Genomic DNA, 114338 nt, shown 5'->3' with positions numbered 1-114338 from the left:
TCACGGCGATCCGTTCGTCCAGCAGCTCGTGCGCGACTTCGGTGCGCGCATCGTCGAGGGCTCGGTGCGTCCGCTCGCCGATTCGGCGCCGGACGGCCCGCCGCCGACGCTGCATTGAACTGACCGCACCGCGACAGGCACAATCACGCCCGCACACATTGGCCGGCACGCTCCGCGTGCCGGTTTTCACACGATCAAGAAAGAAGGAGTATTCCCATGTTGAAAGGCAACCTCGCCGGACTGATGAAGCAAGCGCAGCAAATGCAGGAAAACATGAAGAAGATGCAGGAGCAGCTTGCGCTGATCGAAGTCGAAGGGCAGTCGGGGGCGGGCCTCGTCAAGGTGACGATGACGTGCCGCAACGAAGTGCGTCGCGTGGCGATCGACCCGAGCCTGCTCGCGGACGACAAGGACATGCTCGAGGATCTCGTCGCGGCTGCGTTCAACGACGCCGTGCGCAAGGCCGAGGCGACGTCGCAGGAAAAGATGAGCGGCATGACGTCGGGCCTGCCGCTGCCCCCGGGCTTCAAGCTGCCGTTCTGAGCGCGGCGCCCTTGCCACTGTTTGCCGCCGTATGAAACAGCCGTCCGCCTTGTCCGCTCTCGTCGAAGCACTGCGCGTGCTGCCCGGCGTCGGGCCGAAATCCGCGCAGCGCATGGCGGTCCACCTGATGCAGCACGACCGCGAGGGCGCGGAGCGGCTCGGCCGGTCGCTGCTGTTCGCGACCGAGCACCTGCAGCACTGCGAGAAGTGCAACACGTTCACCGAAGCGCAGATCTGCGAGGTCTGCAGCGACGAGGAACGTGACCCGACGCTGCTGTGCGTCGTCGAGACGCCTGCCGACCAGATCATGCTCGAGCAGACGATGACTTACCGCGGGCTGTATTTCGTGCTGATGGGGCGGCTGAGCCCGCTCGACGGGATCGGCCCGAAGGAAATCCATTTCGACCGTCTCGTGCGGCGCGCATCCGACGGAATCGTCAAGGAAGTCGTGCTCGCGACCAACTTCACGAACGAAGGCGAAGCCACTGCGCACTACCTCGGCCAGACGCTGAAGGCGCGCGGCCTTTCGGTCACGCGCCTCGCGCGCGGCGTGCCGGTGGGCGGCGAGCTCGAATACGTCGACGCGGGCACCATCGCCCGCGCGATGCTCGACCGCCGCACGATGTAAGCCGGGCGCCGCCTGCCGGCGGCGCCGTTCCTCATGCCAGGGAGACACATGAGCACCAGCCAGGGCCCGCTCGCGGGCGTCAAAGTGCTCGAATTCGGAACGCTGATCGCGGGGCCGTTCGCGTCGCGGCTGTTCGCCGAATTCGGCGCGGAAGTGATCAAGATCGAGGATCCGAACGGCGGAGACCCGCTGCGCAAGTGGCGCAAGCTCCACCCGGAGCAGGGCGGCACGTCGCTGTGGTGGTCCGTCCAGGCGCGCAACAAGAAGTCGGTCACGCTCAATCTGAAATCCGATGCCGGCAAGGCGATCGCGCGGCAGCTCGCGAGCGAGGCCGACATCGTGATCGAGAACTTCCGTCCCGGCCTGCTCGAAAAGCTCGGGCTCGGCTACGACGTGGTGTCGGCCGACAACCCCGGGCTCGTGATGGTGCGCCTGTCCGGCTACGGGCAGACGGGCCCGTACCGCGACCGGCCCGGCTTCGGCGCGATCGCCGAATCGATGGGCGGGCTGCGCCACATCACCGGCTATCCCGACCTGCCGCCGCCGCGCATCGGCATCTCGATCGGCGATTCGATCGCCGCGCTGCACGGCGTGATCGGCGCGCTGATGGCGCTCCATCACCGCAAGGTCAACGGCGGTGCGGGGCAGGTGGTCGACGTTGCGCTGTACGAAGCCGTATTCAACATGATGGAAAGCGTGGTGCCCGAATACGGCGTGTACGGGATGGTGCGCGAGCGCACCGGCGCGTCGCTGCCGGGCATCGTCCCGTCGAACACATACGCGTGCCGCGACGGCAGCATCGTGATCGGCGGCAACAGCGACCCGATCTTCAAGCGGCTGATGAAGGCGATCGAGCGCGACGACCTCGCCGGCGATCCCGCGCTCGCGCGCAACGACGGGCGCGTGCCGCGCACGCAGGAAATCGACGACGCGATTGCCGCGTGGCTCGCGCCGCGCACGATCGACGATGCGCTCGTCGTGCTCAACGCGGCCGACGTGCCGGCCGGGCGCATCTACAGCGCCGCCGACATGTTCACCGATCCGCAGTTCGTCGCGCGGCAGATGATCCAGCGCTTCAAGCTCGCCGACGGCACCGACATTCCGCTGCCGAACATCACGCCGAAGCTGTCGGACACGCCGGGCGAAACGCGCTGGCTCGGACCGGAGCTCGGCGAGCATACGGACGAGGTGCTGCGCGGCCTCGGCTACGACGCGCAGGCGATTGCCGCCCTGCGCGACGCGGGCGCGATTTGAGCGTCTGCGGACCTGTCGGTTCGCGCCAGGCACCCCGACGAGGGGATCCCCCAAGGGGACTTCCTTCGGGGCGGAAAACCAGGGGCGGCCCGGCGTTTTCCTGAGCGCGCAGAACGTCGCCGCGCAATGCGGCGGCGCACCGTGCACACCTGCGCGCACCCGGCCATCCGCAGCCGCCGGACTGTCGCTCTCGCGCCATCTTTCCTCGGTTACAATCGCCGGATGCGAATCCTACTCAGCAACGACGACGGCTATCTCGCCCCCGGTCTTGCCGCGCTCAGCGAAGCGCTGCAGCCGCTGGCCAAACTCACGGTGATCGCGCCCGAGCAGAACTGCAGCGGCGCATCGAATTCCCTCACGTTGTGGCGGCCGCTGTCGGTGCAGCGCGCGACGGGTACGGGTTTCTTCTACGTGAACGGCACGCCGACCGATTCGGTGCACGTCGCGTTGACGGGGATGACCGACGCGAAGCCGGACATCGTCGTGTCGGGGATCAACAACGGCCAGAACATGGGCGAAGACACGCTCTATTCGGGGACAGTTGCAGCGGCCACCGAAGGCATCATGTTCGGCGTTCCGGCCATCGCATTCTCGCTGGCCGACAAGGGCTGGGCACATCTGGCGGACGCCGCGCGCGTCGCCGCGGAAATCGTCGAGCACTACCTCGCGCATCCGCTGCCGGGCCAGCCGCTGCTGAACGTCAATATTCCGAACCTGCCGTATGACCAACTGAAGGGCTGGAAGGTCACGCGCCTCGGCAAGCGTCATCCGTCGCAGCCGGTGATTCGCCAGACCGACCCGCGCGGCGAGCCGGTGTACTGGATCGGTGCGGCGGGCGCGGCGCTGGACGCGAGCGACGGCACCGATTTCCACGCCGTCGCAAACGGTTTCGTGTCGATCACGCCGCTGCAGCTCGACCTCACGCATACGCAGATGCTGCCCGCGACCCGCGAATGGGCGCGCGCCGGAGGGCGGGCTTCATGAGCGGCGAGCGCGCGAAGCGGTTCCCGCTCGCGCTCGAAGATCTCAAGCGAGCGCCACGCAAGTCGGAAGGTCGGGCCGGCGAACGCCATGCGGCGGTCGCGGTGCCGAAAGCCGCCGACAAGCCCGCGGCCGTGCTGAAACCGGTTGCGGTGAAGCCGGTTGCCGGGCGGGCGCCGCTGTCGGGTTCCGCCGCCTCGAAGCCTGCGACTGCACCGAAGCCGACCGCGCTGAAGCCTGCGCTGCCGAAGCCGGCCGCGCCGAGCGTCGCGCCGGCCGGCGCGTTCGCGCTCACGTCGGAACGTGTGCGCGAGCGGATGGTCGAACGGCTGCGCGCGAACGGCGTGACCGACGCGCGCGTGCTGGAAGCGATGGCCGCGGTGCCGCGCCACATGTTCGTGGATCCGGGGCTCGCGACGCAGGCCTATGAGGATTCGGCGTTGCCGATCGGCCACCAGCAAACGATTTCAAAGCCGTCGGTCGTCGCGCGCATGATCGAGCTCGCGATGGCCGGCCGCACGCTCGAGCGCGTCCTCGAGATCGGCACGGGCTGCGGCTACCAGGCCGCCGTGCTGAGTCACGTGGCACGCGACGTGTATTCGATTGAACGCATCAAGCCGCTCTACGAGCGCGCGAAGCTGAACCTGCGGCCGCTGCGCGTGCCGAACATCCGTCTGCACTACGGCGACGGGCGTGTCGGCTTGCCGTCCGCGGCCCCGTTCGACGCGATCGTGATCGCGGCGGCGGGGCTCGACGTGCCGCAGGCGCTGCTCGAGCAGCTCGCGATCGGCGGGCGGCTCGTCGCGCCGGTCGGCGCGCAGAGCGGGCAGCACCAGGTGCTCACGCTCGTCGAGCGCGTCGCGCACGCGCAATGGCGAGAGTCCCGGCTTGATCGCGTTTTCTTTGTCCCTTTAAAATCCGGAGTGATTTGATACCGATGAGTATGTTGCGCGCGATGCAAAACAACCGATCCAGGGAACCGCTCACGCTCGCCCAGCGCGCGATCTGTGTAGCTGCGTTCTCCACGCTACTGGCCGCCTGTGCGACGCGGCTCGACAACGCGCCTGTCGTCGACCGCTCCGGGTCGCTCGGCACGACGGCCACTGCGCAGCCCGCGGTGCCGCTTCCGCCGGCGCCGCCGGGTTACTACCGGGTGAAGCCGGGCGACACGCTGTACCGGATCGCACTCGAAAACGGGCAGAACTATCGAGACATCGCCGCGTGGAACAACCTGGCGAACCCGAATCAGATTGAAGTCGACCAGTTGCTGCGCGTTTCGCCGCAGGCCGGTGCCGCCGTCGCGGGCACGCAGGTCGCCGCGCCGATCGCGGGCGCCACCGTCGCGACCGCGCCGCTCAGCAGCGGCCCGGCAACGCCGGCCGCCGGTACGTCGTCGTCGGTTGCGACGCCGCCTGCTGCTGCAGCGGCATCGAGCGACACGGCGGCGGCTCCGAGCGGCCCCGTGACGTTCGCGTGGCCCGCGCGCGGCCCGGTGCTGAACGGCTTCGACGACGCGAAGAACAAGGGTGTCAATATCGGCGGCGCGGCCGGCGAAGCCGTGAAGGCGGCGGCCGACGGCCGCGTCGTCTACTCCGGCAACGGCCTGCGTGGCTACGGCAACCTCATTATCATCAAACACGATGCAACTTACCTCACGGCGTATGCACATAATCGCGCTTTGATGGTAAAAGAGGGGGACGCGGTAACGAAGGGGCAGAAGATCGCCGAGATGGGTAACAGCGATGCCGACCGCGTGATGCTGCATTTCGAGGTTCGCCGGCAGGGTAAGCCTGTCGATCCGCTGAAGTATTTGCCGCCTCAATAACCGAGACGACCATGCCGAAATCGAAGCGCCACGAGCCGCAAGCCGAGTCTGAGAAGATCAGTCGTGCCACGCAAGCATCGGTGGGGCGAGCTGGTGCTTCGACGGACGACGAAGACGACGTCGCGGAAAACGAACGTGATCTCGAGGCGCGCGACGCCGAGGCGGACGGTGGCGACGACGAGCGCGAAGGCCGCGCGGAAGCGGCGCCCGATGTCGACGATTTCCGCACGCTGCTGCAGGCCGAGCTCACGGCCGACACGATCCAGCATTACCTGAACCGCATCAGCGTGAAGCCGCTGCTGACCGTCGAGGAAGAGCAGCGCTATTCCCGGCTCGCCAAGGCCGGCGAATTCGAGGCGCGGCAGGTGATGATCGAGCGCAACCTGCGTCTCGTCGTCAGCATCGCCAAGGGGTATCTGAACCGCGGCGTGCCGCTGCTCGACCTGATCGAGGAGGGCAACCTCGGCCTGATGCACGCGATCGAGAAGTTCGACCCGACGCGCGGTTTCCGCTTCTCGACCTATGCGACCTGGTGGATCCGGCAGAGCATCGAGCGGGCGATCATGAACCAGGCCCGCACGGTGCGCCTGCCCGTGCACGTGATCCGCGAACTGAACCAGGTGCTGCGCGCGAAGCGCCACCTCGAAAAGAATTCGATGTCGACGGGCGAGGCGGCCGAGCGCCGCGAAGCCAGCATCGACGACATCGCCTATCTCACCGGCAAGACCGCCGAGGAAGTCACAGACATCCTCGCGCTCAACGAGCACACGGCGTCGCTCGACGCGCCGCTCGACCTCGATCCCGCGAGCAGCCTGCTCGACCTGCTGCCCGACGACCAGAGCCAGTCGCCCGACGCCGAGGTGCAGCACCGCGAGCTCGAGACGCTGACGCGCGCGTGGCTGTCGCGGCTGTCCGACAAGCATCGGCACGTGATCGAGCGCCGCTTCGGCCTGAACCACATCGAACCGGCGACGCTCGAAGAGCTGGCCGACGAGATGGGGCTCACACGCGAGCGCGTGCGGCAGATCCAGCAGGAAGCGCTGGTGCGCCTCAAGCGGTTCTTCGCCTCCAACGGCGTGCGCAAGGACGCCGTTCTGTAACCGATGACACCGATTCTTGTTTTTGACATCGAGACGATTCCCGATGTCGACGGCATTCGCCGTCTGGAAGACCTGCCCGCGACGCTCGACGATGCCGCGGTGGCCGAACATGCGTTCGCCGCACGCCGCGAGAAGACCGGCGGCGATTTCCTGCCGCATCACCTGCAGCGCATCGCGGCGATCTCGTGCGTGTTCCGCGACAACAACGGCTTTCGCGTCCGCTCGCTCGGCACGCCGCAGGACAACGAAGCGACGCTGATCCAGTCGTTCTACCGCGTGATCGAGAAATACACGCCGCAACTCGTGTCGTGGAACGGCGGTGGCTTCGATCTGCCGGTGCTCCATTACCGCGCGCTCGTGCACGGCATTCCCGCGACCCGCTACTGGGATCTCGGCGAGGACGACCGCGAATTCAAGTGGAACAACTACATCTCGCGCTATCACTCGCGGCATACCGATCTGATGGATGTGCTCGCGATGTATCAGGCGCGCGCGAACGCGCCGCTCGACGCGCTCGCGAAGCTGTGCGGCTTTCCGGGCAAGCTCGGGATGGACGGCAGTCAGGTATGGCCGGCGTTCCAGGAAGGGCGAATCGAGGAAATCCGCAATTATTGCGAGACCGACGTCGTCAATACGTATCTGCTGTACTGCAGGTTCCAGTTGATGCGCGGCGGCCTGACGCAGAGCGAGTACGCGGACGAGATTCTGCTCGTGAAGAACGCGCTCGCGCAGGAGCCGGCGTCGCACTGGGCCGAGTACCTGGCCGGTTTCGACGCATAGCGCGGGCGGGCGGCGCCGCGGCCGGCGGCCGGTGCGATCAGGCGAGTTCGAGCTGCACCGGCTGGTGATCCGACGCGCGTACGTCGCCGTCGATCTCGCAGCGCACGACGCGCGGCAGCAGCGTATCGGTCACGAACACGAAGTCGCACGCGAGCGGCCCCTCCGACCATTGCACCGTATCGTAGACGCCGGCCGTCGGTGGCGGTGTGCGGCCGGGATGCCGCGCGACCCATGCGTCGACGAAGCGCGGCGCGTCGGCGATCGGCTCCAGGAAGCGCCGGTACGCATCGCTGCCGAACGCGCTGTTGAAATCGCCGCAGACGATCGCATCGCGCGGCTGGCCGGTCGCGCTGAACGGTCCGTCGGCAGTTTCGGCGGGCGCGGGCCGTTCCGCATGCGCGCAGGCCTCGCGATGCCGGTCGCGCAGCGCGTCGACCTGCGCAAGCCGCTGGCGCGCCGAATAGTATTCGAGGTGCGTGGTGACCACGCGCAGCGGGCCGAAAGGCGTCTGCAGTTCGACGTCTAGCGCGACACGCGGCATCGACGGTGCGCCGGCGTCGGCCGGCCACGGCAGCAATTGGCGCAGCACGCGCCCGACCGGCAGCCGGGTCGCGATCGCGTTGCCGAACTGGCGGCGCGGTGCGCCGGGTACGATGGCCGGCAGGTCCGCGCCGATCGCTTCGACGATCGCATAGCCGGGCAGCAGCGCCGCGAGTTCGGCGAACTGGTCGGGGCCAGGCCTGCCGGGCAGGGCGCCGAAGCCGCGCGTGACCTCCTGCAGACACAGCACGTCGAAATCGCCGAGCCGATGGATTGCCGCGACGGTGCGCGAAAGGTCGACAACGCCGTCGGCGTCCCGACCCCATTGGATGTTCCAGTCGATCAGCTGCATGGTCGAATCTCCTGCCGGGTCGATTTCGTGCTGCCGGCCCTTCCTGACTGGTTTCGCAGCCGATCGGCTGCGGGTGTTCCCGAGCTACCTGCCTGCCCGTCCCGGCCCAAGGCAGGGCCGTCTATGCTTAAGTGTCGGCGCTTGCCCCATGCAAAGAGGCCAATGCGGGCCTTCGTCGTCTACAATCTCGCCTTCTTCAACGTTTGTCAGGAAAAGCTGGTGTCCGAAGCCGTCCCCACTTCTGCGCGCAAATCGAAAAATGCGCCCGTCGCGCCCGGGATCGCCCCGGTTCTCGAGATCGAATCGCTCGACATGGAAGCGCGCGGTGTCGGCCGCACGATGACCGAGGACGGCGAGCCGGGCAAGGTCATCTTCGTCGAGGGCGCGCTGCCGGGCGAACGCGTGACCTATTCGAGCTACCGCCGCAAGCCGAGCTACGAGCAGGCGACGGTTGTCGATATTCTGCGCCCGAGCGTGATGCGCACGCAGCCGAAATGCAAGTTCTTCGGCACCTGCGGCGGCTGCTCGATGCAGCATCTCGACATGCGCGCGCAGGTGGCGGTCAAGCAGCGCGTACTCGAAGACAACCTGTGGCACCTGGCGAAGCTGCGTGCGGAAACGATGTTCGCGCCGATCCATGGCCCGTCGTGGGGCTATCGCTACCGTGCGCGCCTGACCGTGCGCAACGTCGCGAAGAAGGGCGGCGTGCTGGTCGGGTTTCACGAGAAGAAGAGCAGCTATGTCGCCGACATGACGAGCTGCGAAGTGCTGCCGCCGCATGTGTCGGCGATGCTCGTGCCGCTGCGCCGGCTCGTCGAGGGGCTGTCGATCCGCGATCGGATGCCGCAGATCGAGCTCGCGGTCGGCTCGGAGGTCACCGCGCTCGTGCTGCGCGTGCTGGAGCCGATCAACGCGGACGACGAAGCGCTGCTGCGCGCGTTCGCGGACGAACACAAGGTGCAGTTCTGGCTGCAGCCGAAGGGCCCCGACACGGTGACGCCGTTCTATCCGCTCGACGTGTCGCTCGACTACACGCTGCCGGAGTTCGGCATCCGGATGCCGTTCAAGCCGACCGACTTCACGCAGGTCAACCATCAGATCAACCGCGTGCTGGTGGGCCGCGCGCTGCGCCTGCTCGCGCCGTCGCGCGACGATCGCGTGCTCGACCTGTTCTGCGGGATCGGCAACTTCACGCTGTCGCTCGCGCGGCTGTCGCGCGAAGTGATGGGCATCGAGGGCAGCGACACGCTGACGACGCGCGCGCTGGCGAACGCGCGCGAGAACGGCGTCGACGGCCACACGACGTTCGCGTGCCGGAACCTGTTCGAAGTGACGGGCGACGACATCCGTGCGCTCGGCGCATTCGACAAGTACCTGATCGACCCGCCGCGCGAAGGCGCGCTCGCGGTGTCGAAGGCGCTGGCCGAGATTGCGCAGAGCGGCGAAGGTCCGCTGCCGAAGCGGATCGTCTACGTGTCGTGCAACCCGTCGACGCTTGCGCGCGACGCGGGCCTGCTCGTGCACGAGGCCGGCTATCGGCTGAAGGGCGCCGGTGTCGTGAACATGTTCCCGAATACGTCGCACGTCGAATCGATCGCGCTGTTCGAGCGCGACTGAGCCGGTCGGCGGACGTAAAAAAACCGGCCCGAGGGCCGGTTTCTTCATGGTGCGTGGCGAACGTCAGTTGCGGTTGCCGCCGAAGATGCCGAGCAGCGCGAGCAGGTTCGTGAACACGTTGTACAGGTCGAGGTAGATCGCGAGCGTCGCCGAGATGTAGTTCGTCTCGCCGCCGTTCACGACGCGCTGGACGTCGAACAGCATGTACGCGGAGAAGATCGCGATCGCGAGCACCGACACGGTGAGCATCAGCGCCGGCAGTTGCAGGAAGATGTTCGCGACCGATGCGAGCAGGATCACGATCACGCCCATGAACAGCCACTTGCCGAGCCCCGAGAAGTCGCGCTTGCTGACGGTGGCGATCGTCGCCATCGCGGCGAAGATGATGCCGGTGCCGCCGAACGCGAGCATGATCAGCGACGGGCCGTTCGAGAAGCCGAGGATGAAGCTCAGCAGCCGCGACAGCATCAGGCCCATGAAGAACGTGAAGCCGAGCAGCACGAACACGCCGGCCGCGCTGTTTTTCGTCCGCTCGATCGCGAACATGAAGCCGAACGCGATCGCGAAGAACGCAAGCAGGCTCATCATCGGGCTCGTGGCCGCGAACAGCGAGAAGCCCGTCGCGACGCCGACCCAGGCGCCCAGCACGGTCGGCACCATCGACAGCGCGAGCAGCCAGTACGTGTTCCGCAGCACGCGGTTGCGAACCTCGGCGGTGCTGACGGAACCGCCGCGGCCGAAATTGTACGGATAGTCGTTCATGGTTTCTCCTAACATTGAACGCGTGGGCGTCCGGGGCCGGTTCGGCGCGCGCGGTGTGCGGCGCAGCAAACCGGAGCAGCTATGGCTAAGATACGTTCCGCGTCGCGAGGTTTCAATGGCTGCGCGGCGCAAAACATATGGATTCGGAACCTTTCACATGTGTAAGGGTTCAATCGCAATGATACACGGGATCGTGCTACAATAGCGGATTCATTTGAACCTGTAACTTCTTAATTTCTTGGAGTTTTTATGGCAATCGAGCGCACCCTGTCGATCATCAAGCCGGATGCGGTGGCAAAGAACGTGATCGGCCAGATCTACAGCCGTTTCGAAGGCGCCGGCCTGAAGATCGTCGCATCGCGCATGGCACACCTGTCGCGTGCTGACGCAGAGAAGTTCTACGCGGTTCACGCAGCGCGTCCGTTCTTCAAGGACCTCGTCGATTTCATGATCTCGGGCCCGGTGATGATCCAGGTTCTGGAAGGTGAAGGCGCGATCCTGAAGAACCGCGACCTGATGGGCGCAACGGATCCGAAGAAGGCGGAACAGGGCACGATCCGCGCCGACTTCGCGGACAGCATCGACGCGAACGCCGTGCACGGCTCGGACGCAGCGGAAACGGCTGCTGTCGAAGTCGCGTTCTTCTTCCCGGAAATGAACGTTTACTCGCGTTAAGCCCTGGCTGACAGCAAGTAGGCAGGATTCAGCGCACGCGGCAAGGCAGCACATCATGACGAGCGAAACTTCCGTCAATCTTCTCGACTTCGATGCCGAGGGTCTTGTCGCGTACTGCGGCAGCCTCGGCGAGAAGCCGTTCCGCGCCAAGCAGTTGCAGCGCTGGATCCACCAGTACAACGCTGGCGATTTCGACGGCATGACCGATCTCGCGAAGTCCCTGAGAGAAAAGCTCAAGGGCCGCGCGTCGATCGTGATGCCGGATATCGCCAGCGATCACGTTTCCACCGACGGCACGCGCAAGTGGCTGATCGATGTCGGAAACGGCAATGCGGTCGAAACCGTGTTCATCCCGGAAGAGACGCGCGGCACGCTGTGCGTGTCGTCGCAGGCCGGATGCGCGGTCAACTGCCGCTTCTGTTCGACGGGCAAGCAGGGCTTTTCCCGCAACCTGTCGACAGCCGAAATCATCGGCCAGCTACGGATGGCCGAATTTGCACTGCGAGCGTCGCTGGGCCGCGCGCCCGGCCCGAATGGCAAGGCCGAGCGGGTCGTCACCAACGTGGTGATGATGGGCATGGGCGAGCCGCTCCTGAATTACAGCGCGGTCGTGCCCGCGATGCGGTTGATGCTCGACGACAACGCGTACGGCCTGTCGCGCCGCCGCGTCACGCTGTCGACGTCCGGCGTGGTGCCGATGATGGACCGCCTCGGCGCCGAGTTGCCGGTTGCGCTGGCCGTTTCGCTGCACGCGCCGAACGATGCGCTGCGCGACGAGCTGGTGCCGCTCAACAAGAAGTATCCGCTTCGCGAGCTGATGGCTGCGTGCCAGCGCTATCTGAAAGTCGCGCCGCGCGACTTCATTACTTTCGAATACTGCATGCTCGACGGCGTCAATGACACCGAAGCGCATGCGCGCGAACTGCTGGCCGTCACGCGTGACGTGCCGTGCAAGTTCAATCTGATCCCGTTCAATCCGTTCCCGGAATCGGGCCTCATCCGCTCGAAGCAGGAGCAGATCAAGCGCTTTGCACAAGTCCTCATCGACGCGGGTGTCGTCACGACCGTGCGCAAGACGCGCGGCGACGATATCGATGCCGCGTGCGGCCAGCTGGCCGGCGCGGTGAAGGACCGCACGCGCCTCGCGGAACGAACGGGCGCAGCAGCAAAGATCATCGAAGTTCGGGCGGTGTGACGGGGACACCCGGCCGGGGATGCCCGAACTTTTTTGGCGGTACAACACGCGAATAGCGATCGGTCGCGGCGCCTCGGCGCCGCGCATGGTATGAACAGTTGCGGGTGCCGGCCGGCGGGAGCCGGCGGCGGCCGCCAGTGAAGAAGAATCGACGCGAGGACAAGGATGAGTGAGCCGCAGCCGACCAACGGCGCAGAGACGAATGCCGCGAAACCGGCACCGGCGGGACTGGAATCGCTGGCGGCAGTCGGCAGCCGGCTGGCGCAGCTTCGGGAGACGAAGGGCTGGACGGTCGACGACGTATCGGCGCGGCTCAAGGTCGCACCGCAGAAGCTGCGGGCGCTCGAGGCCGGCGACATCAGTCATTTGCCCGGCGTGACGTTCGCGCTCGGTGTCGTGCGCAGCTACGCGAAGATGCTCGGCGTCGACCCGGAACCGTTCGCGCAGGCGCTGCGCCGGGAGCGCGGGGTGCCGGAAGTCGATCTGTCGATGCCCGCATCGTCGGGGACGGATCTGCCACGCGGCCGCGTGTCGATTCCGCTGGGCGGCTCGTCGCGCCACCACCCGTGGCTGTGGGGGACGGCGATCGTCGTCGTCGCGGTGGTTGCCGTACTGATGTGGCACACTGGCGGCGATTCGTCGAGCCTGCTTGCGCGTTTCAAAGGCAACGACGCGGAGCATGCGTTGGCCGCAAGCGCGCCGACGGCATCGTCGTCGTCCGTCGAAGAAGCGGCCGCGAGCGGCGCGTCGACCGTAGCCGCCAATGAGGTTCCGGCCCCGGCCGCTGCGTCTGCCGCTCCGGCGCAGGCGATTGCGTCCGCTGTCCCGGCGCCCGCGGCCCCGGTCGCGACGGCGGCTGCATCGCAGCCCGTCGTGGCAGCGGCAACGGCGGCGGCGAGTGCCGCTGCCCCGGCCGAGCCGGCGAGCGTCGTGGTTGCAGCAGGCCAGTCGATGGTCGAACTGAAGGTCAAGCAGGATTGCTGGTTCAGCGTGCGTGACAAGAACGGCAAGGAGCTGTTCTCGGCGCTGGTGCGGGCCGGCGAGACGAAGCAGGTCGCCGGCGACGGGCCGTTCAAGGTCACGATCGGCAACAAGGCAGGCCTCGACGCGGTAGCGTTCGACGGAAAACCTGTCGATCCGGCAAAATATTCGGCAGCGCGGGGTAATGTGGCGCGGTTCACGTTGCCCTGACGTCAAGCGCCGTGGCGAAGGCCTGTCGTCGATATCGGCAGGCCGTGAGGGCACGGCGCTTTTTCAATTCATGCGCCGCGTCGCGGCGCATTCCGCGTAAATGGATCTATCGATGCAATCCGAAGCTCAATCCCCACGCAGCAGTCAGATTTGTTCAACCGAGCCGGTGTTCGGCGGGCATCAGCCCCGCCGCGTGTCGCATGCGGTGGATGTCCGCTGGGGCGGGCAGCTCGTGACGATCGGCGGCGACGCGCCGGTGCGCGTGCAGTCGATGACGAATACCGATACGGCCGACGCGATCGGCACCGCAATCCAGATCAAGGAGCTCGCGAACGCGGGCTCCGAACTGGTTCGCATCACGGTCAATACGCCCGAGGCCGCGGCCGCCGTGCCGGCGGTCCGCGAGCAGCTCGACCGGATGGGCGTGACCGTGCCGCTCGTCGGCGATTTCCACTACAACGGCCACCTGTTGCTGCGCGACTACCCGGGCTGCGCGGAGTCACTGTCGAAGTACCGGATCAACCCCGGCAACGTCGGTCAGGGCGCGAAGCGCGATACGCAGTTCGCGCAGATGATCGAGGCCGCGGCCAAGTACGACAAGCCCGTGCGGATCGGCGTGAACTGGGGCAGTCTCGACCAGGACCTGCTCGCGCGCATGATGGACGAGAACGGCGCGCGCTCGCAGCCGTGGGACGCGCAAAGCGTGATGTACGAGGCGCTGATCCAGTCGGCGATCGGCTCGGCCGAGCGTGCCGTCGAGCTGGGCCTCGGCCGCGACCGCATCATCCTGTCGTGCAAGGTCAGCGGCGTGCAGGACCTGATCGCCGTGTACCGCGAGCTCGGCCGCCGCTGCGGCTTCGCGCTGCACCTCGGGCTGACCGAGGCCGGCATGGGCTCGAAGGGCATCGTCGCATCGACGGCCGCGCTCGGCGTGCTGCTGCAGGAAGGGATCGGCGACACGATCCGCATCTCGCTGACGCCGGAACCGGGTGCGTCGCGCACGGGCGAGGTGATCGTCGGCCAGGAAATCCTCCAGACGATGGGCCTGCGCTCGTTCGCACCGATGGTGATCGCGTGCCCGGGCTGCGGCCGTACGACGAGCACGCTGTTCCAGGAACTCGCAATGCAGATCCAGACCTACCTGCGCGAGCAGATGCCGGTCTGGCGCAAGGAGTATCCGGGCGTCGAGAAGATGAACGTCGCGGTGATGGGCTGCATCGTCAACGGCCCGGGCGAGTCGAAGCACGCGAACATCGGCATCAGCCTGCCGGGTTCGGGCGAAAACCCGGCCGCGCCCGTCTTCGTCGACGGCGAGAAGGTCAAGACGCTGCGCGGCGAGCGGATCGCCGAGGAGTTCCAGCAGATCGTCAGCGACTACGTCGCACGCAACTATGGCCGCGCCGACGCGGCCGTGAATTAATTCGTCCACACACACGATGACTGAACAGAAACGCAAGATCGAGAAGCTCACCGGCGTCAAGGGCATGAACGACATCCTTCCGCAGGATGCCGGCCTGTGGGAATTCTTCGAAGCCACCGTGAAATCGCTGCTGCGCGCGTACGGCTACCAGAACATCCGCACGCCGATCGTCGAGCACACGCAGCTCTTCACGCGCGGCATCGGCGAAGTCACGGACATCGTCGAGAAGGAGATGTACAGCTTCACCGACGCGCTGAACGGCGAGAACCTGACGATGCGCCCGGAAAACACCGCGGCCGTCGTGCGCGCGTCGATCGAGCACAACATGCTGTACGACGGCCCGAAACGCCTGTGGTACATCGGCCCGATGTTCCGTCACGAGCGTCCGCAGCGCGGCCGCTACCGGCAGTTCCACCAGGTCGGCGTCGAGGCGCTCGGCTTCGCGGGCCCCGATGCGGATGCCGAGATCATCATGATGTGCCAGCGCCTGTGGGACGACCTCGGCCTGACCGGCATCAAGCTCGAGATCAACTCGCTCGGCCTCGCCGAAGAGCGCGCCGCGCACCGCGTCGAACTGATCAAGTACCTCGAGCAGTTCGCCGACGTGCTCGACGAGGACGCGAAGCGCCGCCTGTATACGAACCCGCTGCGCGTGCTCGACACGAAGAATCCCGCGCTGCAGGAAATCGCGCAGAACGCGCCGAAGCTGATCGACTTCCTCGGCGACGAATCGCGCGCGCACTTCGACGGGCTGCAGCGCCTGCTGCTCGCGAACAACATTCCGTTCAAGATCAACCCGCGTCTCGTGCGCGGCCTCGACTACTACAACCTGACCGTGTTCGAGTGGGTGACCGACAAGCTCGGCGCGCAGGGCACGGTCGCGGCCGGCGGTCGTTACGATCCGCTGATCGAGCAGCTCGGCGGCAAGCCGACCGCCGCGTGCGGCTGGGCGATGGGTATCGAGCGCATCCTCGAACTGCTGAAGGAAGATGATCTGGCGCCGGAGCAGGAAGGTGTCGACGTGTACGTCGTGCACCAGGGCGAGACCGCACGCGAACAGGCGTTCATCGCGGCCGAGCGCCTGCGCGACACGGGTCTCGACGTGATCTTCCACTGCAGCGCCGACGGCGCGCCGGCGAGCTTCAAGTCGCAGATGAAGCGGGCCGATGCAAGCGGCGCGGCATTCGCGGTGATCTTCGGCGAAGAAGAGGTCGCGAACGGCACGGTGGGCGTGAAAGCATTGCGCGGTGCGGCCGAAGACGGGGAAAAGAACGTTCAGCAGACCGTACCGGTCGAAAGCTTGACCGAATTCCTAATCAATGCGATGGTTGCATCCGCCGAAGACGGCGACGACTGATCGCGCCGGCATTCGCTCGACTAGAACGGCCTGAACAGGAAGGAATCGCTCGCCGATGAGTTATCACGACGAACAAGAATCGATTGAAAGTCTCAAGGCGTGGTGGGCCCGCTGGGGCAACCTCACCACGTGGATCGTGCTCGCGGCGCTCGTCGTCGCGGCCGGTTTCAACGGCTGGAACTACTGGCAGCGCCGTCAGGCTGCCGAGGCGTCCGGGCTGTACGAGCAAGTCCAGAAGGCCGCCGCCGCGAACGACAAGGCGACGATGGCTCGCGCGGCCGCCGACATGGAAAACAAGTTCGGCAGCACGCCGTATGCGCAGATGACGGCGCTCGCGGCCGCGAAGGTGCTGTACGCGGCCGGCGACTCCGCAGGTGCGAAGGCGCAACTGCAATGGGCCGTCGATCACGCCAAGGATGACGAGTACAAGCAGATCGCGAAGCTGCGCCTCGCGTCGCTGCTGCTCGACGAGAAGGCGTACGACGCGGGCCTCGCGCTGCTGTCGGGTACGCCGCTCGACGCATTCAAGGGCCTCGTGGCCGATCGCCGCGGCGATCTGCTTGCCGCGCAAGGCAAGACCGACGATGCGCGCGCCGCTTACAAGCTCGCGCTCGACGGCCTGTCGAAGGACGACCAGTCCGCGCGCCAGCTCGTGCAGTTCAAGCTCGACGCGCTCGGCGGCTGAACCCCGGTCCCCTCAACCTCTTAACTCTGCTTCGCTAACCGATGAATTTGCTGAAACGTTACGCTGTGCCCGTTGCCTGCGCGGCGGCTGTCCTGGCATTGGCGGCCTGCTCGTCGTCGAAGGATGCGCGCCGCGTGCCGACGCCGCTCACCGAGTTCAAGCCCGTGATGGACGTGCAACAGGTCTGGAAGGCTAGCGTCGGCAAGGGCGGACGCTATCTGTTCTCGCCGGTTGCCGTGGGCGACGCCGTCTACGCGGCGGGCGAAAACGGTTCGGTCGAGAAGATCGACGCGAAGACGGGCCAGGCGATCTGGCGCTCGAAGGTCGGTTCGGACCTGTCGGCCGGTGTCGGCAGCGACGGCAACCTGACCGCGGTCGGCGCGCTGAAGGGCGGCGTGTTCGTGCTGGGCCCGGACGGCAAGCAACTGTGGAAGACCAGCGTGCAGGGCGAGATCTTCTCGCCGCCGCTCGTCGGCAACGGCCTCGTGGTCGTCCGCACGATCGACGGCCAGGTGATCGCGTTCAACGCGCAGACGGGCGAGCAGAAGTGGAACTACCGCAACCGCGCGGTGCCGCTGAACCTGCGCGTGTCGGCCGGCATGACGTTCGCGGGAGATGCGGCGGTGCTGGCGGGCTTCCCGGGCGGCGGTCTCGTCGCGATCAACCTGCAGACCGGCGAGCCGTTCTGGCAGACGCCCGTGTCGTTCCCGAAGGGCGTGACCGAGGTCGAGCGCATCAACGACGTCAGCGGTCCGCCGACGCTCGTGGGCGCCGAAGCCTGCGCGGTGACCTTCCAGGGGCAGCTCGGTTGTTTCGATGCGAACTCGGGCCGCCCGCTGTGGGAAAAGGCGTTCTCGAGCCGCAGCGGCCTCGCACAGGACGACTCGGTGGTCGCCGGCGGCGACGACTGGTCGGTCGTGACGGCGTACGACGCGGCCTCGGGCAACCAGCTCTGGCGCAACGACAAGCTGAAGAGCCGCGACGTCGGCGTGCCTTACCTGCTCGGGCATGCGGTCGTGATGGGCGACTACCAGGGCGTCGTGCACTTCCTGTCGCGCGAAGACGGCAGCTTCATCGCGCGGATGAAGACCGACGGCAGCGCGATTACGGCGGCACCGGTTCTCGCGGGCAATACGCTCGTCGTGCAGACGAAGGACGGCGGCCTGTACGGGTTCCGTCCGCGCTGACGCGCAGGAAACATGCGCAGCCGCGGCGCGGCGGGCTTGTCCCGCTTGCCCCGGCCGCGCGACATGAAGGCGGCCGGTGTTCCCGGCCGCTCGGTATTTGAAAGACAGTTCGAGACGAAAGACGACGGCGCGCAACGCGCGCCCGGCGCGCGCATCCGGCGCTGCGCGAATTCGTGATATTTTCATTCAGCGCAGCCGCCCGCAGCAGCGGGCCTCCCGCTGCTGCGCTTCACCGTAGAAAACACAGATGAAACCGGTCATTGCCCTAGTTGGGCGCCCCAATGTGGGGAAATCCACGCTGTTCAACCGGCTCACGCGCTCGCGCGATGCGCTGGTCGCCGACTTGCCGGGCCTGACACGCGATCGCCATTACGGCGAAGGGCGCGTCGGCGAGCGGCCGTACCTGGTCGTCGATACGGGCGGCTTCGAACCCGTCGCGAAGGACGGCATCCTGCACGAGATGGCGCGCCAGACGCGCCAGGCGGTCGAGGAAGCCGACGTCGTCGTGTTCATCGTCGACGGCCGCAACGGGCTCGCGCCGCAGGACAAGTCGATCGCCGACTACCTGCGCAAGACCGGCCGGCCGATCTTCCTCGTCGTCAACAAGGCCGAGGGGATGAAGTACACGGCGGTCGCGACGGACTTCTACGAGCTCGGGCTCGGCGATCCGCGCGCGATCTCGGCCGCGCACGGCGACGGCGTCACCGACATGATCAACGAGGCGCTGGAAGTCGCGTACGCGGACCAGCCGGAAGAGGAGGACGACAACGACCCGTCGCGCGGCATCAAGATCGCGATCGTCGGCCGTCCGAACGTCGGCAAGTCGACGCTCGTGAACGCGCTGATCGGCGAGGACCGCGTGATCGCGTTCGACATGCCGGGCACGACGCGCGACTCGATCTACGTCGACTTCGAGCGCAACGGCAAGAAATACACGCTGATCGACACGGCCGGCCTGCGGCGCCGCGGCAAGGTCTTCGAAGCAATCGAGAAGTTCTCGGTCGTGAAGACGCTGCAGTCGATCTCCGACGCGAACGTCGTCATTCTTCTGCTGGATGCGCAGCAGGACATCTCCGACCAGGACGCACACATCGCCGGCTTCGTCGTCGAGCAGGGCCGTGCGCTCGTGATCGGCGTCAACAAGTGGGACGGGCTCGACGACCACGCGCGCGACCGTGCGAAAGCGGATTTGACCCGCAAGCTGAAATTCCTCGACTTCGCGAAATCGCACTTCATTTCGGCTGCGAAGAAGACGGGCATCGGCACATTGATGCGCTCGGTCGACGATGCGTATGCGGCGGCGATGGCGAAGCTGCCGACGCCGAAGCTCACGCGCGCGCTGATCGAGGCCGTCGAGTTCCAGCAGCCGCGCCGTCGCGGTCCGGTGCGTCCGAAGCTGCGCTACGCGCACCAGGGCGGCCAGAATCCGCCGATCATCGTCATCCACGGCAACGCGCTCGACGCCGTGACGGAAACGTACAAGCGCTACCTGGAAAACCGGTTCCGCGAAACTTTCTCGCTGACCGGGACTCCATTGCGCATAGAGTTCCGTTCGTCGAACAATCCGTACGCGGACAAGGGCTGAAGCACGCCTGTTTCACGTGTCCCGCAAGGGATAGGCCGCAAGGCCTATGCCCGGGGTGGGGCAGGCAAAATCGGCTATAGTGTAGCGATTGGCGCCGGATCTCTTTTTCTTCGTCGCCAATCCAGATCAACCTGCAAAAAAAGATGGAGTACGCCATGAGCAACAAAGGGCAATTGTTACAAGACCCGTTTTTGAACGCACTGCGCAAAGAGCACGTTCCCGTTTCGATCTACCTCGTCAATGGCATCAAGCTTCAAGGGAACATTGAATCGTTCGACCAGTACGTCGTGTTGCTCCGTAATACGGTGACCCAGATGGTCTACAAGCACGCCATCTCGACGGTCGTGCCGGCGCGCCCGGTGAATTTCCACCCGGACGCGGAAGCTACGTCCTAACCTATTGCAGCGGCCGGCATCCGGTCGCCGCGAGCGACCGATGCCAGCCGCCTTATCTTGACACCCGATAATTTGATCAACGCAGCGCTCGTCGGCATCGATTTCGGCAAGACCGATTTCGAAGCCAGTCTCGAAGAACTCAGTCTTCTCGCCTCCAGCGCGGGGGCCCGTCCCGCCGTCACCCTTACGGGGCGTCGCGCCAGTCCCGATGCCGCGATGTTCATCGGCAGCGGCAAAGCCGAAGAACTGCGGCTTGCCTGCGACGCGCACAACGTCGAAATCGTCATCTTCAACCACGCACTGGCGCCGGCCCAGCAACGCAATCTGGAGCGGGCACTTAACAGGCGGGTCGTCGATCGCACGAGCCTCATCCTCGACATCTTTGCGCAGCGCGCCCGCAGCCACGAAGGCAAGCTGCAGGTCGAACTCGCGCAGCTCCAATACCTGTCGACGCGGCTCATTCGCGCATGGACCCACCTCGAACGGCAAAAGGGTGGTATCGGCCTGCGCGGCCCTGGCGAAACCCAGCTCGAAACCGACCGCCGGCTGATCGGCGAGCGCATCAAGATGCTGAAGTCGCGGCTCGACCGGCTGCGCCGGCAACACAGCACACAACGCCGGCAGCGCGCGCGCAGCGGCACGATGTCGGTGTCGCTCGTCGGCTATACGAACGCGGGCAAGTCGACGCTGTTCAATGCGCTGACGAAAGCGCAGGCGTACGCGGCCGACCAGCTGTTCGCGACGCTCGACACGACGTCGCGACGCGTCTACCTCGGCGACGAAGTCGGCCAGATCGTCGTGTCGGATACGGTCGGGTTCATCCGCGAGCTGCCTCACCAGCTCGTCGCGGCGTTCCGCGCGACCCTCGAGGAAACGATCCACGCCGATCTGCTGCTGCACGTGGTCGATGCGTCGAGTGCGGTCAGGCTCGAGCAGATCGAGCAGGTCAACGGCGTGTTGCACGAGATCGGCGCGGACACGATCCGGCAGGTGCTGGTGTTCAACAAGATCGATGCCGTGCCCGAGCTGGCGGCCCGCGGCGACGCGGTCGAGCGGGACGAGTATGGTAATATTTCGCGCGTCTTTTTGAGCGCGCGCACCGGTCAGGGTCTTGACGCGTTGCGTGCCGCCATCGCCGAGATCGCCTCCGCGGAACACCTTTCCAGTGCGATGCCGCTCGACGGCGCGTCCGCTGAACCACACGAAGACCGCACGATTTCCGAACACGGGCGCTAACCGGTCCCGGCCGGTTCGCCGGCGTCTAATCTGGTGAACAAACTCTGGTGAACGAATACAACGAGCGGAGTACCTGGCGGCGGATGCGCGCCTTGCTGTCGATCAACGATCCCCGCTGGGGACGCGGCGAAGGCAATGGCAAAGACGGATCCCGTCCCCGTGCGAACGAATCGAAGCGACCGCAAGGCGGCGACGGCGAAGGTCCGCCCGATCTCGACGAGATGTGGCGCAACTTCAACCGGCGCCTGAGCGGCCTGTTCGGCGGCAAGGGCGGCAACGGCTTCCGTCCCGACAACGGCCGGGCCGCGCGGGTCGGCGTCGGCATCGTGATCGGCGTGCTGGTCGCGGTGTACGCGGGCAGCGGGCTGTTCGTCGTGCAGGACGGCCAGACGGGCGTCGTGCTGCAGCTCGGCAAGCTGTCGGGCACGGTCGGGCAGGGCGTGCACTGGCGCGCGCCGTATCCGTTCGCGTCGCACGAGATCGTCGATACGTCGCAGGTCCGCTCGATCGAGATCGGCCGCAACAACGTCGTGCGTCTCGCGAACGTGAAGGAAGCGGCGATGCTGACGCGCGATGCCGACATCGTCGACGTGCGCTTCGTCGTCCAGTACCGGATTCGTTCCGCAACCGATTACCTGTTCCGCAACGTCGATCCCGAGCGCAGCGTGTCGCAGGCCGCGCAGGCCGCGGTGCGTGCGATCGTCGGTACGCGCAGCGCGGCCGACGTGCTGAACCAGGACCGCGACGCGCTGCGCGAGCAGCTTTCCACCGCGATCCAGCGCGATCTCGACCGCTACCAGTCGGGGCTCGAGGTAACGGCCGTCACGATGCAGAGCGTCGCGGCGCCGGAGCAGACGCAGGCCGCCTACGGTGAAGTCGCGAAGGCGCGCGACGAGCGCGAGGCCGCGAAGCGCGCCGCGCAGGCGTACGCAAACGACCTGCTGCCGAAGGCGCAGGGCGATGCCGCGAAGCTCGTCGACGAAGCGAAGGCGTATTCCGATCGCGTGGTCACGGAAGCCGAAGGCGATGCCGATCGCTTCAAGCAGGTCTACGCGCAGTACTCGAAGGCGCCGGCGGTGATCCGCGAGCGGATGTACCTCGAGACGATGCAGGAAATCTATTCGAACGCGACGAAGGTGTTCGTCGGCAACAAGGGCGGCAACAGCGTCGTGTACCTGCCGCTCGACAAGCTCGTCGAGCAGGGGCGACAAAACGCCGCGACGTCCGCCGGCGCAACCGCGCCCGATGCGGCGTCGACACCGGCGGCTGTCGCGCCGGCAGCAGCCGTACCCGCGAGCGCGGCACCGGCCGCCGCGGCGTCGGGCACCGACGTGCTGCGATCGCGCGAAGCGTTCCGCAGCCGGTCGCGTGAAGACGATGTGAAGTAACGGGGAGCGCAGAACATGAACCGAATCATTGCGCTTGTCGTCGCAATCGTGATCGTTGCCTTCGCGGCGTCCTCGACGGTCCTGACCGTCGATCCGCGCCATACGGCCGTGCTGTCGGGGCGCGACGGCGCGCAGCCCGAACTCGCCGGCCCCGGCATCCATTTCAAGCTGCCGCCGCCGCTGCAGACGGCCACGCTGATCGACACGCGCCTGCAATCGCTCGAGTCGTCCGATCCGCTGCAACTGGCAACGGAAGACAAGCACGACCTGCTCGTCGCGTACGCGGTGAAGTACCGGATCAGCGATCCGCTGAAATATTTCACGGCGACGGGCGGCGATCCGGCGGCCGCGACCGAACGTCTGGCCGGCGCGCTGAAGAGTGCACTCGGCGACGCGTTCGGCAAGCGTGCGCTCGACGACGCCCTCGGCGGCCAGCGCGCGATCGCCGATGCGGCCCGCGATGCGGCGAAGGCGAAGGCGTCCGGTTTCGGCGTCGACGTGGTCGACGTCCAGTTGATGCGCGTCGACTTGCCCGCCGCGCAGGCGGACGCCGTCTATCAGCGGATGATCGGCGCGTTGCGCGATCAGGCGGCGCAGGTGCGTGCGGAAGGCGCGGCCGATGTCGAGCAGATCAAGGCCGACGCCGAACGCGAACAGCAGGCCGTGCTCGCGAACGCGTATAAATCCGCGCAGACGATCAAGGGCGAGGGCGACGCGAAGGCCGCGACGATCGCCGCCGATGCGTTCGGCCGCGATCCGCAGTTCTATCAGTTCTACGCGAGCCTGCAGGCCTACCGGAACACGTTCAAGCGCAACGACATCATCGTCGTCGATCCCGACAGCGAGTTCTTCCGCTTCATGCGCAGCCCGACGGGCGGTGCCGCTCCGGCCGCGCCTGCTCCCCGCAAACATTGACCTTGGGGCGCCGCGTCGAGCGGCGCCGTCGCTCGCATGGACCTGGCTGGCTCGTTGTTGCTCGCAGTAGCGCTGATGCTGATCATCGAGGGGGCGTTCCCCTTCGTGTTTCCCGTCGCCTGGCGCGACACGTTTCGTAGAATAGCTGAGCGGCCGCCGCATCATATCCGGATCGGCGGGCTGATCGTGATGGTGCTCGGGCTCGTGCTGCTGCTGCTGGCCACCTGACCGGAAACCTGATCCGGACGGCGCATCCGCCGTTCGTCCCGCCCGATTTCGAATTTCCGATTCACATCGCGGCGCGCGTGTCGCGCGCTGTTTCCCGTCGTAGGACCGTACCGATGTCGACCTGGTTACTTCCCGAGAATATCGCCGACGTACTGCCGTCGGAAGCGCGCAAGATCGAGGAGCTGCGCCGCAGGCTGCTCGACCGCTTCCGTTCGTACGGTTACGAAATGGTGATGCCGCCGCTGCTCGAGTATCTCGAATCGCTGCTGACGAGCGGCGGCACCGATCTGCGCCTGCGCACCTTCAAGCTGGTCGACCAGCTGTCGGGCCGCACGCTCGGCCTGCGCGCCGACATCACGCCGCAGGTCGCGCGGATCGACGCGCACCTGTTGAACCGTCAGGGCGTGACGCGCCTCTGCTATGCGGGCCACGTGATGCATACGCGCCCGCGCGGCCTGCACGCGACGCGCGAGCAGATCCAGATCGGCGCCGAAATCTATGGGCATGCCGGGCTGGAAGCCGATCTCGAAATCCAGCAACTGATGCTCGACGCGCTGCATCTCGCGGGCCTGTCGCGTATCCGCCTCGACCTCGGACACGCGGGCGTGCTCGCGGCGCTGCTGGCGCGCGACGCGCAGGCTGCCGAGCGCGGCGAGTCGCTGTACGACGCGCTGTCGGGCAAGGACGTGCCGCTGCTGAACGAGCTTACCGACGATCTCGGCGCCGATACGCGCGCGGCGCTGCGCGCGTTGCCGAACCTTTACGGCGACGCGAGCGTGCTCGCCGAGGCGCGCGCACGCTTGCCGGTGCTGCCGGAAATCACACGGGCGCTCGACGACCTGGCGCAGCTCGCCGCGCAGGCGAAGGGCGTTGAAGTCGCGATCGACCTCGCTGACCTGCGCGGCTACGCGTACCACAGCGGTGCGATGTTCAGCGCCTACATCGACGGCGTGCCGAATGCGATTGCGCGCGGCGGCCGCTACGACCACGTGGGCCAGGCATATGGCCGTGCGCGTCCGGCAACGGGCTTCTCGCTCGACCTGCGCGAGCTCGCGCGAATCTCGCCGGTCGAGGCGCGCGGCACCGCGATCCTTGCACCGTGGGCGCAGGACGACGCGCTGGGTGCGGCCGTCGCGACGCTGCGCGATGCGGGCGAGGTCGTGATCCAGGCGCTGCCCGGCCACGACCACGTGCTCGACGAGTTCGCATGCGACCGTTCGCTCGTCGAGCGCAACGGTGCATGGGTGGTCGAACCCCGATAATCAGGCGTTCGCGGGCCGTACTTCGGCGTGCATATCGTTGAAGCGAAACGGAAAAATTCGGAATCGCCCGCGAACATAGGTAGAATACGTTTTTAACCAGCTAACGAATCAACATGTCTGCCAGCGCAGTGAACGTGACTCCCGGGCGCAATGTCGTCGTCGTGGGAACTCAATGGGGTGATGAAGGCAAGGGCAAGATCGTCGACTGGCTGACGGACCACGCTCAGGGCGTCGTGCGTTTCCAGGGCGGCCACAACGCCGGCCACACCCTCATCATCGGCGGCAAGAAAACGATCTTGCGCCTCATTCCGTCGGGCATCATGCGTGAAGGCGTAGCCTGCTACATCGGCAACGGCGTCGTCCTGTCCCCCGAAGCACTGTTCAAGGAAATCGGCGAGCTCGAAGAGGCCGGCGTGAACGTGCGCGACCGTCTGTTCATTTCCGAAGCCGCGACGCTGATCCTGCCGTACCACATCGCGATCGACCAGGCGCGCGAAGCGCGCAAGGGCGCGGGCAAGATCGGCACGACGGGCCGCGGTATCGGCCCCGCGTACGAAGACAAGGTCGGCCGCCGCGCGCTGCGCGTGCAGGACCTGTTCGACGCGAAGACCTTCGCCGACCGCCTGCGCGAAAACCTCGATTTCCACAACTTCGTGCTGACCCAGTACCTGGGTGGCGCGGCCGTCGACTTCCAGGCCACGCTCGACACGATGCTCGGCTATGCCGACCGCCTGAAGCCGATGGTGGCCGACGTGTCGCGCCGCCTGTACGACGCGAACAACGCGGGCCAGAACCTGCTGTTCGAAGGCGCGCAAGGCACGCTGCTGGACATCGACCACGGTACCTATCCGTTCGTCACGTCGAGCAACTGCGTCGCGGGTGCGGCGTCGGCCGGCGCGGGCGTCGGTCCGCAGAAGCTCAACTACATCCTCGGCATCACGAAGGCGTATTGCACGCGCGTCGGTTCGGGCCCGTTCCCGAGCGAACTGTACGATGCGGACAATCCGCAGCGCCAGGATCAGGTCGGCGTCACGCTCGCGAATGTCGGCAAGGAGTTCGGTTCGGTCACCGGCCGTCCGCGCCGCACCGGCTGGCTCGATGCGGCCGCGCTGCGCCGCTCGATCCAGATCAATGGCGTGTCGGGTCTGTGCATGACGAAGCTCGACGTACTCGACGGCCTCGACGAAGTCAAGCTGTGCGTCGGCTACAAGATCGACGACAAGGATGTGGACATCCTGCCGCGCGGCGCAGCCGATGTGGCGCGTTGCGAGCCCGTGTACGAAACGTTCTCCGGCTGGAAGGAAAGCACGGTCGGCATCAAGACGTGGGAAGCACTGCCGGCCAACGCGCAGGCTTACCTGACCCGCGTCCAGGAAGTGGCTGGCGTGCCGGTCGACATGGTGTCGACGGGCCCGGACCGCGACGAAACGATCCTGCTCCGCCATCCGTTCAAGGTGTAAGCCCAGATGACGCAGCAAATCACGATGACGGCGGCAGACTTGATGACCGATCCGCGCAACGACGACAAGAACCTGTGGGTAGGCTGGGACGAGTATCACCGTCTGATCGAGCTGCTCGCGCTCCAGGTGCACGCATCGGGCTGGAAGTTCGACCAGATCCTGTGCCTCGCGCGCGGCGGCCTGCGCGTCGGCGATCAACTGTCGCGCATCTATGACGTGCCGCTCGCGATCCTCGCGACGAGTTCGTACCGGGAAGCGGCCGGCACCGAGCAGGGCGACCTCGACATCGCTCAGTACATCACGATGACGCGTGGCAATCTCGCGGGCAACGTGCTGCTGGTCGACGATCTCGTCGATTCGGGCGTCACGCTCGCGCGCGTGCAGGAGCACCTGAAGGAGCGTTATCCGGCAGTGACGGCCGTGCGTTCGGCCGTGCTCTGGTACAAGGGCTGCTCGAAGGTCAAACCCGACTATCACACGCAGTATCTGCCGACGAATCCGTGGATTCATCAGCCGTTCGAGGAGTGGGACACGGTTCGTCCGCACAACCTCGAGGCGTGGATCAAGCGCGGTCGCGCGCAGCGCGACGGTTCGGGCGCGTAAGCGGTCGGCCGATCGAACGAAAGCCTTGTACGGCGCCGCTTGCGGCGCCGTTTTTCATTGGGGCACCGTTTGCGCGGCGCGGCGTGCCCTGCGTATCCGGTAGGCAGACGGCGCCGCCCCGGCTATGATGGCAGCCCTGCCACAGCTCGCGCCGGATTGCATGCGCAGCGTGGATCACGTGGTTTCACGGCAACAGAGCAGGGCGGCGTTTCACGGGGGCGCGAGTAGAATAGCGCTCGTTTTGTCCGACCCGGACCCGATTATTACGCTTCATATGAACAACACGATCCACGCGACCGACGCAGCACACGCGCCGCACTCGACGCACCAACACTCGATGCGGGCGCTAGCGATAGCAGCCATCGGCGTCGTGTTCGGCGACATCGGCACCAGCCCGCTGTATTCGCTCAAGGAGGCGTTCAGCCCCGCGCACGGCATCCCGCTGACCGAAGGTTCGATTCTCGGCGTGATCTCGCTGCTGTTCTGGGCAATCATCCTGGTGGTCGGCATCAAGTACCTGTTGTTCGTGATGCGGGCGGACAACAACGGCGAAGGCGGCGTACTCGCGCTGATGGCGCTGTCGCTGCGGCCGCTCGACTCGAAGACCCGCGTCGCGGGTGCGCTGATGGCGCTCGGGATCTTCGGCGCGTGCATGTTCTACGGGGACGCGGTGATCACGCCGGCGATCTCGGTGCTGTCGGCCGTCGAAGGTCTCGAGATCGCGACGCCGCACCTGTCCCACCTCGTGATGCCGATCACGATCGCGATCCTGATCGCGCTGTTCTGGATCCAGCGCCACGGCACTGCGCTGGTCGGCAAGCTGTTCGGTCCGATCATGGTGCTGTGGTTCGTCGTGATTGCGGCGCTCGGTGTGTACCACATCGTGCGCGTGCCAGGCATCATCGCGGCGATCAACCCGTACTACGCCGCGTCGTTCATGTCGGAGCACGTGCTGCAGGCCTACGTCGTGCTCGGCTCGGTCGTGCTGGTGCTGACCGGCGCGGAAGCGCTCTATGCAGACATGGGCCACTTCGGTGCGAAGCCGATCCGCCTTGCCGCGTACGGGCTCGTGATGCCGTCGCTGGTGCTGAACTACTTCGGCCAGGGCGCGCTGCTGATCCAGAACCCGAAGGCAATCGAGAACCCGTTCTTCCTGCTCGCGCCCGAATGGGGGCTGCTGCCGCTCGTCGTGTTGTCGACGGTCGCGACCGTGATCGCGTCGCAGGCCGTGATCTCGGGTGCGTATTCGCTGACGTCGCAGGCGATCCAGCTCGGCTACGTGCCGCGCATGAAGGTGCTGCATACGTCCGATCTCGCGATCGGCCAGATCTACGTGCCGGTCGTGAACTGGCTGCTGCTGTTCGTGATCCTCTGCATCGTGGTCGGCTTCAAGAGCTCCGACAACCTTGCGGCTGCGTACGGCATTGCGGTGACGGCGACGATGGTGATCACGACCGTGCTCGCGGCCGTCGTGATGGTGAAGGTGTGGAACTGGAACCGCCTGCTGGTCGGCGCGATCATCGCGGTGTTCCTCGTGGTCGACCTCGGCTTTTTCGGCGCGAACCTGCTGAAGGTCGCGCAGGGCGGCTGGCTGCCGCTCGGCATCGGCGCGCTGCTGTTCTTCCTGCTGATGACCTGGTACAAGGGACGCCACATCGTCAAGGAGCGCACGGCGGCCGACGGCATTCCGCTCGAGCCGTTCCTGCAGGGGCTGCTCGCGCATCCGCCGCACCGCGTGTCGGGCACCGCGATCTACCTGACCGGCAACGACAAGCTCGTGCCCGTCAGCCTGCTGCACAACCTGAAGCACAACAAGGTGCTGCACGAGCGGACCATTTTCCTGACGTTCGTCACGCGCGACTTTCCTTACGTGCGCGACGACAAGCGCCTGAGCGCGCGCGATGCGGGCGGCGGACTGTACATCGTGAAGGCCGAGTACGGTTTCAACGAGACGCCGGACGTGAAGGCCGTGCTCGAGGAATTCGGCCGCACGCACGACATGACGTTCGAGCTGATGGACACGTCGTTCTTCCTCGCGCGCGAAACGGTCGTGCCGACGCATCTGCCCGGGATGTCGATCTGGCGCGAGCGCGTGTTTGCGTGGATGCATCAGAACGCCGCGAAGCCGACCGACTTCTTCTCGATTCCGGCGAACCGCGTCGTCGAACTCGGTACGAAGATCGAGATCTGACCGGGCGCGGCGCGCGGGCTGTTCAGCCGCGCGCCGTGTCTGTCGACTGCAAGGGCCGGCCGCGATCATTCGCACTGCCGGCCGTCGCTACCGCAAGCGCGAACGCAGCTGCAGCGCGCTGCGTATTCCGCGCAAACCAATCCATCCCGTCCGGTAACCGAATGCGTGCCCGCAGGCGCCAGCGTGCGTCGAGTCGTGTGTGCTCGCGGCGGTCATAAAAAAAGCCCGCCGTGCGGCGGGCTTTTCGTGCGTTGGCGGCTTTCGCGTGCTCAGCGCTTCAGCTTCGCGAATGCCGCGGCCATCGCGCCGGCCGGTTCCGGCTCGCGCGAACGCGGCGGGCGCGCCGCGCCGCGCCCCGCGTTGCCGCGATCCTGGCCGCCGCGCGACGACATGCCGGGCGCTGCCGCATCGTCGTCGAGGCGCATCGTCAGCGCAATGCGCTGGCGCTTCACGTCGACGTCGATCACCTTCACCTTGACGACCTGGCCGGCCTTCACGACTTCGTGCGGGTCCTTGATGAACTTCGTCGACATCGCGGACACGTGGACGAGGCCGTCCTGATGGACGCCGATATCCACGAATGCGCCGAACGCGGCGACGTTCGTCACGACCCCTTCGAGCGTCATGCCCGGCACGAGATCCGACACCTTCTCGACGCCTTCGCGGAACGTCGCGGTCTTGAATTCCGGACGCGGATCGCGACCCGGCTTCTCCAGTTCGGACAGGATGTCGCGCACGGTCGGCAGGCCGAAACGTTCGTCGACAAATTCCGTCGGGGACAGGCCCGACAGCGCGTCACGGTTGCCGAGCACGTCGTCGATGCGCTTGCTGATCTTCGCGAGCATCCGCTCGACGACCGGATAGGCTTCCGGGTGCACCGACGAGCGGTCGAGCGGATTTTCGCCGCCGTTGATGCGCAGGAAGCCGGCGGCCTGTTCGAACGTCTTGTCGCCGAGGCGCGGCACCTTGCGCAGGTGCTCGCGCGACGGGAACGGGCCGTTCGCATCGCGGTAGTCGACGATGTTGCGCGCGAGCGTCGCGTTCAGGCCCGACACGCGCGCGAGCAGCGGGGCCGATGCCGTGTTCGCGTCGACGCCGACCGCGTTCACGCAATCCTCGACGACCGCGTCGAGCGAGCGGGCCAGTTCGCGCTGGTTCACGTCGTGCTGGTACTGGCCGACGCCGATCGCCTTCGGCTCGATCTTCACGAGCTCGGCGAGCGGGTCCTGCAGGCGGCGCGCGATCGACACGGCGCCGCGCAGCGACACGTCCATTTCTGGGAATTCCTTCGCCGCGAGCTCGGACGCCGAGTAGACCGACGCACCGGCTTCCGACACGACGATCTTCTGCAGGCGCAGCTCGGGGTGTTTCGCGATCAGTTCGCTCGCGAGCTTGTCGGTTTCGCGCGACGCGGTGCCGTTGCCGATGCTGATCAGCTCGGCTTGCGTCTGCGCGGCGATGCGCGCGAGTTTCGCGATCGAGCCGTCCCAGTCGCGGCGCGGCTCGTGCGGGTAAATCGTGTCGGTCGCGAGTACCTTGCCGGTGCGGTCGACGACCGCGACCTTCACGCCGGTGCGCAGGCCGGGGTCGAGACCGATCACGGCCTTCGGGCCGGCCGGCGCCGCGAGCAGCAGGTCGTTCAGGTTGCGCGCGAACACGCGGATCGCTTCGGCTTCGGCCGTTTCGCGCAGTTGCGTGAGCAGTTCGTTTTCGATATGCGGCTGCACCTTCACGCGCCAGCACCAGCGGCACACGTCGGACAGCCATTTGTCGGCCGGGCGGTTCTGGTTCGCGATGCCGAAATGGCGCGCGATCATCGCCTCGCCAGGATGCGGCACCTGCGCGTCGAGCTCTTCGCCGAGGCCGAGCTTGACCGTCAGCACGCCCGCGTTGCGGGCGCGGAACAGTGCGAGTGCGCGGTGCGACGGCACCGTCTTGATCGTTTCCGCGTAGTCGTAATAGTCGCGGAATTTCTCGCCTTCCTCGTTTTCCTTGCCCTCGACGACAGCCGACGACACGACGCCCTGGTTGTGCAGGTAGTCGCGCAGCTTGCCGAGCAGCTCGGCCGTTTCGCCGAACTGTTCGGACAGGATGTCGCGCGCGCCGTCGAGCGCGGCCTTCACGTCGGCGACGCCCTTGTCGGCGTCGACATACGCGGCCGCCTCGGCCTGCGGGTCGAGCAGCGGGTTCGCGAGCAGCGCCTGCGCGAGCGGCTCGAGGCCGGCTTCGCGGGCGATCTGCGCGCGCGTGCGGCGCTTCGGCTTGTACGGCAGATAAAGGTCTTCGAGCACCTGCTTGCTGTCGGCCGCATCGATCGCGGAACGCAGTTCGTCGGTCAGCTTGCCCTGTTCGTCGATGCTCGACAGGATCGCCGAGCGGCGATCCTCGAGCTCGCGCAGATACAGGAGGCGTTCCTCGAGCTGGCGCAACTGCGTGTCGTCCAGATTGCCGGTCACTTCCTTGCGGTACCGGGCAATGAACGGAACGGTCGAGCCTTCGTCGAGAAGTTGCACGGCCGCCGCGACCTGGCGCGGCTGGACGGACAGTTCGGTGGCGATGCGCTGTACGATCTTGAGTGCTACGGTTTCCGTCATGTCGTGGATGATCTGCCTGCTGAAATCGCGGCGCGGGCCGGCAGGCCCGGAGCGGCGGGCTGCATGGCGGGCCCGACGGGCCAGATGCCGCGGGTGGGTGAAGCGGGGCATTTTGCCATAAATGACGGAGCGTCCAGCCGGGGGTGATAGAATTTGACACATGTCCCGCAGCTTTCCTACGACGTTGCCAACTTCCCGCATTTCTCTCGTCGCGCTTGGCGCAGCGCTCGCCGCGGCTTTGTCTGCCGGGCCTTCCGGCGCGTTCGCGCAGGCCTCGGGCGCAACCGCGCCGGCCGCCGCCGCAGCCGCGCCCGTTATGTCCGCAGCCGCACCGGATTTCGACGCCCGTCAAAAAGTGCTCAATCAGCGCTCCGCAGAAAACGATTATCGTTATGCGGTGGCCGAGCACGATTGCTACAGCAAGTTCTTCGTCAATCACTGTCTCGGCAAGGCGCGCGACCAGATGCGCGACGAGCGCGCAAGCATCCGCCAGGAACAGCTCGCGCTCGACGACGAGCAGCGTGCGGTGCGCGCGCTGCAGCGCGACCAGCAGCAGGCGCTGAAGCAGGCGCAGAATGCGGCGGAAGCGCCGCAGCGCGCAGCGAACGACGCGGCGAACGCGGCTGCGTTTCGCGACAAGCAGGAGCAGAATGCTCTGAAGCAGGCGCAGCGCGGTGCCGAAGGGCCGCAACGCGCGGCGAGCAAGCAGGCATACGACCAGAAGCAGGCCGACTTCCAGCGCAAGCTCGACCAGGCGCACCAGCAGGCGGCGCAGAAGGCGCAGGAGCGGGCGGACAACGCCGCGCGCTACGAGCAGAAGCAGAAGGAAGCCGCGCAGCACAAGGCCGATATCGAGCGGCGTCAGCAGGAAGCGGCCGAGAAGGCCAAGCAGCAGCAACAGCAGGGGCAGTAACGTGTTGGATTGATCGGGATCAGTCTCGTGCGCGTCGGCACGCCAGTCGGCGCGCTGCTTCGATGAGGAGGCAAACATGCAAAACCGTCTCACGGAACAGCAGCAGGAATTGCACAACCGTTTGGCTGCATTGCAGGAGCAGCACCAGCAGCTCGCTCGGGAGATCGAGCTGAAGGAAGGACACTCCGACATCGACGACATCGCGCTGCACCGGCTGAAGAAGGAAAAGCTGGCAGCCAAGGACAAAATCATCTTGCTGCAATCGCAGCTGGAACCGGATAAGCGCGCCTGAGCGCGGCCTGGCAAGCGCCGGCGCCGCACGGGCGCTGGACACAGGAACGCTTGCCTTGAATTCACCGCTTGAAGCCACCCCCGATGCCCGGCGAGACACATCGTCCGCCGGGCGCGTTCGTGCGCCCGAAGGCACCTTCGAGCTGAGCCGCAAGCGTGTCGACGAGCTCGACACGATCTTCGGCGAAGGCGGATTGCTGGCGCGCGCGCTCGACGGCTATCGGCCGCGTACGTCGCAGATCGAGATGGCGCGCGCAGTCGCGTCCGCGATGGAGGCGTCCGCGCGCCGGATGCCCGAGCCCGAGATCTTCGAGACCCGCAAGCGGCCGGCGCGCCGCCTCGGCGACGGCGACAAAGCGGCCGAACCGGCGGCGGACGATGCCGCGACGGCCGAATCCGATAACGACGCAGGCGACAACACGCTGATCGTCGAAGCCGGTACGGGTACCGGCAAGACCTATGCGTATCTCGTGCCCGCGATGCTGTGGGGCGGCAAGGTGATCGTGTCGACCGGCACGAAGCACCTGCAGGACCAGCTGTTCCAGCGCGACATCCCGACCGTGCGCAACGCGCTCGCGGTGCCGGTGACGGTCGCGATGCTCAAGGGCCGCGCAAACTACCTGTGTCACTACTACCTGCAACGCACGGCCGACAACGGCCGCCTGCCGTCGCGGCAGGACACGGCCTACCTGCAGGAAATCGTCCGCTTCGCGAAGCTCACGAAGAGCGGCGACAAGGCCGAGCTCGCGAGCGTGCCGGAAACGGCGCCCGTGTGGTCGATGGTCACGTCGACGCGCGACAACTGCCTCGGCCAGGAATGCCCGCACTACAAGGAATGCTTCGTGATGCAGGCGCGGCGCGAGGCGCAGCAGGCCGATGTCGTCGTCGTCAACCACCACCTGTTCTTCGCGGACATCATGCTGCGCGACACGGGAATGGCCGAGTTGCTGCCGAACGCGAACACGGTCATCTTCGACGAAGCGCACCAGTTGCCGGAGACGGCGACGCTGTTCTTCGGCGAGACGCTGTCGACGACGCAGATTCTCGAACTCGCGCGCGACACGGTGGCCGAAGGACTGAGCCACGCGCGCGACGCGGTCGAGTGGGTGAAGCTCGGCGGCGATCTCGAACGCGCAGCGCGCGACTTGCGCCTCGCGTTCGCGAACGACCAGATCGTCCGCATGTCGCTCGCCCAGCTTGGCGACGATCACCCGATGTTCGGCGCGCTCGATGCGCTCGAGGCGGCGCTCGACGCGCTTGCATCGGCGCTCGCGAGCCAGGCCGAGCGGGCGGAATCGCTCGGCGCATGCCTGCGGCGCGCACGCGAGCTGCAGGACCTGCTGGCCGGCTGGGTCACGCCCGGCGCGGCGGAAGCGGCCGCGAAGGCCGACGCGGCGGCAGCCGGCGACAAGGCGGCTTCCGACGGCGATCCGAACGAGAAGGTGCGCTGGGTCGAGGTGTTCGCGCATACCGTCCAGTTGCACGAAACGCCGCTGTCGGTTGCGCCGATCTTTGCGAAGCAGCGTGCAGGCGTGCCGCGTGCATGGGTGTTCACGTCGGCGACGTTGTCGGTGCGCGGCGATTTCACGCACTACGCGGCACAGATGGGCCTCAGCTCGCGTCGCTCGATGACGCTCGCAAGCCCGTTCGACTATCAGTCGCAGGGGCTGCTGTATGTGCCGCGCAACCTGCCGCAGCCGTCTTCGCCGGCGTTTACCGATGCCGTGTTCGATGCGGCGCTGCCGGCGATCGAGGCGTCCGGCGGCGGCGTGTTCATGCTGTGCACGACGTTGCGAGCGGTCGACCGGATTGCGTCGAAGCTGCGCGACGTGATCGAGTCGCGCGGCTGGAATACGCCGCTGCTCGTGCAGGGCGATGCGAGCCGAACCGAACTGCTCGATCGCTTCCGCGCGTACGGCAATGCGATCCTGGTCGGTAGCCAGAGTTTCTGGGAAGGCGTCGACGTGCGCGGCGACGCGCTGTCGCTGGTCGTGATCGACAAGCTGCCGTTCGCGCCGCCGGACGATCCGGTGCTGGCCGCGCGGCTCGACGCGCTGACGAAGAAGGGCCTGAGCCCGTTCGCCGTGCATCAGCTGCCGCAGGCCGTGATCACGCTGAAGCAGGGCGCGGGCCGGCTGATTCGCGCGGAGACGGATCGCGGCGTGCTGATGATCTGCGACACGCGGCTCGTCGACAAGCCTTACGGGCGCCGGATCTGGCAGAGCCTGCCGCCGTTCAAGCGGACCCGCGAGATCGCGGTCGTCCAGGACTTCTTCGACGAGCATCGCTCGGACAAGCGCAGCACGTGACGGCATGCGCGGCGCCCGCCGCGCGACCGCAACGGTGCCGCCGGAATGCGGTGCCAACAAAAAACCCGGCTCGATGGCCGGGTTTTTTGTTGGCGCAACGGGTGTTGCGTCGCGCAGCGCTTTAGAACTGCCACCACGACTTCTTCGTGCCGGGGCGCGAATGGCCCGTCACGTACGGGCTGTCGGGGAACGTGCCCGCGAGCACGCGCTTCGTGTCCTCGGCGAGTTGCGGCTGGTTCAGCTTGTCGTACGACAGGATCATGATGTGCAGCGCATCCTCGATTGCCGGCGCGCCCTTGTAGTCCTTGATCGCGAGCTGCGCGCGGTTGATGGCCGCGACATACGCGCCACGGCGGTAGTAGTAGTCGGCCGCGTGCACTTCGTGCGACGCGAGCGCGTTGACGATGTAGCGCATCCGCGCGGCCGCGTCGGGCGCGTACTTGCTCTTCGGGAAGCGGTCGACGACGACCTTGAACGCATCGTACGATTCGCGCAGTGCCTGCGGATCGCGCTCGCTCATGTCCTGGCCGGAGAAGCGGCCGAACAGGCCGAGATCGTCGTTGAAGTGGATCATCCCCTTCAGGTAGTACGCGTACGGGATATCCGGATGATCGGGGTGGAGCTGGATGAAGCGGTCGACGGCCTGGTCGGCGGCTGCCGCTTCGTTGTCCTTCCAGTTGCAGTATGCAACGTTGATCTGCGCCTGTTGCGCGAAATGGCCGAACGGATCGCGACCTTGCAGCGATTCGAAATATTTCGCGCACTTGCCCCAGTCGCCGCCGGACAGTGCGTCCTGGGCCTCTGAGTATAATTTGTTGTTCGACCAGGTAGCCGTCTCGTCCTGCTTCTGCGGCAAGCCGTGGCAGCCGGCGATGAGGGCCGCGGCCGCTACCGCCGCAGCCCGGGCGGCGACGGTTCTGGCCGTACGTTTGGTCGAATTCATCATGCTCGCATGTCCTAGCTTCAAGTCTCGGTGACCCAGTCTAAATGACCCGTTCAAGTTCGCAGAATGCCCAGCCGGGCACACCAAATCGCGAAGATTATAGCCCAAGCGGTCGGCCCGCCGACGCTGCGTCGGGGGATTCCCTCGATGACGATCTGACCGGCGACGCAATGCAACCGCCCGTGGCGCCGTCCGCGGCGGGCGATGACGCGCCGCGCGTCGTCGAAGTGCCGCTGTCGCTCGCGGGCGAACGCCTCGACAAGGCGCTTGCCCAACTGTTCCCCGAATTCTCCCGCAGCCGCCTGCAGAGCTGGATCGAGGCGCAGCGCGTGCTGGTCGACGGCGCACCCGCGAAGATCCGCCAGCCGGTGCCGCTCGGCGCAAAGATCGCGCTCGTGCCCGACCTGCTTCCCGAGCAGCTCGCGTTCACGCCGGAACCCGTGCCGCTCGACGTCATCTACGAGGACGACGCGCTCGTCGTCATCAACAAGCCGGCCGGCCTCGTCGTGCACCCGGCGGCCGGCAACTGGAGCGGCACGATCCTGAACGGCCTGCTGCATCGCTACGGCGACGCGGCGGCCGGCCTGCCGCGCGCGGGGATCGTCCACCGGCTCGACAAGGAAACCTCCGGCCTGATGGTGGTGGCACGCACGCTGGCCGCGCAGACCGACCTCGTGCGCCAGCTGCAGGCCCGGACGGTGAAGCGCCGCTATTTCGCGCTCGTGTGGGGCACGATGCCCGAGGAAGGCACGATCGACGCGCCGATCGGCCGCGATCCGCGCGAGCGGACGCGCATGGCCGTCGTCACGGGCGCGTCGGGCAAGCCCGCGCGCACGCATTTCCGCACGGTTGACACATGCGTGTGGCAACGTCAGCCGGTTTCTGCGATCCAGTGCGACCTCGAAACCGGCCGCACGCACCAGATCCGCGTGCACTGCGCGCACGCCGGGCATCCGCTGCTCGGCGATCCCGTCTACGGGCGGGCGCGCGGCAAGCGCTCGGTCACGCCGCTGCCGGACGGGTTCGCGCGACAGGCGCTGCACGCATGGCGGCTCGGCCTCGTGCATCCGGTCACGGGCAAGGCGATGCAGTGGCGCTGTCCGCTGCCGGACGACATGAACGCACTCGTCGCGGCGCTCGGCTTCGGGCAGGGCGACGAGGAATTCGACGACGACGACGGTGTCTACGACGATGACGATTTCGGCGGCGAGTATCACGACGATGAGCCGTACCTGGACGATGAGGAGGAGTGAGTGCCGATGACGAACCTGGCGCCGTTGACGTGGCAGGACTGCGTGCAGCCCGACTGGCAGGTGTCGCCGCGCGTGCGTGCGCTGATCACGACGCGCGACGGCGGTGTGAGCGAAGGCCCGTACGGGCGTTGGCAGGACGGTGCGGCGCGGGCAGGCGGGATGAACCTCGGCCTGCATACCGGTGACGATCCCGTTCACGTCGCGGCGAATCGCGCGCGCTTGCTCGCGCTGGCAGGCCAGTCGAGTGCGGCGTGGCTCGACCAGGTTCACGGCGCGCAGATCGTGCGCGCGGACGAGGTGATCGCGGCGGCGCCCGCGGCCGCGGCGCCGGTGCGGGCGGACGCGAGCGTCACGGACCGGGCGGGCGCCGTTTGCGTCGTGATGGTGGCCGATTGCCTGCCGGTGCTGCTGTGCGACGCGCAGGGCCGGGCGGTCGGTGCCGCGCATGCGGGCTGGCGCGGGCTTGCGGCCGGGATCGTCGAGCAGACCGCGGCGCGCGTCGCGGCGCTCGCGGGCGGCGCGACGGACTCGCTTCATGCGTACCTCGGGCCGGCGATCGGCCCGCAGGCGTTCGAGGTCGGCGCCGACGTGCGCGACGCGTTTCTCGACACGGCCCCGCAGTCGGAGCATGATGAAACCCGTCGTGCGTTCGTCGCGATCGACGGCACGCCCGGCAAGTTTCTCGCCGATCTCCATGCGCTCGCGCGCCTGCGCCTCGCGCGTGCGGGCGTGGCGCACGTGAGCGGCGGGACAGCCTGTACGGTCACCGAGCCGACGCGCTTCTATTCGTACCGGCGCGACCGTGTGACGGGCCGCATGGCTGCGGCGATCTGGCTGGCAGATTGACGGCATGCGCATGCGCGCATGGTTTTGTTGCGTCGCGAAATCGGGTTATCTCGATATTGAGGCGGCAATGCGGCGTTGCATGCGCAGTTGAATGAAAAATCCCGAAGTCAAGTCGACCAGAATGTTTTATGTTTCGCCGGAACCCTTGTCCCGTCTGTTGCGCACGGATTATCTCCGTGCAGAAATGTTCAGCGGTTTGACATGGCGCTTCACATGGGGAAAACGATAATGATAAAAATACCGCACTGCGGCAGAATCTGGAGACGCCTCTCCAGAGCATGACGACCCGGCTCGCAGCCGGCACGCCGCGCGCGAGCAGGATTTCACGATAGACGCTCACGAATCACCGGTAAGGCAGGTAATGACAGCATCGAAAAATTCGTCGACGTCCGCTCAGGCGGGCACTTTCGCGGGCAGCATGGGATTTGATCCGGCCGCCCAGCCGATGCAGCAGATGTTCGAATCGTGGTTGAACGCGTGGCGCGGTTTTGCGGATCCGGCGCGCGCCGCGACTGCGTCGGCCACCGTTAATCCGTTCGCGACCTTCCAGTTTCCCGCTTCGTTTCCGTTCCAGGTGCCGTCGATGCCCGATCTGGGCAGCATGGCGTCGCCGTTCGCGGGGCTGAAGCTGCCGGTTGCGGCGATTCCGCCCGAACGGCTGCAGACGCTGCAGGCCGACTACGCGCGCGATTGCATGACGCTGATGCAGCAGGCGGCCGCCGCGAAGCTCGAGTCGCCCGAACTGAAGGACCGCCGCTTCAGCGGCGATGCGTGGAAGGCGTCGCCGGCGCATGCGTTCGCGGCTGCGTGGTATCTGCTGAACGCACGCTACCTGCAGGAACTGGCCGACGCGCTGCAGACCGATCCGAAGACGCGCGAGCGCATCCGTTTCACGGTCCAGCAATGGACGGCCGCCGCCGCACCGAGCAACTTCCTCGCACTGAATCCCGACGCGCAGAAATCGATTCTCGAGACGCAGGGCGAAAGCCTGCGGCAGGGGATGATGAACCTGCTCGGCGATCTGCAGCGCGGCAAGATTTCGCAGACCGACGAATCGCAGTTCGTGGTCGGCAAGAACCTCGGGTGTACTGAAGGCGCGGTCGTCTACGAGAACGACCTGATCCAGTTGATCCAGTACACGCCGAAGACGGACAAGGTGTTCGAGCGGCCGCTGCTGATCGTTCCGCCGTGCATCAACAAGTTCTACATCCTCGACCTGCAGCCCGAGAATTCGCTCGTCGCGCACGCGCTGTCGAACGGCCATCAGGTGTTCCTCGTGTCGTGGCGCAATGCGGATGCATCGGTCGCGCACAAGGCGTGGGACGACTACATGAACGAAGGGCTGCTCGCGGCGATCGACGCCGTGCAGCAGGTCAGCGGCCGCGAACAGATCAACACGCTCGGCTTCTGCGTCGGCGGCACGATGCTCGCGACCGCGCTGGCGGTGCTCGCTGCGCGCGGCGAACATCCGGCCGCGTCGATGACGCTGCTCACCGCGATGCTCGACTTCGCCGACACGGGCATTCTCGATGTGTTCGTCGACGAGGCGCACGTGCAGATGCGCGAGCAGACCATCGGCGGCAAGAACGGCACGCAACCGGGGCTGATGCGCGGCGTCGAGTTCGCGAACACGTTCTCGTTCCTGCGGCCGAACGACCTCGTGTGGAACTACGTCGTCGACAACTACCTGAAGGGCCGCACGCCCGCGCCGTTCGACCTGCTGTACTGGAACAGCGACTCCACGAGCCTGCCGGGACCGATGTACGCGTGGTACCTGCGCAATACCTATCTCGAGAACAAGCTGCGCGAGCCGGGCGCGCTGACCGTGTGCGGCGAATCCGTCGACCTGTCGCTGATCGACGTGCCGACCTTCATCTATGGCTCGCGCGAGGATCACATCGTGCCGTGGCAGACGGCCTATGCATCGACGTCGATCCTGTCGGGCCCGCTGAAGTTCGTGCTCGGCGCGTCGGGCCACATCGCGGGCGTGATCAATCCGCCGGCGAAGAAGAAGCGCAGCTACTGGGTCAACGACAGCGACCTGCCCGAAGCCGCGGACGACTGGTTCGCCGGTGCGGCCGAACAGCCGGGCAGCTGGTGGACGACCTGGGTCGAATGGCTCGACCAGTACGGCGGCCGCAAGGTGGCGCCGCCCGCCAAGCTCGGTTCCGCGCAGTTCCCGGTGATCGAACCGGCGCCGGGACGCTACGTGTTGCAGCGCGATTGACGAAAACCGGACAGCGGCGCACGCTGTCCGATGCACCGCAGTTTTTTAACAGGGCCGGTAACGATGCGCCGTGTCGTGCGGGCCTGGAGGAAAGGGAAATGACGGACGTAGTGATCGTATCGGCCGCGCGGACCGCGGTCGGCAAATTCGGCGGCTCGCTTGCGAAGATTGCGGCGCCCGAGCTGGGCGCGACGGTGATCCGCGCGGTGCTGGAGCGTGCGGGCGTGAAGCCGGAGCAGGTCAGCGAAGTGATCATGGGCCAGGTGCTGACGGCCGGCTCGGGGCAGAACCCGGCGCGGCAGTCGCTGATCAAGGCCGGGCTGCCGGCGGCAGTGCCGGGGATGACGATCAACAAGGTGTGCGGCTCGGGCCTGAAGGCCGTGATGCTGGCGGCGAACGCGATCGTCGCGGGCGACGCGGAGATCGTGATCGCGGGCGGCCAGGAGAACATGAGCGCGTCGCCGCACGTGCTGCCGGGCTCGCGCGACGGGTTCCGGATGGGCGATGCGAAGCTGGTCGACACGATGATCGTCGACGGCCTGTGGGACGTGTACAACCAGTACCACATGGGCATCACGGCGGAGAACGTCGCGAAGGAATACGGGATCACGCGCGAAGAGCAGGACGCGTTCGCGGCGCTGTCGCAGAACAAGGCGGAAGCCGCGCAGAAGGCCGGGCGCTTCAACGACGAGATCGTGCCGGTGTCGATTCCGCAACGCAAGGGCGAGCCGCTGCAGTTCGCGACCGACGAGTTCGTGCGTCACGGCGTGACGGCGGAATCGCTGGCGGGGCTGAAGCCGGCATTCTCGAAGGACGGTTCGGTGACGGCGGCGAACGCGTCGGGCCTGAACGACGGCGCGGCGGCGGTGCTGGTGATGTCCGCGCAGAAGGCGGCGGCGCTCGGCCTGACGCCGCTCGCGCGGATCAAGGCGTACGCGAATGCGGGCGTGGATCCGAGCGTGATGGGGATGGGCCCGGTGCCGGCTTCGCGCCGGTGCCTGGAGCGCGCGGGCTGGACGCCGGGCGACCTGGACCTGATGGAAATCAACGAGGCATTCGCGGCGCAGGCGCTGGCGGTGCACAAGCAGATGGGCTGGGACACGTCGAAGGTGAACGTGAACGGCGGCGCGATCGCGATCGGTCACCCGATCGGTGCGTCGGGTTGCCGGATCCTGGTGACGCTGCTGCACGAGATGGCCAAGCGCGATGCGAAGCGCGGGCTGGCGTCGCTGTGTATCGGCGGCGGGATGGGCGTCGCGCTCGCGGTCGAGCGTCCGTAACCGGTCGTCCGTTACCGGCGAACCGAATCCGTGCGCCGGCCGATTGCGGTTTCGGCCGGCGCCACGTGAAGTCAGAGCGGGCCTCCGGCAGCTCTCGAAACCAAGAAAATGGAGTGAGATCTATGTCTCAGCGAATTGCGTACGTAACGGGCGGGATGGGCGGCATCGGCACCAGCATCTGCCAGCGTCTGTTGAAAGACGGCTTCAAGGTCGTCGCGGGCTGTGGCCCGAACTCGCCGCGCCGTGTGAAATGGCTCGAGGATCAGAAGGCGCTCGGGTACGATTTCATCGCGTCGGAAGGCAACGTCGGCGACTGGGACTCGACCAAGGATGCGTTCGACAAGGTCAAGGCCGAAGTCGGCGAGATCGACGTGCTGGTCAACAACGCGGGCATTACGCGCGACGTCGTGTTTCGCAAGATGTCGCACGAAGACTGGACCGCCGTGATCGACACCAACCTGACGAGCCTGTTCAACGTGACGAAGCAGGTGATCGACGGGATGGTCGAGCGTGGCTGGGGCCGGATCATCAACATTTCATCGGTGAACGGCCAGAAGGGGCAATTCGGCCAGACCAACTATTCGACCGCGAAGGCCGGCATCCACGGCTTCACGATGTCGCTCGCGCAGGAAGTCGCGACGAAGGGCGTGACGGTCAACACCGTGTCGCCGGGCTACATCGGCACCGACATGGTGAAGGCGATCCGCCCCGACGTGCTGGAGAAGATCGTCGCGACGATCCCGGTACGGCGTCTCGGCGGGCCGGAGGAAATCGGCTCGATCGTCGCGTGGCTTGCGTCGAACGATTCCGGCTTCGCGACGGGCGCCGACTTCTCGCTGAACGGCGGCCTGCACATGGGCTGAACGCCCGGGCTGCGCGGGCCGGGTGGCCGCGCAGCCGGGTGTGTTCCGAAGGCCCCCGCCTCCCGGATTCGGGCGGCGGGGATTCGTCACTTGCGCTACGCTGCACTGAAAGGCGTTACATGACTACTACAAAGAAGACGGCCGAACGGCTCATCAAGAAGTACCCGAACCGCCGGCTCTACGATACCGAGACAAGCACGTACATTACGCTCACCGACGTGAAGCAACTCGTGCTGGAGCAGGAGGATTTCAAGGTCGTCGATGCGAAATCCAACGAAGACCTGACGCGCAGCATCCTCCTGCAGATCATCCTCGAAGAAGAAAGCGGTGGCGTGCCGATGTTCTCGTCGTCGATGCTGTCGCAGATCATCCGTTTCTACGGTCACGCGATGCAGGGCATGATGGGTACGTACCTGGAAAAGAACATCCAGGCGTTCATCGACATCCAGAACAAGCTCGCGGATCAGTCGAAGAACCTGTACGAAGGCAACGCGATGAATCCGGAAGTCTGGTCGCAGTTCATGAACATGCAGGCGCCGATGATGCAAGGGATGATGACGAGCTACATCGAGCAGTCGAAGAACATGTTCGTGCAGATGCAGGAGCAGATGCAGAACCAGGCGAAATCGATGTTCAGCACGTTCCCGTTCAAGCAGCCGGGTGCATCGGAGCCGGAGAAGAAGTAGCGATTCGCGGCAGGCCGGCCGCGGCGGTGCGAGCCGTCGGGCGTCGGTGCCGCGAAGCAAGGTGGCGCGGATCGGCCGGATCGTGTGCCCGGGCACGACGATGTGCGGCTGCCGCCTGCCGGAAGATATCGCCGACGATCGTTCATGATCGTCGGCACGACATGCTCGCGCCGCCTATGCGGCGGGCATGGCCGTTGTCCTGTCGATCGAGATCCAGTCACAAGCGAATTGAATGACGGGGCACGCCGCGCCCGACGGTGCGCGCTTGTACCGGTGCGGGTGTTTGCCTGCCGCACCCGATACGGCGCGGACCGGGATGTGTCGATGCGGCCTTTGGCGAATCGCCGTTCGGTTCCCGGGCACGACAGCGTGTTCGATGCCGCTTCGATGCGGTGCGGCCCAGAAAAACAAACTCACTGAGAGAAAGCATGCGAGGGATTCGAATGGCATCGGCCGGCAGGCTTGCCGGTCTTGCTGCGATGTTCATGTTCGGCATTGGCCTGGCCGTTCCGGGCTTTGCGATGGATTGCGCGAAAGCCACGCAGCCGATCGAGAAGCGCATTTGCGCGAACCCTGCGCTGCGCGCGGCCGATGCGCGAATGAATTCGGTCTATGCAGGCGCGCTGAAGGCCGCGTCGGACGCCGCTATCCACGACATGCTGGTGCGCAGCCAGCGCCGCTGGATCGATGCGCGCAATAGCCGTCTCCATGCCGATTACGATGGCCATCCGCTGGCCGTCGACGAAGTGCGCAAGGCAATCGACCGGCGCACTGCCGTGCTGGCCGATCAGTCGGATAAAGGGCTGATTGCACGAGCGCTGGCCGAGCGCCAGTGGCTCGCGAAATACACGGGCGGCCCGTTGACCGGTTTCGATGGAAACTGTGATTTCATTCCCGACGATGCGAGTGGTGCGCACGTTTCATATGCATGTTTCGGTGCGGTTCATGTGCAGCATCGTGCGCGGGTTTGCAGCCAGAGCGAGGACTGGGCGACCGGTGCGGTGTATCAATACCGCTCGGTGAGCGCGGCCGACGGCGGGAAGGTGCACCCGGTGGCGTTCTGCGAGGCGCAGGCGCATGGACATGCGTGCGATAACGGGGGCGCGCAATCGGGGTGGATGCGCGCGGGGGTGTCCGGCGACGACAAGCGTGCGTCCGCGCCGGCAACCGGTTTGCCGCAACTCGATGCGGAAATGTGGCCGATCGGCGATGGCGACGATGCGGTGTGGTTTGAGCGGTGTCTGACCGCGGCGATGTTTCCGTGAGTGCAGGACTGGATCGAGCCCGCTTCGGCGGGCTTTTTTACGATCTCGTCGCTCAAGTGATTTCACGCAATGCGGGCCGGGCGTATGCGATTGCCGGCGGCAACGCAGACGGTACCGGCCCGGATTGCCTCACAGTGCCGGGAATCCGTGTTCGTCATCTTGCGGAGGAAGGTCGAGCACGAGCTTGACGGCGCTGTAGTTGGCCTTGAGCGAAAACACGCGGCCGATCACGAGAAACGTCTGCCGCGAATTCTCGAGTTCGACGAAATCGCCCGGCTGCGGCACGTGCGCGCCCTGGTCATAGGAAAAGCTGGTGCTGGTTTGTTCGCCGATGGTTTCGGCAGCGTGCTCGGTGAATTCGATCGTGATGTGGGTGGTCATGCGAGCCCCGTTGGGTAATTGAAGAGAGCGGACGCTGCGATTTTCGCATAGTGACGGGGCGGTTTCGGGGCGATTCCGGCGCGGTGGTGTTTGCCGATCGTGCCCGTCATATCGTTGCGTCGCTCTGAAAGGGACGGATCTGGTTCGGCTGTCGACTCGGGGCGACCGCGCGAGGCGCACATTGACGTCGTGGTCCGTAGCGTCGCAACCGCCGGCTTGGGCTCGCTGACCGCTGAATCGTTGTAACCCCACGCTGTTGACGGCCCGCCTTCACACGCCAGATGTCCCAATCCCCCAAAGCAGGGTTCGTATCCCTCGGGGTGGTCGAAGTTATTAAATATAACCTTGACCAGTATGGCAGTTTGAATTGTGTAGAGACTTGCGCGCGGCCGCGTTGACGGGCAGATGGCTGGCAGCGCCCGCGCTGGTCGCGTCGGCCGATAGCCAAGCTGCAGCTATCGGCCGTATGCGTGCCTGACCTCTTATGCGGACTCGCTAGCGGGCCGGCGGGGATAAGAGACGACCTCGCAAATAATCGCGTTGGCGATGAGTGGCATCATTGTTCTTCCATTGATGCATAGGGGATCGGTTGCTCCAGTTGCCAGTTAATGCCATCGGCCGTCGACGTGTAAAAAATGCTCGAGTCGGAGGCGCTTTGGTGCGCCAAATAAAGCGTGTTGTTAAACACCGTCAATGAAACCGGTTCGGTGGTCTGGGCAACACCCAGGAGAAGTTCCCTCGGAAATTGCCAGTTAATACCATCCGATGTCCATGTGTAATAGATGTTGTTGTTGGAGTCGGGGGCACCTTTATACGCCAGGTAAAGATTCCCGTTGAATGCCGCCATTGCAACAGGCGCGTTGGTCGAGACAATTTCGGGTCGTACGATATTCTCCGTTGCCCAGTTAATACCATCGGACGACGACGTGTAGAAAATTTTGGAGTCGGTGGCCCCTTTATGCGCCAAGAACAACTTCGTGCCAAATGCGGCCAATGCAACCGCCTGGGTGGTCCTGGCGACGCCCGTGAGGACTTGGTTCGGCGATGATGCCCAGCTCGAGCCGTCGAATGTCGTGGTGTAAATGTTGGTGCCGGAGGCCTGTTTGAACCCCAGGTACAGCTTCGTCTTGAAATGCGCCAGTGCGACGGGATTGTCGCTTCTGCAATTCTGAACGCCCCGGTCATTCCCCCATTGTGTGCCATTGGTTGAGTTGTAATAGACTTGGGTGTCGTTCCCGGAGCCTTTGTGAGCCATATACAGATTATTATTGAGTGCTGCTAATGCAATGGCTTGATTGGTCGTGTCGATGTTGTTGACCGGGGCAGGGCGCGTCCAGGTTGTACCATCATATGTCTGGTACTGCATTTTTGTACTACCTTGAGCTTTGTTTACCAAGTACAACTTCCCATTGAGCGTGGCAATTGTAGGCCAATTCGTTGTCTGGGCGGCGGCAGTGGAAATGTCTTGGTTGTTTTCTTCGTCAACAAGCCGGTTTTCGTCATTCATGATATGACCCTCAGGATTATTAATGGAGCTGGACCGGCCGATTTATTTGGGCCGGCACGTGAAATTTGAAAACTCACGTGCAATAAACGTAGTCTTGTTCATGCGGCAGAGCCATTACACTCGATTACGCACCCACGCGATCTGGACGTCGCGCGATCAATGGAGTTGCCGACGCTCGATCACTCGAAGCGCTAAGTGACAGGCATAACGAAAACGGCGCCGAAGCGCCGTTGTTTTCATGCAGAGGCCCGCTTTGATCATCCGCGAAGATATTCACTGCCGATCAGGAAACATCGACAGGACCTGATCGCGTCATCCTGAACTGCGCGTGTGACGTTCGGGCCTGAGTCGATGATGCGGCTTTACATGTCGATCATCGCGAGCGACGCCGGCTCGCCGTCCGGCGTCGCGAGCCGCAACTCGTGAAAGCTGACCGGGCTGATCTCGCCGGTGATCGACGCGACAAACGGCACGTTGTCCGTGCGGGCGATCTCGGTCGGCTTCGTCATTGCCGTGGTGCTCGCTTACGTTCGAATGCGATGATCCGGACCCACGGGTTCATTTCCCGGCGTGGCCGCACGCAGTGTTGATGCTGTTCCACGGAGCGCGGAAACGCTCTCATAGGGACATCAAGTACAGGTCGCCGGTACCGCCGACGCGGCCATCTTGCAGCCAGCAAACGACCGATCGGTAGCGCTTTCAGCCGCTCGCGGTTGTACGCGCGGCCGTCGCTGGCCGTCACAACAGGGAGGCTGGCGTTCATGATCTGCGCGAACCGCGCCTGAGCCTGCAGCCACTTGGTGCGGCTTGGGCGATTCAGACCCTCGACTTCAGGACCAGGTCGGCCGGCACCTCGTTGCCCTCGACGGCGCGCCGGAATACGCCAAGCGCGCGTTGCCTGATGTACCGCTGTCGATAGGCCGACAGGCCCTCGTCCCGGAGAGAACGGGAGGTATCAACCCCCATCCCCCGATCCACCGCCGATCTGGCGGCCCGTCCGATCCCGTACTCCGTGGCCGTTTTCCCCCGCTTGTTTTGCCTCGCCGAACCCTAAATCGCTGTAAACTCACGCTTTTGCTGCCACGCCCCCACATTCCAGATGTCCCAATCCCCCAAAGTAGGGTTCGTATCCCTCGGGTGCCCGAAAGCCCTCGTCGATTCCGAACAGATCATCACGCAACTGCGCGCCGAAGGTTATGAAATCTCCGGCACCTACGACGGCGCCGACCTCGTCGTCGTCAACACCTGCGGCTTCATCGACGAAGCCGTGCAGGAAAGCCTCGACGCGATCGGCGAAGCGCTGACCGAGAACGGCAAGGTGATCGTCACCGGCTGCCTCGGTGCGAAGTCGAGCGCCAGCGGCTCGAACCTGATCGAGGAAGTCCATCCGAAGGTGCTCGCCGTCACTGGCCCGCACGCGGTGGGCGAAGTGATGCAGGCCGTGCATTCGCACCTGCCGAAGCCGCACGACCCGTTCGTCGATCTGGTGCCTGCGGCCGGCATCAAGCTCACGCCGCGCCACTACGCGTACCTGAAGATCTCCGAAGGCTGCAACCACCGCTGCACGTTCTGCATCATCCCGTCGATGCGCGGCGATCTCGTGTCGCGTCCGGTCGCCGAAGTGATGCTCGAGGCCGAGAACCTGTTCAAGTCGGGCGTGAAGGAACTGCTCGTGATCTCGCAGGACACGAGCGCGTACGGCGTCGACGTGAAATACCGCACGGGCTTCTGGAACGGCAAGCCGATCAAGACGCGCATGACCGACCTGGTCGCCGCGCTCGGCGAACTCGCCGCGCAGTACGGCGCGTGGGTCCGCCTGCACTACGTGTATCCGTATCCGAGCGTCGACGAAGTGATTCCGCTGATGGCGGAAGGTCCGTTCAAGGGCCATGTGCTGCCGTATCTCGACGTGCCGTTCCAGCACGCGCACCCCGAAGTACTGAAGCGCATGAAGCGCCCGGCGAACGCCGAGAAGGTGCTCGAGCGCGTGCAGAAGTGGCGCGAGATCTGCCCGGACCTGACGATCCGCAGCACGTTCATTGCCGGCTTCCCCGGCGAGACGGAAGAGCAGTTCGAAACGCTGCTCGACTTCATCCGCGAGGCGGAACTCGATCGCGTCGGCTGTTTCGCGTACTCGCCGGTCGAAGGCGCGACCGCGAACGAACTCGACGGCGCGCTGCCGGACGATGTCCGTGAAGAACGCCGCGCGCGCTTCATGGAAGTCGCCGAGGAAGTGTCGGCGAACCGCATCCAGCGCAAGGTCGGCAAGACGCTCAAGGTGCTGATCGACGAAGTCAGCGAAGAAGGCGGGATCGGCCGCACGGCAGCCGATGCGCCGGAGATCGACGGGGTCGTCTACGTCGAGCCGGCGACGAAGGCGTCGAAGCGCTACAAGGTCGGCGATTTCGTGTCCGTGAAGATCACGGGCGCCGACGGCCACGATCTGTGGGGCGAGGTGTAAGCGATGGCCGCCGCATTTCCGGAGATCCTCGCGCTCGGCGAGGCGATGATCGAATTCAACCAGTCGCAGCCGGGCCGTCCCGAATTCCTGCAGGGTTTCGGCGGCGACACGTCGAACTTCTGCATCGCCGCGGCGCGCCAGGGCGCGTCGACGGGCTTCGTGTCGGCGATCGGTGACGACCCGTTCGGCCGCCTGCTGGCCGACATGTGGCGCGCCGAGCACGTCGACACGACGTACGTGCGGATCGACCGCACGGCGCCGACCGGCGTGTATTTCGTCACGCACGGCGCCGACGGCCATCAATTCGACTATCTGCGCGCGGGCTCCGCGGCGAGCCGCTATGCGGCGGGCGACCTGCCGCTCGACGCGCTGGCTGCGGCGAAGGCCGTGCACCTGTCGGGCATCAGCCTCGCGATCAGCACGGCCGCGTGCGACGCGGCGTTCGCGGCGATCGACCATGCTCGCAGCAACGGCGCGAAGGTCAGCTTCGACACGAACCTGCGCCTGAAGCTGTGGCCGCTGCCGCGTGCTCGCGCGGTGATGCGCGAGGCGCTTCGCCAGACCGACATCTGCCTGCCGAGCTGGGACGACGTCACGGCGCTCACGGGCGCGGACGATCGCGATGCGATCGTCGACGCGATGCTCGAACACGGGCCGCAGGTCGTCGCGCTGAAGCTCGGCAAGGAAGGCGCGTATGTCGCGACGCCGAACGAGCGGCGCGTCGTGCCGGGCTTCGCGGTCGAGGCCCTCGACGCGACGGGCGCGGGCGACTGCTTCGGCGGCGCCTTCGTCGCGCGGATCGTCGCGGGCGACGATCCGTTCGCGGCGGCGCGCTATGCGAACGCGGCGGCGGCGCTGTCGACGACCGGCTACGGCGCGGTCGCGCCGATTCCGCACCGCGATGCGGTGGAGCGCCTGATGCAAGGCTGACGCGGCCCACGCACGCCGGCCACGGCCCCGCACGATCGATTCATTCGAACAGAAGGATGAGGAGGCAACATGCAACGTGAAGTGGTGGTGGTGAGCGGCGTGCGTACCGCGATCGGCGATTTCGGCGGCAGCCTGAAGGACTTCGCGCCGACCGAGCTCGGCGCACAAGTCGTGCGCGAAGTGTTGCAGCGTGCGCAGGTGTCGGGCGACGAGGTCGGCCACGTGGTGTTCGGCAACGTGGTGCACACGGAGCCGAAGGACATGTATCTCGCACGCGTCGCCGCGATCAACGGCGGCGTCGCGCAGCATGCGCCGGCGCTCACGGTCAACCGGCTGTGCGGGTCCGGGCTGCAGGCGATCGTGTCGGCCGCGCAGGGCGTGCTGCTCGGCGATGCGGACATCGCGATCGCGGGCGGCGCGGAGAACATGAGCCGTGCACCGTATGCGATCCCGGCCGCGCGCTTCGGGCAGCGCATGGGCGACATGCGCGCGGTCGACATGATGGTCGGCGCGCTGAACGATCCGTTCCAGACGGTCCACATGGGCGTGACGGCCGAAAATGTTGCTGCGAAGTACGGCATTTCGCGCGACGCGCAGGATGCGCTCGCGCTCGAATCGCACCGCCGCGCGTCGCATGCGGCGAAGTCCGGCTACTTCAAGGATCAGATCCTGCCGGTCGAGCTGATCGGCTCGAAGAAGGGCACGCCGGTCGTGTTCGATCGCGACGAGCACGTGCGCCACGATGCGAGCCTGGACGACTTCTCGAAGCTGCGGCCCGTGTTCGTGAAGGAGAACGGCACGGTGACGGCCGGCAATGCGTCGGGCATCAACGATGCGGCAGCCGCGGTGCTGCTGATGGAGCGCAGCGTCGCCGAGAAGCGCGGCGCAAAGCCGCTCGCGCGCCTCGTCGCGTATGCGCATGCGGGCGTCGATCCGGCCTACATGGGAATCGGTCCCGTACCTGCCACGCAAAAGGTGCTCGCGCGCGCGGGGCTGGCGGTTGCCGATCTCGACGTGATCGAGGCGAACGAGGCATTCGCCGCGCAGGCATGCGCGGTGACGAAGGAGCTGGGTCTCGACCCGGCGAAGGTGAATCCGAACGGGTCCGGCATTTCGCTCGGTCACCCGATCGGCGCGACGGGCGCGCTGATCACCGTCAAGGCGCTGTACGAGTTGCAGCGCATCGGCGGCCGATACGCGCTCGTGACGATGTGCATCGGCGGCGGGCAGGGCATCGCCGCGATTTTCGAGCGAATCTGAAGCAAGGAGCAACGCAAGGTGGGTCGATATTCGGAATGGCAACGGGCGCTCGTCGTCGCAGGCGCGCTGGCAGCGGGCATCGCGCTGCCGGGCGCGGTCGCGGCGGAGGCCGTCGCGCCGGGCGCGCAACACGATGAAGCGGCACCCGCGCGGCCGCTGCGGCCGAATCCCGAATTCGCCCGCCTGCCGCGCTACGAAGGCACACTCGGCGACCGGCCGATCGTCGTGCATCTCGGCCCGAAGACGGACGAGGAAGGCGTGCATGGCGAATACCAGTTCGCCGATACGGGCGAGGTCGTCCTGCTCGCGGGCGATCGCGATGGCGATACGCTCGAGATCGAGGAATCGAACGACGGCACGAACATCACCGGCGTGTGGGTCGGCCGCTTCGACGCGACGGGCGACCTGAAGGCCGACCGGATGAACTCGGACGAATCGGACCCGCAGCCCGTCGTGCTGCGTCTGGCGCCGGGCAAGCGCACGGCGCTGCAGGTGCGCGACGGCCGCGTGCAGGAAATCGAGACGGTGGGCGGCATCGTCAACCTGCGCACCGACGACTGAGCCCGCGCTGGCTCGGCGTGCGCGGCGCGCATTGTACCGGGCCAAATGCGCCGATTTTGGCTAATCTAGCGACATATTCCGCAACCGAACGGCCTTGTGCCCGGCTTCCTTTCATGACTGCATCCACTCCCAAGCGCGCGCTGCAAACCCGCATCGTTCAACCCGACGACGTCATTCCGGAAGGCTTCCGTTCGTTCGTGCCGCCGGTCGCGCGTGCGTCGACGGTCGTGTTCCCCGATCTCGCGACGATGCGCGCGCTCGTCTGGCACAACGACAACCAGTGGCGCTACGGGCTGCACGCGACGCCGACGTCGCTCGCGCTCGCGCAGCGGCTCGCCGAGATCGAGGGCGGCACGCACGCGCTGCTGCAGCCGTCGGGCCTCGCGGCCATCATGAACGTCTATTTCGGGATCGTGAAAGCCGGCGACGACGTGCTGATTCCGCACAACGTGTACGGGCCGAATGCCGATTTCGGCAGCTGGCTCGCCAAGGATTTCGGCATTACCGCGCGCTTCTACGATCCGCTCGTCGGCGCCGGCATCGCCGATCTGATCCAGCCGAACACGCGGCTGATCTGGATCGAGGCACCCGGTTCGGTGACGATGGAAGTGCCCGACGTGCAGGCGATCACGGCGGCCGCGAAGGCGCGCGGCATCGTCACCGCGATCGACAATACCTTCTCGGCCGGGCTCGCGTTCAAGCCGTTCGAGCATGGCGTCGACATCTCGGTGCAGGCGCTGACCAAGTACCAGTCGGGCGGCAGCGATGTGCTGATGGGCGCAACGATCACCGCGAACGCGGAACTGCAAGCAAAGCTGAAGCTCGCGCGGATGCGCTGCGGGATCGGCGTATCGGTCGACGATTGCTCGCTCGTGCTGCGCAGCCTGCCGAGCATGCAGGTGCGCTTCGACGCGCACAGCAAGAGCGCGCTCGCGCTCGCGCAATGGCTGAAGACGCGGCCGGAGATCGCTTCGGTGCTGCACCCGCAGATCGCCGATTGCCCGGGGCACGCGTCGTTCGTGCGCGACTTCACGGGCGCGGGCGGGCTGTTCTCGGTGGTGTTCGACGGACGCTACAGCGCCGAGCAGATCGACCGTTTCGTCGAGTCGCTCGACCTGTTCGCGATCGGCTGGAGCTGGGGCGGCGCGTGCAGCCTCGCGATGCCTTACGACGTCGCGTCGATGCGTCCGGACTGGCCGCATCGCGGCACGCTGGTGCGTTTCTATGTCGGTCTCGAGGACGAAGCCGACCTGCGCGCGGACATCGAGCGCGCGATGCATGCCGTACTCGGCTGATCGCAGGCCGGTAACGTCCCGCGGAAAAACGAAACGCCGGCGCGATGCAAGATCGCGCCGGCGTTTTTCATTCGAGGTCGGGCGGGATCAGAACAGCCGCAGCAGCCCGTCGAGGCCGACGTGATCGAACGCGACCGTCGCCGCGTCGCGCACGACGGGCTTCGCGTGGAACGCGACCGACAGCCCGGCTTCGGCCATCATCTTCAGGTCGTTCGAGCCGTCGCCCATCGCGATCGCGCGGCTCGGCTCGAGGCCGAGCGACGCGCACGTGTCGCGCAGCATGCGCGCCTTCACGTCCGCGTTGACGATCTCGCCGAGCACCTTGCCGGTGAGCTTGCCGTCGACGATCTCGAGCGTGTTCGCATGTGCGTAGTCGAGGCCGAGGCGTGCCTTCAGCCGCTCGGTGAAGAACGTGAAGCCGCCCGACACGAGCAGCGTCTTCATGCCGGCGCCCTTCACGCCGGCCAGCATCGTCTCGGCACCCGGCGACAGGTGCAGCCGTTCCTCGTACACGTGCTCGAGCGCCTGTGCGTCGAGCCCGGCCAGCAGCGCGACGCGGCGCGTGAGGCTTTCGTTGAAGTCGCGGATCTCGCCGCGCATCGACGCTTCGGTGATCTCGGCGACCTGCGTCTTGAGCCCGCAGAAATCGGCGATCTCGTCGATGCATTCGATCGTGATCAGCGTCGAATCCATGTCCATCACGACCAGCCCGAAATCGCCGAGCGTGCGGCCGGCCTCGACGAATGCGAAGTCGAGTGCGTGCGTGCCGCAGTACGCGTCGATGTCGAGACGCTGCGCCGGGTTCGCGTTGTCGATGCGCAGCGCGTGATCGTCGGTCTGCACGATGCGGGTGCCGCGCGACAGCGCGAGCAGCGGTTTGTGATGGGCGTCCGACAGCGGCGCAAGACTCTGGATGACGAGGTTGTGGGTCATGGCGGGATGGTTGGGAGGCGAATGAAACGCGTGCGCGGCCGACGGGCGGCCGCCTGCGGACGCGGCCCCGTTCGGCTGCGGGCCATTGCGTCGCGAACGCGCCATTGTAGCCGGTTGGCCGGGCCGGGCGGTCGCGGCCAGTACGAATCCTGAGGCTCGACTCGAACCGGCACGCCCTCAGCGCGAGCCGAGCGCCGGCACCTATTGCCCGTCCGCACGGTCCCAGTACGGCGGATCGCCGAAATGCCCGGCCAGGAACGCGATGAACGCGAGCGTCTTCAGCGGCACGTGCGCGCGGCTCGGATAGACGGCCCAGATCGCGACGTCGTCCGCGAACGGATAGTCGTCGAGCACCGTGACGAGCGCGCCGCTCGCGAGCAGCGGGCCGACGTCCCAGGTCGATTTGATCGCGATCCCGAAGCCGTCGACGAGCGCTTCGCGGATCGCCTCGCCGTTGCTCGCGACGAGCCGGCCGCCGACCCGCACGGTCAGCGGGCCCTGCGGCGTCGCGAACGACCAGTCGCGCTGGTCGCCGAGGATTACGCACTCGTGCTGCGCGAGGTCGGCCGGATGGCGCGGCGTGCCGTGCTCGGCGAGATACGCGGGCGAGCAGCACAGCACACGGCGGTTCACCGCGAGCTTGCGCGCGACGAGCGTCGAATCCTTCAGCGCGCCGAGACGGATCGCGACGTCGTAGCCGTCGTCGACGAGATCGACGATCTCGTCGGACAGCCGCAAGTCGAGCGACACGGACGGGTAGCGGCGCAGGAATGCGGGAATCACCGGCGCGACATGCTGACGGCCGAACGACGACGACATCGACACCTTCAGCCGCCCGTACGGCTCGCTGCGGCCGCGGCCGACCGACGCGCGCGCGGCATCGGCGGCCGACAGCAGCGCGTCGGCGCGCGCCATGAAGATCTCGCCGTCCTGCGTGAGGCTGATGCGGCGCGTGGTGCGGTGCAGCAGCCGCGCGCCGAGCTGCCGCTCGAGTTGCGCGATGCGCGCGCTCGCGACCGCGGCCGACACGCCGAATTCGCGCCCGGCCGCGGTGACGTTCGCGAGCAGCGCCGCGCGCACGAACAGCGCGACGTCGAGCAGGTCGAGCGGCTTGTCGGGTGCCGGAATCGGATCGAGCGCCATTATTCTGAAATTCCTGAAAATGTTTCAGGAAATATAGCGGTTTTCTCGAAGGATCGGGTTGCCTACGATGACGTTCATGGGGCTGCGCCGCGGCCCGTCCGGTTTCCCTGAAAGGAGTTTCGTGATGAAAGCCGTTGGACTGACCCGTTATCTGCCGATCGACGACCCGCAGGCCTTGCTCGACGTGGAACTGCCGCAGCCCGTGCCTGGGCCGCGCGACCTGCTCGTGAAGGTCGAGGCCGTTTCCGTGAACCCGGTGGACACCAAGGTGCGTGCACCGAAGCCGCAGGTCGAGGAGACGCCGCGCGTGCTCGGCTGGGATGCCGCCGGCACGGTCGTCGCGGTCGGCGCCGACGTCACGCTGTTCCGGCCCGGCGACGAAGTGTTCTACGCGGGCAGCATCACGCGGCCCGGCGCGAACAGCGAATTCCATGCGGTCGACGAACGGATCGCCGCGCTGAAGCCGCGCACGCTCGACTTCGCCGCGGCCGCCGCGCTGCCGCTTACCGCGCTGACCGCGTGGGAAGCGCTGTTCGACCGGCTGCGCGTGTCGCCGCAGGGCGCGGATGCGGGCAAGTCGGTGCTGATCATCGGCGGCGCGGGCGGCGTGGGCTCGATCGCGATCCAGCTCGCGAAGGTGCTCGGCAAGCTGCACGTGATCGCGACCGCGTCGCGGCCGGCGTCGGCCGAGTGGGTGCGCTCGCTCGGCGCGGATGCGGTAGTCGACCATTTCGGCGATCTGCGTGCGCAGTTGCGCGAGGCCGGGCATCCGAACGTCGACTACGTGCTGATCTTCAACGACACGGACCGCCATTTCCCTGCCGCGGCGGAAGTCATCCGGCCGCAGGGCGGTATTTGCACGATCGTCGAGAATGAGAAGCCGGTGCCGGTCGAACTGCTGAAGGCGAAGAGCGCCGCGTTTCACTGGGAATTCATGTTCACGCGCGCGATGTTCGAGACGCCGGACATGATCGAGCAGCACCGGATCCTCGGCGAGGTCGCGCGGCTCGTCGACAGCGGCACGCTGCGCACGACGCTCGGTGAACGGCTCGGCGCGATCAATGCCGCGAACGTGCGCCGCGCGCACCAGTTGCTCGAAGCAGGGCGCACGATCGGCAAGCTCGTGCTGAGCGGGTTCTGAACTGGCAGCGCGCGTAAGGTTGCAACGCCGCGAACGCAAGCGGGGTAACACCCGATGCGTTTGCGGCGCATTGCATGCCGCTTGGCGGTAGACTGGCAACGCATCATGCATCGAAAACCGCGCGGCACGCGCGTGCCGCCGCATTACAAGGAGGTCAGCATGAGCCAACGCAGCTTGTCAGTCGCCGCATCGTGGTCGGCCGTGTTCGCGGCGGCGTGCGTCAGCGCGAGCGTATTCGCGGCGCCGCCGGTCAAGGGCAGCCTGAAGGGCGGCGGTACGGGGCAGCTCGAATACACCGTCAAGGTCGACTCGAAGACCTTCGGCAATACGCAGGAGACCCGCAAGATCCGCTCGGGCGAGACGGACGACTTCAACTGGAAGTCGGTGCCGCCGAGCGGCGCGGTCGCGATGCCGGGCGGCTGCCCGAACGCGGACAACCTGCCGCGCGACGAGAATGGCGCGATGGTGCGCCAGACCCAGGTGCGGCTCGCGCCGTCGGTCGACGCGAAGGGGATCGCGAACGTGCAGATGAGCTTCCAGGCGGCCGCGCCGAAGGGCACGCGCAATGTGACGGCGGGCGGCAAGTCGCTGCAATGCCCGGACGTCGTGTCGGTGAGCCAGGTGAAGTGGGTGTCGATTTCGACCAACGGCGGATCGAAGTCGGTGACGATGAGCGACGGCACGAAGGTGACGGTGTCGATCAAGCGTTGAGCGGCGCGCGCGGGCAGGCGTTTCGTCCGGTGCGCGCGCAACGGATTCGGCTGGCTGGCGAGCAGGGCGGCACGTGACCGTTTCGTGTCGCCGTCACGATGCGTTCCCGCAACTTGCTTGGCAGTACGTTGTTGCGGCAGCGGCTCGCGATGCGAGCGCGTCGCGACCTGCGTGACGTCATGCGGATGTTACGTTACGCTTACGAATGTCATCCTCTTTCCGTAGCGATATCCCGATGAAATTTCGCATACCCATGCTGCTGGCCGCTGCATGCGTCTCTGCGCATGCGCAGGCGGCCGACGATTGCAGTTTCGTGAAGAAGGTCGAACTGCCGTCGCGGCAGCAGGTGGCGGTCGTGTCGAGCGGCGCACTCGAACCGTGCTCGACCGGCAGCTACGCGGTGCGCGTGTATTCGACCGCGCATGCCGCACCCGGCTTCGAGACCGACGATTACGTGACGGGTGCGCTGCATGCGCGCGACGGCACGGTTACCGATGCGTACACGGCCGACCTCGGCGCGCGGGCACCGCAGTCACTTGTCGTGACGACGCGCTCGGCCGGCAGCGGCGGCTATGTCGGCGCGCAGGCCTATGTGACGACACCGCGTGCGGTGCGGCTCGTCGCGTCGGTCGACGGGCTCGCGCCCGACGCGGACATCGCGGCCGCGTTGCGGAAGGCGATCGGCAAGCGCAGCGGCGCGCGCTGACCGCCACCGCGCGAATGCGTCGCGCGGCGCCGCCGCGCGTCAGTGTGTGCGCTCTTCGAGCCGCGCTGCGAGAAAGCGGTGATCGGCCGAGAACAGCCGGCGATAGGTCATCAGCACCGCGCCGACGGTGCCGAGCGCGGACGCCGCGGCAATCAGGAACATGATCACGATCTGGTAGCGCACGGCCTGCAGCGGCGACTGGCCGGCCAGCACCTGGCCCGTCATCATCCCCGGCAGGCTCACGACGCCGACGACGGCCATCTGGTTCAGCGTCGGCAGCATGCCCGCGCGCACGGCCTGGCGCGCGGCGTCCTGCGCGGCTTCCCAGCGTGTCCCGCCCAGCGCGAGCACGGTCTCGACGCGGTCGCGGCGTGCCGTGAGCTCTTCCATCATCCGCTCGACGCCGAGCGACACGCCCGTCAGCGTATTGCCGAGAATCATCCCGAGGATCGGAATCGCGTATTGCGGCGCGTACCACGGATGGATGCGGATCACGACGAACAGGCCGACCGCCGCGACGAACCAGCTGCTGAACCAGATCGACGCAATGCTGTCGACGCGCTGGCCGCGGTACGTGCGCTTGCCGCGTCCCGCGCCGGCGAAGCCGGCGATCAGCGTCATCAGCGCGGTGAGCGGCAGCACGACAGTCCAATGCGGATGGCCGAACACCCAGCCGAGTACATAGCCGATCGCAAGCAGCTGCACGACGGTGCGCACCGCCGCGAGCGCGAGCTTGCGGCCGAGGCCGAGCGACAGTGCCGCCGAGATCCCGCCGTTGACCGCGACGAGTGCGGCGGCAATGCCGACGTCGACGAGGCTCAGGTCCTGCAGTGCCGGGCTCATTGCGTAGCCTCCGCCGGGTTGGCAACGTGCAGCACGCCGGCCTGCATCACGAGCCGCATCGTGCCGATTCGTGCGGCTTGGGCCGGGTCGTGCGAGATCCACATGTACGCGCGCGCGTCGGGCGCCGTGTCGAACCACGCACCGACGAGCGCCTCGATCGCGCGCGCCGATTCAGGGTCGAGCGCGGAGGTCGGCTCGTCGAGCAGCAGCACGTCGGGGTCGAGCTGCAGCACGCGCAGCAGCGCGGCGATCTGCGCTTCGCCGCCCGACAGGTCGCTCGCGCGCTTGTCGAGAAAGTCGGGGCCGCGGCCGGCACGTGCGGCGAGCGCTTCGGCGCGCGCGCGATCGAACGCGACGTCGCGATAGATCGCGAGCGAATACGGATAGCGCAGTTGCGATTCGACGGTGCCGTCCATCTGCGCGGGACGCTGGCGCACGTATGCGACGCTGCGCCGGTAGCGCGGGATCGCGCCGCGCCGGATCCGGCTGCCGCGCCACAGGATGTGGCCGCCGTCGAGCGGATCGAGCAGCGCGAGCGCGCGCAGCAGCACGCTCTTGCCCGACCCGGATGGTCCCGTGATGGCAATTCGCGATCCCGCTGCGAGGCTGAAATCGGTCGGGGCGAGCAGGGTCTTGCCGCTGCTGGCATCGTGCCGCGTGATGCGCTGCGCATCGATGAGGCCGGTGGAGGCTGTCATGTCACAAATGAAAAAAAGCGTTAATGGCGCCGAAACGTCACCATGGCGTGCGTCATAATACCGATTGAAAAGCCGCGGGTGTCGTGCGCCGTTCGTCCACGCAAGCGGCCCGGCATGCTGCGGCAACACTTCAGAACAACAACGGAACCGCCATGACGCTAACCCGAGCCATCGGCAAATCGGCTGCATGGATCGTCGGTATCGTCGCGGTGCTCATCGCGGCGGCCGGCGTCTTTCTTTTCACGTTCGACTGGAACCGCGCGAAGCCGTGGGTCAACGAACAGGTGAGTGCGGCACTCGGCCGCCCGTTCGCGATCAACGGCGACCTCAAGGTCGGCTGGCGTCGCCCCGACGGCGAGACCGGCTGGCGCGCATGGGTGCCCTGGCCGAGTTTTTCGGCCACGCAGCTCGAGATCGGCAACCCCGACTGGGCGAAGACGCCCAAGTTCGTCACGCTCGATGCCGCGCACTTCGATCTCGCGATCCTGCCGCTGCTCGCGCATGAGATTGTCATCCCGTCGATCGACGTCGAGAATCCCGCCGTCGACCTCGAACGGCTCGCCGACGGCCGCAACACGTGGACCTTCCAGTTCAAGCAATCGTCGCAGCCGTCGCCGTGGAAGGTGCGGCTCGACAGCTTCGGCTTCGCGAAGGGCACCGTCACGTATCGCGACGCGATCACGAAGGCCGACCTGAGTGTCGCGATCGATACGCTCGGGCAGCCGATCCCGCTCGGCGACGTGCTGAAGGAACAGGAACAGACGTCGCGTGAGGCGTCCGCGCAGCGTGTTGGCAAGCGCGGCGCCGCGCAGTTGAGCGCGAAGGCCAACGCGGAAGCCGCGTCGAGCGCGTCGGCGGTGCAGGCGGCGAGTGCGGTGTCGGCGTCGGGTGCTTCGGCTGCTTCGTCCGTTGCTTCGGGTGCTTCAGGTTCTTCGGCTTCGACCGCTTCTTCTGCTTCTTCTGCTTCTTCTGCTTCTTCCGCATCGGCGGCGGCGTCCGCCGCGTCCGGCGCAAGCGGCGCCGCGGCACCCGCGAAGCCGTCCGGCCCGACCTATGCGTTCGGGCTGAAGGTCGACGGCCGCTACAAGAACGTGCCGATCAGCGGCACCGGCAAGCTCGGCGGCGTGCTCGCGATCCAGGACGCGTCGCGGTCGTTCCCGCTGCAGGCCGACGTGAAGGCCGGCGACACGCGGCTCGCGATCGTCGGCACGCTGACCGATCCGATGCATCTCGCGGCGATCGACCTGCGGCTGTGGCTGCAGGGCACGTCGATGTCGCACCTTTACCAACTCACCGGCATCACGCTGCCCGACACGCCGCCTTACGCGACCGAAGGGCGGCTGATCGGCAACTTCAAGCGGCGCGCGAGCACGTTCCGCTACGAGAACTTCAACGGCCGCGTCGGCGGCAGCGATCTCGGCGGCACGCTGGTGTACGAGCAGCGCGAGCCGCGGCCGAAGCTGTCGGGCGAGCTCGTGTCGAACCTGCTGCAGTTCTCGGACCTCGCGCCGGTGATCGGCGCGGATACGGCCGCGAGTAAGGCGCAGCGCGGCGACACGACGCGCCAGCCGCCGGGCCGCGTGCTGCCGGTCGAGACGTTCCGCACCGATCGCTGGCGCGCGCTCGACGCGGACGTCAAGTTCACGGGCCGCAAGCTGATCAAGAGTTCGAACCTGCCGATCACGAACCTGTACACGCACATCGTGATGCAGGACGGCGTGCTGTCGCTCGAGCCGCTGCAGTTCGGCGTCGCCGGCGGCACGCTCGCGACGACCGCGCACCTCGACGGCAGCGGCGCACCGCTGAAGGGCCGCTTCACGGTGGCCGCGCGGCACCTGAAGCTCAAGCAACTGTTCCCGACGCAGAAGGTCATGCAGTCGGCGCTCGGCGAGATCAACGGCGACGCGTCGCTGTCGGCGACCGGCAACTCGCCGGCCGCGCTGGCCGCGACGTCGACCGGCGAAGTGAAGGCGCTCGTCACGGACGGCCGCATCAGCCGCCTGCTGATGGAAGCGGCGGGGCTGAACGTTGCGAACGTCGTCTACGAGAAGCTGTTCGGCAACAACGACGTGAAGATCAACTGCGCGGCGATCGACTTCGTCGCGACCAACGGCATGCTCGACCCGAAGGTGTTCGCGCTCGATACGGACGACGCGCTGATCAACGTCGACGGCCCGATCAGCCTGCGCGACGAAACGCTCGACCTGAAGATCCACCCGCATACGAAGGGTTTCCGGATCTTCTCGCTGCGCTCGCCGCTGTATGCGAAGGGCACGTTCAAGAACCCGAACGTCGGCGTCGATGCGGGCGCGCTCGCGCTGCGTGCCGGCGCGATGGTTGGGCTCGGGCTGATCAACCCGTTCGCGGCGCTGATCCCGCTGATCGCGCCGAGCAACAACAAGGACGTGCCGTGCTCGGAACTGTTCGGGCAGATGAAGGAGAAGGCCGCGCAGAAGGCGGCCGCGAAGGCCGGCAAGTGAGGCGGGCGGGCACCGGCGGGTGCCCGGCGCGGAGGGCGGAGTGGCGGGGCCGGAACGGCATGGTCGGCAGTTTCTCCGACACCTGCTAAAATACACGGTTTTCCGTCGATTTATCCTTTAACGGGACCTGCCGTGCTTTCTACTGCCAACATCACGATGCAATTCGGGCCAAAGCCCCTGTTCGAGAACATCTCGGTCAAATTCGGCGAGGGCAACCGCTATGGTCTGATCGGCGCGAACGGCTGTGGCAAGTCGACGTTCATGAAGATCCTCGGCAGCGACCTCGAGCCGAGCGCCGGCAACGTCGCGCTGGAGCCGAACGTCCGTCTCGGCAAGCTGCGCCAGGACCAGTTCGCGTACGAAGACGTGCGCGTGCTCGACGTCGTGATGATGGGCCACACCGAGATGTGGGCCGCGATGACCGAGCGTGACGCGATCTACGCGAACCCGGAAGCCACCGACGACGACTACATGCACGCGGCCGAACTCGAAGGCAAGTTCGCCGAATACGGCGGCTACGACGCCGAGGCGCGCGCGGGCGCGCTGCTGCTCGGCATCGGCATCGAGGAGAAGTTCCACAGCGGCACGATGAGCGACGTCGCGCCGGGCTGGAAGCTGCGCGTGCTGCTCGCGCAGGCGCTGTTCTCGAAGCCCGACGTGCTGCTGCTCGACGAACCGACCAACAACCTCGACATCAACTCGATCCGTTGGCTCGAGCAGACGCTCAACGAGTACAACTCGACGATGATCATCATTTCGCACGATCGTCACTTCCTGAACTCGGTGTGCACGCACATGGCCGACATGGACTTCGGCACGCTGAAGGTCTGGCCGGGCAACTACGACGACTACATGCTCGCATCGGCGCAGGCGCGCGAGCGCCAGGCCGCGGCGAACACGCGTGCGAAGGAGCGTGTGGCCGAACTGCAGGACTTCGTGCGCCGCTTCTCGGCGAACAAGTCGAAGGCGCGCCAGGCGACGAGCCGCGCGAAGCAGATCGACAAGATCAAGATCGAGGAATTCAAGCCGTCGTCGCGCCAGAACCCGTTCATCCGCTTCGAGTTCGAGAAGAAGCTGCACAACGTCGCGGTGGTCGCCGAGGACATCACGAAGAAGTACGAGCGCACGATCTTCCAGAACTTCAACCTGTCGGTGCAGCCGGGCGAGCGGATCGCGATCATCGGCGAGAACGGCGCGGGCAAGACGACGCTGCTGCGTTCGCTGCTCGGCGCACTCGCGCTCGAGCACGGCACGGTGAAGTGGTCCGAGAACGCGAATGTCGGCTACATGCCGCAGGACACGTACGAGGAGTTCCCGAACGACATCACGCTGATGGACTGGATCGACCAGTACCGCAAGGACGGCGACGACGAAACGATGGTGCGCGGCACGCTGGGCCGCCTGCTGTTCTCGTCGGACGACATCAGGAAGTCGGTGAAGGTGCTGTCGGGCGGCGAGAAGGGCCGCATGATCTGGGGCAAGCTGATGCTCGGCCGCCACAACGTGCTGCTGATGGACGAGCCGACCAACCACATGGACATGGAATCGATCGAGTCGCTGCAGATCGCGCTCGAGCAGTTCGAAGGCACGCTGATCTTCGTGTCGCACGACCGCGAGTTCGTGAGCGGGCTGGCGAACCGGATCATCGAAGTGAAGACGGACGGCAACCTGTTCGACTTCGGCGGCAATTACGAGGAATTCCTCACGAGCCAGGGGCAGGAGTAATTGTCCTGAGGCTTTCGTTCATGTGCCGCGGCTAGACAATACGAAGCCGGGCACATAGAGCGAAGCCACAAGAAACGCATCAGGCCCGCATCGACAGCATTGTCGATGCGGGCTTTTTCTTTTCTGCCTCCGGCCAAGCCTGACAGCGTCGCGCAATCCAGTTTCCTCCGACCAATCGACTTCGGGTAAATTACCCTCCGAACACCAATCCCTAATCCCGATTCCCCGTTCCGACCCGGAGCCGCCCCTCGATGCAGGACCATCCCCTCCCGCTCGACCTGTCCGGCCTTGCGCCAAGCCTGTACGCGCAGGGCACCGAGGAAAGCATCCTGGCGCGGCTGATGGAGCGGATCGCGCCCACGAATCGCTTTTGCGTCGATATCGGCGCGAGCGACGGCCTGCGCAACAGCAACACCGCGCGGCTGCTGCGCGAGCAGGATTGGGCGGGCGTGCTGGTGGAGGGCAGTGCGTACCGCTTCGGCAAGCTTGCCGCCCACTACGCGGGCGCGGAGCGCATTCGTCTGCATCACGACCGCGTCCAGCCCGACACGATCGACGCGTTGCTCGCCGATGCGAACGTGCCGGCTGACTTCGACCTGCTGTCGATCGATATCGACGGCAACGACTACTGGGTGTGGCGCGGCCTGCAAGCGTTTCAGCCGCGCATCGTCGTAATCGAATACAACCCGTACTACACGCCGCCCGAACGCTGGGTCATGTGCTTCAATCCGGACCACGAATGGGACGGATCGACCTATTACGGCGCGAGCCTCGAATCGCTCGTCCACCTCGGCAGGCAGAAGGGCTATGAACTCGTCTGCTGCGACGACATGGGCAACAACGCATTCTTCGTGCGGCGGGACCTGTACCCGCTGCTCGGCATCGCGAACAACGATCCGTCGGTGCTGTTCCGGCCGGCGATGTACAAGCTGCGCTACGTCGGGCACAACACGTTCCTGAGCGGCCATCCATATCGACACGGGCCGGCCGAGCACATCTGAATGGACCAGCCCGCCGTCACCTTCGACGCAATCAGCGACGCCTACGCGCTCGGCCAAAGCGGGCCGCCGCGGCGGGTCAGCGAACGCGTGTGGCATCTGCCGGCCGACGACGGCAGCGTGGCGGTCAAGCTCTATGCGCCGGAGCATCATGCGCGCGCGGCCAAGGAAGCCGCCGTCCTCGCGCATTTCGAGACGCATGGCGACGTCCGCTTCCGTGTCCAGACGCTGAAACGCACGACGGCCGGCGAACCGCTGTGGACGGGCACCGGCGCGCACGCGATGCTGACGCGCTGGGAAGCGGGACAGTTCAGAACCTACGATACGTTTTCGCCGGCCGAGTGGGAGGCGCTCGGCGCGAGTCTGGCGGCGTTGCATTTGAGCCTCGAAGGGCTTCATCTGCCGTCGCTCGACACGATTCGCGCGCGGCTGATCGCGATCGACGCGGACGCGGTGCGCCGCAGCCTCCTCGGCGCGCGGGATCGCACCCGCTCGAACGACGGCGCCGCGAATCTGCACCGCTATGTCGAGCTCGCGCTGCGCATGATCGACCGCTACTATCCGGGCAGCGTCGAAGCGTTTCCCGCCGACGATCCGCAGCACCCGATCCACAACGACTACAACCAGTTCAACTACCTGTTCGCGGACGCGTGCACGCCGCCGCTCATCCTCGACTGGGAAGCGTCGATCGGCGCGCCGCGCGAATACGAGCTGGTGCGTTGCCTGAATCATCTGCCGCTGGAAGCGCCGCCTCTCGCGGAAGCGTTCATGCGCGCATACGTTCGGGTCCGGCCGGTGGATCCCGCGCGCATCGCGTGGGCCGTCGATACCGCGTGTCTGCAGCACGCGCTCAAGCTGTGGGTCGTGCAAGGCTGGCTCGACGATCCGTCTCGCTTCGCCGCGCACCTGAACGGGGCGGTGACGATGGCGTCCGCGATGGTGGACGCGCGCGGCCGGCTCGTCGATTTCTTTTCCCGTTGCGTGGAAGCAGGAAACTGATGTGAATGCGAACCTGAACCGGGCCACGAATCCGCTGCCATCCGGCGAGCGGCAACATGTCTTCCCGCCGCCGCTGGATCGCGATTACCGCGTCGAAGGCGGGCGCGTCCGGACGCGTTCGCTGGAAGCGCATATCGTCGACCACTGCAACCTGACCTGCGCGGAATGCTGCTCGCTGTCGCCGCTGCTGCCCGAGTGGTACGCGAGCCCCGATTCGCTCGAAGCCGACCTGCGCAAGGCCGCGAAGGTGCTGAGCCCGCGCATGTTCAAGCTGGTCGGCGGCGAACCGCTGCTGCATCCGGCGCTCGTCGAACTCATCGAACGCGTGCGCGCCACGGGCATCGCGCCCGTGATCTCGGTCACGACGAACGGCCTGAAGCTCGGCGAGATGCCGGACGCGTTCTGGCAGTCGGTGGATGCACTGACGATCTCGCGCTACCCGAAGCCGTCGCTTTCGCCCGACCTGATCGCGCATGTCGAGCACCAGGCGGCGCGCTTCGACGTGCGCCTGAACTGGAAAGTGCAGGACGTGTTCACGACGATGAATCGCGCACAGCCCGGCACGGATCGCGCCGATGCCCAGCGCCTTTATCACGATTGCTGGATCCGCGAACGCTGCCATATGATTCGCGACGGCATGTTCTACACGTGCACGCGTCCCGCGCATTTCCATACGCTCTACAAGGGCGAGAAGGATTTTCAGTCCGACGGCCTGCCGTTGCGCGACGACGCAGGCATGCTCGACGCGATGCTCGCCTATCTGCAACGCGAGGCGCCGCTCGAGGCGTGCCTGCATTGCCAGGGCGGCAGCGCGCCGGTGGCGCCGCATCGCATCCTCAAACGTATTGAAGTGGACACCTTGAAGGCTCGTTATCCATGATCGTCGGCACACGCGACCTGTTCGGTTTCGATCGGCTGCACTACCATCCGCGCAGCGGCGTATCGGCATCCGGCATCCGGGCCGTCCTGCAGGCGTCGGGGCAACCGGCCGGCGCGCCGGACACGGCCGCCATCGCGGGCTACCTGAGCGGCGAGCGTCCCGTTGACCGCACCGTGTTGCGCGACGTGCTGGCGGTGCCGCCCGGCCATGCGCTGATCCGTTCGCCGCAAGGGCTCGCGGTGCAGCCGGCGCCGGAACGGCCGCAGCGCGGCGATCTGGAAACCGTGCTGCGCGCATCGCTGCAACGCGCGCTCGACAGCGGCAAGCGCGTCGCGCTGGCCCTGAGCGGCGGGCTCGATTCGGCGCTGCTGCTCGCGTTGCTGCGCGAACTCGGCGCGCAGCGGCACGTGACGTCCTACATCCTCGCGACCGACATGCCGGACTATTGCGAACGCGATGCGGCACTCGAACTGGCCGAGCAGATGCAGGCGACGGTGAAGATCGTGCGCGCGAACGAGGCCGATTTCGTGGCCGCGCTGCCGAGAACGACCCATGCGGTCGAGGAGCCGATGTTCAACCTGCATCCGGTCGCGAAGCTGCTGCTGGCCGAGGCGATGGCCGCTGACGGCGTCGAGGTGGCCGTCACCGGCGACGGTGCGGACCAGGTGCTGCGCCGCGACCGGTCGGCCAACTATCTGCCGTTGTGCCATGCGTTGTTCGATGCGGCGTCGGTCGACCTGCATCCGCCGTTCGTCGACGCCGCCGTCGTCGCGCATCTGACGAGCATCGCGCCCGACCCGAACAAGCAGTGCCTGCGCGATCTCGGTGCGCGCCTGAACCTGCCGGACCGTCTCGTGCACGGCCCCAAGCGCGGGCGGCTCGCGCCGGCAATGGACCTCACGAAACTGCTCGATCGGGATCGCACGCACGCGCTTGCCGACACGCTCGGTCTTGCCGCGCCCACGCTGCAGGCGAATACCGAACGCGTGCTGTGGGCGACGCTGACGCTGCTCCTCGATCATTTCGACCATTTCGATCATTTCGATGCCGCGCATCGCCCAACCTGAGCCGCTCATGAAACGCATCCTGTTCTGCGTGGTGCCCGAAAAAGGCCACGTCAATCCATGCATCGGCCCGGCCCAGCATCTGCGCGCCGCCGGCTGCGACGTCGCGTTCTACGCGCCGGCCGACATCAGCGCGCAACTCGACGGCGCGGGCGACTTCGCGTTCGTCGGGCCGCGCGAGACGCCCGAACGTCACGACCTGTCGCGCGGCGCGAGCTTCGCCGCGAACATCCGCGATGCCGACTGGCTGCGGCACTGGATCCGCACGCTGCTGATCGATCTCGCGCCCGCGCAGGTGGACGGCATCCGCGCGGTGCTGCGCGAATGGCAGCCCGACGTGGTCGTGATCGATCCGCTGCTCTATGCGGCGGCGATCGCCGCCGAGCTGGAAGGGCTGCCGTGGGTCTCGATGTCCAATTCGCTGAATCCGGTGCTGCCGGACGATCTCGATTCGGAACTGCTGCGCACGGTGCGCTGGCTCGAACCGGAGCGCACGCGGCTGTTCGCGCGCTACGGCCTCGACGCGCGTTTTCGCGGTTGCGACATCCTGTCGCCGCATCTGACGCTCGCGTTCACGACCGACGCGCTGGTCGGTGCGCCGCCGCCGGGCGTCGAGCTGGTCGGCCCCGCGTTGCCGTCCGGCCCGCGCGGCGACGAGACGCCGTTCCCGTGGGAACGCATCGACGCGGATCGCCCGCTCGTCTACATGTCGCTCGGCAGCCAGCTTTACTACCACCCGGACGTGTTCGCGAAGGTCATCGACGCGACGCGCGCGACGTCGGCGCAACTGGTGCTGTCGGTGGGCGAACTGGTCGATTCGGATCTGCTGCCGGCCGGTGACGCGCGCGTCATCGCGGTGCGTTATGTGCCGCAACTGGCGCTGCTGCGGCGCACGCACGCGTTCGTCAGCCATGGCGGCGCGAATTCGGTGATGGAGTCGCTCGCGTGCGGCGTGCCGATGCTGCTGTCGCCGTTCTGCAACGACCAGTTCCATTCGGCGCACTTCGTCGAGCGGGCCGGCGCCGGATGCGTGCTGGATCTGCAGCAGGCCGGCGTCGCGGAGATTACCGATGCGCTCGAACGCCTGTTGCGTCCCGGCCCGCTGCGCGAGCACGCGGCGCGAATCCGTGCGAGCTACGCGCGCGACGGCTCGGCGCAGGCCGCCCGCCTGATCAGCGAACTCGCTTCAGGAAGCCGCCTGGCGACAGCGTCATGAGCACGCGGTCCTCGATGTCCTCGTCGACCTCGAACCGGTCGTCGCGAGCGAGAAATTCGCGTACGGCCGTCGCCGGGTTGTTGCCTTTGCCGTACGGCTTGCCGTCGAACATCGATGCCGGCAGGTACTCCATGATGGTGTCCATCACGATCGCGTAGCTGCCGGGCGTCACGAGTGGCGCATAGCAGTCGAGTTCGCGCAGCACGTGTGCGTGGGTATGCGTGAGATCGAGGATTGCCATCACGCGTGCGCTGTCACCGATCTGCGCGCGCACCGACGCGAGCGTGTCGGCCGCGCACGATTCGCCTTCGATCAGCACCATGCGATGGGCGAGCCGGTGCGATTGCAGGCGCTGCCTGACCTCGTCGCGCAGGCGCGGCTCGATCGCGACGACGCGGCCGCGATCGCCCGCCAGTTCCAGCATCGACGCGGAGAACACGACGCCGCCGCCCGCCGCGATGCCGGTCTGCACGATGCAGTCGGGGCGCTCGCGCCAGATCAGTTCCTGGAGCGCGAGCATGTCGCCGGGCAGATGGAAGAAGCGCTCGCCGAGCCAGCGCGTCTGGAACAGATGGTCGAATTCGGCGGCGCGCGTCAGCCATTCGATGTTGATGTCCCGCATGCGGGCCGAAGGACGCTCTGACATGGTCAATGAAACGGGTAGGAGTGACGTGAAAACGCTGGAACCCTGGCTTCGCCGGCACTGGCACCTCGGGCCGGCGCGCCTGCAGGCGCTGTCGTCGGGCCATACTAACAAAACGTATCTCGTCGAGTGCGATGCGGAGCGCGTGGTGCTGCGCGTGTCGTGGTCCGGCAAGCCGGTCGAGCAGGTGCATCGCGAGGTGTCGATGCTCGGCGATCTCGGCCGTTCGCGCACGGCGCCGATGCTGCCCGCGCTGCCGCGACTGCGGCCGACCGTGGACGCGCAATCCGGTGTGCAGGTGCCCGATGGAAGCTGGCTGCACCTGTTCGAGCATATCGACGGCAGTCCCGGCCTGCCCGACGATGCGCAAGCGGGCGCGATCGATGCGATGCGCGCGCTCGCGCATCTGCATGCGGCGATGACGGCGATTCCCGTGAGCGAATCTGCGCCGATGGCCTGGTTGGCGGCGCGCCACGCCCGTGTGTCGGCGCGCGCGGTGCCGTCGTTGCCGGGCGACTTGAGCAGCCGTTACGACACGGTGATCCGGCGGATCGGCACGCATCTCGCTGCCGCCGTGCACTGGCTGACGGGGCCGGTGCATTGGCTGCACGGCGACTATCACGCGGGCAACTTGCTGTTCGTGGGGCAAACGGTGAACGGTGTGCTCGATTTCGACGATGTCGGGCAGGGCGCGCAATGGCTCGAGGCGGCCTTTGCGTTGTTCGCGCTGTCGCGCGATGCGGGCAGGGACGATTGCTTCGTCTTCGATGTGCAGCGATGGGAGGCCGGCCTGCAAGCCTATGCGGCGACGCGGCCCGATGCTGCGCCGGAATGGATGCGTACGAACCGCGATGCGTTGATGTCCCTGTTCTGCGCGGACCAGACGTTGATCCATCTGGAAGCCGCGCAACGCGGCCTGTGGATGCCGGGGCCCGGCATCGGGTTTCTCGGTGGCTGGCGGCAGTTGCTGGACGGCGCGGTGCCTGGACGCTAGCCGGCGGCCGCGTCAGTTTTGTCGATTCAGGAACAGGCGCACGGCTTCGACCGTGTTGGGCCGCGCTTCGCCATGCCGCGACCCGTCATGCATGCAGAACAGCACGTCGCGATGCCGCGCCGCGCTGTCGGCAACATGCGCGCGCATGGCGTCGGACAGCGCGTCGGGCGACGGCGCCGGGCGCTGCCAATCGTCTAGGATCGCGGTCCAGCCCGTATGTTCGCGCTGCAGGCGCGCAAGTACCGCGGCGCGATCGTCGTGCGGCAGCAGCCCGTAAGGCAGGCGCAGCGGGATCGCGTCCGGCGCGGGCATGCCGGCCCGGCGATACGCGTCGCGAATCAGCGCGTCGGTCGCATCGATTTCGGCGATCAGCACGTTGTCCGCCAGCGCGCCCGGTTTCGCGTGCGAGTAGGTGTGATTGCCGAGCCGATGGCCTTCGCGCGCCATTCGCGCCGCGATGTCGAGCGCGTTCGTCAGGTTCTTGCCGAGCAGGAAGAACGTCGCTGCGCACGACGCGGCGCGCAGGACGTCGAGCAAGGCTGGCGTCGACGGGCCGGGGCCGTCGTCGAAACTGAGGTGAATTGACATCGCGGGTGGGCGCGCCGGTTAAGGTGTATCGGGGGAACGATAGCGCAAGTCGCGCAGCGCGGCGCCCGGCGAATCGACCGTGCCGGTTACTGACGCGGCTTGATGGCCAGCGGACAGGTGCCGACCGGACGCAATCGCGTGCCGGTCCATTCGTAGAAGAACCGGGCCGCCTTCGCGCCATTGTCGTCGCAATCGTCGTTGAAGCAGCCCGAGACGATCAGCAGCCTGCTGCCGGCGCGGAATTCGACGCGTTCGTCGTCGTTGCCCATCACGCCCGCGACGGCGTTCACGCCGGGCATCGTGTACGTCGCGCCGGTGTACTTGTCGACGATCGCGAAGTTCCGGCAATCCGTTCCGCAGCCCCAGATCGCGACGCGATAGTGGCCGGCAAAATTGGCCGGCTGCGTGAACTCGTCGCGAATGACGGTGCGGTACAGGCGGGATTCCTTGCTGGTCAGCCGGGGCGACGCGGCCGGTTTGGGCGGCGCACTTGCGGCGCGTGCCGGATACCGGTCGAACGACGGCGACGGACACGCGGCGGCAGCCGTTGCTGCGGGCGGGGGCGCCGCATGGGCCGCACCGGAACCGGCAATCAGCGCGGCCGATGCGCCGGCGACCAGCAGAAATCGATAGGCGAGCGCCACGCGAGCATCCTTCAGGTTCGAGGTGAGTTCGGGCCGGATGATCGGAGCGGCCGGAGACGACGATTCCATGGCGCTTCGCACGTGCCTGCGCAAGGGGGCGGTGCTGGCGCACCGTACCCTGTCAGCCAGTCTGGCCGCTACTTCCTCATCGACGAAAAGACCGTAGCGCAAAGCGGTGCCGCGACCCGCACGCGCGCGGGTCGACATGCGGCTCAATCGGCCAGCCGCTTGTCTGCAAGTGCCTTGCAGCAGTCTTCGTACACCCATTGCACGAGTTTCGCCCGATAGTCGAGATCGTCGGTATCGACGATTTCCTCGACCGCGTCGCGCGCCCACGACGCGTCGACGAACCCGGCGTGCCGCTTCGCGATGTCCTGCGCGAGCGCCGCGAGCTTGGCGACCGCGAGCCAGTCGGCCTGACGGTGATGGCGGTCGAGCCAGCGGTGCGCGGCCTGGACCTGGAACGCGGCGTCCGGCCACGATTCGTTGAGGTAAAACGCGCCGAGATTGCCGCAGGTAAGCCAGCAAAGCAGCTCCAGGCGGTCTTGCGAGCCGAGGGTATGGGAGGCGTCGGACATGGCAGCGCTCACGAAATGCATTGATTCCGGGCGGCGCCGGTCGCAATGGGCCGGTGCCGATAATAAAAACATAGCACGATGCGGGCCCGACCGCGCACCCGGGCGGATGCTGACAGCGCGGCGGCGAAACGGACGGGGCGCCGGCGTTCACGGCCGGCGGCAGAGCGACGGTGCGGCAGCGGCCGGAGCCCTTTCGAATGGCTGTCAATCGTCACACCAGTCGACCGCAACGCTCGCTAGAATGTCGGCTTCCCGCGACGCATGCGGCTGGAGCAGGTGCCGAAGCACCGGCGCCGGCCGACATCAGCGTCAAGGCGCCAACCCGGATCAACAGGAGACGGAACACGATGAAAATCTACGACCAGTTCTATATCGACGGCGCATGGCGCAAACCGGCCGGAACGGGCACGATCGACGTGATCGACTCGGGCACCGAGGCCGTGATCGGCCGGATTCCGGAGGGCATCGCATCCGACGCGCAGGATGCGATCCGCGCGGCGCGCGCGGCCTTCGACGCATGGGCAGCCACGCCGGCCGCGACGCGCGCGGGCTACCTGCGCAAGATCGTCGAGCGTCTGCAGGCGCGCAGCGAGGAACTCGCGCAGTCGATCACGGGCGAAGTCGGGATGCCGATCAAGCTGTCGCGCGCGATCCAGGTCGGCGGCCCGATCTACAACTGGAAGGCGTACGCGAAGCTCGCCGAGTCGTTCGAATTCGAGGCACAGGTCGGCAACTCGCTCGTGGTGCGCGAGCCGGTCGGCGTGGTCGCGGCGATCACGCCGTGGAACTATCCGCTCAACCAGGTCACGTTGAAGGTTGCGCCGGCCCTTGCGGCCGGCTGCACGGTCGTCCTGAAGCCGTCCGAAGTCGCGCCGCTCAACGCATTCATGCTCGCCGAAGCGATTCACGAAGCCGGCCTGCCGGCCGGCGTGTTCAACCTCGTGTGCGGCTATGGCCCGGTTGTCGGCGAAGTGCTGGCCACCGACCCGGACGTCGACATGGTGTCGTTTACGGGCTCGACGCGCGCCGGCAAGCGCGTGGCCGAGCTGGCGGCCGCGGGCGTCAAGCGCGTCGCGCTCGAACTGGGCGGCAAGTCGGCGTCGGTGATCCTCGACGATGCCGATTTCGCGACGGCGGTGAAGGGCACGGTCAATGCGTGCTACCTGAACGCGGGGCAGACCTGCTCGGCGCACACGCGGATGCTGGTGCCGGAAGCGCGCTACGAAGAAGCGCGCGAGATCGCGAAGGCCGCGGCCGAAACGTACGTCGCGGGCGATCCGCGGCAGGACGCGACGCGCCTCGGCGCGCTGGCGTCGGCCGTGCAGCAGCAGCGCGTGCAGGCGTACATCCAGCGCGGGATCGACGAAGGCGCGGAACTCGTGACGGGCGGCACGGGCCTGCCGGAAGGGCTCGCGAAGGGCTTCTTCGTGAGGCCGACCGTGTTCGGCCGGGTCGATCCGAAATCGACGATCGCGCAGGAAGAGATCTTCGGGCCGGTGCTGTCGATCATCACGTATCGCGACGAAGACGAAGCCGTGCGGATCGCGAACGATTCGCCGTACGGGCTCGGCGGCGCGGTATGGGCCGGCAGTGACGAACGTGCAATGAGCGTCGCGCGCCGCATCCGCACGGGGCAGGTCGACATCAACGGCGGCACGTGGAACGGCGCCGCGCCGTTCGGCGGCTACAAGCAGTCCGGGCATGGCCGCGAGAACGGCGTGTACGGGCTCGAAGAGTATCTCGAGTACAAGTCGATGCAGCTGAAGCCCGCGAAGCCGGCCTGAGCGCTTCGCGCCGCATGAACCGGAAACGGCACGCTCGCGTGCCGTTTTTTTTATTGACGGCCGTCAAGGTGGGCGGCGGTGGATCGTCGATCATCGCGGTTCCGATGTTCCGACGAGGTATCCGATGACCGTACGCACTTCCTTTCCGCCGCTGACGATTCGCGGCCGCACCTTGCTGCCTGTCGTGCAAGGCGGCATGGGCGTCGGCATTTCCGCGCACCGGCTGGCGGGCAGCGTGGCCCGCGAAGGCGCGGTCGGCACGATCGCGAGCATCGACCTGCGCCACCATCATGCGGACCTGCTCGCGCGTTGCCGCGCGCAACCCGATCGCGCGACGCTCGAGGCAGCGAACCTCGACGCATTGGCCCGCGAGATCCGTCTTGCGAAGACCTACAGCGAAGGGCGCGGGATGATCGCGGTCAACGTGATGAAGGCGGTGAGCGCGCATGCGGACTACGTGCGTGTCGCATGCGACGCGGGCGCCGATGCGATCGTGATGGGCGCGGGCCTGCCGCTCGATCTGCCCGATCTCACGCAAGGACACGACATCGCGCTGATCCCGATCCTGTCGGACAGCCGCGGGATCGCACTCGTGCTGAAGAAGTGGATGAAGAAGGGGCGCCTGCCCGACGCGATCGTGATCGAGCATCCGGCGCATGCGGGCGGCCACCTCGGCGTCACGCAGATCGACGACATGCACGATCACCGTTTCGATTTTGCGCGCGTGCTCGACGAGACCGCGCAGGTGATGGCGTCGCTTGGCCTCGTGCGAGACTCGATCCCGCTGATCGTTGCGGGCGGGATCAACAGTCACGACATGGTGCGCGCGGCGCTCGCGGCCGGTGCGAACGGCGTGCAGGTGGGGACGCCGTTCGCGGTGACGGAAGAAGGCGATGCGCATCCGGACTTCAAGCGCGTGCTCGCCGATGCGACGCCCGACGACATCGTCGAATTCGTCAGCGTGACGGGGCTGCCCGCGCGCGCGGTGAAGACGCCGTGGCTCGATCGTTACCTGCGCAACGAGACGCGCATCCGCAACAAGCTCGGCGCATTCAAGCAGCGCTGCCCGACCGCGCTCGAATGCCTGAGCGTGTGCGGCTTGCGCGACGGCATCGAGAAGTTCGGCCATTTCTGCATCGACACGCGGCTGGCGGCCGCGCTGCGCGGCGACGTCGCGAACGGGCTGTTCTTCCGTGGCCGCGAAGCGTTGCCGTTCGGCCGCGCGATCCGCAGCGTGCGCGATTTGCTCGACCTGCTGCTGACGGGCCGTGCGACCGAGCCTGCGGCAAACCGTCCCACGTTTACGCTGGCTTGACGGATATCAAGATGCAGAAAAGACCCTACAGGGAGAATGGAAACCATTCTTTGGGGGTCCGTAACATGCATAAAACGATTCGAACTTGTGTCACCGCTGCCGCCGTCGCGGCAAGCCTCGTCGCGATGCCGTCGCTGTCGCACGCGGCGTCGCCGGGCGACGGCATCAACCAGGGTGACGTACTGGTTCGCCTGCGCGCGATCAGCATCCAGCCGAACGAGCGCGCGAGCGACACGCTGGGCGCGCTCAACGTCGGCGTGAACAACGCGATCGTGCCCGAGCTCGACTTCACGTACATGATCCGCGACTACCTCGGCGTCGAGCTGATCCTCGGCACGTCGCGGCACCAGTTGACGTCGAGCCTCGGCAATCTCGGCGGCGTGGGCGTGCTGCCGCCGACGCTGCTGCTGCAGTACCACTTCAATCATGCCGGCAAGGTGCGTCCGTACGTCGGCGCCGGGCTGAACTACACGTACTTCTACAACAACGGGCTCAACGTCGGCGGGCAGGGCGTGTCGGTCAACAAGAGCAGCTTCGGCCCCGCGCTGCAGTTCGGCGTCGACGTGCAGGTGACGAAGAAGGTGTTCGTGAACGTCGACGTGAAGAAGATCTGGATGAGCACCGATGCGACGCTCGGCGACAAGGGCATCGGCACGCTGCACATCGATCCGCTGATCGTCGGCGTGGGCGTCGGGATGAAGTTCTAGACGCGGCAGGAAAGGAACAGAGTTGGGGTTGGCGGCATGGCGGTCGGCATGCCGCTTTTTTTATGCGCGGCGGATTTACAGCTTGTCGTACTGGAAGCGCATCGCGGTGCCTTCGCGCTGGATGCGCTCCCACACCGCGCGCTTTTCGTCGTCGCTCAGGAACACCCAGTTCGACACTTCGGCGGCCGTGCGGCCACAGCCCTTGCAGACTTCGTCGAAGAGGGTCGAGCACACGCCGATGCAGGGGCTGTCGGGCAGGTCGTGGAGATTGGAGGCCATCGGGAGGGTTCGCGCTATTGAATCGTCAGCCGCCATTTTAATGCATCGCGGCCGGTCGGCCCGGCGGGCGCGGCCGGTGTGCTGTCCCGGCGCATCGTCATGACAGTACGGGCGGTCGGTCCGGCGCGGCAACACCGCAACGGCTGGCCGACGGGGTTGCCCGCCCGGCGCCGGTGCGCGAAGTGCGCCGCGATTTCACCGGTGAAACGGCGGCGTGCCCAACCGTCGGGTGCGCTATCCGCCCGGCCGGCGAACGCGGATTCGCCGCTGCCTGTTTTTCCCGGTGGACAGCCGCCGATTACCCGATAGAATTCCCCCGGGAATGCCCGGCCGCACGGGCGGCCTGACTGGCCGCCAGCGGTAATCTGTTCCGTTTGCGCGACACCGGCATGATTTTTTTGTGACGGAGCGCGAATGGTGGTAGTTTTCGGGGTTTTCGAGGGGCGGAGCACCAGATTGCGCCGCCGTGACGAGGCAGACGGCAGCCGGACAAACGGTCCGGCCGGAGGGAGAACGGGATGAAAGCAAAGGTAGTGGGCCGGTTCGCAGCGCTCGCGCTGTGCGTGGGTGCATCGGCGGCAGCGGCGAAGGATACGCAGCTCAATATCTATAACTGGTCGGACTACATTGCGAAGGACACGATCCCGAACTTCGAGAAGCAGGCGGGCGTCAAGGTTCGCTACGACAACTACGACAGCGACGACACGCTGCAGGCGAAGCTGCTGACCGGCAGTTCGGGCTACGACATCGTCGTGCCGACCAGCAACTACGCGGGCAAGCAGATCGCCGCCGGCATCTTCGCGCCGCTCGACAAGTCGAAGCTGCCGAACCTCAAGTACCTCGATCCGCAACTGATGGCGCTCGTCGCCGGCGCGGACCCGGGCAACAAGTACTCGGTGCCCTGGGCGTACGGCACGACCGGTCTCGCGTACAACCTGACGAAGGCGCAGCAGGCGCTCGGCAAGGTGCCGCTCGACAACTGGGACATCCTGTTCAAGCCGGAAAATCTCGCGAAGCTGAAGACCTGCGGCGTGTCGGTGCTCGACGCGCCCGACCAGATGTTCGCGGCTGCGCTGCACTACATCGGCAAGGATCCGATGAGCACGAACCCGGCCGACTACAAGGCCGCGATGGAAGTGCTGAAGAAGATCCGCCCGTACATCACGCAGTTCAACTCGTCCGGCTACATCAACGACCTGGTCGGCGGCGACATCTGCTTCGCGTTCGGCTGGTCGGGCGACGTCGTGATCGCGAAGCATCGCGCGATCGAAGCGAAGAAGCCGTACAAGGTCGAGTACTACATTCCGAAGGGCGGCGCGCCGGTATGGTTCGACGTGATGGCGATCCCGAAGGACGCGAAGAACAAGGATGCCGCGCTGCAGTGGATCAACTACATCGAGGATCCGAAGGTGCACGCGGCAATCACGAACGCGGTGTACTACCCGAGCGCCAACGCCGAGGCCCGCAAGTACGTGCGGCCCGATGTCGCGAACGATCCGGCCGTCTATCCGCCGGCCGACGTCGTGAAGACGCTGTTCCTGCTCAAGCCGCTGCCGCCTGAGATCCAGCGTCTGCAGACGCGTCTGTGGACCGAGCTGAAGTCGGGCCGCTGACGCGAGCCGGCGTTCCCCAGCAGTCATGAAGCCCCTGGTGCCCCCGGGGGCTTTGTTCGTCAAAACGCAGGAGAGAAGCAGCACATCATGAATAGCCAGTCGGGTGCGCCGGTCGCGGGCGCACCGTCCTCCGTTTTCTCTTCCGGCGCCGATGCGCGCGCCGAGAACTTTGTCCAGATCGTCGACGTCGTCAAGAAATTCGGCGACACCGAAGCCGTGCGCAGCGTCAACCTGACCGTGCGCCAGGGCGAGCTGTTCGCGCTGCTCGGCAGCTCGGGCTGCGGCAAGTCGACGTTGCTGCGGATGCTCGCGGGCCTCGAGACGGTCACGTCGGGCAAGATCCTGATCGACGGCGAGGACCTCGCGCAGATGCCGCCGTACAAGCGGCCCGTGAACATGATGTTCCAGTCGTATGCACTGTTCCCGCACATGTCGGTCGAGTCGAACGTCGCATTCGGCCTCAAGCAGGAAGGCGTACCGAAGGCCGAGCTGAAGGAGCGCGTGCATGCGGCGCTCGAACTCGTGCAGATGAGCAAGTACGCGAAGCGCAAGCCGCATCAGCTCTCCGGCGGCCAGCAGCAGCGCGTCGCGCTCGCGCGTTCGCTGGTCAAGCGCCCGAAGCTGCTGCTGCTCGACGAGCCGATGTCGGCGCTCGACAAGCAGATCCGCCAGCGCACGCAGATCGAGCTCGTCAACATCCTGAACAAGGTCGGCGTCACCTGCATGATGGTCACGCACGACCAGGAAGAAGCGATGACGATGGCGAACCGCCTCGCGGTGATGAGCGAAGGCCAGATCGTGCAGATCGGCTCGCCGAACGAAGTCTACGAATATCCGAACAGCCGCTTCTCGGCCGAGTTCATCGGTTCGACGAACCTGTTCGACGGCGTGACCGTCGAGGACGAACCCGATCACGTGTACATCGAATCGCCGGAACTGCCGAGCCGGCTGTACGTGAGCCACGGGATCTCGGGCCCGCTCGGGATGCCGGTCACGGTGTCGGTGCGCCCCGAGCGGATCGCGCTGACGCGCAAGCCGCCCGAAGGCGCGTTCAACTGGGCGCGCGGCAGGATCAGCAACGTCGCGTACATGGGCGGCTATTCGCTATATCACGTGAAGCTCGACGCGGGCAAGACGGTGATCGCGAACGTATCGAGCCTCGCGATTTCCGAGCTCGACACGCCGTCGCTCGGCGACGAGATCTACGTGCGCTGGAGCGCGACTGCAGGCGTGGTGCTGACGTCATGAACGCGTTCAAGTCCCTGCTCGATTGGCCGGTGCGGCGCTTCAACCTGACGGGCGCCTCGGCGGTCGTCGCCGGGCCGTTCACGTGGCTCGTGCTGTTCTTCCTCGTGCCGTTCGTGCTGGTCGTCAAGATCAGCTTCGCGGAGCTGCAGCTCGGCATTCCGCCGTACACGGAACTCGCGTCGTACGCGGACGGCGTCGTGCACGTCGCGCTGAACCTGTCGCACTACGCGTTCCTGTTCACGGACAGCCTGTATTTCGCGACCTACGTGAACTCGGTGTGGGTGGCCGCGGTCACGACGCTGCTGTGTCTGCTGATCGGCTATCCGATGGCGTACTACATCGCGCGCTCGAACCCGGCGACCCGCAACCTGCTGATGATGGGCGTGATGCTGCCGTTCTGGACGTCGTTCCTGATCCGCGTGTACGCGTGGATCGGCATCCTGAAGAACAACGGGCTGCTGAACAACTTCCTGATGTGGATCGGCCTGACCCATACGCCGATCGAGCTGTACCGCACGAACTACGCGGTGTATATCGGGATGGTCTATTCGTACCTGCCGTTCCTCGTGATGCCGCTCTACGCGCACCTCGTGAAGATGGACCTGCGCCTGCTGGAAGCGGCATACGACCTCGGCGCGAAGCCGTGGAAGGCGTTCGTGCAGATCACGCTGCCGCTGTCGAGGAACGGGATCATCGCGGGCTGCCTGCTCGTGTTCATCCCGGCGGTCGGCGAGTACGTGATTCCGGAACTGCTCGGCGGCGCGAACACGCTGATGATCGGTCGCGTGATGTGGAATGAGTTCTTCAACAACGCAGACTGGCCGATGGCGTCGGCCGTGACCTGCGCGATGGTGCTGCTGCTGCTCGTGCCGATGGCGATGTTCCAGCACTTCCAGGCGAAGGAGCAGGAGGCCCGTCGATGAAGCCGAATCGTTACCTGCAGTTCGCGGCGCTGTTTGCCGGCTTCGCGTTCCTGTACATCCCGATCATCAGCCTGATCGTCTATTCGTTCAACGAGTCGAAGCTCGTTACCGTGTGGTCGGGTTTCTCGTTCCGCTGGTACTCGGCGCTCGTCGAGGACGACGAGCTGCTGACGGCCGCGTGGCTGTCGCTGAAGATCGGCGTGCTGACCGCGTTCGCGTCAGTGTTCATCGGCACGTGGGCCGGCTTCGTGCTCGCGCGGATGGGGCGCTTTCGCGGTTTCGCGCTGTTCAGCGGGATGATCAACGCGCCGCTCGTGATTCCCGAGGTGATCCAGGGGATCTCGCTGCTGCTGCTGTTCATCGAACTCGCGAAGTGGATCGGCTGGCCGGCCGAGCGCGGCATCTTCACGATCTGGCTCGGCCACGTGATGCTGTGCATCTCGTACGTCGCGATCATCGTGCAGTCGCGCGTGCGCGAGCTGAACCCGTCGCTCGAAGAAGCCGCGCTCGATCTCGGCGCGACGCCGCTGAAGGTGTTCTTCACGATCACGCTGCCGCTGATCTCGCAGGCGCTGATCGCGGGCTGGCTGCTGTCGTTCACGCTGTCGATCGACGACCTCGTGCTGTCGGCGTTCCTGTCGGGCCCCGGCTCGACGACGCTGCCGCTCGTCGTGTTCTCGCGCGTGCGCCTCGGGCTGAACCCGGAAATGAACGCGCTCGCGACGCTGTTCATCGTCGCGGTGACGGCCGGCGTCGTGATCGCGAACTTCGTGATGCTGCGCCAGGAGCGCAAGCGGATGGCGGGGTTCGCGACCTGACGCGCAGGTTGCGGCCGCAACGAAAAACGCCCGGTGCCGACGACGAGTCGGGCCGGGCGTTTTGTATTGGCGCGCCGCGTGCGTTGCGGTGCCGGTCAATACGCGAAGCTCTTGCCGGGTGTCGTCCAGACTGCCGTGGCGGCCGTGCACGGCAGGAGGCTCAGCGTGCCGCCGGCCGCGGGCGCGAGGCAGCGGCCCGTCGGCTGCGACACGAGCTGTGCCGAGCCGGGCGCCGTGCCGGCCTTCACGCGCCATTGCTGATCGGCCTCGCCGGCGGCGCAAGTGCGCAGCAGCGCGCCGTTGCCCGCGCTCCGTGCCTGCGCGGTGAGGCAGTAGCTGTACTTGGTCTGCAGCGTGCCGTCGCCCGCGGCGACCCACAGTTGCGGATTGAAATGGGTGCCGCCCGACGCGCGCACCGACGCGGGCGTCGGGCATGCGCCGAGCACCGCGGGATGGCCGTCGGCGAGACCGCCCGACGCGGTCAGGCATGCGCCGTCTGCTTTCACGAGGCCGGCCGCCGATTGCTGCGGGCCGCCGACCAGCGTCGCGACGCCGTTCGATACGGAGGCATTCGCATCGCTGGCCGGACAGGTCTTGTTGACGGTGACCGACGGCGCCGGCACAGCCACCGCGTTGCCGATCGCGTCATATGCGCGAATGCCGAACTGCGCGTCGGTGTACGCGATCGACGTGCAACTCGTGCGGCTCGAGTTCCAGTCGAAATACTCGACCCACTGGCTGATCGACGAAACCGGCACCTGCGTCTGCGTCGTGCCGACGTAGATGCTGCCGATGTCGAAGCTGTCGCCGGTCGAGCCGGGCGTCACGTCGGTGACGTTGCTCTTGAACCAGCCGGGCCCCTGGTTCGTGTCCGGCGTGATGCGGAACCGGTACGTGTGGCCGGCCTGCCAGTCGTAGCGGTAGCGGCACTGCGCGCCCGCGCTGCCGTCCGTCGCCGAGCCGCTGACCGTGCAGTAGCTGCCCGCGCCGATGCCGGCGCTGGCGGGCGTGCCGGGTTTGGCGGCCGTCGCGCCCCACAGGCTGAACAGGAATTGCCGGCCGGCGCCTTCGCTGGCCGATACGAGCTCGGTCGACTGCAGGCCGGTGTAGCCGTTCAACGAATTGATCTGGTTCGACCAGAACACGTTCGAGTTCGGGCCGGGATCCGTCTTCGGCGTGATGAACAGATCGAGCGTGCCGACGCTGCGCACGGTCGACGGGAACCACGTGTTGCTGTAGAGCCCTGGCGTCGAGCCGAGGAAGCCGGACAGCGTCGGCGCGGTGCTGGCGGAAAGTGTCGCGAGACCGGGTGCCGGGTTGCCCGTGATGGTGAAGCTGCGCGCGCCAGCGGGCGGCAGCGACGCGACGGGTGGCACGTCGAGCGTGAAGCTGAACGTGCAGGTGCCGCCGGGCGGCACCGTCGCGCCCGACAGCGCGACCTGTGTCGTACCGTTGCTGGCCAGCGTGCCGCCGCACGCGTTCGTGAACCCGCTGGCGGTGAAGCCGGCCGGCATGCCGACGAACAGGCCGGCGGCGGCGGGCTCGGTGCCGGTGTTGGTGAGTTTCAGTGTCGCCTTGTCGGTCGTGCCGACCGACGGCGACAGACTGGCGAGCGTCAACGCGGCCGTGTAGACGGGGGCGGCGAACGTGGTGAGCGGGGCGAGCATCAGCGCGGCGACTGCCGCGCGCTTGGCGGACGGAACGAGCATGGCCGGACTCCTGAATAATTATTCGTTATCGACACGCGACGGACGAACGGTCGCGCGGCAGCGAGTCTAGCATGCGGTCCTGACAAATTCGCGACAGATGAAGGGCGTCGCGGGCCGGACGCGGGTTCGATTCCCGCGCCCGGTTCGTGCGCCGGATTACGCGCCGAATGCGGCCTTGCCCAGCAGCCCGAGCGCGACGCACACGAGCACGGCCGCGAAGCCGGCCTGCACGTGTCGCGCGGCAAGGTGCCGCGACGCGCCGCGGCCGGCGGCCATGCCGAGTGCGGTCGCGACGGTGAACCACAGCGTCACGTCGAGCGGCGCACGCGTGCCCGACACGAGCGTCGCGAACACGCCGCCGGTGCCGACCAGCGCGATTACCATCAGCGACGTCGCGACGACGCCGTGCATCGACACGTTCGTGAACTTGCGCAGCATCGGCACGATCACGAAGCCGCCGCCGACACCGAGCAGCCCCGTCATCAGGCCCGTCATCGCGCCGGTCGACGCAAGCGCGAAGCCGACCGGCCAGGACCACACGAGACGGCCCGTATCGGGATTCACGCGGCCGACGCACAGCGGCGACGCGTCCGGGTCGACGCTCGCGTGCCGCAGCGCCTGCCGCAGCAGGCGGCCGGCGACGATCAGCATCGTCAGCGCGAACAGCGCGAGCAGCAGGCGCTGCGGCAGCATGTGCGCGAGCCGCACGCCGAGCGTGGTCAGCGGCACGCCGGCCACGGCCATCAGCAGCGCGGCGCGATAGCGGACGAGCCCGCGGCGGAAGCCTTCGAGCGCGCCGAGCGCGGCACTGCCGGCTACCGCGACGAGCGCGACGGGCGTGGCCTGCTGCATCGGCCAGCTCATGCCGACGACGAGCGCGGGCACCGCGAGAATGCCGCCGCCGGCGCCGGTCAGGCCGAGCACGGCGCCGACGAAACCGCCCAGTACGAGGGAAATCAGCATGACGTCATCGCGCTCCGTTCAACGTGCGATCACGGGCTTCGCGAGCCATTCGCGGCCCTTGAGCATCGCTTTCCAGTAAAGCGGCGGCAGCACGCGTTCCTTGAGCAGCCACGCGAGCCGCGACGGGCGCTTGCCGTCGATCAGCCACGCGGGGAAGGACGGCGCGACCTTGCCGCCGTACAGGAACTCGGCGAGCACGATCTTGCCGCGCTCGACGGTGAGCGGGCACGAGCCGTAGCCGTCGTACGCGGCGTCGCCGTGCGCACGGCCGAGCGACGCGAGCAGGTTGTGCGCGACGACGGGCGCCTGCTTGCGGGCGGCCGCGGCCGTCTTCGCATTGGTTGTGTTGGTGGCGTCGCCGAGCGCGTAGATGTCCGGAAAATGCTTGTGACGCAGCGTCGCCGGATCGACGTCGATCCAGCCGGCCGCGTCGGCGAGCGGGCTCGAACGCACGAAGTCGGGCGCCTTCTGCGGCGGCACGACGTGGATCATGTCGAACGCACGCTCGACGGTTTCCTTGCCGCCGTCCGGCAGTGCGCGCGCGAACGTCGCGCGGCGCGCGGGCCCGTCGATCGCGACGAGGTTGTGGCCGAACGACAGCGCGATGTCATAGCTTGTCACGTACTCCATCAGCGCGGGCACGTAGTCGGCGACGCCGAACAGTGCGCCGCCCGCATTCAGGAACTCGACGTTCGCGGCCTCGAGGCGCCCCGCGCGCCGCCAGTGGTCGCACGACAGGTACATCGCCTTCTGCGGCGCGCCCGCGCACTTGATCGGCATCGGCGGCTGCGTGAAGAGCGCATTGCCGCCGCGGAATGCGCGGACGAGTTCCCACGTGTACGGCGCGAGATCGTAGCGGTAGTTCGACGTGACGCCGTTGCGGCCGAGCGTGTCGGCGAGGCCGTCGATCGCATGCCAGTCGAGCTTGAGCCCCGGACACACGACGAGCTTGCGGTAACCGATGCGCCGGCAGCCGTCGAGCACGACCGCGTGCGCGTCGGGCTCGAAGCCCGCGACGGCGGCACGGATCCGGTGCACGCCGCGCGGCAGCACGTCGGTCATGTTGCGCGCGGTCGTCTCGGGCCGGAACACGCCCGCACCGACCATCGTCCAGCCCGGCTGGTAATAGTGGACGTCGGCCGGATCGATCACCGCGATGTCGAGCGACGCATCGCGCGCGAGCAGGCTCGAGGCGACCGCGATACCGGCCGCGCCCGCGCCGACGATCACGATGTCGTGCCGCGCGTCGACGGCCGGCGCGGCCTGCCGGCCGCCTTGCGTGACGCGCGACGCGACCGCGCGCAGGTCGTAACCGGCCGCATTGGCCGTCGCGACGATGTCGTTCAGCGGGCGCAGGCCGGCCTGCGACAGCGCCCACAGCGTGGCCGACCGCGTGCCGCTGCGGCAGTACGCGAGCACCGGGCCGTCGAGCGATGCGACGAGCGCGCCGAACTGTGCGGCCTGGTCGTCGGTCACCTTGCCCGTATCGACCGGCAGGTAATGCACGTCGATGCCGAGCGGTGCTGCGGCCGCGCGAATCTCGGTGACGGTCGGCTGGTCGGGGCCTTCGCCGTCGGGCCGGTTGCAGACGATTGCGCGGATGCCCGCCGCGTGAAGTGCGGGCAAGTCGGCCGCCGCGATTTGCGGCGAGACCGACAGCGCGTCGGTCAGCTTGCGGATGGTGGTCATGTGGGGGTTCTCGGTTGGGGCGGCGGCGTTCAGATCGCGTCGAGCGGGATCTTCAGGTAGCGCACGCCATTGTTTTCGGGCTCGGGCAGGTGGCCGGCGCGCATGTTGACCTGCACGGACGGCAGCATCAGCACCGGCATCGCGAGCGTCGCGTCGCGCGCGGTTCGCATCGCGACGAAATCGTCCTCGGTCACGCCGTCCTTCACGTGCACGTTCGCGCGGCGCTGCTCGGCGACGGTCGTCACGAACTGCACGTCGCGGCCGCCCGGCTGGTAGTCGTGGCACAGGTACAGGTGCGTATCGGGCGGCAGCGCGAGTACGCGCGCGATCGAGCGGTACAGCGTGCGCGCGTCGCCGCCCGGGAAGTCGCAGCGGGCCGTGCCGTAGTCGGGCATGAACAGCGTGTCGCCGACGAATGCCGCGCGCTGCGTCGCGTCGTCGACGCAGTAGGTCATGCACGCGGGCGTGTGGCCCGGCGTATGCAGCGCGCGGATCGTCAGCGCGCCGAGCGCGAGCGTGTCGCCGTCGTCGACGAGTCGGTCGAACTGGCGGCCGTCCTCCGGGAAGCCGGGGCCCGCGTTGAACAGCGTGCCGAACACGTGCTGCACACGGCGCACGTGCGCACCGATCGCGATCCGGCCGCCGACGCGCGCCTTCAGGTACGGCGCCGCCGACAGGTGGTCGGCATGCACGTGCGTCTCGAGCAGCCAGTGCACGGTCGCGCCGAGTTCGGTGACGCGGGCGATCAGCCGGTCGGCGCTGTCGGTGCGCGTGCGGCCGGATTTCGGGTCGTAGTCGAGCACGCTGTCGATCAGCGCGCACGCGCGGCTCGCCGTATCGAGCAGGAGATAGCTGACGGTGTGGGTCGCCGGGTCGAAAAAGCCTTCGACCGACAGCGTGGGGGCGTTGCTCACGGGATGTCCTCGATCGGGTTCTGCATCTGCAATCGGGATCTCTGACTCAAGAAGCGTGCCAGCCTTCGCAGCGGCATCGGCCGACCGGCCAGAGACTTGATTCGGCTCGGATTTTCGGTGCGGCTGCCGCGATGCGCGGGTGTGGACGGCAGCCGGGCGAGCCCGCGGACTGCCATATCTGGCAGTGTCGTGGCAGAATTGGCAGCCAGCCTGGCAGTCCGCCCGGCAGAACCGTCCCCGAGCGTCCGCATGAATCCGCACGACACCATCCCGATCGTTCCCGCGCCGCGCCGCGACGTCACGCCCGACGTACGCGCGCTCGTCGCGTATCTCGAGCAGGACCCGCAGCCGATGATCGTCGTCGATCCCGACTACCGCATCCTCGCGGCGAACGATGCGTACCGGCGCCAGTTCGGCGTGGCGGGCGTCGAGCACGTGGGCCGGCACTGCTTCCAGGTCTCGCATCACTACGACGTGCCGTGCGACCAGGCTGGCGAGCATTGCCCGATGAAGCAGGCGCTCGAATCGCGCGGGCTGAACCGCGTGCTGCACATCCATCACACGCCGCGCGGCCCCGAGCACGTCGACGTCGAGCTGCGGCCGATCTTCGATGCGGACGGCAACGTGATCGCGTATGTCGAGCGGCTGACGACGGTGCGCAGCGCGTCGGCGCAGCCGAGCGCGGAAGGGCTGGTCGGCGGCGCCGACGCGTTCAACGCAGCGCTCGGCGCGCTGCAGCGCGTCGCGCCGTCGATGTTGCCGGTGCTGCTGCTCGGCGAATCGGGCACCGGCAAGGAGCTGTTCGCCCGCGCGCTGCACGAGGCGAGCGATCGCGCGATGGGACCGTTCGTCGTCGTCGATTGCTCGGGGATCGCCGAGACGCTGTTCGAGAGCGAACTGTTCGGCTATGAGAAGGGCGCGTTCACCGGTGCGAACCAGCGCAAGCCGGGCCTTGTCGAGACCGCGCAGGGCGGCACGCTGTTCCTCGACGAGATCGGCGACGTGCCGCTGCCGATGCAGGTGAAGCTGCTGCGGCTGATCGAGTCGGGCACGTTCCGGCGCGTCGGCGGCGTCGAGGCGCTGCGCGCCGATTTCCGCCTCGTCGCGGCCACGCACAAGCCGCTGCGCGAGATGATCGACGACGGCCGGTTCCGGCAGGACCTCTACTACCGGATCAACGCGTTTCCGATCCCGCTGCCGGCGCTGCGCGAACGACAGGGCGACGTCGCGCTGCTGGCCGAATCGATCCTGCGGCGGATCGCGAACGCTCGCGCCAACGCGGGCGATGCGGGTGCCCGGACGTTCGCGGCCCGGCCGTTCGTGCTGACCGAGCGCGCGCGTGCGTGCCTCGACGCGTATGCGTGGCCGGGCAACATCCGCGAACTGCGCAACGTGCTCGAACGCGCATGCCTGTTCGCGGACGATGGCGCGATTCGTGTCGAGCACCTGCCGGCCGAACTCGTAGCGGCGTCGGTGGCGCCGCAGTCGCGGGCGGCGGATGCGCGCGGCGTGTCGGACGCGGAGCTGGTGCGTATCGCGCGTACGTTCGACGGTACGCGCAAGGCGCTTGCCGAGCAGGTGGGGATGAGCGAACGGACGTTGTACCGGCGAATGAAGGCACTCGGGCTCGGATCGCGCGACGCGTGAGCGCGCACGACTGGCCGCGGCATGCGGCTTTGCCGATAATCGCGCGTTCGATCTGCGCGACTACGAATGAGTCGCTGCGCAGGCGGCGCGCGGAAAATGCATGCCGCCCGCACGATCACGCGGTCAGCTCGCCGGCGCCAGCTGCGCCATCGCGTCGCGGATGAAACCGAGCAGCGACTCGTCGACCCATGCGTCCTTCGTCAGCGCCGGCTCGTTCATCATCGCGTGACGGAATTTCGCATGCGTGGCCGGATCGTGGCCCGCATAGCTGCAGAACAGTTCGAGCCAGCGCTGCGCGAGCGCACGGCCTTCCGGCGAATCGGGCTTCGCGCCCGCATCGATCGCGTCGCGCACGTCGCCCATCAGTTGCGGCCATTCCATCGCGCGTTTGCCGTAGTGCGCCCGCATGAAGCGGATCTCGTCCGGCGCGAGATATTTCTCGAAGATCCGCATCTTCGTTTCGGCGGTCGCGCGCACCACGTAGTCGCGCAGCGCGGTCGAAATGCCGATCTTCGACTGCATCGCCGGTTCGTGTTCGTGCATCAGGTTCAGCTTCGCGAGCAGACGCGGGTCGTTGTTCGTGTCGCGCACGAGCATCGTCATCCAGCGGCCGGCGAGCGCACGGACGCGCTCGTCCTCGGGCGGCACGCCCGCGTCGTGCAGCGCGCGCACGTCGCCGACGAGCGCGATCCATTCGGCGTCGCCCGCCTGGCTCTTGCGGTACATCGGCATGCGCGCGAGTTCTTCCTCGGAAAAATATTTGTCGTACACGGTCATCAACTCCAGTGTGGTGAGCCAATCGGCCAGTTCCGGCTCCGCGCCCGCGGCGAGCTGCGCATGCAGGTGCACGAGCCGCTCGCGCAGCTGCGCGGTCTGCGCGAGCTGGCGATCGAGCAGCGTGATCTGCTTTGCGACGAGATCGACGAGCGGGGTGCCGGGCTGGTTCAGGTAGTCGCCGATTTCGGTGAGCGACAGTCCGAAGCGACGCAGCGCCTGGATCTGGTGGAGCCGGGCGATGTCGTGGCGGTCGTACAGCCGGTAGCCGTTGTCGGCACGCGCCGAAGGCGTCAGCAGACCGATCGCGTGATAGTGATGAAGCGTGCGGACGGTCAGCCCGCTGCGTTTCGCCAGTTCTCCCACTTTCAGCTGCATTCGTTGCTCCGTTCGGTACGCACACTGGAGTCTGGAACGTTACGCTACGTGAGGGTCAAGCGGAAGATCGACGATCAGGCGCGCGCGGGGTTGCTCCGCGCGCGCTTGATCGGAGGGCCGGCTTATTGCGGCGAAGGCGTGGTGTCGGGCGTGGCGGCGCGTGCTTCGTTGCCGGCTGCGCTGTCGCCGGCCGTCTTGCCGGTTTTTCCGGACGTGTCGTCCTTGCCGGCCGGCGGCGTGCCCATCGCCTGATAAAGCCGTGCAGTATCCGCGAACCGCGCGCCGGTCGCGCGAATCTCGTCGAGCCGCGCGTTGCGGTACTGCAGCTCGCTGGCGCGCGCGGCCGACGGCGGCAGCGCGCCGAGCCGCACGCGGGCGGCTGCGTCGTCGTACGCGCCGCGTGCGGACAGCGCGGCGCGCGACGACGCGTCGAGCGCCTCCGCGTCGTGCTCGAGCGCCGCGAGCGAATCGGCGACGTTCTGGAACGCGCCGAGCACGGCCTGCTTGTACTGGTCGACCGCGGCCTCGTAGGTCGCCTTCGCCGCGCGGCGTTGCGCGAGCAGCGCGCCGCCGTGGAAGATCGGCTGGCTCAACGACGCGCCGACGTTCCAGATCGCGCCGGCACCCGACAGCATCGTCGGCCAGCTGAAGCCGCCTTTGCCCATCGCCGCCGACAGCGACAGTTGCGGGAACATCTGCGCGGTCGCGACGCCCACTTCGGCGGCGGCCGCTTTCAGCCCCGCGTCGGCCGCCTGGATGTCCGGGCGGCTTTGCAGCAGGTCCGACGGCACGACGACGGGCACCTGCTCGGGCAGGTGCAGATCGGCGAGCGTCAGGTCGGCCGGCGGCCGGTCGGGCGTGCGGCCGACCAGCACCGCGAGCGCATGGCGCGCCGAGTCGCGCTGCTGGCGCAGCGCGGGCAGGCTCGCCGCGAACGTGTCGGCGCTTTGCCGCGCGTTCAGCGCGTCGCTGCGCGACGCCGAGCCGAGCGCGTAGCGGCGCTCGGCGTCGTGCGCCTGGTCGTTCGCGAGCGCGACGAGCCGCTCGGTCGTGTCGATCTGCGCGTTGAGCACCGACACCGTGATCGACGCGGTGACGATGTTCGCGGCCAGCGCGCGCCGCGCGGATTCGAGCTGGAACGCACTGACGTCGACGCGTTTCGCGAGTGCGCGGTTCGCGAAGCGCGAGACGCCGAACAGGTCGACCGTATAGCTCGCCTGCAGTTGCCCGACGAACGTGTCGTACAGCAGCGTCGGTGCGCCGAGCGCCGGAATCGGCACGCCGAGCGCACGCTGGCGCGTGGCCTGGCCGACCGCGTCGATCGACGGCAGCATCGAGCTGCCGATCTGCCCGCGCAGTTGCTCGCGCGCGGCATCCAGCGAATGCGACGCCGCACCGAGCGTCGGGCTGTTGCGCAGCCCTTCGTCGACGAGCGCGTTCAGCGCATCGGAACGGTACTGCTTCCACCAGTCGGGCACCGGCTGCGCGCCGACTTCGAACTGCTGCGCGACGCCTTGCGCGGACACGGTCTGCCCGACTTGCGGCGCGGCGCCGTAATGCGCGGGCGACGGCATCGCGGGCGGCTCGCCGCTCGGCGCGAACCACGCGCAGCCGGCCAGCGGGCCGGCGAGGCTCGCGACTGCGAGCGCACGCACGGCTTGGGTTTTCAGGTTCATCGACACATCCATGGTCAGGCTCCCGACGGCGCGGCCGGCGTGCTGCCGCCTTGCGGCGGGCCGTCTTGCGGGTCGCGTTCGTCGCGCTTCACGCGGAACCACGTCGCGTACAGCGCAGGCAGGTAGAACAGCGTCAGCACGGTCGCGCTCGTGATGCCGCCCATCAGCGCGGTCGCCATCGGCCCGAAGAAGTTCGAGCGCAGCAGCGGGATCAGCGCGAGCACGGCGGCCGCGGCCGTCAGCGTGATCGGGCGGAAGCGCCGCACGGTCGCGCCGATGATCGCGTCGACGCGGCCGTGGCCGGCCGCGATGTCCTGCTCGATCTGGTCGACGAGGATCACCGAGTTGCGCATGATGATCCCGAACATCGCGATCACGCCGAGCATCGCGACGAAGCCGAACGGCTGCCCGAACAGCAGCAGCGTGGCGACCACGCCGATCAGCCCGAGCGGTGCGGTCAGCACGACCATCAGCACGCGCGAGAAACTCTGCAACTGGATCATCAGCAGCGTGAACACGGCGATCGCCATCAGCGGCATCTGCGCGTTGATCGAGTTCTGCGCCTTCGCGCTTTCCTCGACCGAGCCGCCGATGTTGATCTGATAGCCGACCGGCAACTGCGCGCGCAGCGCGTTCAGCTTCGCGTCGACCGCATGCGTGACGTCGATGCCCTGGGCACCGGCGCGCACGTCCGACTGCACGGTGATGGTCGGCTGGCGGTCGCGCTCCCACACGACGCCGTATTCGAGCGTCGGCTCGAAGCGGCCGAGCGAGCCGAGCGGCACCGGGCCGTTCGGCGTCGGCAGCGCGAGGCCCGCGAGCTTCGCCGGATCGACGCGGTCCGCCTGCGGCGCGCGCAGGTCGACCGCGATCAGCTTGTCGCGCTCGCGGTACTGCGTGACCGTCGTGCCGGACAGCGTCATCGCGAGGAAGCTCGACACGTCCTGCGACGTGACGTTCAGCTCGCGCGCCTTCTTCTGGTCGATCTCGAAGCGCACCGAGCGCTCGGCCGGCTCGTCCCAGTCGAACTGCACGTTGACCGTGCGCGCATCGCCGCGCATCGTCGCCGCGACCTTCTCGGCGATCGAGCGGACCGTCGCGATGGTGTCGCCGCTCACGCGGAACTGCACCGGATAGCCGACCGGCGGCCCGTTCTCGAGCCGCGACAGCCGCCAGCGCACCGCCGGGAACCGGTCGCGCAGCGTGGTTTCGAGCCAGGTCGCGAGCTTCTCGCGATCCTCGACCGATTTCGCGGTGATCACGAACTGCGCGAAGTTCGGCAGTTGCAGCTGCTGGTCGAGCGGCAGGTAGAAGCGCGGCGCGCCGCTGCCGACGAAGTTCACCGAATGATCGATCTCGGGGCGCTTGTCGATCGCCTTCTCGAGGCGCTCGGTTTCGCGCAGCGTCGCCGCGAACGACGCACCCTCGGGCAACCGCAGGTCGACCAGCAGCTCGGGCCGGTCGGAACTCGGGAAGAACTGTTGCGGCACCAGCGAGAAGCCCATCAGCGACACGACGAAGAGGGCGCCCGTGATCAGCAGCACGACGAAGCGCCGCTCGATGCACCAGTCGACCCAGCCGCGCAGCCGCCGGTAGAAGCGGGTGTCGTAGATGTCGTGCTCGTGGTCGTCCGGCAGGTGCGCTTCGTGCGCCTGCCGCTTGCGCTCGGGCAGCATGTGGAAGCCGAGCAGCGGGATCAGCACGACGGCCGCGAACCACGACGCGATCAGCGCGATCGCCGACACCTCGAAGATCGAGCGCGTGTATTCGCCGGTGCTCGATTTCGCGAGCGCGATCGGCAGGAAGCCCGACACCGTGACGAGCGTGCCCGTCAGCATCGGGAACGCGGTGCTCGTGTACGCGAACGCGGCGGCGCGCGCGCGGGTGTAGCCCTGTTCGAGCTTCACGGCCATCATCTCGACCGCGATGATCGCGTCGTCGACGAGCAGCCCGAGCGCGAGCACGAGCGTGCCGAGCGACACCTTGTGCAGCCCGATGTCGAACAGGTACATGAACAGGGCGGTCACCGCGAGCACGACCGGAATCGAGATCACGACGACCATCCCGGTGCGCAGGCCGAGCGACACGAGGCTCACGACCAGCACGATCGCGATGGCTTCGGCGACGGCTTCGAGGAAGTCGTCGACCGAATGCGCGACCGCATGCGGCATGCTCGACACCTCGACCAGCTTGAGGCCGGCCGGCAACCGCGCCTGCAGGTCCTTCGATTCCGCGTCGAGCGCGTTGCCGAGCCGGATCACGTCGCCGCCCGGCTGCATCGTCACGCCGATGCCGAGCACGGCCTTGCCGTTCGATCGCATCTGCGTGACGGTCGGATCGTCATAGCCGCGCTTGACCGTCGCAAGATCGCCGAGCCGGAACGTGCGGCCGTTGATGCGGATCAGCGTATCGGCGATCGCGTCGACGTTGTCGAACTGGCCGCTCGGCCGCACGAACACGCGGTCGTCGGCGGTCGTCAGCACGCCGGTCGACGAGATGTCGTTCTGCGCGTTGATCGCCTGCCCGAGCTGCTGCGGCGAGATGCCGACGCGCGTGAGCTGCGCGTTGTTGACCTCGATGAAGATCCGCTGGTCGGGGTCGCCGAAATAGTCGACCTTGCCGACGCCCGGCACGCGCAGCAGCACGGTGCGGAGCTGGTCCGCGTAGTCGTGGAGCTGCGCGGGCGTGAAGCCGTCGCCTTCGAGCGTCCAGATGTTGGTGTAGACGTCGCCGAATTCGTCGTTGAAGAACGGGCCCTGCACGCCGGGCGGCAGCGTATAGCCGATGTCGCCGACCTTCTTGCGGATCTGGTACCAGGTCTCGGGCACGTCCTTCACGGGCGCCGAGTCCTTCATCGTGAAGAAGATCAGCGATTCGCCGGGGCGCGAATAGCTGCGCAGGAAGTCGATGGCCGGCGTTTCCTGCAGCTTGCGGCCGATCCGGTCGGTCACCTGCTCCTGCACCTGGCGTGCGGTCGCGCCGGGCCAGAACGTGCGGATCACCATCACGCGGAACGTGAACGGCGGGTCTTCGGACTGCGCGAGCCGCGTGTACGCGAGGATGCCCGCGAGCGTCGCGAGCGCGATCAGGTAGACGACGAGCGCCTGGTGGCGCAGCGCCCACGCCGACAGGTTGAACCGGCCTTCTTCGCGGGAGGTGCTCACGATGCGAAGTCCTCCGGGTGCAGCGGCGCGATCGGGCGCACCTTCTCGCCCGCGCTGACCGTATGCACGCCCTGCAGCACGACGCGCTCGCCGGGTTGCAGCCCGTGCGACACGGTGACGGTGCGCTCGTTGAAGCGCGCGACGTCGACGCGGCGCAATTCGAGCGTGTCGTCCTTCGTGCGCACGACCCACACGGCCGGATGCGCGCCGTCGTGGAACAGCGCGGTCGCGGGCAGCGTGATCGGCGGCGCGTCGCCGGCAGCCGGCGCGCCGTCGAACGCGACGTTCGCGGTCATCCCGAGCCGGATCGCCGGATCGGGCGTGGCCAGCGTGAGCTTCACGCGATACGTGCGGCTTTGCGGATCGGCGGCCGGCGCGATTTCGCGCACCTTCGCGGCGAACTGGCGGCCCGGCAGCGACGGCAGCGTGACGGTCGCCGCATGGCCGGGCGCGAGCGACGCGAGCGCGGCCTCGGGCACGTCGCTGACGACGTCGACGTCGCCGGACCACGCGAGCTGGTAGACGGCCTGGCCGGCCGACACGTTCTGGCCGGTGTCGGCCTGTTCGGCGGTGATGTAGCCCGCATGATCGGCGACGAGGGTCGCATAGCGGAGCTGGTTCTTCGCGAGCGCGAGCTGCTGCTGCGCCTGGTCGCGCTGCGCGAGCGCAGACGTGTAGCTGTTCTGGGTCTGCTCGAGTTGCGCGGTCGCGATCAGGTTTTCGTGCGCCTGCGCGCGATCGCGGTCGAGCTGCTGCTTCGCGAACGCGAGGCTGTGCGTCGCGGCATCGAGCTGCGCCTGCGCGCTCGCGGCGTTTTTCTCGACGTCGGACGGATCGAGGAGTGCAACGACCTGGCCGACCTTGACCGTGTCGCCGAGCCGCACCTTGCGCTCGACGATCTTGCCGGCGATGCGGAACGACAGCGGCGTTGCGTAGCGCGGCTGGATTTCGCCGGGCAGCGTGCGCGCGACCGCGGCGTCGTCGGCATGCGCGGGCAGCGCGACGACGGGGCGCGGCGCGGGCGGCGCGGATTCTTTCGGATGACAGGCGGCGACGAAGAGCGCGACGCCGATCAGCAGCGCGGCGCGGGAACCGGAGCGATTCACGAAACCCCCAGGTGAGGTGGAGCGGAACGAAGCCGGCAAGCGCGGCGGGCGCTTGCCCCAGGCGGCGCCGACACAGGCGCGCGGACAGCAATTTCAGAAACTGTGGCGAATTCTAATACACACCTGTATCTGAATGCAAAGATGAATTCGAAAGGGAATTGGTGCTAGACTGCGCGCCATGAAACCTCAGCGCTTAACTCGCGAGCAGAGCAGGGACCAGACGCGCGAACGTCTGCTGAATGCCGCGCATCGCATTTTTCTGAAGAAAGGCTATGTGGCCGCGAGCGTCGAGGACATCGCGGCCGCGGCCGGCTTTACGCGCGGCGCGTTCTACTCGAATTTCCGCAGCAAGTCGGAACTGCTGCTGGAGTTGCTGGAGCGCAACCATGCGTCGGTGCAGGCCGATTTCCAGGCGATCTTCGACGAGGGCGGGACGCGCGAACAGATGGAATCGCTGACGCTCGCGCACTACCGGACGCTGTTCGCCGATGACGAATTTTCGCTGCTGTGGGGCGAGGCGAAGCTGCAGGCCGCGCGCGACGCGAAGTTCCGCGTGCGCTTCAACCAGTTCCTGCATGCGAAGCGCGTGCAGATGGCCGAATTCATCCAGCGTTTTTCCGAGCGCGCGGGCACGCCGCTGCTGCTGCCGGCGGAGACGCTCGCATTCGGGCTGATGTGCCTGTGCGACGGCGTGCAGTCGTATTACACGGCCGATCCGCAGCACGTGCCGGCCGACGTGGCCGAATCGGTGCTCGCGGGGTTCTTCGCGCGGGTCGTGCTGGGGCGCGCGCCGGACTGACGGGGAAGCGGGTTCGCAGGTGTCGTGCCCGCCCGCGGCAGGCTGGAAGCGATGAAGCGGCGCGGTGCGAGCCGTACCGTGCGCGTCAGCGCTCGCCGGTCATCCGCCGGTACGCATCGAGCAGCGACGTCTTGTAGACGACGCCCGCGAGCGTCGGCTCGGCTTCGCTTTCGATCACCGGCAGCCGTTCGCCCTGGAACGCCATGAAGCGTTCGAGCGCCGTCGCAAGCGGCATGTCGGGCGTGAGCAGCGGAAACGGCGTATGCGCGTAGTGCGCGGCCGTCTTGTCGGTCGTGTCGCGCTTGTCGAGCAGGTCGGACGTGATGTCCTTCAGCGCGACCGCGCCGCGGAAGCGCCCGGCGTCGTCGGTCACGTACAGGTACTTCACCGGATATTCGAGAAACACGCGCGTCATGTCGGCGACGCTCGCGGAGAGCGACACGACCGTCTGCGCGGGCTGGATCAGCTCGCGCATCTGCGTGGTGCGCAGCCGCAGCCGTTCCTGCGCGTCCTGGTAATGGTGCAGCGTGATCTCGTACATCGACGTCGTGCCCGTCGCGCGCGCGACGAAATACGCGAACACGCACGACACCAGCAGCGGCAGCACGACCTGGTAGCTCAGCGTCATCTCGAAGATCATCAGGATCGCCATCAGCGGCGCCTGCGTGGCGCCCGCCATGAACGCGCCCATCCCGACGATCGCATACGCGAAATACGCCGACGTATGGCCGGGCCACACGGCTTCCATCACGAGCCCGAACAGCGAACCGAACACCGCGCCGACGAACAGCGTCGGCGTGAAGACACCGCCGATCGCGCCCGAGCCGACCGTCGCGGAGGTCGCGATCACCTTGAACACGAGCACCGCGATCAGCGCCTGCCAGGTCCACGGCGAATGCAGGATGTGGTTCACGACGCTGTAGCCGTTGCCCCACACGTCCGGAATCCACACCGAGATCACGCCGACGACGAGGCCGCCGATCGCGAGCCGCACCGGCAGCGGCACGGGCAGCCGCTTGAACTGGTTCTTCGACGCGTCGAGCAGGTGCAGGAACTGCGGCGCGAGCACGCCGCACAGCGCGCCGAGCACGACGAACAGCAGCACCTCGGGGCCCGTGACGGCCGGAAACACCGGCATCTCGTACGGCGGCCGGTAGCCGGCGAATTCGCGCATCACGATGTTCGCGACGACCGACGCGACGACCATCGGCCCGAAGCTCTCCATCGCGATCGTGCCGAGCACGATCTCCGACACGAAGAACGCGCCGGCGATCGGCGCGTTGTACGCGGACGTGATGCCGGCAGCCGCCCCGCACGCGACCAGCAGGCGCAGGCGCGGCGGGTCGAAGTGCACGAAGCGGCCGACGAGCGACGCGGCGAGCGCCGCGAGCTGCACCATCGGGCCTTCGCGGCCGATCGAGCCGCCGCTGCCGATCGTCAGCAGCGACGACACGCTGCGCCACAGGCTCTGCCGCACGGGCACGATGCCGTTGCCGAGCGCGACGGATTCCATGTAGTCGGTCTTGCCGGATTTCTTGTCGCCGCGTGTCGCGAGCAGCAGCACGCAGCCGGCGAGGAAGCCGCCTGCGGCCGGCATCCAGAACCGCACGTACCACGGCAGGCTCTTCGCCATCTGCACGAAGCTGCCGCTGTGCCCGGAGATCAGGCGCTGCATCAGGTCGATGCCTTCGCGGAACGCCATGGTGGCAAAGGCGCCGCCGACGCCGACGATGGCCGACCAGATCAGCATCGTATGGGCGTCCGACAGGCGGAACAGCGTTTGGGCGCGAGTGCGCAGCTTCAGCAGGAACGAGAGCACGGCTGAAAGAGGGCGATGGAAAACGACGCGAAGCATAGCACTGCGCCGCGCCCGCGGGACCATCCCGTCGGGCGCGGCGCGCGAAGTGTTGCGGACCGACGGCTCAGCCAAGCCAGTGCTGCACGGCCCAGGTGATCCCGTAGCCGCCGGCGATCAGCCACACGTACAGGATCAGGCCGGTCATCAGTGCGCGGGGGCCGGCTGCGCGGATCTGCGACACGCGCGTTTCGATGCCGAGCGCGGTCATCGCCATCGTCAGTGCGAAGGTGTCGAGCACGTTCAGCGTATGCGTGACGTCGGCGGGCAGCACGTTCAGCGAATTGACGATCACGAAGCCGAGGAAACCGAGCGCGAACCAGGGTACGGCCACCTTGCGCTTGCCTTGCGCGCCGCCGGCCGTGGCGCGGGCCGAGCGGGCGAGCCACCAGCCGAGCACGAGCAGCACCGGGACCAGCAGCATCACGCGCGTCATCTTGACGATCGTCGCGATGTGCGCGACCTGCGGGCTGATGTCGCTGGCTGCGCCGACCACCTGCGCGACCTCGTGGATCGTGCCGCCGAAGAACAGGCCGAGGCCGGCCGGATCGAGGTTCAGCAGCCCGGCGTGATACGCGATCGGGTACAGGAACATCGACAGCGTGCCGAACAGCACGACACTGCCCACGGCCATCGCGCTCTGGTGCGGTTTCGACTGCAGCGTCGATTCGAACGCGAGCACGGCGGCCGCGCCGCAGATCGCGCTGCCGGCGGCGGTCAGCAGCGCCGCGTCGCGGTCGAGCTTCATCAGCTTCATGCCGGCCCAGGTGCCGATCACGAGCGTGCTGACGACGACCAGCACCGACACCGTCAGGCCCGGCAGGCCGACCTGCGCGATTTCCTGCAGGCTCACGCGCAACCCGAAGAACGCGACCGCAATGCGCAGCAGCCTGCGCGCGGAGAAATTGACGCCGGCCGCCCAACTGGCCGGCATGCCGTCGCGCAGCGCGTTGCCGTACAGCGCACCGGCGACGATGCCGACGATCAGCGGCGACAGGCCGAGCCCCGCGATCGCGGGAAGCTGGGACAGGCTCGTGACGGCGGCGGCGAACAGCGCAACGAACAGCACGCCGTTCAACTGGCCGCGCATCGACGGCGCGGTGTGGCTGAGTGGGGGAGTCGGGGCAGTGGACATGGAAGCACCGTGATGGAGCGTGTTGCGATGCTGTAATCCTAATTTCGTTATATCGATATGAAAAATTGTGATTTGTGACGTAAACTATCCGGAAAGCCGATAATTCATCCCCATGACCCCGGATCAACTGATAACGTTCGCCGCCGTCGCCGAACACCTGAACATCAGCCACGCCGCCGTGGCGCTGCATCTGTCGCAGCCGGCCGTGTCCGGCCAGTTGCGGCTGCTGCAGGACGAATTCGGCGAGCCGCTGTACCAGCGCGACGGCCGCGGCATCCGTCTGACGCCGGTCGGCGAACAGCTTGCGCAATACGCGAACGCGCAGCGCGACACGTTCGCGCAGGCGCGCGCGTTTCGCGACGCGGTGCGCGGCCTCGAGGCCGGTACGCTGCGCATCGGCGCGAGCACGACGCCCGCGAGCTACCTGCTGCCGTACCTGATCGCGGCGTTCCAGCCGCTTGCGCCGCGCGTGGCGATCCAGACGATGAGCGGCAATACGGCCGACGTGGTCGCGGCGCTGCCGTCGCTCGACATCGCGATGATCGAAGGGCCGCCCGGCGACGCGCTGCCGCCCGGCACGGCCATGCATGCGTGGCACGAGGACGAGATCGTCGCGATCGTGCCGGCCGGCCATCCGCTCGCGGCGCCCGAATACGAGGCGGGCGTCACGCTCGCGGCGCTTGCTGCGCATCCGCTCGTGCTGCGCGAGGCGGGCTCCGCCGTGCGACAGCTCGTCGAGCGCGCGTTCGCGCAGGGCGCGGCACCGATGCGCGTCGCGTTCGAGATCGCCGGGGTCGAGGCCGTGAAGGAGGCCGTGCGCGCCGGAATGGGCGTCGGGTTCGTGTCGGCGATGTCGTTGCGCCACGACGATGCGGCGCTCGTGCTGCGTTCGCTCGCGCCCGCGCCGCTCACGCGTCATTTCTCCATTCTCGTGCCGCATGGCGGCGCACCGTCGCGCGTTGCGTCGCAGTTCCTCGAAATGAGTCTCGCGCAGGACCTCGCCTGAGCGGGTGAAGCCGGCCCGGAGGCGCGCGTTCGCGTGGCGCCCGGCCTTAGGGATTTCCTCTATGGCGTGCGTTCGAAGCGAAGCGCACCATCCGTCTCACGCTAATGGAACCGGTTCCATTCCGGTAAAAAAGGGCAAAATGGCAGACATCGTGATCGTGGCGAGCGCATTCGGGATGGACCGTGTGCGCCAGGAGGGCCACAGTGCATTCGTCGCGACCGCGGCGGCGTCCGGTGCGACCGGCTTCGAGGTGCGGCGCGAGCTGTTCGCGTCGGACGACGACGCGACGCCCGGCGCGCTGGCCGCGCTCGGCGCGCAACTGGCCGGGCACGGGCTGTGGTCGGTCTATTCGACGCCGGCCGCGCTGTACACGGAAACGGGCGCGCTCGATGCCGACGCATTGCGCGACGCGCTCGCGGAAGCCGACGCGCTCGGCGCGCGTTTCGTGAAATTCCAGCTCGGCGGTTTCGCCGGCGATGCCCATGCGGCCGACCTCGTCGCGCTGTCGCGCGGCGCGCGTGCCCGGGTGGTGGTCGAGAACGGCCAGCTGCCGGTCGGCGGTGCGCTCGCGCAGTTCTGCGGGCTGTTCGACGCGCTGGCGGCGGGCGGCATGCGCGACGCGCTCGGGATGACGTTCGACATCGGCAACTGGCAGTGGCGGGGCGAAGCGCCGCTCGACTGCGCACACGTGCTCGCGCCGCATGTGGAATACATTCATTGCAAGGCTGTCGAGGGCGAGGGCGCGCGCCGTTTCGCGACGGCACCGGCGCCGCACGACCCGCTCGTGACCGGCGTGCTCGCGGCGTTGCCGCAGCATGCGCCGCGCGGCATCGAGTTTCCGTTCGACGCGGCCGACCTGGCGGGCGATGCATGCCGGCGCGTCGCGTGGCTCGCGACTGCGTGACGGCAGCAGGATCCTGAGGAGTTCACTCATGAAAGCAGCACTCGATGTCGTGACCTACGGCGAGGCGATGGCGATGTTCGTCGCGACCGAGCCCGGCCATCTCGCGCATGCGGCGCAATTCACGAAGCGGATCGCGGGCGCCGACCTGAACGTCGCGATCGGCCTGTCGCGGCTCGGCTTCCGGGTCGGCTGGATGAGCCGCGTCGGCCGCGATTCGTTCGGCGGCTACGTGCTCGACACGCTCGCACGCGAAGGCATCGACGCGTCGTGCGTGACCGTCGATCCGCGCTACCCGACCGGTTTCCAGTTGAAGTCGCGCAACGATGACGGCAGCGACCCGACCGTCGAATATTTCCGCAAGGGCTCGGCCGCGAGCCACCTGTCGTGCGACGACTACGTGGCCGACTACGTGCTCGGCGCACGCCACCTGCACCTGACGGGTGTCGCGCCGGCGATCTCCGCGACGTCGTGCGAACTCGCGTTCCAGCTCGCGCGCGAGATGCGGGCGGCCGGCAAGACGATCTCGTTCGACCCGAACCTGCGCCCGACGCTGTGGCCGTCCGCGGACGTGATGGCGAAGACGCTGAACGCGCTCGCGACGCTCGCCGACTGGGTGCTGCCGGGCCTCGCCGAAGGGCGGCAACTGACCGGGCACGACAGGCCGGCCGACATCGCGGGCTTCTATCTCGCGCAGGGCGCGCGCGTTGTCGTGATCAAGCTCGGCGCGGAAGGCGCGTACTTCCGGACGGCCGACGGCCGCGAGGGCACGGTCGCGGGCGAGCGTGTCGAACGCGTCGTCGATACGGTCGGCGCCGGCGACGGCTTCGCGGTCGGCGTGGTCAGCGCGCTGCTGGAAGGCCGGAGCGTCGAGCAGGCGGTCGCGCGCGGCAACCGGATCGGCGCGCTCGCGATCCAGGTGATCGGCGATTCGGAAGGCTTGCCGACGCGCGACGCACTCGACCGGATCGAAAATGTCAGCAATCGCGCCGATCGCTTAGAGGAAACCGTCACCGCGCAATGAGAGGCCGGACACGGCACAATCCGCGGATCCATTTCGTGCATCAAGCACCGCTTTGCGTGAGACCGGACGGCAAAGCAGGCGACCGGCGCGGTGCCGAAGCACCGGTTCCGGCCGCGCAGCGCTGCAGCGTCAGCCCGGTCAACAAAGGAGACATTCTGATGGCAACCAATCTCGCAGCACGACGCTGGTGGACGATCATGCCGATCGTCTTCATCACATACAGCCTCGCCTACCTCGACCGCGCGAACTACGGGTTCGCGGCGGCGGCCGGCATCAACCAGGATCTCGGCATCAGCAAGGGCCTGTCGTCGCTGATCGGCGCGCTGTTCTTCCTCGGCTATTTCTTCTTCCAGATTCCCGGCGCGATCTATGCGGAACGCCGCAGCGTGAAGAAGCTGGTGTTCGTCAGTCTCATCCTGTGGGGCGGCTGTGCGGCGCTCACGGGCGTGGTCAGCAACATCCCGTCGCTGATGGCGATCCGCTTCGTGCTCGGCGTCGTCGAGGCGGCCGTGATGCCGGCGATGCTGATCTACATCAGCAACTGGTTCACGAAGAACGAGCGCTCGCGCGCGAACACGTTCCTGATCCTCGGCAACCCGGTCACCGTGCTGTGGATGTCGATCCTGTCGGGTTATCTCGTGCACGAATTCGGCTGGCGCCACATGTTCATCGCCGAAGGCGTGCCGGCCGTCCTCTGGGCCGTGTGCTGGTGGTTCCTCGTGCAGGACAAGCCGGCCGACTCGCCGTGGCTCTCCGCGCAGGAAAAACGCGACCTCGACGCCGCGCTCGCGGCCGAGCAGGCAGCGATCAAACCGGTGCGCAACTATGGCGAGGCATTCCGCTCGCCGGCCGTGATCAAGCTGTGCGCACAGTATTTCTGCTGGAGCATCGGCGTGTACGGCTTCGTGCTGTGGCTGCCGTCGATCGTCAAGAACGGCTCCGAGCTCGGCATGGTCGCGACCGGCTGGCTGTCCGCGCTGCCGTATCTCGCGGCGACGATCGCGATGCTCGCCGCCTCGTGGGCCTCCGACAAGGTCGGCTCGCGCCGTGGCTTCGTATGGCCGTTCCTGCTGATCGGCGCGGCCGCGTTCGCCGCGTCGTACGCGCTCGGCTCGTCGCATTTCTGGATCTCGTATGCGCTGCTGGTCGTCGCGGGCGCCGCGATGTACGCGCCGTACGGCCCGTTCTTCGCGATCGTGCCGGAGCTGCTGCCGAAGAACGTCGCCGGCGGCGCGATGGCGCTGATCAACAGCATGGGCGCGCTCGGCTCGTTCGTCGGCTCGTACTTCGTCGGCTACCTGAACGGCGCGACCGGGTCGCCCGTTGCGTCGTACGCGTTCATGAGCGCCGCGCTCGTCGCCGCGGTGATCCTCACGCTGTCCGTCAAACCCCAGGCGCGCGATACGCATCCGCTCGCCGCGCCGCTGCAAGGAAAATGAAACCGATGAAGCCTCGTATCGTCGCGTACAAGCCGCTGCCCGATGACGTTCTCGCGTACCTGCGCGAGCATGCGGACGTCGTGCAGGCCGACGGCGCCGACGCGCTCGCCGATGCGCTCGGCAACGCGGACGGCGCGCTCGGCGCGAGCCTGAAGGTCACGCCGCAGATGCTCGACCGCGCGCCGCGGCTGAAGGCCTGGTCGACGATCTCGGTCGGCTACGACAACTTCGACGTCGCGGATCTCACGCGGCGCGGGATCGTGCTCGCGCATACGCCGGACGTGCTGACCGAGTCGACCGCCGATACGGTGTTTTCGCTGATCCTCGCGTCCGCGCGGCGCGTGGTCGAGCTGGCCGAGTGGGTGAAGGCCGGCCACTGGCATCGCAGCATCGGCCCGGACCTGTACGGCACCGACGTGCAGGGCAAGACGCTCGGCATCGTCGGGCTCGGGCGGATCGGCGGCGCGGTCGCGCGCCGCGCGGCGCTCGGCTTCCGGATGCAGGTGCTGTACGCGAACCGGTCCGCGCATGCCGAAGCCGAGACGCAGTACGGCGCGCGGCGCGTGACGCTCGACGAACTGCTCGCGCAGTCGGATTTCGTGTGCCTGCAGGTGCCGCTGTCGCCGGAAACGCACCACCTGATCGGCGCGGCCGAATTCGCGAAGATGAAGCGCGGCGCGATCCTGATCAACGCGTCGCGCGGGCCCGTGGTCGACGAAGCCGCGCTGGTCGACGCGCTGCGCGCGGGCACGATCCGCGGCGCGGGGCTCGACGTGTTCGAGAACGAGCCGCTGCCGGCGGATTCGCCGCTGCTGCAGATGAACAATGTCGTCGCACTGCCGCATATCGGCTCGGCGACGCACGAGACGCGCCACGCGATGGCACGCTGCGCCGCGGAAAACCTGGTCGGCGCGCTGGCCGGCACGCTGCGCACGAATCTCGTCAATCCCGATGCGCTCGCACGGGCCTGAGCCGCGCCGGGTAATGGGACGACAGCCGGCCGGCGGGGTGCCGGCGTCGTTAGAGTCGATGGTCTTGGTGCCGGAGGGCAGGCTGCGTTATGATCGCCCGCTCGTCGCATCGATGGCCCGGCAATGCTGCCGGCGGCGTCCGGTGACGGGCATCCGTGCCAGGTCCGGTGCGGCCGACTGCTTTTGCACGTGACCGGAGCGGGCGCCGATGCGCCGGCGCCGATCGACCGCGAAGCATGGGATCGGCGTAAGCGCTGAAGGGCAGACGCTGATCGACTGCGAAGCATGGGATCGGTGCAAGCGCTGAAGCGCTAACGCTGGTCGACCGCGAAGCATGGGACCAGCGTAAGCGCTGAAGCGCTGACGCTGGTCGACAGAGGAGTCCGCCGGGTGGCTTACGTTTCCAACAACAAAGGTCCGTCTGCTCACGAAGCGGCGCGGATCGTACGTCGCGAGGCACGACAGTGACCGATTCGCAACCTTCTACGACGCGTCCGGCGACGATCAGCGACGTCGCGCGCGAGGCAGGCACGGGCAAGACCAGCGTTTCGCGCTACCTGAACGGCGAGACGCATGTGCTGTCCATCGATCTGCGCCAGCGGATCGAAGCGGCGATCGCGCGGCTCAATTACCGGCCGAACCAGATGGCGCGCGGGCTCAAGCGCGGCCGCAACCGGCTGCTCGGCATGCTCGCGGCCGACCTGACCAATCCCTACACCGTCGAAGTGCTGCAGGGCGTCGAGGCCGCGTGCCACGCGCTCGGCTACATGCCGCTGATCTGCCACGCGGCGAACGAGGTCGAGATGGAGCGCCGCTTCCTGCAGCTTCTCACGACCTACCGTGTCGAGGGGCTGATCGTCAACGCGCTCGGCGCCGACGAGGACGTGCTGCGCCCGCTGCGCGGCGCCGGCATCCCGGCCGTGCTCGTCGACCGGACGGTCGAGGGTTTCGAGGCCGACCTGATCGGCCTCGACAACGCCGATGCGATCGAAACGGCGCTCGCGCACCTCGTCGAGCACGGCTTCGATGCGATCCATTTCGTCGTGCAGCCGTTCGAGCGCGTCAGCTCGCGGCGCGTGCGCGAGGCCGCGTTCCGCGCGGCGCTGGACGCGCGCGGGCTGCCGGTGCCGGCGACGGTCGTGCTCGACCTGAACGAGCCCGCGGCGGCCGCGGCGGCGCTCGCCGACGTCGATACGCGCATCGACGATGCGACGCGGCGCGGCGTGCGTGCGGCGCTGTTCGCCGCGAACGCGCCGGTCGCACTCGCGATCGCGCGGCACCTGCGCGCGCGTTTCGGCGCCGGGTGGCAGCAGAAGGCAGCGCTGCTGTCGATCGACGATCCGGAATGGGCCGAGCTGATCGGCATCACGACGATCCGTCAGCCGACCTACGAGATCGGCTACAAGGCCGTCGAATTCGTGCACGAGCGGATCGACGGCGCAGCGGGCGACGTGCGCGTCGCGATGCTGCCGGGCGAACTGATCGCGCGCGCGTCGACCGCAAGCTGAGTATCATTCGGGGCACGCAGCGCGTCAGTGCGCTGCCCCGAACAAGGAAATACATGACTGTCGCTCCCGTCACGCTGGCGGTGCTGATCGCCGCCACGCTGATCATCGCGCTGCTGCCGCTCGTCCTCTTCCGTATCCTGCGCAAGCCGCTCGCGCTCAACCGCCGCGACACGATCGTCGGCGTCGCCGTCTTCACGCTGTTCGCGATGATCGTCGAACGCGCATTCCACGGTCTCGTGCTGAGCCAGACGCCGGCCGACGGCTGGCTGACGCAGCCGCTGGCGTTCGTTGCGTACAGCGCGCTCGCGACCGCCGTATTCGAGGAAGTCGGCCGTTATCTCGGGATGCGTTTCCTGAACCGCCGCTACGGCACGTCGGCCGGCGACGGCCGCGCGATCGGCTACGGGATCGGTCACGGCGGCGCCGAAGCGTGGTTCGTCGGCGTACTCGTGTGGGGCCAGTGGTCGTATCTCGCGTGGCTGGCGAGCCGCGGCCAGCTCGAGACGCAGCTGGCCGACCTGCCGGGCGATACCGTCGTGCGGCTGCACGTGATGCTCGCGACGCTGTCGGCACAGTCGATCCTGCTGTTGCTGCTCGAACGCTGCGCGGCGTTCGTGCTGCAGCTGGCGCTGTCGGTGCTGGTCTGGCGCGGCGTGCGCGCCGGCCGTGCAGGCGTGCTGCCGCTCGCGATCGTGCTGCATGCGCTTGCGGCGGCGCCGGCGCTGCTGTACCAGGTGCGCGTGCTGCCGGCCGGATGGGTCGAGGCCGCGTATTTCGTGCTGGCCGCGATCCTGGTCGTCGTGATGGTGAAGACGTGCCGGCCGTCGCGTACGGCAGCCTGACGGGAGAGACGGGATGGACGACTATCTGATCGAATGCCAGAGCGCGGAATTCGACGCGCTCGCGCGCGTGATCTGCGATCTCTTTCCGGAGCAGACGCGCTTCGCCGAAAGCAGCGACGAACGCGGGCGGTTCCTGTCCGTGCACTGGCTCGCGATGCGTTTCGGCGCGACGCCGAAGCGGATGACGCTCGATATCCGCGTCGTGCCGGCCGCGCTTGCGCGCTACCTGGCGCTCAAGCCGATGCAGCGCGCGCGCAGCCATGCAGTGCTGCATGCGTATACGGAAGCGATGCTCGGGTCGCTCGAGGAGCGCCACGCAGCCGGCGAGGCCGTCGAGCGCAACGCGGAACTCGAACTCGACGAAGACTTTGCGTGAGTAGGCGCGCCGGCATCATGCCGGCGCGGCGGATTACGCGTCGCGGTAGACCTGCGCGAAGCGCTGCGCCTGCACGACGCCGTAGTCGCCGGGCGCGTACTGCATCACCCAGTCGCCGGCGACGCCGCGCAGCGTGTCGCCGTTTTCCGAGCGGGCGATCGTAAACGGCTCGTCCATCCGGCGCGCGAGCACGACGGCCGGCCGGTTCCGGTAGGCGCCCGGTGCACCGTGCGCGAGTGCCGGATCGGCGGGCAGGTATTTGGCGTCGAAGCGCGCGCGCGACACGACCCAGCGGTCGCCGGTCGAGCCCGTGATCAGCGCGTCGCCCGCGACATAGCGGTTCGGGCCTTCGAGGCTCATCAGTTCGCCGTCGGCGTCCGCGAATGAAACGGCGACGGTTTCGTCCTTGACGACGCGACGGGCCTGCGGGTCGGTGCGCAGATCGATGTGCTTGAGTTCGAGCATGGCGAGGAAGTGCGGGAAAAGCCGGGAGCTTATCCCGAATTCGGCGCGCCGTGTGACGCGCGCCGATCGCAGGCAGGTTGCACGGCGCCGTACGGCCCGGACGGGCAGCGCGGCGCCGGCGGGGAGGGCGTCAGGGTTGCGCGGGCGCGCTGGCGGCCTGCGCGGCTGCCGCCTTGCCTTCCTTGCCCTTCGTCTTGCCCTTGCCGTGGTGCTCGCCGCCATGGTTCAGCCAGCTGCGGAACGTCGTGTCGGCCAGCGCCTTCTGCTCGGCCGGGAAGCTCGCGTAGAGCGGCGCGAATGCGTCGGCGAGCTTCTTCGCGCCGTCGGCGTTCGCCTGCGACAGTTCCGCATACTGCTTCATGTCGTCGAGCGCGGAGACGTCGTGCTTGGCCATCCGTTCGCTATAGAGGCGGCCCATCGTTTCGCCGTTGCCGCGCATCGTGTCGGCGAACGTCTTCCATTGCGGTTCCTGCGCCGACGTGATCTTCAACTGGTCGTGCAGGTACTTGATGCGCTGCTCGATGCGCGCTTCGTGACGTGCCGCGCGCTGCTCGGCGCTCGGGGCCGACGCCGCGGCCGCAGCCGTCGTGGCCGGAGCGGGCGCTTGCGGCTGCGCCGGGGTTTGCGCGAACGCGCTGGCTGCAACGGCGAGCGTAGCGAGGGTGAGCGAGATTTTCTTCATGATTGGCTCTCCGGGGTGGTGTCTTGCGAGCGGGCGCGGCGGCAATTGCCGCAAGCGCGCATCTCGCGTCGCACGTTATTAGTAGCACGTTGCGTGCGGCGCGGCGGTGAATGCGACACTTGCTTACATCCGATACGAATCGAAATTGAAAGGGTCGTAGCGGCTCGGTACGGGGCTCGCGATGGCCCGGCCCGTACCGGCGACGGGCGCGGCACGTAAGTGGCAAACAAGCGGCACGTGCGGTCCGGATGCGGACGTTGCGCACGGACAAGGCGGCGCGACCGCATGACGGCGCGCGATTGCGCAGTCGTGCGATGCCGTTTGGGCGCACCGGCGTTCGGCGCTATCATCGCGTCACCTTCCACTCAGCCGGCGCGTCGCGCATCGGCCCAGCCTCATGCGTCCACCCCGCCTCGATCAACTCGACGATCTCGACCGGCAGCTCGTCGCGCTGCTGCAAGCCGATGCGCGCGCAAGCGTCGCGGATCTCGCGCGCCAGCTCGACGTCGCGCGCACGACGGTCGTCGCACGCATCGCGCGGCTCGAACGCACCAACGTGATCGCCGGCTACAGCGTCCGGCTCGGGCAGGACGTGCTCGACGCGAGCATTTACGCGTATGTCGGCATCATCCTCACGCCGAAGTTCGGCAAGGACGTGTTGCGCAAGCTCGACCGGATGCCCGAAGTGCAGCTGCTGTGCGCGGTGAGCGGCGAGTACGACTACGTCGCGTGGCTGCGCGCCGATTCGCCCGAACGGCTCAACGACCTGCTCGACCAGATCGGTACGCTCGAAGGCGTCGAACGCACGACCACGTCGATCATCCTGTCGCGCAAGATCGATCGCGGGACGGTCGGCGGCTGACGCTCACGTCCGGTGCACGTCGCGCCGCGCGTGTTGCGCCGGCGCATCGGCCCGGCTGTCGGGCTAGGCCGCGCCGGTCTGCCGCACGAGCGGAATTCGCACCGAGACGCGCAGCCCGCGCGATGCCCGTTCGTCCGCATACGCGAGCGCGATGTCGGCACCCATCCGGTCCGCGAGGATCTTCACGATCGACAGGCCGAGTCCGGAGCCGATCTGCGCGTTGCCGGGCACCCGGTAGAACGGGTCGAACACGCGCTCGCGTTCGTGCGGCGCGATGCCCGGCCCAGTGTCGGCAATCGTCACGCACACGTGTGTGTCCGTTCGTTGTGTCGACAGATCCACGCGTCCGCCGGGCGGCGTGTAGCGGATCGCGTTGTCGACCAGATTCATGACCAGCGACGTGAGCTCGAGTTCGTCGACGGGCACGCGGGTGTCCGGGCCGTCGTCGACGCCGATGTCGATTGTCTTGGCGTCGGCGAGCGGCATCAGGTCTTCCAGCACGCGGCGATAAGTTGCATGCACCGACACGGCGCCGGGCGGCGCGGCCGGCGCGCTTTGCGCACGTGCGAGCGCGAGGAGCTGCCCGATCAGATGACGGCTGCGATCGAGCCCGCCGCGCAGCGCGGCAAGCCGCGCGCGCGCGTCGTCCGGCAGGTCGGTGTCGGCCAGGCGCTCGGCCTGCAACGACATCGCCGTGAGCGGCGAGCGCAGCTCGTGCGCGGCGTCGGCGACGAAGCGGCGCTGCGCGTCGACCGATTGCGCGACGCGCGCGAGCATCCGGTTGATCGCGACGACGAACGGCCGCACCTCGACCGGTACGTGCTCGGCCGGCACCGGGCGCAGGTCGTGTTCGTCGCGCGCGTCGATGCCGGCGGACAGCACGGCCACCGGACGGAACAGCTTGCGCACGAGATCGGCGACGAGCAGCAGCAGGATCGGCACGAGGATCAGCAGCGGCAGCGCGGTGCGCCACGCGCTTTCGCGTGCGACATCGTCGCGCATGCCGGCTTCCTGCGCGACCGCGATGCGCTCGCCGTTCGCGAGCGTATGGACCATCACGCGGTATGCGTTGCCGCCGGCATTGACCGTATGCAGCCCGTCGGCGAGCGTTGGCGGCAGGGCAAGCCGCGGCGTGCCGTCGGCGGCCGGCTGCGGCGCGCTGCCGAGCGGCTGCACGATCACGCGCGACAGCTCGTCGCTTTCTCGAGTGGGCCCGGCACCGGCAGCACGGGGCGCAGGCGTGCGCGCACGGTCGAGCAGCGTCGCGACCTCGCGCAGCACGTCGTCCTGCAGTTCGTGTGCCTCGTCGAACGCCGACGAAAACGCGAACGCGGCCGCGGCCATTGCGACGACCAGGATCGCCGCCGACAGCGCGACCGACAGGCGGAACCCGATCGACTCGCTCAGACGTTTCTTGAAACCATCCATCCCGCACCCCTGACGTTCTTGATCACGGTGCTGCCGAGCTTGCGGCGCAGCGAATGGATCAGGAATTCGACCGCGTTGCTTTCGACTTCCTCGCCCCAGCCGTACAGGCGATCCTCGAGCTCGCGGCGCGACAGGATCGCGCCGGGGCGCACCAGCAGCGCGCGCAGCAGCGAGAACTCGCGATTCGACAGCGGGACCGGCGCGTGCCCGTCGACGGCGGCCTCGCGTGTCGCCGGGTCGAGCGACACGATGCCGTTGCTCAACAGCGGCGCGGCCGAGCCGGCCCGGCGCCGGATCGCGACGCGAATCCGCGCGAGCAGCTCGGCCATCTCGAATGGCTTCACGATGTAATCGTCGGCGCCGCCGTCGAGGCCGCGCAGGCGATCGTCGAGACCGTCGCGCGCGGTGACGATCAGCACCGGCGCGCTGGCGTCCTTCGCGCGAATGCCGGCCAGCACGTCGAGCCCGTCGCGGCCGGGCAGGCCGAGATCGAGCAGGATCAGGTCGTAGGGCTGCGCCGCGAACGCGGTCAACGCGTGCGAGCCGTCGGTGACCCAGTCGGTCGCGTATGACGCGTCCTTCAGCGCGGCATGGACGGCTTCGCCGATCATCGGGTCGTCTTCGACGAGCAGTATTCGCATGCGTGTTCTCCGTGCCGCACAAACGCCGCCAGCGTATGCGATTCCTGCGCGCGCGTCACGTGTCGCGCGCCCGATGCGACGCTTATTTGCCGCTGAACCGGTCGAACGCCGCGAGCAGGTTCTTCATCGCGGCGGCCGAATCGGCCTGGGTCGGATGGTCGGCGCGCAGCGCGGACAGCGCGCGGTCGATCTCCTGGTCGACCATGTGCCAGTCGGCGGCCGCGCGCGGCTTGAGGCCGGCCTCGGCCGAATCCCACGCGATCTCGAGATCCTTGATGCGGGTCTTCGCACCGGGCAGGTCGCCCTTGCCGACGAGCGTATTGACGTCGGCGGCGATCGTGCGGAACTGCGACAGGTCGCCGAGCTTCGATGCGTGGCCCGCCGCGGACGACGCCGCGGCCGGCGCGGGCGCCGCTGTCGATGCGTTCGCATCCTGTTGCTTCGAGCAGCCGGCGGCGGCGCCCAGCAGGGCTATCGTGGCCGCGGCAACGGCGAGACGGGAAACGGAGTACGGGAAGCGCATGGGGTGTCCTCGATTCGATGAACGGAAAGGAAAGGGTGTCAGTCGGCGGCGCCGGCACGCGTGTGCGGGCCGCTGCCGAACTGCGCGACGGCGACGAGCAGCACGATCACGGTCAGGAACAGCAGGCTCGTCCACGCGGCGCCGAAACCGAGCCCGCCGTATGCGCGGGCCTGCGTGAGCAGGTCGCCGAGCGATGCGCCGAACGGGCGCGTCAGGATGTACGCGATCCAGAACGCCAGCACCGCATTGACGCCGAGTCGCCACATCACGAACACGGCCGCGATCAACCCGCCGAAGATCAGCGCGCCGAGCGTGAAGCCGAGCCCGAGCGCTTCGGTCGCGAGATCGCCCGCGGCGGTGCCGAGCGCGAACGTGCAGAGGATCGCGGCCCAGTAGAACAGCTCGCGCCGCGGCGTGACGATCGTGTCGATCGCCAGCGTGCCTTCGACGCGATGCCATACGAAGAAGATCGCGGCGAGCGCGACGGCAAACGCGGCGGTGCTCGCATACAGGCTGACGTTCAGGCCGTCGGTGAGCAGGTCGGTGATCTGCGTGCCGACGATGCTGACCAGCACCACCGTGAGCCAGTAGATCCACGGCACGTAGCGGCGCGTGCGCAACTGCAGCCACAGCGCGATCGCGAGCAGCGACGCCATCGCGATGCGCGTGACGGTCTGGCCGAGGCCCGCGTTGACCGCGAGAAAGTCCGCGCCGGTTTCGCCGACCGTGGTCGACATGATCTTGATGATCCAGAACGACAGCGCGACGTCGGGCACCTTGTTCAGCCAGTGCGATGCGCGATGGACGGGTACGGATTGCATGCGATGCCTCCTTGGCGATCGGGTGGTCGGCATGCAGTCTGAAACGGGAAACTTAGGCCAGCCATAGCGAGGCCGGCAGCGGGATAAATACGCTGTTTCGACATTTCGACGAAATGTGTCGTCGTAACGTCGAAATTATCGGTCGTTTCGCATCATTCTTCGTCTTGGAACTGATTTTGCGCGTCCCTAAACTGTGTTCATGGCTCAACGCCGTCCACAACACCAACCCATCATCAGGAGATAAGCGCATGAAAATCGCCATCGTCGGCGCAGGTCTGATCGGCCACACCATTGCTCACATGCTGCGTGAAACGGGCGACTACGAAGTCGTCGCGTTCGACCGCGATGCGGACGCGCTCGCGAAGCTGTCGCGCGAAGGCATCGCGACGCAACGGGTCGATTCGGCCGACGCGAATGCGATTCGCGAAGCAGTGAAGGGCTTCGATGCGCTCGTCAACGCGCTGCCTTATTACCTCGCGGTCAACGTCGCCGCCGCCGCGAAGGCTGCCGGCGTCCATTACTTCGACCTGACCGAAGACGTGCGCGCAACCCACGCGATCCGCGAACTGGCCGACGGCTCCGACCGTGCGTTCATGCCGCAATGCGGGCTCGCGCCGGGCTTCATCGGCATCGCCGCGCATGAACTCGTGAACGGCTTCAGCGAAGTGCGCGACGTGAAGATGCGCGTCGGCGCGCTGCCCGAGTATCCGACCAACGCGCTGAAGTACAACCTGACGTGGAGCGTCGACGGCCTGATCAACGAATACTGCCAGCCGTGCGAAGCGATCCGCGACGGCCGCAAGCAGTGGGTGCAGCCGCTCGAAGGCCTCGAGCACTTCTCGCTCGACGGTACCGAATACGAAGCGTTCAACACGTCGGGCGGCCTCGGCACGCTGTGCGAGACGCTGTCGGGCAAGGTCGAGACGCTCGACTACAAGTCGGTGCGCTACCCGGGCCACCGCGAGCTCGTCCAGTTCCTGCTCGAAGACCTGCGCCTGTCGACCGACCGCGATACGCTGAAGTCGATCATGCGCCGCGCGGTGCCGTCGACGAAGCAGGACGTCGTGCTCGTGTTCGTCACGGTGACGGGCGTGAAGGACGGCCAGCTCGTGCAGGACGTGTTCACGCGCAAGATCTTCGCGAAGGACGTGTGCGGGATGCACATGAGCGCGATCCAGATCACGACGGCCGGCGCGATGTGCGCGGTGCTGGATCTGTTCCGCGAGAAGAAGCTGCCGCAGAGCGGTTTCATCCCGCAGGAAAAGGTGTCGCTGAAGGCGTTCCTGTCGAACCGCTTCGGCAAGCTGTACGAAGGCGGCACGATGGAGCGCGTGCACGCGGTGGCCTGATCACCCGCCAGCCTCTGGCACGAGGGCCGTACGACGCCGGGAGCGCAGCAGCGCTTCCGGCGTTGTTTTTTTGGGAAGCGGGAAGGGCGCCGGTCAGGCCGGCAGCGGCGGGACGATCGTCGCCGGCGCCGGCGGCGGCACGATGCGGTACAGCAGCGCGGCGACATCCGCGTCGGATGGCGCGGTGTTGTCGAACATCACGATGCCGTCGCATTCGTTGCCGGTCGGCACGAAGCGGCGCTGCCGGTATTCGTCCCAGTGCGCGAGCTTGTACGCATCGTTCGGGTTGCCGCGCGCGACGATCCGCTCGTGCGCGACGTCTTCCGACGTGTGGACCCAGACGACCGTCAGCGTGACGTCGGGCGCGATGCCGAGCCACGCGCGGTCGAGGATGCGCCGGTCGCGCACTTCGCGCGACAGCGGGCCGACCACGATCGCGCCGATGCCGAGCGCGAGATTTTCACGGGCCGTGTCGAGCAGGCCGTGGTATTCGGGATCGCGCAGATGCTTCAGGTAGAGCGGGCTGTCGCGATCGTTCGGATCCTCGGTCAGCGCGCCCATCGCGGCCGAGCTGTAGCGGCCGTACAGCGTGTCCTTGTCGAGCAGGCAGAAGGCCTCGCCGGTCGCGCGCATCAGCGGCCCGATGAGCCGCTTCGCGAGCGTGGTCTTGCCGGTGCCGGCATGACCGCAAAAGAACACCAGATGCGTCACGAAACCTTGCTCCCCGACCCCTGGCTCGACGTGTCGCTACGCTTGTCGCCGGGCGAGAACACTTCCGCTTCCAGCCACATCGCGTTGAC

At 67.2% G+C, this 114338-nt stretch carries 106 protein-coding genes (2 of these 106 only partly in view); 72 read left to right on the top strand and 34 right to left on the bottom strand.

Features of this window, described 5'->3' with window-relative positions; genetic code table 11:
* From LXM88_RS14670 to LXM88_RS14630, 9 genes are all read left to right on the top strand, one after another.
* A protein-coding gene (locus LXM88_RS14670; protein ID WP_262532030.1) for a DNA polymerase III subunit gamma/tau crosses the window boundary here: on the top strand, positions 1–118 show its 3' end. The gene continues 2252 nt to the left of window position 1, outside the view; the window shows 118 of its 2370 coding nt (coding positions 2253–2370); its start codon lies beyond the left edge, outside the window; it ends in the stop codon at positions 116–118.
* Between the two features lie 98 nt (positions 119–216).
* On the top strand, positions 217–543 hold the full coding sequence (locus LXM88_RS14665) for a YbaB/EbfC family nucleoid-associated protein (protein ID WP_014896896.1): 327 nt from the start codon (positions 217–219) through the stop codon (positions 541–543).
* A gap of 31 nt (positions 544–574) precedes the next feature.
* Entirely contained in the window at positions 575–1171 is a 597-nt protein-coding gene (recR, locus tag LXM88_RS14660; RefSeq protein WP_262532025.1) for a recombination mediator RecR, read from the top strand.
* Between the two features lie 48 nt (positions 1172–1219).
* On the top strand, positions 1220–2425 hold the full coding sequence (locus tag LXM88_RS14655; protein ID WP_262532023.1) for a CaiB/BaiF CoA transferase family protein: 1206 nt from the start codon (positions 1220–1222) through the stop codon (positions 2423–2425).
* Positions 2426–2647: 222 nt separating this feature from the next.
* Positions 2648–3409, top strand: coding sequence for a 5'/3'-nucleotidase SurE (gene surE, locus LXM88_RS14650; RefSeq protein ID WP_262532021.1), 762 nt, complete (start codon positions 2648–2650; stop codon positions 3407–3409).
* Positions 3406–4338: a protein-L-isoaspartate(D-aspartate) O-methyltransferase gene (locus LXM88_RS14645; protein WP_262532019.1), complete on the top strand. Its 933-nt coding sequence runs from the start codon at positions 3406–3408 to the stop codon at positions 4336–4338. The genes surE and LXM88_RS14645 overlap by 4 nt, the downstream gene beginning before the upstream one ends.
* Before the next feature lie 5 nt (positions 4339–4343).
* On the top strand, positions 4344–5231 hold the full coding sequence (locus LXM88_RS14640; RefSeq protein ID WP_262532017.1) for a peptidoglycan DD-metalloendopeptidase family protein: 888 nt from the start codon (positions 4344–4346) through the stop codon (positions 5229–5231).
* 11 nt (positions 5232–5242) lie between these two features.
* Positions 5243–6331 (top strand): RNA polymerase sigma factor RpoS, encoded by a 1089-nt coding sequence (gene rpoS / locus LXM88_RS14635; protein WP_047900847.1) that lies wholly within the window; start codon positions 5243–5245, stop codon positions 6329–6331.
* A gap of 3 nt (positions 6332–6334) precedes the next feature.
* Positions 6335–7111, top strand: a complete 777-nt coding sequence (locus LXM88_RS14630; RefSeq protein ID WP_065499833.1) for a 3'-5' exonuclease — start codon at positions 6335–6337, stop codon at positions 7109–7111.
* Positions 7112–7148: 37 nt separating this feature from the next.
* Here LXM88_RS14630 and LXM88_RS14625 read toward each other — a convergent pair whose 3' ends face one another.
* Entirely contained in the window at positions 7149–8003 is an 855-nt protein-coding gene (locus LXM88_RS14625) for an endonuclease/exonuclease/phosphatase family protein (RefSeq protein ID WP_262532014.1), read from the bottom strand.
* Positions 8004–8165: 162 nt separating this feature from the next.
* On the opposite strand from LXM88_RS14625, the gene rlmD reads away from it, so the two are divergent.
* A complete protein-coding gene (gene rlmD / locus LXM88_RS14620) occupies positions 8166–9620 on the top strand; it encodes a 23S rRNA (uracil(1939)-C(5))-methyltransferase RlmD (RefSeq protein ID WP_412524104.1) in 1455 nt (484 codons plus the stop codon).
* 63 nt (positions 9621–9683) lie between these two features.
* Here the strand turns inward: rlmD and LXM88_RS14615 are convergent, their stop codons facing one another.
* Entirely contained in the window at positions 9684–10382 is a 699-nt protein-coding gene (locus tag LXM88_RS14615; RefSeq protein WP_006761414.1) for a Bax inhibitor-1/YccA family protein, read from the bottom strand.
* 249 nt (positions 10383–10631) lie between these two features.
* Here LXM88_RS14615 and ndk point away from each other — a divergent pair, with 249 nt between their 5' ends.
* The 17 genes from ndk (at position 10632) to LXM88_RS14530 (ending at position 29355) form a co-directional block, all read left to right on the top strand.
* Positions 10632–11057 carry a nucleoside-diphosphate kinase gene (gene ndk / locus LXM88_RS14610; protein ID WP_047900843.1) on the top strand — a complete coding sequence of 142 codons (426 nt, stop codon included), beginning with the start codon at positions 10632–10634 and terminating at the stop codon, positions 11055–11057.
* A 55-nt stretch (positions 11058–11112) separates the two neighbouring features.
* Entirely contained in the window at positions 11113–12252 is a 1140-nt protein-coding gene (gene rlmN, locus LXM88_RS14605) for a 23S rRNA (adenine(2503)-C(2))-methyltransferase RlmN (RefSeq protein WP_262531989.1), read from the top strand.
* 165 nt (positions 12253–12417) lie between these two features.
* The gene (locus tag LXM88_RS14600) at positions 12418–13443 is read left to right on the top strand and encodes a helix-turn-helix domain-containing protein (protein WP_262531988.1); all 1026 of its coding nucleotides are present in this window, start codon (positions 12418–12420) and stop codon (positions 13441–13443) included.
* 112 nt (positions 13444–13555) lie between these two features.
* Complete coding sequence (gene ispG, locus LXM88_RS14595; RefSeq protein ID WP_262531987.1) at positions 13556–14863, top strand: flavodoxin-dependent (E)-4-hydroxy-3-methylbut-2-enyl-diphosphate synthase; 1308 nt, start codon at positions 13556–13558, stop codon at positions 14861–14863.
* Between the two features lie 16 nt (positions 14864–14879).
* Positions 14880–16220: a histidine--tRNA ligase gene (gene hisS, locus LXM88_RS14590; RefSeq protein ID WP_262531986.1), complete on the top strand. Its 1341-nt coding sequence runs from the start codon at positions 14880–14882 to the stop codon at positions 16218–16220.
* A gap of 55 nt (positions 16221–16275) precedes the next feature.
* On the top strand, positions 16276–16905 hold the full coding sequence (locus tag LXM88_RS14585; protein ID WP_262531985.1) for a tetratricopeptide repeat protein: 630 nt from the start codon (positions 16276–16278) through the stop codon (positions 16903–16905).
* Between the two features lie 41 nt (positions 16906–16946).
* Complete coding sequence (gene bamB, locus LXM88_RS14580) at positions 16947–18092, top strand: outer membrane protein assembly factor BamB (RefSeq protein WP_262531984.1); 1146 nt, start codon at positions 16947–16949, stop codon at positions 18090–18092.
* A 247-nt stretch (positions 18093–18339) separates the two neighbouring features.
* Positions 18340–19677 (top strand): ribosome biogenesis GTPase Der, encoded by a 1338-nt coding sequence (gene der / locus LXM88_RS14575; RefSeq protein ID WP_047900837.1) that lies wholly within the window; start codon positions 18340–18342, stop codon positions 19675–19677.
* Positions 19678–19832: 155 nt separating this feature from the next.
* Entirely contained in the window at positions 19833–20072 is a 240-nt protein-coding gene (gene hfq / locus LXM88_RS14570) for an RNA chaperone Hfq (protein WP_047901242.1), read from the top strand.
* 72 nt (positions 20073–20144) lie between these two features.
* On the top strand, positions 20145–21308 hold the full coding sequence (gene hflX / locus LXM88_RS14565; protein WP_186451708.1) for a GTPase HflX: 1164 nt from the start codon (positions 20145–20147) through the stop codon (positions 21306–21308).
* 47 nt (positions 21309–21355) lie between these two features.
* Complete coding sequence (gene hflK, locus LXM88_RS14560; RefSeq protein WP_262531983.1) at positions 21356–22696, top strand: FtsH protease activity modulator HflK; 1341 nt, start codon at positions 21356–21358, stop codon at positions 22694–22696.
* A gap of 15 nt (positions 22697–22711) precedes the next feature.
* A complete protein-coding gene (gene hflC / locus LXM88_RS14555) occupies positions 22712–23611 on the top strand; it encodes a protease modulator HflC (protein WP_262531982.1) in 900 nt (299 codons plus the stop codon).
* Between the two features lie 36 nt (positions 23612–23647).
* On the top strand, positions 23648–23839 hold the full coding sequence (locus tag LXM88_RS14550; RefSeq protein ID WP_006478685.1) for a DUF2065 domain-containing protein: 192 nt from the start codon (positions 23648–23650) through the stop codon (positions 23837–23839).
* Between the two features lie 113 nt (positions 23840–23952).
* Positions 23953–25101, top strand: a complete 1149-nt coding sequence (locus LXM88_RS14545) for an ATP phosphoribosyltransferase regulatory subunit (protein WP_262531960.1) — start codon at positions 23953–23955, stop codon at positions 25099–25101.
* Between the two features lie 113 nt (positions 25102–25214).
* Positions 25215–26561, top strand: coding sequence for an adenylosuccinate synthase (locus LXM88_RS14540; protein ID WP_262531959.1), 1347 nt, complete (start codon positions 25215–25217; stop codon positions 26559–26561).
* Positions 26562–26567: 6 nt separating this feature from the next.
* The gene (locus LXM88_RS14535) at positions 26568–27164 is read left to right on the top strand and encodes a phosphoribosyltransferase (RefSeq protein WP_174383095.1); all 597 of its coding nucleotides are present in this window, start codon (positions 26568–26570) and stop codon (positions 27162–27164) included.
* Positions 27165–27438: 274 nt separating this feature from the next.
* Positions 27439–29355 carry a potassium transporter Kup gene (locus tag LXM88_RS14530; RefSeq protein ID WP_262531958.1) on the top strand — a complete coding sequence of 639 codons (1917 nt, stop codon included), beginning with the start codon at positions 27439–27441 and terminating at the stop codon, positions 29353–29355.
* 269 nt (positions 29356–29624) lie between these two features.
* Here LXM88_RS14530 and LXM88_RS14525 read toward each other — a convergent pair whose 3' ends face one another.
* Positions 29625–31949 carry a Tex family protein gene (locus tag LXM88_RS14525; protein ID WP_262531957.1) on the bottom strand — a complete coding sequence of 775 codons (2325 nt, stop codon included), beginning with the start codon at positions 31947–31949 and terminating at the stop codon, positions 29625–29627.
* A 160-nt stretch (positions 31950–32109) separates the two neighbouring features.
* On the opposite strand from LXM88_RS14525, the gene LXM88_RS14520 reads away from it, so the two are divergent.
* From LXM88_RS14520 to LXM88_RS14510, 3 genes are all read left to right on the top strand, one after another.
* Positions 32110–32862: a hypothetical protein gene (locus tag LXM88_RS14520; protein ID WP_262531956.1), complete on the top strand. Its 753-nt coding sequence runs from the start codon at positions 32110–32112 to the stop codon at positions 32860–32862.
* A gap of 76 nt (positions 32863–32938) precedes the next feature.
* Positions 32939–33154 carry a YdcH family protein gene (locus tag LXM88_RS14515; RefSeq protein ID WP_262531955.1) on the top strand — a complete coding sequence of 72 codons (216 nt, stop codon included), beginning with the start codon at positions 32939–32941 and terminating at the stop codon, positions 33152–33154.
* A 55-nt stretch (positions 33155–33209) separates the two neighbouring features.
* The gene (locus tag LXM88_RS14510) at positions 33210–35462 is read left to right on the top strand and encodes an ATP-dependent DNA helicase (protein WP_262531954.1); all 2253 of its coding nucleotides are present in this window, start codon (positions 33210–33212) and stop codon (positions 35460–35462) included.
* Between the two features lie 121 nt (positions 35463–35583).
* On the opposite strand, the gene LXM88_RS14505 is transcribed toward LXM88_RS14510, so the two are convergent.
* Positions 35584–36408 (bottom strand): outer membrane protein assembly factor BamD, encoded by an 825-nt coding sequence (locus LXM88_RS14505; protein ID WP_262531953.1) that lies wholly within the window; start codon positions 36406–36408, stop codon positions 35584–35586.
* 41 nt (positions 36409–36449) lie between these two features.
* On the opposite strand from LXM88_RS14505, the gene LXM88_RS14500 reads away from it, so the two are divergent.
* From LXM88_RS14500 to LXM88_RS14470, 7 genes are all read left to right on the top strand, one after another.
* A complete protein-coding gene (locus LXM88_RS14500) occupies positions 36450–37658 on the top strand; it encodes an RluA family pseudouridine synthase (protein WP_262531951.1) in 1209 nt (402 codons plus the stop codon).
* 6 nt (positions 37659–37664) lie between these two features.
* Positions 37665–38504 (top strand): peptidoglycan editing factor PgeF, encoded by an 840-nt coding sequence (gene pgeF, locus LXM88_RS14495; RefSeq protein WP_262531949.1) that lies wholly within the window; start codon positions 37665–37667, stop codon positions 38502–38504.
* Positions 38505–38865: 361 nt separating this feature from the next.
* Positions 38866–40731 carry a class I poly(R)-hydroxyalkanoic acid synthase gene (phaC, locus tag LXM88_RS14490; RefSeq protein ID WP_262531948.1) on the top strand — a complete coding sequence of 622 codons (1866 nt, stop codon included), beginning with the start codon at positions 38866–38868 and terminating at the stop codon, positions 40729–40731.
* Between the two features lie 98 nt (positions 40732–40829).
* Entirely contained in the window at positions 40830–42011 is a 1182-nt protein-coding gene (locus LXM88_RS14485; protein WP_213264729.1) for an acetyl-CoA C-acetyltransferase, read from the top strand.
* 122 nt (positions 42012–42133) lie between these two features.
* Positions 42134–42874 carry a 3-ketoacyl-ACP reductase gene (locus LXM88_RS14480; protein WP_065499851.1) on the top strand — a complete coding sequence of 247 codons (741 nt, stop codon included), beginning with the start codon at positions 42134–42136 and terminating at the stop codon, positions 42872–42874.
* A 119-nt stretch (positions 42875–42993) separates the two neighbouring features.
* Positions 42994–43560, top strand: coding sequence for a polyhydroxyalkanoate synthesis repressor PhaR (gene phaR, locus LXM88_RS14475; protein ID WP_006485265.1), 567 nt, complete (start codon positions 42994–42996; stop codon positions 43558–43560).
* 257 nt (positions 43561–43817) lie between these two features.
* On the top strand, positions 43818–44825 hold the full coding sequence (locus LXM88_RS14470) for a lysozyme inhibitor LprI family protein (RefSeq protein WP_262531925.1): 1008 nt from the start codon (positions 43818–43820) through the stop codon (positions 44823–44825).
* Between the two features lie 129 nt (positions 44826–44954).
* Here the strand turns inward: LXM88_RS14470 and LXM88_RS14465 are convergent, their stop codons facing one another.
* The 3 genes from LXM88_RS14465 to LXM88_RS14455 all read right to left on the bottom strand — a co-directional run bounded on the left by LXM88_RS14465 (position 44955) and on the right by LXM88_RS14455 (position 47222).
* Entirely contained in the window at positions 44955–45206 is a 252-nt protein-coding gene (locus tag LXM88_RS14465; RefSeq protein ID WP_262531924.1) for a hypothetical protein, read from the bottom strand.
* A gap of 556 nt (positions 45207–45762) precedes the next feature.
* A complete protein-coding gene (locus LXM88_RS14460; protein WP_262531922.1) occupies positions 45763–46713 on the bottom strand; it encodes a hypothetical protein in 951 nt (316 codons plus the stop codon).
* Positions 46714–47075: 362 nt separating this feature from the next.
* Positions 47076–47222: a hypothetical protein gene (locus LXM88_RS14455; protein WP_262531920.1), complete on the bottom strand. Its 147-nt coding sequence runs from the start codon at positions 47220–47222 to the stop codon at positions 47076–47078.
* A 590-nt stretch (positions 47223–47812) separates the two neighbouring features.
* On the opposite strand from LXM88_RS14455, the gene rimO reads away from it, so the two are divergent.
* The 5 genes from rimO (at position 47813) to LXM88_RS14430 (ending at position 53220) form a co-directional block, all read left to right on the top strand.
* On the top strand, positions 47813–49174 hold the full coding sequence (rimO, locus tag LXM88_RS14450) for a 30S ribosomal protein S12 methylthiotransferase RimO (RefSeq protein ID WP_065499868.1): 1362 nt from the start codon (positions 47813–47815) through the stop codon (positions 49172–49174).
* Between the two features lie 3 nt (positions 49175–49177).
* Entirely contained in the window at positions 49178–50104 is a 927-nt protein-coding gene (locus LXM88_RS14445) for a sugar kinase (protein WP_262531919.1), read from the top strand.
* A 69-nt stretch (positions 50105–50173) separates the two neighbouring features.
* A complete protein-coding gene (gene bktB / locus LXM88_RS14440) occupies positions 50174–51364 on the top strand; it encodes a beta-ketothiolase BktB (RefSeq protein WP_262531918.1) in 1191 nt (396 codons plus the stop codon).
* Between the two features lie 18 nt (positions 51365–51382).
* The gene (locus LXM88_RS14435) at positions 51383–51925 is read left to right on the top strand and encodes a hypothetical protein (protein WP_262531917.1); all 543 of its coding nucleotides are present in this window, start codon (positions 51383–51385) and stop codon (positions 51923–51925) included.
* Positions 51926–52038: 113 nt separating this feature from the next.
* A complete protein-coding gene (locus LXM88_RS14430; RefSeq protein WP_262531915.1) occupies positions 52039–53220 on the top strand; it encodes a cystathionine beta-lyase in 1182 nt (393 codons plus the stop codon).
* Between the two features lie 87 nt (positions 53221–53307).
* Here LXM88_RS14430 and serB read toward each other — a convergent pair whose 3' ends face one another.
* Positions 53308–54153: a phosphoserine phosphatase SerB gene (gene serB / locus LXM88_RS14425; RefSeq protein ID WP_262531914.1), complete on the bottom strand. Its 846-nt coding sequence runs from the start codon at positions 54151–54153 to the stop codon at positions 53308–53310.
* Positions 54154–54354: 201 nt separating this feature from the next.
* A complete protein-coding gene (locus LXM88_RS14420; protein WP_262531912.1) occupies positions 54355–55296 on the bottom strand; it encodes a LysR family transcriptional regulator in 942 nt (313 codons plus the stop codon).
* Between the two features lie 124 nt (positions 55297–55420).
* On the opposite strand from LXM88_RS14420, the gene LXM88_RS14415 reads away from it, so the two are divergent.
* The 3 genes from LXM88_RS14415 to LXM88_RS14405 all read left to right on the top strand — a co-directional run bounded on the left by LXM88_RS14415 (position 55421) and on the right by LXM88_RS14405 (position 57854).
* Positions 55421–56437 carry a zinc-binding alcohol dehydrogenase family protein gene (locus LXM88_RS14415; protein WP_262531911.1) on the top strand — a complete coding sequence of 339 codons (1017 nt, stop codon included), beginning with the start codon at positions 55421–55423 and terminating at the stop codon, positions 56435–56437.
* A 159-nt stretch (positions 56438–56596) separates the two neighbouring features.
* Positions 56597–57148 (top strand): DUF6013 family protein, encoded by a 552-nt coding sequence (locus tag LXM88_RS14410; protein WP_262531910.1) that lies wholly within the window; start codon positions 56597–56599, stop codon positions 57146–57148.
* Positions 57149–57383: 235 nt separating this feature from the next.
* Positions 57384–57854: a PliI family lysozyme inhibitor of I-type lysozyme gene (locus LXM88_RS14405; RefSeq protein ID WP_262531909.1), complete on the top strand. Its 471-nt coding sequence runs from the start codon at positions 57384–57386 to the stop codon at positions 57852–57854.
* 39 nt (positions 57855–57893) lie between these two features.
* Here the strand turns inward: LXM88_RS14405 and LXM88_RS14400 are convergent, their stop codons facing one another.
* Together LXM88_RS14400 and LXM88_RS14395 are read right to left on the bottom strand one after the other, a co-directional pair.
* On the bottom strand, positions 57894–58697 hold the full coding sequence (locus LXM88_RS14400) for an ABC transporter permease (protein ID WP_262531908.1): 804 nt from the start codon (positions 58695–58697) through the stop codon (positions 57894–57896).
* Positions 58694–59395, bottom strand: coding sequence for an ABC transporter ATP-binding protein (locus LXM88_RS14395; protein WP_262531906.1), 702 nt, complete (start codon positions 59393–59395; stop codon positions 58694–58696). The genes LXM88_RS14400 and LXM88_RS14395 overlap by 4 nt, the downstream gene beginning before the upstream one ends.
* A 152-nt stretch (positions 59396–59547) precedes the next feature.
* Here LXM88_RS14395 and LXM88_RS14390 point away from each other — a divergent pair, with 152 nt between their 5' ends.
* The 7 genes from LXM88_RS14390 to LXM88_RS14360 all read left to right on the top strand — a co-directional run bounded on the left by LXM88_RS14390 (position 59548) and on the right by LXM88_RS14360 (position 68757).
* Positions 59548–61875 (top strand): AsmA family protein, encoded by a 2328-nt coding sequence (locus LXM88_RS14390; protein WP_262531905.1) that lies wholly within the window; start codon positions 59548–59550, stop codon positions 61873–61875.
* Positions 61876–62007: 132 nt separating this feature from the next.
* Positions 62008–63600: an ABC-F family ATPase gene (locus LXM88_RS14385; protein ID WP_059234068.1), complete on the top strand. Its 1593-nt coding sequence runs from the start codon at positions 62008–62010 to the stop codon at positions 63598–63600.
* Positions 63601–63851: 251 nt separating this feature from the next.
* Entirely contained in the window at positions 63852–64601 is a 750-nt protein-coding gene (locus LXM88_RS14380; RefSeq protein ID WP_262531903.1) for an FkbM family methyltransferase, read from the top strand.
* Positions 64602–65597, top strand: a complete 996-nt coding sequence (locus LXM88_RS14375) for a phosphotransferase enzyme family protein (RefSeq protein WP_262531901.1) — start codon at positions 64602–64604, stop codon at positions 65595–65597.
* Position 65598: 1 nt separating this feature from the next.
* Positions 65599–66477 carry a 4Fe-4S cluster-binding domain-containing protein gene (locus tag LXM88_RS14370; RefSeq protein ID WP_262531900.1) on the top strand — a complete coding sequence of 293 codons (879 nt, stop codon included), beginning with the start codon at positions 65599–65601 and terminating at the stop codon, positions 66475–66477.
* Positions 66474–67544 carry an asparagine synthase C-terminal domain-containing protein gene (locus LXM88_RS14365; protein WP_262531898.1) on the top strand — a complete coding sequence of 357 codons (1071 nt, stop codon included), beginning with the start codon at positions 66474–66476 and terminating at the stop codon, positions 67542–67544. The genes LXM88_RS14370 and LXM88_RS14365 overlap by 4 nt, the downstream gene beginning before the upstream one ends.
* Before the next feature lie 7 nt (positions 67545–67551).
* Positions 67552–68757 (top strand): glycosyltransferase, encoded by a 1206-nt coding sequence (locus LXM88_RS14360; protein WP_262531897.1) that lies wholly within the window; start codon positions 67552–67554, stop codon positions 68755–68757.
* Here the strand turns inward: LXM88_RS14360 and LXM88_RS14355 are convergent.
* On the bottom strand, positions 68714–69403 hold the full coding sequence (locus LXM88_RS14355; RefSeq protein WP_262531895.1) for a cephalosporin hydroxylase family protein: 690 nt from the start codon (positions 69401–69403) through the stop codon (positions 68714–68716). The genes LXM88_RS14360 and LXM88_RS14355 overlap by 44 nt on opposite strands.
* 25 nt (positions 69404–69428) lie before the next feature.
* Here LXM88_RS14355 and LXM88_RS14350 point away from each other — a divergent pair, with 25 nt between their 5' ends.
* Positions 69429–70394, top strand: a complete 966-nt coding sequence (locus LXM88_RS14350; RefSeq protein ID WP_262531894.1) for a phosphotransferase enzyme family protein — start codon at positions 69429–69431, stop codon at positions 70392–70394.
* A 12-nt stretch (positions 70395–70406) separates the two neighbouring features.
* On the opposite strand, the gene LXM88_RS14345 is transcribed toward LXM88_RS14350, so the two are convergent.
* The 3 genes from LXM88_RS14345 to LXM88_RS14335 all read right to left on the bottom strand — a co-directional run bounded on the left by LXM88_RS14345 (position 70407) and on the right by LXM88_RS14335 (position 72204).
* Positions 70407–70982 carry a polysaccharide deacetylase family protein gene (locus LXM88_RS14345; protein ID WP_262531892.1) on the bottom strand — a complete coding sequence of 192 codons (576 nt, stop codon included), beginning with the start codon at positions 70980–70982 and terminating at the stop codon, positions 70407–70409.
* Between the two features lie 86 nt (positions 70983–71068).
* A complete protein-coding gene (locus LXM88_RS14340) occupies positions 71069–71626 on the bottom strand; it encodes a hypothetical protein (RefSeq protein WP_262542851.1) in 558 nt (185 codons plus the stop codon).
* A 212-nt stretch (positions 71627–71838) separates the two neighbouring features.
* Positions 71839–72204 carry a hypothetical protein gene (locus tag LXM88_RS14335; RefSeq protein ID WP_262531891.1) on the bottom strand — a complete coding sequence of 122 codons (366 nt, stop codon included), beginning with the start codon at positions 72202–72204 and terminating at the stop codon, positions 71839–71841.
* A 347-nt stretch (positions 72205–72551) separates the two neighbouring features.
* Between LXM88_RS14335 and LXM88_RS14330 the strand changes: the two genes are divergently transcribed.
* The 3 genes from LXM88_RS14330 (at position 72552) to LXM88_RS14320 (ending at position 76010) form a co-directional block, all read left to right on the top strand.
* Positions 72552–73988, top strand: a complete 1437-nt coding sequence (locus LXM88_RS14330) for an aldehyde dehydrogenase family protein (protein ID WP_262531890.1) — start codon at positions 72552–72554, stop codon at positions 73986–73988.
* A 124-nt stretch (positions 73989–74112) separates the two neighbouring features.
* Positions 74113–75303: an NAD(P)H-dependent flavin oxidoreductase gene (locus LXM88_RS14325; RefSeq protein ID WP_262531889.1), complete on the top strand. Its 1191-nt coding sequence runs from the start codon at positions 74113–74115 to the stop codon at positions 75301–75303.
* A 65-nt stretch (positions 75304–75368) separates the two neighbouring features.
* Positions 75369–76010 carry an OmpW/AlkL family protein gene (locus LXM88_RS14320; protein WP_262531888.1) on the top strand — a complete coding sequence of 214 codons (642 nt, stop codon included), beginning with the start codon at positions 75369–75371 and terminating at the stop codon, positions 76008–76010.
* A 75-nt stretch (positions 76011–76085) separates the two neighbouring features.
* Here the strand turns inward: LXM88_RS14320 and LXM88_RS14315 are convergent, their stop codons facing one another.
* Entirely contained in the window at positions 76086–76289 is a 204-nt protein-coding gene (locus tag LXM88_RS14315; RefSeq protein ID WP_021159754.1) for a DUF1289 domain-containing protein, read from the bottom strand.
* A 518-nt stretch (positions 76290–76807) separates the two neighbouring features.
* Here LXM88_RS14315 and LXM88_RS14310 point away from each other — a divergent pair.
* From LXM88_RS14310 to LXM88_RS14295, 4 genes are all read left to right on the top strand, one after another.
* On the top strand, positions 76808–77902 hold the full coding sequence (locus tag LXM88_RS14310) for a polyamine ABC transporter substrate-binding protein (protein WP_174381830.1): 1095 nt from the start codon (positions 76808–76810) through the stop codon (positions 77900–77902).
* Positions 77903–77989: 87 nt separating this feature from the next.
* On the top strand, positions 77990–79150 hold the full coding sequence (locus tag LXM88_RS14305) for an ABC transporter ATP-binding protein (protein WP_262531877.1): 1161 nt from the start codon (positions 77990–77992) through the stop codon (positions 79148–79150).
* Positions 79147–80073: an ABC transporter permease subunit gene (locus tag LXM88_RS14300; protein ID WP_262531875.1), complete on the top strand. Its 927-nt coding sequence runs from the start codon at positions 79147–79149 to the stop codon at positions 80071–80073. Before LXM88_RS14305 ends, LXM88_RS14300 begins: the two co-directional genes overlap by 4 nt.
* Positions 80070–80891, top strand: a complete 822-nt coding sequence (locus LXM88_RS14295; protein WP_034181346.1) for an ABC transporter permease subunit — start codon at positions 80070–80072, stop codon at positions 80889–80891. Before LXM88_RS14300 ends, LXM88_RS14295 begins: the two co-directional genes overlap by 4 nt.
* Before the next feature lie 95 nt (positions 80892–80986).
* Here the strand turns inward: LXM88_RS14295 and LXM88_RS14290 are convergent, their stop codons facing one another.
* The 4 genes from LXM88_RS14290 to LXM88_RS14275 all read right to left on the bottom strand — a co-directional run bounded on the left by LXM88_RS14290 (position 80987) and on the right by LXM88_RS14275 (position 86166).
* Entirely contained in the window at positions 80987–82600 is a 1614-nt protein-coding gene (locus LXM88_RS14290) for an RICIN domain-containing protein (RefSeq protein WP_262531871.1), read from the bottom strand.
* Between the two features lie 156 nt (positions 82601–82756).
* Positions 82757–83563: a sulfite exporter TauE/SafE family protein gene (locus LXM88_RS14285; protein ID WP_262531870.1), complete on the bottom strand. Its 807-nt coding sequence runs from the start codon at positions 83561–83563 to the stop codon at positions 82757–82759.
* 18 nt (positions 83564–83581) lie between these two features.
* Entirely contained in the window at positions 83582–85252 is a 1671-nt protein-coding gene (locus LXM88_RS14280) for a bifunctional protein tyrosine phosphatase family protein/NAD(P)/FAD-dependent oxidoreductase (protein ID WP_262531868.1), read from the bottom strand.
* A 29-nt stretch (positions 85253–85281) separates the two neighbouring features.
* Complete coding sequence (locus tag LXM88_RS14275; RefSeq protein WP_262531867.1) at positions 85282–86166, bottom strand: MBL fold metallo-hydrolase; 885 nt, start codon at positions 86164–86166, stop codon at positions 85282–85284.
* A gap of 249 nt (positions 86167–86415) precedes the next feature.
* On the opposite strand from LXM88_RS14275, the gene LXM88_RS14270 reads away from it, so the two are divergent.
* A complete protein-coding gene (locus LXM88_RS14270) occupies positions 86416–87813 on the top strand; it encodes a sigma-54 interaction domain-containing protein (RefSeq protein ID WP_262531866.1) in 1398 nt (465 codons plus the stop codon).
* Positions 87814–87936: 123 nt separating this feature from the next.
* Here the strand turns inward: LXM88_RS14270 and LXM88_RS14265 are convergent, their stop codons facing one another.
* The 4 genes from LXM88_RS14265 to LXM88_RS14250 form a co-directional block, all read right to left on the bottom strand.
* Positions 87937–88965: a MerR family transcriptional regulator gene (locus tag LXM88_RS14265; RefSeq protein WP_262531865.1), complete on the bottom strand. Its 1029-nt coding sequence runs from the start codon at positions 88963–88965 to the stop codon at positions 87937–87939.
* Between the two features lie 122 nt (positions 88966–89087).
* On the bottom strand, positions 89088–90653 hold the full coding sequence (locus LXM88_RS14260; RefSeq protein WP_262531863.1) for an efflux transporter outer membrane subunit: 1566 nt from the start codon (positions 90651–90653) through the stop codon (positions 89088–89090).
* Between the two features lie 2 nt (positions 90654–90655).
* Positions 90656–93805: an efflux RND transporter permease subunit gene (locus LXM88_RS14255; protein WP_262531862.1), complete on the bottom strand. Its 3150-nt coding sequence runs from the start codon at positions 93803–93805 to the stop codon at positions 90656–90658.
* A complete protein-coding gene (locus LXM88_RS14250) occupies positions 93802–94911 on the bottom strand; it encodes an efflux RND transporter periplasmic adaptor subunit (RefSeq protein ID WP_262531861.1) in 1110 nt (369 codons plus the stop codon). The genes LXM88_RS14255 and LXM88_RS14250 overlap by 4 nt, the downstream gene beginning before the upstream one ends.
* A 178-nt stretch (positions 94912–95089) precedes the next feature.
* Between LXM88_RS14250 and LXM88_RS14245 the strand changes: the two genes are divergently transcribed.
* Positions 95090–95710 carry a TetR/AcrR family transcriptional regulator gene (locus tag LXM88_RS14245; protein ID WP_262531859.1) on the top strand — a complete coding sequence of 207 codons (621 nt, stop codon included), beginning with the start codon at positions 95090–95092 and terminating at the stop codon, positions 95708–95710.
* Between the two features lie 85 nt (positions 95711–95795).
* Here LXM88_RS14245 and LXM88_RS14240 read toward each other — a convergent pair whose 3' ends face one another.
* Both LXM88_RS14240 and LXM88_RS14235 read right to left on the bottom strand, forming a co-directional pair.
* Positions 95796–97529, bottom strand: a complete 1734-nt coding sequence (locus tag LXM88_RS14240) for a ClcB-like voltage-gated chloride channel protein (protein ID WP_262542850.1) — start codon at positions 97527–97529, stop codon at positions 95796–95798.
* A gap of 103 nt (positions 97530–97632) precedes the next feature.
* Positions 97633–98700 (bottom strand): YeiH family protein, encoded by a 1068-nt coding sequence (locus LXM88_RS14235; RefSeq protein ID WP_262531858.1) that lies wholly within the window; start codon positions 98698–98700, stop codon positions 97633–97635.
* A gap of 112 nt (positions 98701–98812) precedes the next feature.
* Here LXM88_RS14235 and LXM88_RS14230 point away from each other — a divergent pair, with 112 nt between their 5' ends.
* The 8 genes from LXM88_RS14230 to LXM88_RS14195 all read left to right on the top strand — a co-directional run bounded on the left by LXM88_RS14230 (position 98813) and on the right by LXM88_RS14195 (position 106767).
* Positions 98813–99706 (top strand): LysR family transcriptional regulator, encoded by an 894-nt coding sequence (locus tag LXM88_RS14230; protein ID WP_262531857.1) that lies wholly within the window; start codon positions 98813–98815, stop codon positions 99704–99706.
* 139 nt (positions 99707–99845) lie between these two features.
* Positions 99846–100610: a sugar phosphate isomerase/epimerase gene (locus tag LXM88_RS14225; protein WP_262531855.1), complete on the top strand. Its 765-nt coding sequence runs from the start codon at positions 99846–99848 to the stop codon at positions 100608–100610.
* Positions 100611–100638: 28 nt separating this feature from the next.
* A complete protein-coding gene (locus tag LXM88_RS14220) occupies positions 100639–101631 on the top strand; it encodes a sugar kinase (RefSeq protein WP_262531853.1) in 993 nt (330 codons plus the stop codon).
* A 158-nt stretch (positions 101632–101789) separates the two neighbouring features.
* The gene (locus LXM88_RS14215) at positions 101790–103070 is read left to right on the top strand and encodes an MFS transporter (protein ID WP_262531851.1); all 1281 of its coding nucleotides are present in this window, start codon (positions 101790–101792) and stop codon (positions 103068–103070) included.
* Positions 103071–103075: 5 nt separating this feature from the next.
* Positions 103076–104041, top strand: coding sequence for a 2-hydroxyacid dehydrogenase (locus LXM88_RS14210; protein ID WP_262531850.1), 966 nt, complete (start codon positions 103076–103078; stop codon positions 104039–104041).
* Between the two features lie 464 nt (positions 104042–104505).
* A complete protein-coding gene (locus tag LXM88_RS14205) occupies positions 104506–105549 on the top strand; it encodes a LacI family DNA-binding transcriptional regulator (protein ID WP_262531849.1) in 1044 nt (347 codons plus the stop codon).
* 53 nt (positions 105550–105602) lie between these two features.
* The gene (locus LXM88_RS14200) at positions 105603–106391 is read left to right on the top strand and encodes a YhfC family intramembrane metalloprotease (protein ID WP_047900759.1); all 789 of its coding nucleotides are present in this window, start codon (positions 105603–105605) and stop codon (positions 106389–106391) included.
* A 13-nt stretch (positions 106392–106404) separates the two neighbouring features.
* Entirely contained in the window at positions 106405–106767 is a 363-nt protein-coding gene (locus LXM88_RS14195; protein ID WP_048250956.1) for a DUF3022 domain-containing protein, read from the top strand.
* Between the two features lie 33 nt (positions 106768–106800).
* Here the strand turns inward: LXM88_RS14195 and LXM88_RS14190 are convergent, their stop codons facing one another.
* Both LXM88_RS14190 and LXM88_RS14185 read right to left on the bottom strand, forming a co-directional pair.
* A complete protein-coding gene (locus LXM88_RS14190) occupies positions 106801–107232 on the bottom strand; it encodes a PGDYG domain-containing protein (RefSeq protein WP_021160921.1) in 432 nt (143 codons plus the stop codon).
* A gap of 130 nt (positions 107233–107362) precedes the next feature.
* Entirely contained in the window at positions 107363–107914 is a 552-nt protein-coding gene (locus LXM88_RS14185; RefSeq protein ID WP_262531831.1) for a Spy/CpxP family protein refolding chaperone, read from the bottom strand.
* 397 nt (positions 107915–108311) lie between these two features.
* Between LXM88_RS14185 and LXM88_RS14180 the strand changes: the two genes are divergently transcribed.
* Positions 108312–108776 carry an Lrp/AsnC family transcriptional regulator gene (locus LXM88_RS14180; protein WP_047900755.1) on the top strand — a complete coding sequence of 155 codons (465 nt, stop codon included), beginning with the start codon at positions 108312–108314 and terminating at the stop codon, positions 108774–108776.
* Between the two features lie 63 nt (positions 108777–108839).
* Here the strand turns inward: LXM88_RS14180 and LXM88_RS14175 are convergent, their stop codons facing one another.
* The 4 genes from LXM88_RS14175 to LXM88_RS14160 all read right to left on the bottom strand — a co-directional run bounded on the left by LXM88_RS14175 (position 108840) and on the right by LXM88_RS14160 (position 112189).
* Complete coding sequence (locus LXM88_RS14175; RefSeq protein WP_262531829.1) at positions 108840–110204, bottom strand: sensor histidine kinase; 1365 nt, start codon at positions 110202–110204, stop codon at positions 108840–108842.
* Positions 110180–110845 (bottom strand): response regulator transcription factor, encoded by a 666-nt coding sequence (locus LXM88_RS14170; RefSeq protein ID WP_262531827.1) that lies wholly within the window; start codon positions 110843–110845, stop codon positions 110180–110182. The genes LXM88_RS14175 and LXM88_RS14170 overlap by 25 nt, the downstream gene beginning before the upstream one ends.
* An 82-nt stretch (positions 110846–110927) precedes the next feature.
* Positions 110928–111368 carry a hypothetical protein gene (locus LXM88_RS14165; protein WP_262531825.1) on the bottom strand — a complete coding sequence of 147 codons (441 nt, stop codon included), beginning with the start codon at positions 111366–111368 and terminating at the stop codon, positions 110928–110930.
* 38 nt (positions 111369–111406) lie between these two features.
* The gene (locus tag LXM88_RS14160) at positions 111407–112189 is read right to left on the bottom strand and encodes a COG4705 family protein (protein WP_262531823.1); all 783 of its coding nucleotides are present in this window, start codon (positions 112187–112189) and stop codon (positions 111407–111409) included.
* 248 nt (positions 112190–112437) lie between these two features.
* Here LXM88_RS14160 and LXM88_RS14155 point away from each other — a divergent pair, with 248 nt between their 5' ends.
* On the top strand, positions 112438–113538 hold the full coding sequence (locus tag LXM88_RS14155; RefSeq protein WP_034181371.1) for a saccharopine dehydrogenase family protein: 1101 nt from the start codon (positions 112438–112440) through the stop codon (positions 113536–113538).
* Between the two features lie 93 nt (positions 113539–113631).
* On the opposite strand, the gene LXM88_RS14150 is transcribed toward LXM88_RS14155, so the two are convergent.
* Together LXM88_RS14150 and cydX are read right to left on the bottom strand one after the other, a co-directional pair.
* Positions 113632–114249, bottom strand: a complete 618-nt coding sequence (locus LXM88_RS14150) for an AAA family ATPase (protein ID WP_262531811.1) — start codon at positions 114247–114249, stop codon at positions 113632–113634.
* Positions 114246–114338, bottom strand: partial view of a cytochrome bd-I oxidase subunit CydX gene (gene cydX, locus LXM88_RS14145; RefSeq protein ID WP_262531810.1) — the 3' portion only. The gene runs 54 nt beyond the window's last position; only the last 93 of its 147 coding nucleotides appear in the window; its start codon lies beyond the right edge, outside the window; the stop codon is at positions 114246–114248. The genes LXM88_RS14150 and cydX overlap by 4 nt, the downstream gene beginning before the upstream one ends.

This window comes from Burkholderia sp. S-53 (genome assembly GCF_025560745.1).
Lineage (GTDB): Bacteria > Pseudomonadota > Gammaproteobacteria > Burkholderiales > Burkholderiaceae > Burkholderia > Burkholderia pyrrocinia.
Note: the sequence above shows the minus strand (reverse complement) of the source record. Positions and strands in the feature narration are given on the sequence as shown.

Coding starts and splice junctions, on each gene's coding strand:
- LXM88_RS14665 (WP_014896896.1), top strand. CDS start 217: ATGTTGAAAGGCAACCTCGCCGGACTGATGAAGCAAGCGCAGCAAATG.
- recR (WP_262532025.1), top strand. CDS start 575: ATGAAACAGCCGTCCGCCTTGTCCGCTCTCGTCGAAGCACTGCGCGTG.
- LXM88_RS14655 (WP_262532023.1), top strand. CDS start 1,220: ATGAGCACCAGCCAGGGCCCGCTCGCGGGCGTCAAAGTGCTCGAATTC.
- surE (WP_262532021.1), top strand. CDS start 2,648: ATGCGAATCCTACTCAGCAACGACGACGGCTATCTCGCCCCCGGTCTT.
- LXM88_RS14645 (WP_262532019.1), top strand. CDS start 3,406: ATGAGCGGCGAGCGCGCGAAGCGGTTCCCGCTCGCGCTCGAAGATCTC.
- LXM88_RS14640 (WP_262532017.1), top strand. CDS start 4,344: ATGAGTATGTTGCGCGCGATGCAAAACAACCGATCCAGGGAACCGCTC.
- rpoS (WP_047900847.1), top strand. CDS start 5,243: ATGCCGAAATCGAAGCGCCACGAGCCGCAAGCCGAGTCTGAGAAGATC.
- LXM88_RS14630 (WP_065499833.1), top strand. CDS start 6,335: ATGACACCGATTCTTGTTTTTGACATCGAGACGATTCCCGATGTCGAC.
- LXM88_RS14625 (WP_262532014.1), bottom strand. CDS start 8,003: ATGCAGCTGATCGACTGGAACATCCAATGGGGTCGGGACGCCGACGGC.
- rlmD (WP_412524104.1), top strand. CDS start 8,166: ATGCGGGCCTTCGTCGTCTACAATCTCGCCTTCTTCAACGTTTGTCAG.
- LXM88_RS14615 (WP_006761414.1), bottom strand. CDS start 10,382: ATGAACGACTATCCGTACAATTTCGGCCGCGGCGGTTCCGTCAGCACC.
- ndk (WP_047900843.1), top strand. CDS start 10,632: ATGGCAATCGAGCGCACCCTGTCGATCATCAAGCCGGATGCGGTGGCA.
- rlmN (WP_262531989.1), top strand. CDS start 11,113: ATGACGAGCGAAACTTCCGTCAATCTTCTCGACTTCGATGCCGAGGGT.
- LXM88_RS14600 (WP_262531988.1), top strand. CDS start 12,418: ATGAGTGAGCCGCAGCCGACCAACGGCGCAGAGACGAATGCCGCGAAA.
- ispG (WP_262531987.1), top strand. CDS start 13,556: ATGCAATCCGAAGCTCAATCCCCACGCAGCAGTCAGATTTGTTCAACC.
- hisS (WP_262531986.1), top strand. CDS start 14,880: ATGACTGAACAGAAACGCAAGATCGAGAAGCTCACCGGCGTCAAGGGC.
- LXM88_RS14585 (WP_262531985.1), top strand. CDS start 16,276: ATGAGTTATCACGACGAACAAGAATCGATTGAAAGTCTCAAGGCGTGG.
- bamB (WP_262531984.1), top strand. CDS start 16,947: ATGAATTTGCTGAAACGTTACGCTGTGCCCGTTGCCTGCGCGGCGGCT.
- der (WP_047900837.1), top strand. CDS start 18,340: ATGAAACCGGTCATTGCCCTAGTTGGGCGCCCCAATGTGGGGAAATCC.
- hfq (WP_047901242.1), top strand. CDS start 19,833: ATGAGCAACAAAGGGCAATTGTTACAAGACCCGTTTTTGAACGCACTG.
- hflC (WP_262531982.1), top strand. CDS start 22,712: ATGAACCGAATCATTGCGCTTGTCGTCGCAATCGTGATCGTTGCCTTC.
- LXM88_RS14550 (WP_006478685.1), top strand. CDS start 23,648: ATGGACCTGGCTGGCTCGTTGTTGCTCGCAGTAGCGCTGATGCTGATC.
- LXM88_RS14545 (WP_262531960.1), top strand. CDS start 23,953: ATGTCGACCTGGTTACTTCCCGAGAATATCGCCGACGTACTGCCGTCG.
- LXM88_RS14540 (WP_262531959.1), top strand. CDS start 25,215: ATGTCTGCCAGCGCAGTGAACGTGACTCCCGGGCGCAATGTCGTCGTC.
- LXM88_RS14535 (WP_174383095.1), top strand. CDS start 26,568: ATGACGCAGCAAATCACGATGACGGCGGCAGACTTGATGACCGATCCG.
- LXM88_RS14530 (WP_262531958.1), top strand. CDS start 27,439: ATGAACAACACGATCCACGCGACCGACGCAGCACACGCGCCGCACTCG.
- LXM88_RS14525 (WP_262531957.1), bottom strand. CDS start 31,949: ATGACGGAAACCGTAGCACTCAAGATCGTACAGCGCATCGCCACCGAA.
- LXM88_RS14520 (WP_262531956.1), top strand. CDS start 32,110: ATGTCCCGCAGCTTTCCTACGACGTTGCCAACTTCCCGCATTTCTCTC.
- LXM88_RS14515 (WP_262531955.1), top strand. CDS start 32,939: ATGCAAAACCGTCTCACGGAACAGCAGCAGGAATTGCACAACCGTTTG.
- LXM88_RS14505 (WP_262531953.1), bottom strand. CDS start 36,408: ATGATGAATTCGACCAAACGTACGGCCAGAACCGTCGCCGCCCGGGCT.
- LXM88_RS14500 (WP_262531951.1), top strand. CDS start 36,450: ATGACCCGTTCAAGTTCGCAGAATGCCCAGCCGGGCACACCAAATCGC.
- pgeF (WP_262531949.1), top strand. CDS start 37,665: ATGACGAACCTGGCGCCGTTGACGTGGCAGGACTGCGTGCAGCCCGAC.
- phaC (WP_262531948.1), top strand. CDS start 38,866: ATGACAGCATCGAAAAATTCGTCGACGTCCGCTCAGGCGGGCACTTTC.
- LXM88_RS14485 (WP_213264729.1), top strand. CDS start 40,830: ATGACGGACGTAGTGATCGTATCGGCCGCGCGGACCGCGGTCGGCAAA.
- LXM88_RS14480 (WP_065499851.1), top strand. CDS start 42,134: ATGTCTCAGCGAATTGCGTACGTAACGGGCGGGATGGGCGGCATCGGC.
- phaR (WP_006485265.1), top strand. CDS start 42,994: ATGACTACTACAAAGAAGACGGCCGAACGGCTCATCAAGAAGTACCCG.
- LXM88_RS14465 (WP_262531924.1), bottom strand. CDS start 45,206: ATGACCACCCACATCACGATCGAATTCACCGAGCACGCTGCCGAAACC.
- LXM88_RS14460 (WP_262531922.1), bottom strand. CDS start 46,713: ATGAATGACGAAAACCGGCTTGTTGACGAAGAAAACAACCAAGACATT.
- LXM88_RS14455 (WP_262531920.1), bottom strand. CDS start 47,222: ATGACGAAGCCGACCGAGATCGCCCGCACGGACAACGTGCCGTTTGTC.
- rimO (WP_065499868.1), top strand. CDS start 47,813: ATGTCCCAATCCCCCAAAGTAGGGTTCGTATCCCTCGGGTGCCCGAAA.
- LXM88_RS14445 (WP_262531919.1), top strand. CDS start 49,178: ATGGCCGCCGCATTTCCGGAGATCCTCGCGCTCGGCGAGGCGATGATC.
- bktB (WP_262531918.1), top strand. CDS start 50,174: ATGCAACGTGAAGTGGTGGTGGTGAGCGGCGTGCGTACCGCGATCGGC.
- LXM88_RS14430 (WP_262531915.1), top strand. CDS start 52,039: ATGACTGCATCCACTCCCAAGCGCGCGCTGCAAACCCGCATCGTTCAA.
- serB (WP_262531914.1), bottom strand. CDS start 54,153: ATGACCCACAACCTCGTCATCCAGAGTCTTGCGCCGCTGTCGGACGCC.
- LXM88_RS14420 (WP_262531912.1), bottom strand. CDS start 55,296: ATGGCGCTCGATCCGATTCCGGCACCCGACAAGCCGCTCGACCTGCTC.
- LXM88_RS14415 (WP_262531911.1), top strand. CDS start 55,421: ATGAAAGCCGTTGGACTGACCCGTTATCTGCCGATCGACGACCCGCAG.
- LXM88_RS14410 (WP_262531910.1), top strand. CDS start 56,597: ATGAGCCAACGCAGCTTGTCAGTCGCCGCATCGTGGTCGGCCGTGTTC.
- LXM88_RS14405 (WP_262531909.1), top strand. CDS start 57,384: ATGAAATTTCGCATACCCATGCTGCTGGCCGCTGCATGCGTCTCTGCG.
- LXM88_RS14400 (WP_262531908.1), bottom strand. CDS start 58,697: ATGAGCCCGGCACTGCAGGACCTGAGCCTCGTCGACGTCGGCATTGCC.
- LXM88_RS14395 (WP_262531906.1), bottom strand. CDS start 59,395: ATGACAGCCTCCACCGGCCTCATCGATGCGCAGCGCATCACGCGGCAC.
- LXM88_RS14390 (WP_262531905.1), top strand. CDS start 59,548: ATGACGCTAACCCGAGCCATCGGCAAATCGGCTGCATGGATCGTCGGT.
- LXM88_RS14380 (WP_262531903.1), top strand. CDS start 63,852: ATGCAGGACCATCCCCTCCCGCTCGACCTGTCCGGCCTTGCGCCAAGC.
- LXM88_RS14375 (WP_262531901.1), top strand. CDS start 64,602: ATGGACCAGCCCGCCGTCACCTTCGACGCAATCAGCGACGCCTACGCG.
- LXM88_RS14365 (WP_262531898.1), top strand. CDS start 66,474: ATGATCGTCGGCACACGCGACCTGTTCGGTTTCGATCGGCTGCACTAC.
- LXM88_RS14360 (WP_262531897.1), top strand. CDS start 67,552: ATGAAACGCATCCTGTTCTGCGTGGTGCCCGAAAAAGGCCACGTCAAT.
- LXM88_RS14355 (WP_262531895.1), bottom strand. CDS start 69,403: ATGTCAGAGCGTCCTTCGGCCCGCATGCGGGACATCAACATCGAATGG.
- LXM88_RS14345 (WP_262531892.1), bottom strand. CDS start 70,982: ATGTCAATTCACCTCAGTTTCGACGACGGCCCCGGCCCGTCGACGCCA.
- LXM88_RS14335 (WP_262531891.1), bottom strand. CDS start 72,204: ATGTCCGACGCCTCCCATACCCTCGGCTCGCAAGACCGCCTGGAGCTG.
- LXM88_RS14330 (WP_262531890.1), top strand. CDS start 72,552: ATGAAAATCTACGACCAGTTCTATATCGACGGCGCATGGCGCAAACCG.
- LXM88_RS14325 (WP_262531889.1), top strand. CDS start 74,113: ATGACCGTACGCACTTCCTTTCCGCCGCTGACGATTCGCGGCCGCACC.
- LXM88_RS14320 (WP_262531888.1), top strand. CDS start 75,369: ATGCATAAAACGATTCGAACTTGTGTCACCGCTGCCGCCGTCGCGGCA.
- LXM88_RS14315 (WP_021159754.1), bottom strand. CDS start 76,289: ATGGCCTCCAATCTCCACGACCTGCCCGACAGCCCCTGCATCGGCGTG.
- LXM88_RS14310 (WP_174381830.1), top strand. CDS start 76,808: ATGAAAGCAAAGGTAGTGGGCCGGTTCGCAGCGCTCGCGCTGTGCGTG.
- LXM88_RS14305 (WP_262531877.1), top strand. CDS start 77,990: ATGAATAGCCAGTCGGGTGCGCCGGTCGCGGGCGCACCGTCCTCCGTT.
- LXM88_RS14300 (WP_262531875.1), top strand. CDS start 79,147: ATGAACGCGTTCAAGTCCCTGCTCGATTGGCCGGTGCGGCGCTTCAAC.
- LXM88_RS14295 (WP_034181346.1), top strand. CDS start 80,070: ATGAAGCCGAATCGTTACCTGCAGTTCGCGGCGCTGTTTGCCGGCTTC.
- LXM88_RS14290 (WP_262531871.1), bottom strand. CDS start 82,600: ATGCTCGTTCCGTCCGCCAAGCGCGCGGCAGTCGCCGCGCTGATGCTC.
- LXM88_RS14285 (WP_262531870.1), bottom strand. CDS start 83,563: ATGCTGATTTCCCTCGTACTGGGCGGTTTCGTCGGCGCCGTGCTCGGC.
- LXM88_RS14280 (WP_262531868.1), bottom strand. CDS start 85,252: ATGACCACCATCCGCAAGCTGACCGACGCGCTGTCGGTCTCGCCGCAA.
- LXM88_RS14270 (WP_262531866.1), top strand. CDS start 86,416: ATGAATCCGCACGACACCATCCCGATCGTTCCCGCGCCGCGCCGCGAC.
- LXM88_RS14265 (WP_262531865.1), bottom strand. CDS start 88,965: ATGCAGCTGAAAGTGGGAGAACTGGCGAAACGCAGCGGGCTGACCGTC.
- LXM88_RS14260 (WP_262531863.1), bottom strand. CDS start 90,653: ATGGATGTGTCGATGAACCTGAAAACCCAAGCCGTGCGTGCGCTCGCA.
- LXM88_RS14245 (WP_262531859.1), top strand. CDS start 95,090: ATGAAACCTCAGCGCTTAACTCGCGAGCAGAGCAGGGACCAGACGCGC.
- LXM88_RS14235 (WP_262531858.1), bottom strand. CDS start 98,700: ATGTCCACTGCCCCGACTCCCCCACTCAGCCACACCGCGCCGTCGATG.
- LXM88_RS14230 (WP_262531857.1), top strand. CDS start 98,813: ATGACCCCGGATCAACTGATAACGTTCGCCGCCGTCGCCGAACACCTG.
- LXM88_RS14225 (WP_262531855.1), top strand. CDS start 99,846: ATGGCAGACATCGTGATCGTGGCGAGCGCATTCGGGATGGACCGTGTG.
- LXM88_RS14220 (WP_262531853.1), top strand. CDS start 100,639: ATGAAAGCAGCACTCGATGTCGTGACCTACGGCGAGGCGATGGCGATG.
- LXM88_RS14215 (WP_262531851.1), top strand. CDS start 101,790: ATGGCAACCAATCTCGCAGCACGACGCTGGTGGACGATCATGCCGATC.
- LXM88_RS14210 (WP_262531850.1), top strand. CDS start 103,076: ATGAAGCCTCGTATCGTCGCGTACAAGCCGCTGCCCGATGACGTTCTC.
- LXM88_RS14200 (WP_047900759.1), top strand. CDS start 105,603: ATGACTGTCGCTCCCGTCACGCTGGCGGTGCTGATCGCCGCCACGCTG.
- LXM88_RS14195 (WP_048250956.1), top strand. CDS start 106,405: ATGGACGACTATCTGATCGAATGCCAGAGCGCGGAATTCGACGCGCTC.
- LXM88_RS14190 (WP_021160921.1), bottom strand. CDS start 107,232: ATGCTCGAACTCAAGCACATCGATCTGCGCACCGACCCGCAGGCCCGT.
- LXM88_RS14185 (WP_262531831.1), bottom strand. CDS start 107,914: ATGAAGAAAATCTCGCTCACCCTCGCTACGCTCGCCGTTGCAGCCAGC.
- LXM88_RS14180 (WP_047900755.1), top strand. CDS start 108,312: ATGCGTCCACCCCGCCTCGATCAACTCGACGATCTCGACCGGCAGCTC.
- LXM88_RS14175 (WP_262531829.1), bottom strand. CDS start 110,204: ATGGATGGTTTCAAGAAACGTCTGAGCGAGTCGATCGGGTTCCGCCTG.
- LXM88_RS14170 (WP_262531827.1), bottom strand. CDS start 110,845: ATGCGAATACTGCTCGTCGAAGACGACCCGATGATCGGCGAAGCCGTC.
- LXM88_RS14165 (WP_262531825.1), bottom strand. CDS start 111,368: ATGCGCTTCCCGTACTCCGTTTCCCGTCTCGCCGTTGCCGCGGCCACG.
- LXM88_RS14160 (WP_262531823.1), bottom strand. CDS start 112,189: ATGCAATCCGTACCCGTCCATCGCGCATCGCACTGGCTGAACAAGGTG.
- LXM88_RS14155 (WP_034181371.1), top strand. CDS start 112,438: ATGAAAATCGCCATCGTCGGCGCAGGTCTGATCGGCCACACCATTGCT.